This window comes from Aliirhizobium sp. YIM B11859, assembly GCF_057163345.1.
Map to the genome: position 1 here is coordinate 966,648 of NZ_JBXHAY010000001.1, position 115,343 is coordinate 1,081,990.

The 115,343-nt window shown below is 59.3% G+C and carries 99 protein-coding genes and 1 tRNA gene (1 of these 100 only partly in view); 48 read left to right on the forward strand and 52 right to left on the reverse strand.

Going from position 1 to position 115,343, the window contains the following annotated elements:
- Positions 1-79 precede the first annotated feature (79 nt).
- Together AC2GXZ_RS04515 and AC2GXZ_RS04520 are read left to right on the forward strand one after the other, a co-directional pair.
- A complete protein-coding gene (locus AC2GXZ_RS04515; RefSeq protein WP_483757907.1) occupies positions 80-1,312 on the forward strand; it encodes a putative DNA modification/repair radical SAM protein in 1,233 nt (410 codons plus the stop codon).
- The gene (locus AC2GXZ_RS04520; protein WP_483757908.1) at positions 1,312-2,760 is read left to right on the forward strand and encodes a UdgX family uracil-DNA binding protein; all 1,449 of its coding nucleotides are present in this window, start codon (positions 1,312-1,314) and stop codon (positions 2,758-2,760) included. Before AC2GXZ_RS04515 ends, AC2GXZ_RS04520 begins: the two co-directional genes overlap by 1 nt.
- A gap of 398 nt (positions 2,761-3,158) precedes the next feature.
- Here the strand turns inward: AC2GXZ_RS04520 and AC2GXZ_RS04525 are convergent, their stop codons facing one another.
- The 3 genes from AC2GXZ_RS04525 to carB all read right to left on the reverse strand — a co-directional run bounded on the left by AC2GXZ_RS04525 (position 3,159) and on the right by carB (position 8,528).
- Positions 3,159-4,364 carry a T6SS phospholipase effector Tle1-like catalytic domain-containing protein gene (locus tag AC2GXZ_RS04525; protein WP_483757909.1) on the reverse strand — a complete coding sequence of 402 codons (1,206 nt, stop codon included), beginning with the start codon at positions 4,362-4,364 and terminating at the stop codon, positions 3,159-3,161.
- Positions 4,365-4,481: 117 nt separating this feature from the next.
- Complete coding sequence (locus AC2GXZ_RS04530) at positions 4,482-4,940, reverse strand: SRPBCC domain-containing protein (RefSeq protein WP_483757910.1); 459 nt, start codon at positions 4,938-4,940, stop codon at positions 4,482-4,484.
- Between the two features lie 102 nt (positions 4,941-5,042).
- Entirely contained in the window at positions 5,043-8,528 is a 3,486-nt protein-coding gene (gene carB, locus AC2GXZ_RS04535) for a carbamoyl-phosphate synthase large subunit (RefSeq protein ID WP_483757911.1), read from the reverse strand.
- Positions 8,529-8,831: 303 nt separating this feature from the next.
- On the opposite strand from carB, the gene AC2GXZ_RS04540 reads away from it, so the two are divergent.
- Both AC2GXZ_RS04540 and ypfJ read left to right on the forward strand, forming a co-directional pair.
- The gene (locus AC2GXZ_RS04540; protein WP_483757912.1) at positions 8,832-10,043 is read left to right on the forward strand and encodes an MFS transporter; all 1,212 of its coding nucleotides are present in this window, start codon (positions 8,832-8,834) and stop codon (positions 10,041-10,043) included.
- Between the two features lie 109 nt (positions 10,044-10,152).
- Entirely contained in the window at positions 10,153-11,067 is a 915-nt protein-coding gene (gene ypfJ / locus AC2GXZ_RS04545; RefSeq protein WP_483757913.1) for a KPN_02809 family neutral zinc metallopeptidase, read from the forward strand.
- 407 nt (positions 11,068-11,474) lie between these two features.
- Here ypfJ and AC2GXZ_RS04550 read toward each other — a convergent pair whose 3' ends face one another.
- Together AC2GXZ_RS04550 and AC2GXZ_RS04555 are read right to left on the reverse strand one after the other, a co-directional pair.
- The gene (locus AC2GXZ_RS04550; protein ID WP_483757914.1) at positions 11,475-13,253 is read right to left on the reverse strand and encodes a diguanylate cyclase; all 1,779 of its coding nucleotides are present in this window, start codon (positions 13,251-13,253) and stop codon (positions 11,475-11,477) included.
- A gap of 280 nt (positions 13,254-13,533) precedes the next feature.
- Positions 13,534-14,013, reverse strand: coding sequence for a DUF2938 domain-containing protein (locus tag AC2GXZ_RS04555; protein ID WP_483757915.1), 480 nt, complete (start codon positions 14,011-14,013; stop codon positions 13,534-13,536).
- A gap of 269 nt (positions 14,014-14,282) precedes the next feature.
- Here AC2GXZ_RS04555 and AC2GXZ_RS04560 point away from each other — a divergent pair, with 269 nt between their 5' ends.
- Positions 14,283-15,698 (forward strand): MATE family efflux transporter, encoded by a 1,416-nt coding sequence (locus tag AC2GXZ_RS04560; protein WP_483757916.1) that lies wholly within the window; start codon positions 14,283-14,285, stop codon positions 15,696-15,698.
- Between the two features lie 24 nt (positions 15,699-15,722).
- Here AC2GXZ_RS04560 and carA read toward each other — a convergent pair whose 3' ends face one another.
- A complete protein-coding gene (gene carA, locus AC2GXZ_RS04565; RefSeq protein ID WP_483757917.1) occupies positions 15,723-16,928 on the reverse strand; it encodes a glutamine-hydrolyzing carbamoyl-phosphate synthase small subunit in 1,206 nt (401 codons plus the stop codon).
- A 305-nt stretch (positions 16,929-17,233) separates the two neighbouring features.
- Here carA and AC2GXZ_RS04570 point away from each other — a divergent pair, with 305 nt between their 5' ends.
- Positions 17,234-17,686, forward strand: coding sequence for a GatB/YqeY domain-containing protein (locus tag AC2GXZ_RS04570; RefSeq protein WP_483757918.1), 453 nt, complete (start codon positions 17,234-17,236; stop codon positions 17,684-17,686).
- A 52-nt stretch (positions 17,687-17,738) separates the two neighbouring features.
- Here AC2GXZ_RS04570 and AC2GXZ_RS04575 read toward each other — a convergent pair whose 3' ends face one another.
- Together AC2GXZ_RS04575 and AC2GXZ_RS04580 are read right to left on the reverse strand one after the other, a co-directional pair.
- Positions 17,739-18,071 carry a BrnA antitoxin family protein gene (locus AC2GXZ_RS04575; RefSeq protein ID WP_483757919.1) on the reverse strand — a complete coding sequence of 111 codons (333 nt, stop codon included), beginning with the start codon at positions 18,069-18,071 and terminating at the stop codon, positions 17,739-17,741.
- Positions 18,034-18,315, reverse strand: coding sequence for a BrnT family toxin (locus AC2GXZ_RS04580; RefSeq protein WP_483757920.1), 282 nt, complete (start codon positions 18,313-18,315; stop codon positions 18,034-18,036). The genes AC2GXZ_RS04575 and AC2GXZ_RS04580 overlap by 38 nt, the downstream gene beginning before the upstream one ends.
- A 164-nt stretch (positions 18,316-18,479) precedes the next feature.
- Between AC2GXZ_RS04580 and dnaG the strand changes: the two genes are divergently transcribed.
- The 3 genes from dnaG to AC2GXZ_RS04595 all read left to right on the forward strand — a co-directional run bounded on the left by dnaG (position 18,480) and on the right by AC2GXZ_RS04595 (position 24,520).
- Complete coding sequence (gene dnaG, locus AC2GXZ_RS04585; protein ID WP_483757921.1) at positions 18,480-20,504, forward strand: DNA primase; 2,025 nt, start codon at positions 18,480-18,482, stop codon at positions 20,502-20,504.
- A 444-nt stretch (positions 20,505-20,948) separates the two neighbouring features.
- The gene (rpoD, locus tag AC2GXZ_RS04590) at positions 20,949-23,012 is read left to right on the forward strand and encodes an RNA polymerase sigma factor RpoD (RefSeq protein ID WP_483757922.1); all 2,064 of its coding nucleotides are present in this window, start codon (positions 20,949-20,951) and stop codon (positions 23,010-23,012) included.
- Between the two features lie 161 nt (positions 23,013-23,173).
- A complete protein-coding gene (locus AC2GXZ_RS04595) occupies positions 23,174-24,520 on the forward strand; it encodes a DUF930 domain-containing protein (protein ID WP_483757923.1) in 1,347 nt (448 codons plus the stop codon).
- 35 nt (positions 24,521-24,555) lie between these two features.
- Here the strand turns inward: AC2GXZ_RS04595 and AC2GXZ_RS04600 are convergent, their stop codons facing one another.
- The 4 genes from AC2GXZ_RS04600 to AC2GXZ_RS04615 form a co-directional block, all read right to left on the reverse strand.
- Entirely contained in the window at positions 24,556-24,729 is a 174-nt protein-coding gene (locus AC2GXZ_RS04600) for a hypothetical protein (RefSeq protein WP_483757924.1), read from the reverse strand.
- Between the two features lie 59 nt (positions 24,730-24,788).
- Positions 24,789-25,079 carry a PQ-loop domain-containing transporter gene (locus tag AC2GXZ_RS04605; RefSeq protein WP_483757925.1) on the reverse strand — a complete coding sequence of 97 codons (291 nt, stop codon included), beginning with the start codon at positions 25,077-25,079 and terminating at the stop codon, positions 24,789-24,791.
- An 8-nt stretch (positions 25,080-25,087) separates the two neighbouring features.
- A complete protein-coding gene (locus AC2GXZ_RS04610; RefSeq protein ID WP_483757926.1) occupies positions 25,088-25,729 on the reverse strand; it encodes a LysE/ArgO family amino acid transporter in 642 nt (213 codons plus the stop codon).
- Between the two features lie 131 nt (positions 25,730-25,860).
- Positions 25,861-26,832 (reverse strand): AraC family transcriptional regulator, encoded by a 972-nt coding sequence (locus AC2GXZ_RS04615; RefSeq protein WP_483757927.1) that lies wholly within the window; start codon positions 26,830-26,832, stop codon positions 25,861-25,863.
- A 677-nt stretch (positions 26,833-27,509) separates the two neighbouring features.
- On the opposite strand from AC2GXZ_RS04615, the gene AC2GXZ_RS04620 reads away from it, so the two are divergent.
- Positions 27,510-29,492 (forward strand): endonuclease NucS domain-containing protein, encoded by a 1,983-nt coding sequence (locus tag AC2GXZ_RS04620; protein ID WP_483757928.1) that lies wholly within the window; start codon positions 27,510-27,512, stop codon positions 29,490-29,492.
- Between the two features lie 150 nt (positions 29,493-29,642).
- On the opposite strand, the gene AC2GXZ_RS04625 is transcribed toward AC2GXZ_RS04620, so the two are convergent.
- Positions 29,643-30,545, reverse strand: a complete 903-nt coding sequence (locus AC2GXZ_RS04625; RefSeq protein WP_483757929.1) for a hypothetical protein — start codon at positions 30,543-30,545, stop codon at positions 29,643-29,645.
- A gap of 42 nt (positions 30,546-30,587) precedes the next feature.
- Positions 30,588-31,574, reverse strand: a complete 987-nt coding sequence (locus tag AC2GXZ_RS04630) for a DUF2971 domain-containing protein (RefSeq protein ID WP_483757930.1) — start codon at positions 31,572-31,574, stop codon at positions 30,588-30,590.
- A 152-nt stretch (positions 31,575-31,726) separates the two neighbouring features.
- On the opposite strand from AC2GXZ_RS04630, the gene AC2GXZ_RS04635 reads away from it, so the two are divergent.
- The 3 genes from AC2GXZ_RS04635 (at position 31,727) to AC2GXZ_RS04645 (ending at position 35,078) form a co-directional block, all read left to right on the forward strand.
- Positions 31,727-32,911 (forward strand): HNH endonuclease, encoded by a 1,185-nt coding sequence (locus AC2GXZ_RS04635; protein WP_483757931.1) that lies wholly within the window; start codon positions 31,727-31,729, stop codon positions 32,909-32,911.
- A 421-nt stretch (positions 32,912-33,332) separates the two neighbouring features.
- Positions 33,333-34,151, forward strand: a complete 819-nt coding sequence (locus tag AC2GXZ_RS04640) for a hypothetical protein (RefSeq protein ID WP_483757932.1) — start codon at positions 33,333-33,335, stop codon at positions 34,149-34,151.
- A 291-nt stretch (positions 34,152-34,442) separates the two neighbouring features.
- Positions 34,443-35,078 (forward strand): recombinase family protein, encoded by a 636-nt coding sequence (locus tag AC2GXZ_RS04645; RefSeq protein WP_483757933.1) that lies wholly within the window; start codon positions 34,443-34,445, stop codon positions 35,076-35,078.
- Between the two features lie 899 nt (positions 35,079-35,977).
- On the opposite strand, the gene AC2GXZ_RS04650 is transcribed toward AC2GXZ_RS04645, so the two are convergent.
- Together AC2GXZ_RS04650 and AC2GXZ_RS04655 are read right to left on the reverse strand one after the other, a co-directional pair.
- Positions 35,978-36,310 (reverse strand): thermonuclease family protein, encoded by a 333-nt coding sequence (locus AC2GXZ_RS04650; protein WP_483757934.1) that lies wholly within the window; start codon positions 36,308-36,310, stop codon positions 35,978-35,980.
- A 119-nt stretch (positions 36,311-36,429) separates the two neighbouring features.
- A complete protein-coding gene (locus AC2GXZ_RS04655) occupies positions 36,430-37,224 on the reverse strand; it encodes a hypothetical protein (RefSeq protein WP_483757935.1) in 795 nt (264 codons plus the stop codon).
- Positions 37,225-37,319: 95 nt separating this feature from the next.
- Between AC2GXZ_RS04655 and AC2GXZ_RS04660 the strand changes: the two genes are divergently transcribed.
- Positions 37,320-37,562, forward strand: coding sequence for a helix-turn-helix domain-containing protein (locus AC2GXZ_RS04660; RefSeq protein WP_483757936.1), 243 nt, complete (start codon positions 37,320-37,322; stop codon positions 37,560-37,562).
- Positions 37,563-37,895: 333 nt separating this feature from the next.
- Positions 37,896-38,120: a hypothetical protein gene (locus AC2GXZ_RS04665; protein WP_483757937.1), complete on the forward strand. Its 225-nt coding sequence runs from the start codon at positions 37,896-37,898 to the stop codon at positions 38,118-38,120.
- Positions 38,121-38,341: 221 nt separating this feature from the next.
- On the opposite strand, the gene AC2GXZ_RS04670 is transcribed toward AC2GXZ_RS04665, so the two are convergent.
- Positions 38,342-39,979 (reverse strand): tyrosine-type recombinase/integrase, encoded by a 1,638-nt coding sequence (locus AC2GXZ_RS04670; protein WP_483757938.1) that lies wholly within the window; start codon positions 39,977-39,979, stop codon positions 38,342-38,344.
- Between the two features lie 78 nt (positions 39,980-40,057).
- Positions 40,058-40,133 (reverse strand) — tRNA-Ile (locus AC2GXZ_RS04675).
- Between the two features lie 223 nt (positions 40,134-40,356).
- Here AC2GXZ_RS04675 and AC2GXZ_RS04680 point away from each other — a divergent pair.
- Entirely contained in the window at positions 40,357-41,100 is a 744-nt protein-coding gene (locus AC2GXZ_RS04680) for an SIMPL domain-containing protein (protein ID WP_483757939.1), read from the forward strand.
- A 182-nt stretch (positions 41,101-41,282) separates the two neighbouring features.
- Here the strand turns inward: AC2GXZ_RS04680 and AC2GXZ_RS04685 are convergent, their stop codons facing one another.
- The 4 genes from AC2GXZ_RS04685 to AC2GXZ_RS04700 all read right to left on the reverse strand — a co-directional run bounded on the left by AC2GXZ_RS04685 (position 41,283) and on the right by AC2GXZ_RS04700 (position 45,131).
- Positions 41,283-41,630: a hypothetical protein gene (locus AC2GXZ_RS04685; RefSeq protein ID WP_483757940.1), complete on the reverse strand. Its 348-nt coding sequence runs from the start codon at positions 41,628-41,630 to the stop codon at positions 41,283-41,285.
- Positions 41,631-41,812: 182 nt separating this feature from the next.
- On the reverse strand, positions 41,813-42,235 hold the full coding sequence (locus tag AC2GXZ_RS04690) for a secondary thiamine-phosphate synthase enzyme YjbQ (RefSeq protein ID WP_483757941.1): 423 nt from the start codon (positions 42,233-42,235) through the stop codon (positions 41,813-41,815).
- 98 nt (positions 42,236-42,333) lie between these two features.
- The gene (locus tag AC2GXZ_RS04695; RefSeq protein ID WP_483757942.1) at positions 42,334-43,953 is read right to left on the reverse strand and encodes a DHA2 family efflux MFS transporter permease subunit; all 1,620 of its coding nucleotides are present in this window, start codon (positions 43,951-43,953) and stop codon (positions 42,334-42,336) included.
- Positions 43,954-43,955: 2 nt separating this feature from the next.
- Complete coding sequence (locus tag AC2GXZ_RS04700) at positions 43,956-45,131, reverse strand: HlyD family secretion protein (RefSeq protein ID WP_483757943.1); 1,176 nt, start codon at positions 45,129-45,131, stop codon at positions 43,956-43,958.
- Between the two features lie 191 nt (positions 45,132-45,322).
- On the opposite strand from AC2GXZ_RS04700, the gene AC2GXZ_RS04705 reads away from it, so the two are divergent.
- Positions 45,323-46,048, forward strand: coding sequence for a phosphatase PAP2 family protein (locus tag AC2GXZ_RS04705; protein ID WP_483757944.1), 726 nt, complete (start codon positions 45,323-45,325; stop codon positions 46,046-46,048).
- A gap of 35 nt (positions 46,049-46,083) precedes the next feature.
- On the opposite strand, the gene AC2GXZ_RS04710 is transcribed toward AC2GXZ_RS04705, so the two are convergent.
- Together AC2GXZ_RS04710 and AC2GXZ_RS04715 are read right to left on the reverse strand one after the other, a co-directional pair.
- Complete coding sequence (locus tag AC2GXZ_RS04710) at positions 46,084-46,905, reverse strand: DUF1365 domain-containing protein (RefSeq protein ID WP_483757945.1); 822 nt, start codon at positions 46,903-46,905, stop codon at positions 46,084-46,086.
- Entirely contained in the window at positions 46,902-48,251 is a 1,350-nt protein-coding gene (locus tag AC2GXZ_RS04715; protein ID WP_483757946.1) for an NAD(P)/FAD-dependent oxidoreductase, read from the reverse strand. Before AC2GXZ_RS04715 ends, AC2GXZ_RS04710 begins: the two co-directional genes overlap by 4 nt.
- Before the next feature lie 226 nt (positions 48,252-48,477).
- Between AC2GXZ_RS04715 and AC2GXZ_RS04720 the strand changes: the two genes are divergently transcribed.
- The 3 genes from AC2GXZ_RS04720 to AC2GXZ_RS04730 are packed head-to-tail and all read left to right on the forward strand — an operon-like array spanning position 48,478 to position 50,162.
- Complete coding sequence (locus tag AC2GXZ_RS04720; protein ID WP_483757947.1) at positions 48,478-49,062, forward strand: sigma-70 family RNA polymerase sigma factor; 585 nt, start codon at positions 48,478-48,480, stop codon at positions 49,060-49,062.
- Positions 49,059-49,739, forward strand: a complete 681-nt coding sequence (locus AC2GXZ_RS04725; protein ID WP_483757948.1) for a ChrR family anti-sigma-E factor — start codon at positions 49,059-49,061, stop codon at positions 49,737-49,739. The genes AC2GXZ_RS04720 and AC2GXZ_RS04725 overlap by 4 nt, the downstream gene beginning before the upstream one ends.
- 15 nt (positions 49,740-49,754) lie before the next feature.
- Entirely contained in the window at positions 49,755-50,162 is a 408-nt protein-coding gene (locus AC2GXZ_RS04730) for a DUF2177 family protein (protein ID WP_483757949.1), read from the forward strand.
- A gap of 33 nt (positions 50,163-50,195) precedes the next feature.
- Here AC2GXZ_RS04730 and AC2GXZ_RS04735 read toward each other — a convergent pair whose 3' ends face one another.
- Positions 50,196-50,585 (reverse strand): response regulator, encoded by a 390-nt coding sequence (locus tag AC2GXZ_RS04735; RefSeq protein WP_483757950.1) that lies wholly within the window; start codon positions 50,583-50,585, stop codon positions 50,196-50,198.
- A 155-nt stretch (positions 50,586-50,740) separates the two neighbouring features.
- Positions 50,741-51,676: a DnaJ C-terminal domain-containing protein gene (locus tag AC2GXZ_RS04740; RefSeq protein WP_483757951.1), complete on the reverse strand. Its 936-nt coding sequence runs from the start codon at positions 51,674-51,676 to the stop codon at positions 50,741-50,743.
- Between the two features lie 437 nt (positions 51,677-52,113).
- On the opposite strand from AC2GXZ_RS04740, the gene AC2GXZ_RS04745 reads away from it, so the two are divergent.
- The gene (locus tag AC2GXZ_RS04745) at positions 52,114-52,839 is read left to right on the forward strand and encodes a Crp/Fnr family transcriptional regulator (protein WP_483757952.1); all 726 of its coding nucleotides are present in this window, start codon (positions 52,114-52,116) and stop codon (positions 52,837-52,839) included.
- A 95-nt stretch (positions 52,840-52,934) separates the two neighbouring features.
- On the opposite strand, the gene AC2GXZ_RS04750 is transcribed toward AC2GXZ_RS04745, so the two are convergent.
- A complete protein-coding gene (locus AC2GXZ_RS04750) occupies positions 52,935-53,297 on the reverse strand; it encodes a response regulator (RefSeq protein ID WP_483757953.1) in 363 nt (120 codons plus the stop codon).
- 202 nt (positions 53,298-53,499) lie between these two features.
- On the opposite strand from AC2GXZ_RS04750, the gene AC2GXZ_RS04755 reads away from it, so the two are divergent.
- Positions 53,500-54,216 (forward strand): Crp/Fnr family transcriptional regulator, encoded by a 717-nt coding sequence (locus AC2GXZ_RS04755; RefSeq protein WP_483757954.1) that lies wholly within the window; start codon positions 53,500-53,502, stop codon positions 54,214-54,216.
- Between the two features lie 9 nt (positions 54,217-54,225).
- Here AC2GXZ_RS04755 and AC2GXZ_RS04760 read toward each other — a convergent pair whose 3' ends face one another.
- From AC2GXZ_RS04760 to AC2GXZ_RS04800, 9 genes are all read right to left on the reverse strand, one after another.
- Positions 54,226-54,456, reverse strand: a complete 231-nt coding sequence (locus AC2GXZ_RS04760; protein WP_483757955.1) for a DUF6894 family protein — start codon at positions 54,454-54,456, stop codon at positions 54,226-54,228.
- Positions 54,457-54,546: 90 nt separating this feature from the next.
- Complete coding sequence (gene pepT / locus AC2GXZ_RS04765) at positions 54,547-55,782, reverse strand: peptidase T (protein ID WP_483757956.1); 1,236 nt, start codon at positions 55,780-55,782, stop codon at positions 54,547-54,549.
- A 151-nt stretch (positions 55,783-55,933) separates the two neighbouring features.
- Positions 55,934-57,214 (reverse strand): TRAP transporter large permease, encoded by a 1,281-nt coding sequence (locus AC2GXZ_RS04770; RefSeq protein WP_483757957.1) that lies wholly within the window; start codon positions 57,212-57,214, stop codon positions 55,934-55,936.
- Complete coding sequence (locus AC2GXZ_RS04775; protein WP_483757958.1) at positions 57,214-57,735, reverse strand: TRAP transporter small permease; 522 nt, start codon at positions 57,733-57,735, stop codon at positions 57,214-57,216. Before AC2GXZ_RS04775 ends, AC2GXZ_RS04770 begins: the two co-directional genes overlap by 1 nt.
- 226 nt (positions 57,736-57,961) lie before the next feature.
- Positions 57,962-58,891: a TRAP transporter substrate-binding protein gene (locus AC2GXZ_RS04780; RefSeq protein WP_483758269.1), complete on the reverse strand. Its 930-nt coding sequence runs from the start codon at positions 58,889-58,891 to the stop codon at positions 57,962-57,964.
- Between the two features lie 118 nt (positions 58,892-59,009).
- Positions 59,010-59,891: an amidohydrolase family protein gene (locus AC2GXZ_RS04785; RefSeq protein ID WP_483757959.1), complete on the reverse strand. Its 882-nt coding sequence runs from the start codon at positions 59,889-59,891 to the stop codon at positions 59,010-59,012.
- Positions 59,891-61,039, reverse strand: a complete 1,149-nt coding sequence (locus AC2GXZ_RS04790) for a mandelate racemase/muconate lactonizing enzyme family protein (RefSeq protein WP_483757960.1) — start codon at positions 61,037-61,039, stop codon at positions 59,891-59,893. Before AC2GXZ_RS04790 ends, AC2GXZ_RS04785 begins: the two co-directional genes overlap by 1 nt.
- 5 nt (positions 61,040-61,044) lie before the next feature.
- On the reverse strand, positions 61,045-61,950 hold the full coding sequence (gene kdgD / locus AC2GXZ_RS04795; protein ID WP_483758270.1) for a 5-dehydro-4-deoxyglucarate dehydratase: 906 nt from the start codon (positions 61,948-61,950) through the stop codon (positions 61,045-61,047).
- A gap of 73 nt (positions 61,951-62,023) precedes the next feature.
- Positions 62,024-62,776, reverse strand: a complete 753-nt coding sequence (locus AC2GXZ_RS04800; RefSeq protein WP_483757961.1) for a FadR/GntR family transcriptional regulator — start codon at positions 62,774-62,776, stop codon at positions 62,024-62,026.
- Positions 62,777-63,025: 249 nt separating this feature from the next.
- Here AC2GXZ_RS04800 and AC2GXZ_RS04805 point away from each other — a divergent pair, with 249 nt between their 5' ends.
- The 5 genes from AC2GXZ_RS04805 (at position 63,026) to AC2GXZ_RS04825 (ending at position 68,103) form a co-directional block, all read left to right on the forward strand.
- On the forward strand, positions 63,026-63,616 hold the full coding sequence (locus AC2GXZ_RS04805) for a DUF922 domain-containing Zn-dependent protease (protein WP_483757962.1): 591 nt from the start codon (positions 63,026-63,028) through the stop codon (positions 63,614-63,616).
- Positions 63,617-63,698: 82 nt separating this feature from the next.
- Positions 63,699-64,847 (forward strand): M20 family metallopeptidase, encoded by a 1,149-nt coding sequence (locus tag AC2GXZ_RS04810; protein WP_483757963.1) that lies wholly within the window; start codon positions 63,699-63,701, stop codon positions 64,845-64,847.
- 16 nt (positions 64,848-64,863) lie between these two features.
- The gene (locus AC2GXZ_RS04815; RefSeq protein WP_483757964.1) at positions 64,864-66,420 is read left to right on the forward strand and encodes a VOC family protein; all 1,557 of its coding nucleotides are present in this window, start codon (positions 64,864-64,866) and stop codon (positions 66,418-66,420) included.
- Positions 66,420-67,397: an ROK family protein gene (locus AC2GXZ_RS04820; RefSeq protein ID WP_483757965.1), complete on the forward strand. Its 978-nt coding sequence runs from the start codon at positions 66,420-66,422 to the stop codon at positions 67,395-67,397. The genes AC2GXZ_RS04815 and AC2GXZ_RS04820 overlap by 1 nt, the downstream gene beginning before the upstream one ends.
- Entirely contained in the window at positions 67,381-68,103 is a 723-nt protein-coding gene (locus AC2GXZ_RS04825) for a copper homeostasis protein CutC (protein WP_483757966.1), read from the forward strand. The genes AC2GXZ_RS04820 and AC2GXZ_RS04825 overlap by 17 nt, the downstream gene beginning before the upstream one ends.
- Before the next feature lie 23 nt (positions 68,104-68,126).
- Here the strand turns inward: AC2GXZ_RS04825 and AC2GXZ_RS04830 are convergent, their stop codons facing one another.
- On the reverse strand, positions 68,127-69,389 hold the full coding sequence (locus AC2GXZ_RS04830; protein WP_483757967.1) for an AGE family epimerase/isomerase: 1,263 nt from the start codon (positions 69,387-69,389) through the stop codon (positions 68,127-68,129).
- Positions 69,390-69,581: 192 nt separating this feature from the next.
- Here AC2GXZ_RS04830 and metH point away from each other — a divergent pair, with 192 nt between their 5' ends.
- Entirely contained in the window at positions 69,582-73,358 is a 3,777-nt protein-coding gene (metH, locus tag AC2GXZ_RS04835) for a methionine synthase (protein WP_483757968.1), read from the forward strand.
- Positions 73,359-73,450: 92 nt separating this feature from the next.
- Here the strand turns inward: metH and AC2GXZ_RS04840 are convergent, their stop codons facing one another.
- From AC2GXZ_RS04840 to AC2GXZ_RS04860, 5 genes are all read right to left on the reverse strand, one after another.
- Entirely contained in the window at positions 73,451-74,788 is a 1,338-nt protein-coding gene (locus AC2GXZ_RS04840) for an MFS transporter (RefSeq protein WP_483757969.1), read from the reverse strand.
- 169 nt (positions 74,789-74,957) lie between these two features.
- A complete protein-coding gene (locus AC2GXZ_RS04845; protein WP_483757970.1) occupies positions 74,958-76,019 on the reverse strand; it encodes an ABC transporter ATP-binding protein in 1,062 nt (353 codons plus the stop codon).
- A 9-nt stretch (positions 76,020-76,028) separates the two neighbouring features.
- On the reverse strand, positions 76,029-76,817 hold the full coding sequence (locus AC2GXZ_RS04850; RefSeq protein WP_483757971.1) for an ABC transporter permease: 789 nt from the start codon (positions 76,815-76,817) through the stop codon (positions 76,029-76,031).
- Positions 76,818-76,827: 10 nt separating this feature from the next.
- Positions 76,828-77,703 carry an ABC transporter permease gene (locus tag AC2GXZ_RS04855; RefSeq protein ID WP_483757972.1) on the reverse strand — a complete coding sequence of 292 codons (876 nt, stop codon included), beginning with the start codon at positions 77,701-77,703 and terminating at the stop codon, positions 76,828-76,830.
- A 76-nt stretch (positions 77,704-77,779) separates the two neighbouring features.
- Positions 77,780-78,883, reverse strand: a complete 1,104-nt coding sequence (locus AC2GXZ_RS04860; RefSeq protein WP_483757973.1) for an ABC transporter substrate-binding protein — start codon at positions 78,881-78,883, stop codon at positions 77,780-77,782.
- A 539-nt stretch (positions 78,884-79,422) separates the two neighbouring features.
- On the opposite strand from AC2GXZ_RS04860, the gene AC2GXZ_RS04865 reads away from it, so the two are divergent.
- Together AC2GXZ_RS04865 and AC2GXZ_RS04870 are read left to right on the forward strand one after the other, a co-directional pair.
- Positions 79,423-80,922, forward strand: coding sequence for an amino acid permease (locus AC2GXZ_RS04865; RefSeq protein WP_483757974.1), 1,500 nt, complete (start codon positions 79,423-79,425; stop codon positions 80,920-80,922).
- A gap of 205 nt (positions 80,923-81,127) precedes the next feature.
- Positions 81,128-81,841 carry an AAA family ATPase gene (locus AC2GXZ_RS04870; RefSeq protein ID WP_483757975.1) on the forward strand — a complete coding sequence of 238 codons (714 nt, stop codon included), beginning with the start codon at positions 81,128-81,130 and terminating at the stop codon, positions 81,839-81,841.
- A 185-nt stretch (positions 81,842-82,026) separates the two neighbouring features.
- Here AC2GXZ_RS04870 and AC2GXZ_RS04875 read toward each other — a convergent pair whose 3' ends face one another.
- Together AC2GXZ_RS04875 and AC2GXZ_RS04880 are read right to left on the reverse strand one after the other, a co-directional pair.
- Positions 82,027-82,602: a flavodoxin family protein gene (locus AC2GXZ_RS04875; protein WP_483757976.1), complete on the reverse strand. Its 576-nt coding sequence runs from the start codon at positions 82,600-82,602 to the stop codon at positions 82,027-82,029.
- A gap of 108 nt (positions 82,603-82,710) precedes the next feature.
- Positions 82,711-83,049: a DoxX family protein gene (locus AC2GXZ_RS04880; protein WP_483757977.1), complete on the reverse strand. Its 339-nt coding sequence runs from the start codon at positions 83,047-83,049 to the stop codon at positions 82,711-82,713.
- 133 nt (positions 83,050-83,182) lie between these two features.
- Between AC2GXZ_RS04880 and AC2GXZ_RS04885 the strand changes: the two genes are divergently transcribed.
- Positions 83,183-83,761, forward strand: a complete 579-nt coding sequence (locus AC2GXZ_RS04885) for a TetR/AcrR family transcriptional regulator (protein WP_483757978.1) — start codon at positions 83,183-83,185, stop codon at positions 83,759-83,761.
- 148 nt (positions 83,762-83,909) lie between these two features.
- Here the strand turns inward: AC2GXZ_RS04885 and AC2GXZ_RS04890 are convergent, their stop codons facing one another.
- Entirely contained in the window at positions 83,910-85,298 is a 1,389-nt protein-coding gene (locus tag AC2GXZ_RS04890; RefSeq protein WP_483757979.1) for a L,D-transpeptidase family protein, read from the reverse strand.
- Between the two features lie 191 nt (positions 85,299-85,489).
- Between AC2GXZ_RS04890 and AC2GXZ_RS04895 the strand changes: the two genes are divergently transcribed.
- The 4 genes from AC2GXZ_RS04895 to AC2GXZ_RS04910 all read left to right on the forward strand — a co-directional run bounded on the left by AC2GXZ_RS04895 (position 85,490) and on the right by AC2GXZ_RS04910 (position 87,531).
- Complete coding sequence (locus AC2GXZ_RS04895; protein WP_483757980.1) at positions 85,490-86,329, forward strand: DUF4432 family protein; 840 nt, start codon at positions 85,490-85,492, stop codon at positions 86,327-86,329.
- Positions 86,330-86,405: 76 nt separating this feature from the next.
- Positions 86,406-86,744, forward strand: a complete 339-nt coding sequence (locus AC2GXZ_RS04900) for a protein tyrosine phosphatase family protein (RefSeq protein ID WP_483757981.1) — start codon at positions 86,406-86,408, stop codon at positions 86,742-86,744.
- 70 nt (positions 86,745-86,814) lie between these two features.
- Complete coding sequence (locus AC2GXZ_RS04905) at positions 86,815-87,156, forward strand: RidA family protein (protein ID WP_483757982.1); 342 nt, start codon at positions 86,815-86,817, stop codon at positions 87,154-87,156.
- 33 nt (positions 87,157-87,189) lie between these two features.
- Positions 87,190-87,531, forward strand: a complete 342-nt coding sequence (locus AC2GXZ_RS04910; RefSeq protein ID WP_483757983.1) for a hypothetical protein — start codon at positions 87,190-87,192, stop codon at positions 87,529-87,531.
- A gap of 92 nt (positions 87,532-87,623) precedes the next feature.
- Here the strand turns inward: AC2GXZ_RS04910 and AC2GXZ_RS04915 are convergent, their stop codons facing one another.
- Genes AC2GXZ_RS04915 through AC2GXZ_RS04935 form a run of 5 tightly spaced genes read right to left on the reverse strand, consistent with a single transcriptional unit; the run spans position 87,624 to position 92,615 of the window.
- On the reverse strand, positions 87,624-87,794 hold the full coding sequence (locus AC2GXZ_RS04915) for a hypothetical protein (RefSeq protein ID WP_483757984.1): 171 nt from the start codon (positions 87,792-87,794) through the stop codon (positions 87,624-87,626).
- An 11-nt stretch (positions 87,795-87,805) separates the two neighbouring features.
- Positions 87,806-89,464, reverse strand: a complete 1,659-nt coding sequence (locus AC2GXZ_RS04920; protein ID WP_483757985.1) for a thiamine pyrophosphate-binding protein — start codon at positions 89,462-89,464, stop codon at positions 87,806-87,808.
- Entirely contained in the window at positions 89,461-90,651 is a 1,191-nt protein-coding gene (caiB, locus tag AC2GXZ_RS04925) for a succinate--glutarate CoA-transferase (RefSeq protein WP_483757986.1), read from the reverse strand. Before caiB ends, AC2GXZ_RS04920 begins: the two co-directional genes overlap by 4 nt.
- Positions 90,652-90,653: 2 nt before the next feature.
- Complete coding sequence (locus AC2GXZ_RS04930; protein ID WP_483757987.1) at positions 90,654-91,619, reverse strand: DMT family transporter; 966 nt, start codon at positions 91,617-91,619, stop codon at positions 90,654-90,656.
- Positions 91,620-91,673: 54 nt separating this feature from the next.
- A complete protein-coding gene (locus AC2GXZ_RS04935) occupies positions 91,674-92,615 on the reverse strand; it encodes an alpha/beta fold hydrolase (RefSeq protein WP_483757988.1) in 942 nt (313 codons plus the stop codon).
- 126 nt (positions 92,616-92,741) lie between these two features.
- Here AC2GXZ_RS04935 and AC2GXZ_RS04940 point away from each other — a divergent pair, with 126 nt between their 5' ends.
- The 10 genes from AC2GXZ_RS04940 (at position 92,742) to exoR (ending at position 109,356) form a co-directional block, all read left to right on the forward strand.
- A complete protein-coding gene (locus AC2GXZ_RS04940) occupies positions 92,742-94,547 on the forward strand; it encodes a hypothetical protein (protein ID WP_483757989.1) in 1,806 nt (601 codons plus the stop codon).
- 118 nt (positions 94,548-94,665) lie between these two features.
- Complete coding sequence (gene ettA, locus AC2GXZ_RS04945) at positions 94,666-96,315, forward strand: energy-dependent translational throttle protein EttA (RefSeq protein WP_483757990.1); 1,650 nt, start codon at positions 94,666-94,668, stop codon at positions 96,313-96,315.
- A gap of 186 nt (positions 96,316-96,501) precedes the next feature.
- Complete coding sequence (locus AC2GXZ_RS04950; protein WP_483757991.1) at positions 96,502-98,865, forward strand: methyl-accepting chemotaxis protein; 2,364 nt, start codon at positions 96,502-96,504, stop codon at positions 98,863-98,865.
- A 168-nt stretch (positions 98,866-99,033) separates the two neighbouring features.
- Positions 99,034-100,038 carry an ArsR/SmtB family transcription factor gene (locus AC2GXZ_RS04955; protein WP_483757992.1) on the forward strand — a complete coding sequence of 335 codons (1,005 nt, stop codon included), beginning with the start codon at positions 99,034-99,036 and terminating at the stop codon, positions 100,036-100,038.
- A 2-nt stretch (positions 100,039-100,040) separates the two neighbouring features.
- Positions 100,041-100,934, forward strand: coding sequence for a methylenetetrahydrofolate reductase [NAD(P)H] (metF, locus tag AC2GXZ_RS04960; protein WP_483757993.1), 894 nt, complete (start codon positions 100,041-100,043; stop codon positions 100,932-100,934).
- 647 nt (positions 100,935-101,581) lie between these two features.
- Positions 101,582-102,235, forward strand: a complete 654-nt coding sequence (locus AC2GXZ_RS04965; protein WP_483757994.1) for a protein-L-isoaspartate O-methyltransferase family protein — start codon at positions 101,582-101,584, stop codon at positions 102,233-102,235.
- A 289-nt stretch (positions 102,236-102,524) separates the two neighbouring features.
- Entirely contained in the window at positions 102,525-103,412 is an 888-nt protein-coding gene (locus AC2GXZ_RS04970) for a PopZ family protein (RefSeq protein WP_483757995.1), read from the forward strand.
- Between the two features lie 142 nt (positions 103,413-103,554).
- Complete coding sequence (locus AC2GXZ_RS04975; protein ID WP_483757996.1) at positions 103,555-106,470, forward strand: valine--tRNA ligase; 2,916 nt, start codon at positions 103,555-103,557, stop codon at positions 106,468-106,470.
- Positions 106,471-106,832: 362 nt separating this feature from the next.
- Complete coding sequence (locus AC2GXZ_RS04980; RefSeq protein ID WP_483757997.1) at positions 106,833-108,092, forward strand: OmpP1/FadL family transporter; 1,260 nt, start codon at positions 106,833-106,835, stop codon at positions 108,090-108,092.
- Positions 108,093-108,561: 469 nt separating this feature from the next.
- Positions 108,562-109,356: an exopolysaccharide production regulator ExoR gene (gene exoR / locus AC2GXZ_RS04985; protein WP_483757998.1), complete on the forward strand. Its 795-nt coding sequence runs from the start codon at positions 108,562-108,564 to the stop codon at positions 109,354-109,356.
- Between the two features lie 45 nt (positions 109,357-109,401).
- On the opposite strand, the gene xth is transcribed toward exoR, so the two are convergent.
- A complete protein-coding gene (xth, locus tag AC2GXZ_RS04990) occupies positions 109,402-110,208 on the reverse strand; it encodes an exodeoxyribonuclease III (RefSeq protein ID WP_483757999.1) in 807 nt (268 codons plus the stop codon).
- A 63-nt stretch (positions 110,209-110,271) separates the two neighbouring features.
- Complete coding sequence (erpA, locus tag AC2GXZ_RS04995; protein WP_483758000.1) at positions 110,272-110,601, reverse strand: iron-sulfur cluster insertion protein ErpA; 330 nt, start codon at positions 110,599-110,601, stop codon at positions 110,272-110,274.
- 188 nt (positions 110,602-110,789) lie between these two features.
- Between erpA and AC2GXZ_RS05000 the strand changes: the two genes are divergently transcribed.
- The 3 genes from AC2GXZ_RS05000 to AC2GXZ_RS05010 all read left to right on the forward strand — a co-directional run.
- Positions 110,790-112,007 (forward strand): deoxyguanosinetriphosphate triphosphohydrolase, encoded by a 1,218-nt coding sequence (locus AC2GXZ_RS05000; protein WP_483758001.1) that lies wholly within the window; start codon positions 110,790-110,792, stop codon positions 112,005-112,007.
- A gap of 63 nt (positions 112,008-112,070) precedes the next feature.
- Entirely contained in the window at positions 112,071-113,828 is a 1,758-nt protein-coding gene (gene argS, locus AC2GXZ_RS05005; protein ID WP_483758002.1) for an arginine--tRNA ligase, read from the forward strand.
- A 64-nt stretch (positions 113,829-113,892) separates the two neighbouring features.
- Positions 113,893-115,343, forward strand: partial view of an SPOR domain-containing protein gene (locus tag AC2GXZ_RS05010; RefSeq protein WP_483758003.1) — the 5' portion only. The gene runs 1,522 nt beyond the window's last position; the window shows 1,451 of its 2,973 coding nt (coding positions 1-1,451); the start codon lies at positions 113,893-113,895; its stop codon lies beyond the right edge, outside the window.

Consider the following 115,343-nt stretch of genomic DNA (forward strand, 5'->3'; position numbering starts at 1 on the left):
GTGGGGATATCTGATGTGAACCGGGACCGTTTGTCAATCTCTTGACCATAAAAACGAGAACATATATAGAACAAACATCATGAAGAAGTCGCTAAAAGAACGATTGGCGATCCTGTCGGACGCCGCCAAATACGATGCATCCTGTTCGTCGAGCGGGACGACGAAAAGAGATTCGTCGAAAAGCGGGGGACTCGGCTCGACCGAAGGATCGGGGATCTGCCACGCCTATGCGCCGGATGGCCGCTGTATTTCGCTGCTGAAGATCCTGCTGACGAATTTCTGCATCTATGACTGCGCCTATTGCATCAACCGCTCGTCGAGCAATGTCGAGCGAGCGCGGTTTTCGCCAGAAGAAGTAATCTGGCTGACGCTGGAATTCTATCGTCGCAATTATATCGAGGGGCTGTTCCTGTCGTCGGGCATTATCCGCTCGTCGGATCATACGATGGAGGAAATGGTGCGGATCGCGCGGGAGCTCCGGACCGTCCATAACTTCCGCGGTTACATCCACCTCAAGTCCATCCCCGAGGCGTCGGCGTATCTGATCGAGGAGGCCGGGCTTTATGCCGACCGGTTATCGATCAATATCGAATTGCCGACCGATGCCGGGATCGGCAAGTTCGCGCCGGAAAAACGGCCGGAAAACATCCGTCGCTCGATGGGTAACCTGCGGCTGAAGATCGAGGAAATGGCCGATCCGACGCTGCAGACCAAGAGGCGTCAGAAATTCGCGCCGGCCGGCCAGAGCACGCAGATGATCGTCGGTGCGGATGCTGCTTGCGATGCGACCATCCTCGGTACCAGCGCCAGGCTTTACGGAAGCTATGGATTGAAGCGGGTCTATTATTCCGCCTTCAGCCCGATCCCCGATTCGTCGAAGAACCTGCCGCTGATCAAGCCGCCTTTGATGCGCGAGCACCGGCTTTATCAGGCCGATTGGCTCTATCGCTTCTATGGGTTTGACATCGGCGAGATCACGTCGGGCCGGGACGGCGGCATGCTGGACCTCGATCTCGACCCCAAGCTTGCCTGGGCGCTTTCCCATCGCGAGCAGTTTCCTGTCGACGTCAATCGGGCCGAGCGGGAGATGCTTTTGCGCGTGCCGGGTTTCGGCACCAAGACGGTCAAGGGCATCCTGTCGTCACGGCGGTTCCGCAAGCTGCGATTGGACGACCTGAAACGGCTCGGCGTATCGCTGAGAAAGATCCAGCCCTTCGTCGTCTGCGACGGCTGGACGCCGCACCGGCTTGTCGATCGATCCGACCTTCGCGCGATGTTCGCGCCGAAACCCGAGCAGCTGTCGTTATTATGATGTTTCGCTATTCCTTGCGGGGGCGGGGTGGTCTTAACGAGTGGCGGGACGCGGCGCGGGGCTTCATGAGTGCCGGCATCGCACCCGAGTTCATCGAATGGCGGACGATGGACGATGCCGACGGCCTGTTCGGCTTCGACGATAACCGGCTGCCCGAGCCGGCAAACCCGCGACCGAAGATCAATGTCCAGCCGTCCTTCATCCGGCTGGCAGAGGCGGTGCTCTGCCATTCCGATCCGACGCGTTTTACGCTTCTCTACCGGTTGCTGTTCCGGCTTTTCCATTCGCATGGGCTGTTGAACATGGCGACCGATCCGGATGTCACCGCGGCGCGGCTGATGGCGAAGTCGGTCGGCCGCGATTATCACAAGATGACGGCCTTCGTGCGCTTCAAGGAAGTGCCTCTGGCTGAGGAGACAGCCGGCCGGCGGCGTTTTGTTGCCTGGTTCGAGCCGGATCATTTTATCGTCGATCGGGTTGCACCATTCTTCCAGCGCCGTTTCACCGACATGGACTGGGTAATCCTGACGCCTAAAGGGTCGGCGTCATGGGATGGCGATCAGCTGAGGACGACGGACGATCCGGCGGAAAAGCCGAAACTCCGTGATGATACCGATGACCTCTGGCGCACCTATTATGCGTCGATCTTTAATCCGGCCCGTCTCAAGGTGAAGATGATGACGACGGAAATGCCGAAGAAATACTGGAAGAACCTGCCGGAGGCGGAGCTTATTCCGGGCATGATCGCCAAAGCCGAGGCGAGCGTTCTGGAAATGGCTGCAAGGCAGGCGAGCGAACCGCAGCCGTTCCATCACCGCATCCAGGAGGCGGCGGCGAAGGTGTCGGCAGCACCGCTTCCGGCTGTGGGCACGCTTGCGGCGGTTCGGGAAGAGGCACGCTCCTGCACGCGCTGCGACATCCACTGCATGGCGACGCAGATGGTGTTCGGAGATGGCCCTGCGAACGCAGAGACGATGGTGATCGGCGAGCAGCCGGGCGATCAGGAGGATCTGGCGGGGCGGCCGTTTGTCGGGCCGGCCGGCACGCTGTTCAACGACGTGCTGAAACAGGTCGGAATCGACCGCGGCGGGCTCTATGTCACCAATGCGGTCAAACATTTCAAATACCAGCCGCGTGGCAAGCGCCGCATTCATCAGAAGCCGAATATGGGCGAGATCAGGCAATGCCGCTGGTGGCTGCAGCAGGAGATCGACCTGGTGAAGCCGAAGCTGATCGTGGCCATGGGGGCGACGGCGCTGTTTGCGCTGACCGACATGCGTCAGAAGCTCGACGATGTGCGCAGTGAGCCGATCGCCATGGACGGCGAAAGGACGCTGTTTGTCACCGTCCACCCGTCCTACCTGCTGCGCATTCCCGACGAGGCACAGAGGCAGACGGAACTGTTGCGATTTCGCGAGGATCTTGCAGCCGTACGGCGTCTGATGTGAGTGGAGCCCGAGTTATTCACAGGCGCATGACCTGCCGTGGTGTCATTTCGGATCGCAAATGGTGCAGTGCAATACAAACCGGCGAGGCAAGGGCCGGAGCGGCCATTTTCCCTTAACTGTTGAAACGCTTCCGCAGGGACAGGGAAAAAATTCCCACCTAGCTTTGTTGCAGGACCAACCGCTGGAGGTGCCGCCCATGACGAGGCGGGTCGCAAGCCTGATCATGTCCGTCTGCTTCGCGCTCGCGATGTGGACGACGCTGGCTGTCGTATCACTTCTGATGTGGAAATTCCTCCGGGATGTTTCCGGATGAATGTGGTCCATGATGGGCCATGGCCGCCTTTGCGAAAGTGGAGGCGGCCGATCGCCGGCAGTGCTTCATGCCCGGCGGGGTGCCATCAATCGGTATAGACCGGATCCTTCGGCAGATTGGGCGGATTGTAGCGCCCGCCATCCAGACGCGTCTTGACGGAGACGTGCAGCATGGCGCCATCGGGAACGAGGCGTCGGTCCTGCCTCGGAATATAGACAGAGCGGTGGTCGCCGCGCTTGCGCCAGGAGTTTTCAGGAATACGACGAGGAATATATTCAAGCAGTTTCCAGCCGGCACTCATCGAATCGTGCAGGGCTGCCGTCGGGTCAAGTCTCACATATTTGTTGTCGCGTTCGCCGCGGACAAGGTCGTTGACCGTCTGTGTCCGGTAGATGAGGCCTGCCGGTTCCGTCTCGCGGATCATCCAGTCGAGCGGGATCTTGATCTGGCCGCTTTCCGCCTCGGGATACCCGCCGCCGACATCGCCATGCACGCCTGAAAACCATACCTGCCTGAAATTCTGCTTGCCCTTGGCCTTCTTGAACGGGCTGCCGCGATAATCCTGATCGGCGACCCAGAGTTCCGGCTGGAACATCGTGCGGCGCTCGTCGATGGCGAGTGCCTGGCGCACCCATTCGACGCTCGGGTTTCTGGCGCTGAATGGATGGGTCTTCATCTGCAGCCAGTGTTTGCCCGGTTCGATCACAGAGGCGACCGTATCGAACAGGCCGAGCAGCTTGATCGGCGGACGACCGGTGCGCAGCGTGCGCTCATAAAGCCGCATCGAGGCAAACGCGGAACGGCCTTCATCCTCCTGCAGCCGATCCCGATCGACCTCTTCCTGTGCGGGAATGCCCTTGTAGGTGTTGTAGGCGTAATCCAGCAGATTGAGGTGGTGGCGGCTCATGAACCCGAGTGCATGGATAAAACCTGCCAGAACACGGGCGGAATATGCGCCGCGGCTGAAGCCGAAAATATAGATCCGGTCGCGGTCCACATGGCTTTTATGGTTGTCGGTCGGGCCGGGATCGTAATTCTCGATCAGGAAACGGTAGGCCTCCTTGACGTTCTGGTCCATGCCCCAGCCGGTCGCCAGCCCCCAGACCTCGACCGTGTTGCGATAGAGTTGCGACCAGGCATTGTCGGCGCCGAATGTGCCGACGCCGGGATCGTAATAGACGATCTGCCGCTCGGACCGCTCCAGCGCACCGAACAATCTCAGAATATTGGTGCGGTCGGCTGAAATCTCGTTCGATGTGCCATCGAACAGAATGACGATGTTCTTCGACATGCGATCCCCCCGATGGGCCCAGAGGAGAATAGCGTGTAATCTTCGGTGGAGCAATCAGGGGTGGTTTTTACTGTTTCTGATCAGGGGCCACGCTCCAGCGTTGCCCTGACACCGGTGTCAACGCGGCTCTTTCATGTCCAACAGCAGGGCTTCCAGCCGATCGAAATTCTGCTCGTTGGCAGCGGCAAGGAATTTCTCGATATCGCGATTGTCCTGCGTGTCCTCGAAGGACATGCGCCATGTGAGGCGGGTACCGCCATCCGTATCATGGTAGCCGAGCTCAAGCCCGAAAGCGTGCATGGGGCCGTGATGGAACGCCGTTATGCGTTCATCGGGCCGGATGTCTTCGAACGTCCAGTGATTGGCGAAGTCCGTGCCGGCGGAGGATGTCATGACGATCATCCAGGTGCCGCCATTGCGGAAGTCGAATGTTTCGATGCGGTTGGTGAAATCGTGCGGTCCCCACCACGCCGCCAGCAGCGCCGGATCGGAAAATGCCCCGAAGAGCGTGGCACGGTCGGCCGCAAAGACGCGTTCGTTGAGGATGATCAGCGAGCGGTTTACATTATCGGGCATGGTCTTCCTCCATTCTGTCTGGCGACCTGTCGATCACTGTGCGGGCCACGAGGAAGGAAAAAAAGCCGGTCAACACAGGATGCTGACCGGCTCTGAACTTGCTCAGAAATAGCTCTGCAGCGGGCGGACTTCGAGACTGCCGGCCTTCAGCGCCTTGATCGCCATGGCGGCAGCCTCGGCACCGGCCATGGTGGTGTAATAGGGCACCTTCTGCATCAGCGTGGCACGGCGCAACGATTTCGAGTCCGAGATCGCCTTGTTGCCGTCGGTCGTGTTGATGACCAGCTGGACCTGACGATTGCGGATGGCGTCCTCGATATGCGGACGGCCTTCCAGCACCTTGTTGATCTTGGTGGCCTCAATGCCGTGTTCGGCGAGGAAACGCTGGGTGCCGCCGGTGGCGAGAACCTTGAAGCCAATCTCGGTCAGGATCTTGATCGCCGGCAGAACGCGGGTCTTGTCCTCGTCGCGGACGGAGACGAAGACCGTGCCGTTGCGCGGCAGTTCGACACTGGCGCCGAGCTGGCTCTTGGCGAAGGCCAGGGCGAAATCGGTGTCGAGGCCGATGACTTCGCCGGTCGAGCGCATTTCCGGACCAAGCAGCGTATCGACGCCGGGGAAACGGGCAAACGGGAAGACGGCTTCCTTGACGGCGATATGCTTCAGGTTGCGCGGATCCGGCTTGGTGCCGTAAGCGGCGAAGGTCGCATCGAGCTTTTCGCCGGCCATGGCACGGGCGGCGATCTTGGCGATCGGTGCGCCGATGGTCTTGGCGACGAAAGGAACGGTACGCGAGGCGCGCGGGTTGACTTCAAGCACGTAGACGGTGCCGTCCTTGATGGCAAACTGGACATTCATCAGGCCGACGACGTTCAAGGCCTTGGCCATCGCCTTCGCCTGGCGTTCCAGCTCGTCGATCATGGTGTCCGACAGCGTGCGTGGCGGCAGCGAGCAGGCGCTGTCGCCCGAATGGATGCCGGCTTCCTCGATGTGTTCCATGATGCCGGCGACGTAAACGTCGGTGCCGTCGCAGAGGCAGTCGACATCAACTTCGATGGCATTCGACAGGTAGCTGTCGAACAGAAGCGGGTTCTTGCCGAGCAGGGTGTTGATCTGGCCGGTCTTGTCGTTCGGGTAACGCTGCTTGATGTCTTCGGGAACGAGTTCCGGAACGGTGTCGAGCAGGTAGGTCTGCAGCTGACCTTCCGAATGCAGGATCTGCATGGCGCGGCCGCCCAAGACGTAGGACGGGCGCACGACCAGCGGGAAACCGATCTCGCCGGCAACGGTGCGGGCTTGCTCAACGGAATAAGCGATGCCGTTGTTCGGCTGGGTCAGGTCGAGCTTCATCAGGAGCTTCTGGAAGCGATCGCGGTCTTCCGCCAAGTCGATCATGTCGGGCGCCGTGCCGAGGATCGGGATGCCGTTCTTTTCCAGCGCTTCGGCAAGCTTCAGCGGTGTCTGGCCGCCGAACTGGACGATGACGCCGACGACTTCGCCCTTTTCCTGTTCCGCACGCAGGATCTCGATCACGTCTTCGGCCGTCAACGGCTCGAAATAGAGGCGGTCAGAGGTGTCGTAATCGGTCGACACGGTTTCTGGGTTGCAGTTAATCATGATCGCTTCATAACCGGCATCCTTCAAAGCGAAGGCGGCATGGCAGCAGCAATAGTCGAACTCGATGCCCTGACCGATGCGGTTGGGACCGCCGCCGAGGATGACGACCTTCTTGGCCGTCGAGACTTCGGCTTCCGAGCGCAATTCACCGACGAAAGGCGTTTCGTAGGTCGAGTACATGTAGGCGGTGGGCGAGGCGAATTCGGCAGCGCAGGTATCGATGCGCTTGAACACCGGGCGGACGTTGAGCGAGTTGCGCAGTTCGGCAACTTCCTTCGGGCGCTTGTGGGTGAGCGATGCGAGGCGGGCATCGGAAAAGCCCATGGCTTTGAGCATGCGCAGGTTTTCGGCATCGGTCGGCAGGCCATGCTCGCGGACGCGGGCTTCGGTGTCGACGATCGCCTTCAGCTGGGCGATGAACCACGGGTCGATCTTGCAGCTCTCGTGGACGTCTGCCTCGGACATGCCGAAGCGCAGGGCCTGGGCGACCTGGCGCAGACGATCCGGCGTCGGCGTGCCGATCACGGCGCGGATGGCGTTGTGCTTGTCTTCGCCATCGTCATAACCGGGGATTTCGATCTCATCGAGGCCGGTCAGGCCGGTTTCCATGCCGCGCAGGGCCTTCTGCAGGCTCTCGGCGAAGGTGCGGCCGATCGCCATGACTTCGCCGACCGACTTCATCGCAGTGGTCAGCACCGGCGAGGCGCCCGGGAACTTTTCGAAGGCGAAACGCGGGATCTTGGTGACGACGTAATCGATCGACGGTTCGAAAGAGGCAGGCGTCGCGCCGCCGGTAATGTCGTTGTCAAGTTCGTCGAGCGTGTAGCCGATGGCGAGCTTTGCCGCGACCTTGGCGATCGGGAAGCCGGTGGCCTTCGATGCAAGTGCCGAAGAGCGCGAGACGCGCGGGTTCATTTCGATGACGACGAGGCGGCCGTCCTTCGGGTTGACGGCGAACTGGACGTTCGAACCGCCGGTCTCGACGCCGATCTCGCGCAGAACCGCGATCGAGGCGTTGCGCATGATCTGGTATTCCTTGTCGGTCAGCGTCAAAGCCGGCGCGACAGTGATACTATCGCCCGTATGGACGCCCATCGGGTCGATGTTTTCGATCGAGCAGATGATGATGCAGTTATCCGCCTTGTCGCGGATGACCTCCATCTCATATTCCTTCCAGCCGAGAACCGACTCTTCGATCAGCACTTCAGTGGTCGGCGATGCATCGAGGCCGGAGCCGACGATCTCGAAAAATTCCGAGCGGTTATAGGCAATGCCGCCGCCGGTGCCGCCCATGGTGAAGGACGGACGGATGATGGCGGGCAGGCCGACGACGTCAATTGCCTGTGCGCCGATCGCCATCGCGTGGCTGATATAACGCTGCTTGCGGTCGCTCTCGCCGAGGTTCCACTGGTTTTCCAGCGCGTCAAGCGCCTTGTCGAGTTCGGCACCCGACAGCTTGCCCTTCAGCTCGCTGCGGGCGGCTTCATGCGTCTTGCGGTCGGCATCCTTGATCTCGGTGGCGTTGGCCAGCATCGATTTGGGTGTTTCCAGGCCGATCTTGGCCATGGCCTCGCGGAACAGCGCGCGGTCTTCGGCCTTGTCGATGGCTTCCGGCTTGGCGCCGATCATCTCGACATTGTAGCGGTCGAGAACGCCCATGCGCTTCAGCGACAGCGCAGTGTTGAGTGCCGTCTGGCCGCCCATGGTCGGCAAAAGCGCGTCAGGACGTTCCTTGGCGATGATCTTGGCGACGACTTCAGGCGTGATCGGCTCGACATAGGTTGCATCGGCGAGGCCCGGATCAGTCATGATGGTTGCCGGGTTTGAATTGACCAGGATGACCCGGTAACCTTCTTCCCTGAGCGCCTTGCAGGCCTGGGTGCCGGAATAATCGAACTCGCATGCCTGGCCGATAACGATCGGACCCGCGCCGATGATGAGGATCGATTTCAAATCTTGGCGCTTTGGCATGGTCTCTATCCGCTGTTTTTCTGCGCGAAAAGCCGGCTCGGGGCGAGGGGAGCTCCGGTCGGGTCGCGTGCGTAACATTTTTCTGGCTAGACGCGGCTTATAGGCAAATGTTTGCCCAAACGGAACCCCATAAATCCGCAAATCGACAGGAATTCGATATGGGCGACAGATCACTTCCGGGAAATTCCTCCCGGGCGTACCGCAACGGAACATCGCGTTATGGACAGGATAAGATTGCAGCATTAGAGCTTGCTGCCAAATGACGCAGTGCTGCTGAAACCAAGCCTGCCCGGAGACAATTTCATGGCCGATGCAACGTCGAAACCCGCCACTCTCGTCGCGGCAGAAAAAACCGTGCTGCCGATCATTCTGGCGGCAAGTTTCTGCCATATGCTCAACGACATCATGCAGTCGATGATCTCGGCGATCTATCCGATGCTGAAGGCCGACTTCAATCTCGACTTCTGGCAGATCGGCATTCTGACGCTTGCCTTCCAGTGCACGGCCTCGCTTCTGCAGCCGGTGATCGGCATCATCACCGACAAGAAGCCCTATCCCTATTCGCTGCCGATCGGCATGGGGTCGACCTTTATCGGGCTGATCATGCTGGCGTGGTCGCCGTCCTACGCGATGCTGGTGATTGCGGCCGGCCTTGTCGGCATCGGCTCGGCTGTCTTCCATCCTGAAGCTTCGCGGGTTGCGCGGCTCGCGGCCGGCGGTCGCTACGGTTTTGCCCAGGCGACGTTCCAGGTGGGTGGCAATTTCGGCCAGTCGATCGGGCCGCTTCTGGCGGCCTTCATCATCGTGCCGTTCGGGCAGGGCAGCGTCGCGTGGTTTTCCGGCATGGCGCTTGTCGGCATCATCGTGCTGTCCTGGGTGGCACGCTGGTACAAGGCACATATGGCGGCCAACAAGGGGAAAAAGAAGGTCCTCAACGCACATAACCTGTCGAAGCGGACGGTGGTGATCGCACTCACGGTGCTGACCATCCTGACCTTCTCGAAAAACGCCTACATGGCCTCGATCAGCAGCTATTATACATTCTTCGCCATCGAGCGGTTCGGCGTATCCGTGCAGATGTCGCAGATCATGCTGTTCGTCTTCCTCGGTGCGGTGGCGCTCGGCACCGTTGTCGGTGGTCAGGTCGGCGACAAATTCGGCTCCAAGGTGGTGATCTGGATTTCGATCCTCGGCGTCCTGCCGTTCACGCTTGCCATGCCTTATGCCAACCTGCCGGTTACCATCGTGCTGTCGGGCATCATCGGCTTCATCATGGCTTCGTCCTTCCCGGCGATCATCGTCATGGCGCAGGAACTGGTTCCGGGGCGAGTTGGCATGATTGCCGGCATCTTCTTCGGCATCGCGTTTGGCGTCGGCGGCATTGCGGCTGCGATCCTCGGCGTGCTTGCCGACAGCCACGGTATCGTCTTCGTCTACGGCCTCTGCTCGTTCCTGCCGGTCATCGGATTGCTCACCGTATTCCTGCCGAGCAAGAAGCAACTGCAGGCAGCCTGACCAGGATGTTCCATTCCGCGTCGTCTTTCGGCCATTCTGAATGGCCTTTCGGAAAGCCTGCGCTATATTGACGCTAAATTAGGTTTCATGTCGTCGAGGAGTGGGCAGGATGGAGTGGAAAGGTCGGCGGCAGTCTGACAATGTCGAGGATCAGCGCGGGGCCTCGATGGGCGGTAGCCCGTTCGGTCGAGGCGGCTTGCGTATTCCGATCGGTGGAGGCGGCCGCCGTGGTGGCGGTGGTCTCGGTATCGGCGGCATCGTCGTCGTGCTGATCATCTGCTGGATCACCGGCATCAACCCGCTGACGCTGCTTTCCGGCGGCGATATCGATCTGGGCGGCGGTGGCAGCGGAAGCACCCAGCAGGCGCAGCCACGCACACCTGCCAATGACGAGATGACGGCCTTCGTGCGCACGGTGCTTGCCGACACCGAAGACACCTGGTCGCAGATCTTCAAGGCCAATGGCCAGACTTACACGGACCCGACGCTGGTGCTATTTACCGGCCAGGTCAGTTCCGCTTGTGGTTACGCTTCGGCGGCGACAGGGCCGTTCTATTGCCCGGGCGATCGCAAGCTTTATCTCGACACCGCTTTCTTCGATGAGCTTTCGCAGCGCTTCGACGCCTCCGGCGATTTCGCAGAGGCCTATGTCATCGCCCATGAAGTGGGTCACCACGTTCAGAACCTGACCGGCATCCTGCCGAAGTTCAACCAGGCGCGCCAGCGGATGAGCGAGACGCAGGCCAATCAGATGTCGGTGCGCGTCGAACTGCAGGCCGATTGTTTCGCCGGTGTCTGGGGCAAGCATACCGACCAGAAGGGGCTGCTCAGCCAGGGCGATCTGGAGGAAGCGCTGAATGCCGCACAGCAGATCGGCGACGACACGCTGCAGAAACGCAGCCAGGGTTATGTCGTGCCGGAAAGTTTCAACCATGGCACTTCGGCGCAGCGCATGCGCTGGTTCAAGCGCGGCTTCGACAGCGGCAACATGAATGCCTGCGACACGTTCTCGGGTGATGTGTGACAGCCGACGCCTGACGGCTTTTATGCAGCAGTTTGAGCCACGCGGGTAAACCGGCGTGGTGGTGCTGATGCGGGAATGGGGCAGGCGGCTTGTATGATGGTTTGGTGGTAGGCTTTCTGCCTGCCCCGACCGTTTCCTGCTTTCCATCCGGGACTTGTCAATTCCCGTCCTTCCGGCAGTTGCGGCCATCATCGGAAACCAGGTCCCTGAACTTGGATGAGGAGGCCGGTTCGCGAACCCGGTTTCCCGCCCGATGACGCGATGATTGTCGCTGAGCATAAAGGGGCGGGGACGAAAACCGCCCGGCGTCCGACCAAGCGACTGAAACTGCGGGCAGGTTTTTCACAGTGGATCGGGATTATCCCCGATCGGGCGGACGGGGTCATACTGTCCGGTTTTGCCGGGCATCAGGCCCGTTCCTCAACACCTTCCCGGATCCATCTATTGCGGCCATTCTTCTTCGCCGTCAGCAATGCGCTGTCTGCCCGCTCCAACACGCTGGAGACCGTGCCTGCCAATGGCGATGTGGAGATGCCGAGCGAAATGGTGACGGGATCGAGAAGACGGCCCCGGTAGGACAGAGGCGCGCGCTCGATCGATTGCCTGAGATGTTCGGCGACTTTCTCCGCATCGGCATCGCCGGCGCCCGGCAGGAGAACCGTAAACTCCTCGCCGCCGAAGCGGAATACGTCGCCCTTGCTTCCCACCACCTCGGATAGGATGCGAGCCACATATTGCATGACGGCATCACCGGCATCGTGGCCGAACTGATCGTTGAAGCGCTTGAAATAGTCGATGTCGATCATCACGCATGCCAGCGGGGCGCCGGGGTTTTCGATCAGCCGGTTGAGCGTCTCGTCGAGAGACCGCCTGTTCATAAGGCCGGTCAGGGCATCGCGTTTGGCCATGCCGATCAGTCGCTGGCGAAGCTGAAGGTTGGCAACGGCAAGCCCGACATTTTCCGCAAGAAGCTCGAAATAAAGGCGGTCCGCCTGTGACGTATGATTGCCGACGGCCGTCTCAAGATACAGAAGGCCGACAATGTCTCCGAGTGCCGTCAGCGGAATGCAGAGGTTGCTGCTTTCGGCGAGATGAATGTGATGGCAGGTGACATCTTCGCCATCCGGCTCGCTCAGATGCGGGCGTCCGCGCCTCAGCGCCCAGCAGTCGTCAATCGAAAAATGCAGGTCGGAGGCGACGGGATCCAGCCATTGCCCAAGGGAGTGGAGGATCGCCCCCTGTTCCTTGATGACGAACAGGTGGCCGGCCGCATCCGGAAAAATCTGCGGCATGAAACGCGAGACGACATCGGACAGTTCCTCCTGGTTCTGGCAGGCCTGAACCCGGTGCATCATCTGCAGCATCAGGTCCTTCATGCGCTGATCCTTGCGGCGCTCGGCATCAAGCCGCTCCCGTTCGCGACCATTGTCGCGAAAGATCTGGATGGCATGGTTCATCTCGCCGATTTCATCGCGCCGCCCGTCGTCGAGCAGCTCGACGTCATAGTCCTGGCGTGCGAGCCGCGTGACCACATTGCTCATGCGGATCAACGGCAGGGCGACACGCCTGCTGAGCACGAAATAGAGGACGGCGAGGAACATCAGCGCGGTCAGGACCAGCATCGACTTGGCGATGTTTCCGAAGAAATCGCTGCGTGCCTTGGCGGCCTCGATTACCCCTTGCGATCTGGCGGTAATGCTGGTCCTGACATCGTCGACCATTTTCACCAAACCGGTCTGCAGGCGGTAATGTTCGTCACCGAACAGGGCCTGTCGTGCATCGTTTTGCCGGCCGGTGCGATAGGCGCCGATGGCGTCTTTCTCGATCTTGTCGACCGCATCCGCAGCATCGCGTATCCCGTCGAACATCGCCATGTCTTCCGGCGACAGACCAAGGCTTGAAAGCTTTCCGATCGTGCCTTCCAGGCGTCCTTCCTGGTCGTCGTCGACGTAAAACCTCGCCAGATGCTGCTCATCACCGCGCATCACGTAAAGCCGGGCTTCGTCCGTGCGGCTTTCCGCCGAAACGGCCAATTCTTCGGCAAGGTCGTCGAGCTCCAGATGTTGCTCGATCGCGGCGCGCTCCTGCGAGGCGCTTCTCGCCGAAAGAATGAAGGTGGAGGCCGATATGGCGGTCAGAACCAGTGTGACCGCATAGGCCAGATGTGTGATCGTACTCAGTCGCATGCGGAACACCATCTGTTAGACGACGCAAGCATCATTTCGACACGTCAGGCCCAAGGCCACTGCGCGCTTATGTTAGTTCGTTTCGATAAACGGGAAGTCAACACCGGCAGCTGTGCCAAACTGGTTGACATTGTCTCTGTCCGACTGCCGTCACCAAGTGCAGTGCGCCGGCTCGTGAGGCATGGCCCGAACCGGCTCGCGCCTTGCGAAATCCTGCGCAGGTGCAGGTAAGACGGAGCGGAATGCCGATGGGACGGCATGCCGCGATCTTCGCCGGCTGCTAGCCGATCAAAAGCGCCGTGCCCCAGAGGCCTATTGCAAAGACCGTGTGGGCAAGCAGGCCCATGATGCGGACCTTTGTCGGGTTCGGCGTCTTTGATGCCGCCCAGCCGAGACCCATACCGGGCTGCATCAGGAACCAGCCGGCGGCAATGGTGACGATGCCCCAGGCGAAGGCGGGCAGGAAGGTTGGGGCGGCAAGCCAGCCGCGACCAGTGAGCAGAACGAGAATGACGCCATAGAGGATGCCGACGACGTAATGGCCGGTCCAGCCGAGCACACGTTCATGGGCATAGGGTTGCGCCTTGGCAATGCTGTCGTGAAAGACCGTGCCGTTCGCCAGATGCCGGAACCAGCGGCCTCCCATATCCCAGTTGGGCTTGGCCTGCCCGAAGACGAGATGAAGGATCACCGCCCAGATATCCATCAGCATTGTCGCGCCGATGCCAATCACAATGCCATTCCACACCAGTTCCATCATGCCCACGCGTTTCCTCGATTGCAGGATGATATAGACGCAATTTCTGCCTCGCTCCTATCGAAAAGACGCCGCACAGACGGATGTGGTGTCGCCTTGTTCGTGATCGGTGGCAAAGGAAAGCGGATCCATCAGCTTGCGTGAAGTCGGTCGCACAAAAACTTCTGGATTGCCCTTCTGGGTTGCTGATCTCCGGTGCCTCCTTTATAGGCAAGGTGCAACGCCGCTGACCAGATTCTGGAAGCGGCTTTTTTCTTTTGTCGAGGTTCTGGATGTCGGGCTCGCTGAAAACGGTCGCATTCGAAAGCGGGGGGAATTCCTGGGGCGCGCATCTGCGTGCCACGTTTGCGCTCGGCATTCCGCTCGTCGGCGCGCAGCTGGCGCAGATGGCGATCAATACGACGGATGTCATCCTTGTCGGCTGGCTCGGCACGACGGAACTCGCCGCCGTGGTGCTGGCGAGCCAGATCTTCTTCATCATCTTCATTTTCGGCACCGGCTTCAGCGCTGCCGTTGTGCCGGTTGTCGCCCATGCGCTTGGCCGCAAGGACAAGGTCTCGGTGCGCCGTTCGGTGCGCATGGGCCTGTGGATCGTGTTCGCCTATGGCGCGCTGACGGCGCCGCTTCTGTGGTTCTGCGAGCCGATCCTGCTGAAACTCGGCCAGCAGCCGGATGTCGCCGCACTGGCACAGGATTATCTGCGCGTCATGCAATGGGGGATCTTTCCCGCACTCGGGCTGATGGGGCTTCGCAGTTTCGTCACCGGGCTCGAAAAGGGCAGCGTGGTACTCTACGTGACGATCGGCATGCTCGTGCTGAATGCGATCGTCGCCTATCTCCTGATCTTCGGCCATTTCGGTGCGCCCAATCTGGGGCTGATCGGTGCGGCTGTCGCCTCCGTCTGCGCCAACACGCTCGGGTTCGTGCTGGCGGTCGTTTATATCGAAAGCCAGAAAGAGATGCGTAATTACGAGATCTTCGTGCGCTTCTGGCGGCCGGACTGGGGCATGCTCAAGGAAATCTCGCTGCTCGGCCTGCCGATCAGCTTCACCATCCTTGCAGAGACCAGCCTATTTGCCGCCGCCTCGCTGCTGATGGGCACGCTCGGTACGCAGCAGCTCGCGGCCCATGGCATTGCGCTGCAATTTGCCTCGATCGCCTTCATGATCCCGCTCGGGCTGGCGCAGGTGGCGACGGTCAGGGTGGGGCTCGCCTTCGGCCGCAATGATCTGCTTGGCGTGCGGCGGGCCGCGATCGCCGTGCTTCTCGTCGGCATCATCTTCACGCTGGTCGGAGGGCTGGTCTTTGCGGTCTTTCCGCGCGAGCTCGGGGCGCTTTTCCTCGATGTCAGCCAGCCGGACGCTCAGGCGGTGCTCGACTTTGCTGCGCCGCTGATCGTGATTGCCGGGATTTTCCAGCTTGTCGACGGGCTGCAGGCGGTCGGCGCCGGGCTGCTCAGGGGATTGAAAGATACACGGATCCCGATGATCCTGGCGCTGATCGCCTATTGGCCGATCGGGTTTGCCTGCGCCTATGTCTTCGCTTTCCCCTTGGGTCTGAAGGGCGAAGGGGTCTGGTACGGTTTCGTGCTTGGCCTTGCGGCGGCCGCCATTCTTCTTTGTGGCCGGTTCTGGGTGCTGGTCATCGAAAAAGAAAAGGCGGCCGGCGCAATCGCGCAGGCCGCCTGAAACTTTTCGCTATCGATCTTCCGATCAGCGTTCGGCGAGTGCCGGTTCGCCCTTCTTCTCGCGCACCATGTTGATGAAGCGGCGGAAGAGATAGTGGCTGTCCTGCGGGCCGGGAGAGGCTTCCGGGTGATGCTGGACGGAAAAGACCGGCTTGCCGGACAGGCGTAGGCCACAATTGGTGCCGTCGAACAGCGAGATGTGAGTCTCTTCAACACCTTGCGGCAGAGACTTGGAGTCGACTGCGAAGCCGTGGTTCATCGAGACGATTTCCACCTTGCCGGTCGTGTGATCCTTGACCGGGTGGTTGGCGCCGTGATGGCCCTGATGCATCTTTTCGGTCTTGGCGCCGAGTGCCAGACCGAGCATCTGGTGACCGAGGCAGATGCCGAAGGTCGGGATGTCGGACTTGATGATGTCCTGGATGACCGGCACCGAATATTCGCCGGTGGCAGCCGGATCGCCCGGGCCGTTGGACAGGAAGATGCCATCCGGCTTGAGGGCCAGGATGTCTTCGGCAGAGGTTTGCGCCGGAACGATCGTCACCTTGCAGTCGAGGCCGGTGAACAGGCGCAGGATGTTGCGCTTGACGCCGTAATCGACGCAGACGACGTGATATTTGGCGTCCTCAGCCTTCAGTTCGCTGTAACCTTCGTTCCACACCCAGGGCTTTTCTGACCATTGCGATGACTGGCCCGAGGTTGCTTCCTTGGCAAGATCGAGGCCTTCGAGACCGCTCCAGGCCTTTGCTTGTGCCTTCAGCGCGTCGATATCGAAGACGCCGTTCGGATCGTGGGCGATGACGGCGTTCGGCGCGCCATGTTCGCGGATCCAGGCGGTGAGCGCGCGGGTGTCAACGCCGGAGAGGCCGATAATGCCGCGGCTCTTCAGCCAGCTGTCGAGGTCCTTTGAGGCACGGTAGCTGGAAGGCTCGGTAATGTCGGCCTTGAAGATGACGCCGACGGCGCCGCGGCGGGCCGCAGGCGTCAGGTCTTCGATATCTTCGTCATTGGTGCCGATATTGCCGATATGGGGGAAGGTGAAGGTGACGATCTGGCCGAGATAGGACGGGTCGGTGAGGATTTCCTCGTAACCGGTCAGCGCCGTATTGAACACGACTTCGGCCGGAACCGTGCCGGTCGCGCCGATGCCGGTGCCGTCGATGACGGTGCCGTCCGCAAGGACGAGGAGGGCGGTTGGCTTCTTCGGGGTCCAGGGAGCTGTGCCGGTCATGTCTATCCTTCTGACCCATCGTTCCGATCTTCAGGCGAAGACAGGCTGCAGGGGTTTCTTGTTGTCGCAGAAAAAGCGCCAAGCGTTTTCGCCGGCGGCTCTTCAAATCCAAATGTCGTGCAGGTGCGGGAAAATAAACAAAGGGCGGCGTCGGGTCAATCGCATCGGTTAAAGAATCACCCTCAATCGATAGCCGGATGCGGGAAAAGATTGATCGGTCTGCCCGGCTGATCTATCACCAGCGGCAAATGCCCTTTACGGGCGCTGCGGGACACAACTGCCCGCCATGACGGAGATTGACGAAGATGATGCGCGAAAAGCTCACCGAATCCATGAAGGACGCGATGAAGGCCAAGGATACCCGCCGGCTTTCAACCGTGCGGCTGATCCAGAGCGCGATCAAGGATCGCGACATCGCCAATCGCGGTGTCGGCAAGGATGCGGCAAGCGAAGACGAGATCCTGCAGATCCTGCAGAAGATGGTGAAGCAGCGCGAGGAATCGGCGAAGATCTACGAGGATGCCGGCCGCGCCGAGCTTGCCACCCAGGAGCGCGAGGAAATCGTGATCCTCAAGACCTTCATGCCGGAACAGCTTTCCGACGAAAAGGTGGACGAAATCGTTGCCGGCGTGGTTTCCGAGATCGGTGCCGCTGGCATGAAGGACATGGGCAAGGTGATGGCAATCTTGCGTGAGCGTTATGCCGGACAGATGGATTTCGCCAAAGCTTCGGGCGTGATCAAGGCCAAGTTGAGCTGAGGCACGGCTTCGGATGATTTGCGGGTGAGGGCGGGGCGGTTGTGTCCTGCCCTTACTTTTTGAGCCGCTTCTGTTCGCTGACATAGTGTTTCAGCACCGCGTTGATGCGGGTCTGGTAGCCCTTGCCGGTCGCCCGGAAGAAGTCGATCACGTCCTCGTCGACGCGGATCGAGATGGATTTCTTGGTTTTCGGGATGACCATGACGGCCTTCGACCAGTCGATATCCTTGAAATCGGCCCAATCCGGATCATCGGCGATGGCACGCTCGATATCCTCATCAGTCATGGCATCAACGCGCGCCCAGTCGGTCTGGCTCTTTTCGCCGCGTGCGCGTTTGGCAAGGATGTCACTCAGGGTAACGCGTGTAATATTCTCTTCGCTCATAACGTCTTGCCGCACGTACGGAGATGATCCGGCACGAGCTTCCTCTGATGGTGTAGACAACTGCGATCGGCCTGTCTTCGAGTAGGCAGATCGCCACGATGCGATCCTCTCCATCCCTGGATGAGGCATATTCGAAGCGGGGCCCGGCCAAGGCGAACAGTGCATCCTCGAAATCAATGCCGTGTTTTGCGATGTTAGACCGTCGTTTGGTTTCATCCCACTCGAACGCTTGCTCTGAGTCCATCTGTCATACCTTGAGACTGATTTTCACAAAGCACGTCCTGCGCTGGACCGTCAGTGTATATACGTTTTGTAGTTTTTCAAGCCTGTGGATAGCGGGCAGCACTTGCCTTGGCGGTAGCGTTCCGGTCGGCTCGTGCTTATATGGACGGCTTAGCCGAGGGTATTATGCGCTTTTCAAACACGTTCCTTGACGAGATACGCGACCGCGTGCTGATCTCCACCGTGATCGGCCGACGTGTGACGTGGGATCGGCGCAAGACGAATGTGTCGCGTGGCGATTACTGGGCCTGTTGCCCGTTCCATGGCGAAAAAAGCCCGAGCTTCCATTGCGAGGACCGCAAGGGGCGTTACCACTGCTTTGGTTGCGGCGTGTCGGGCGACCATTTTCGTTTTCTCACAGATCTCGAAGGCCTGAATTTTCCCGAGGCCGTGCAGCAGATCGCCGATCTTGCCGGCATTGCCATGCCGCAGCCCGATCCGCAGGCCGAGAAGCGCGAGAAGGAACGCACTTCGCTGCAGGACGTCATGGAAATGGCGACGCTGTTTTTCCAGGACCAGTTACAAAGTGCCAATGGCGCGAAAGCGCGTGCCTATCTGCGTGACCGCGGGCTGACCGGGCGGACGATCGAGACTTTCCGGCTCGGTTATGCGCCCGAGAGCCGCAACGCGCTGAAGGAATATCTTGCCGGAAAAGGCGTGCCGCGCGAACAGATCGAGGCCTGCGGGCTGGTGCGGCATGGGGCCGATATTCCGGTCTCCTACGATTATTTCCGCGATCGCATCATGTTCCCGATCCTGTCGTCGCGCGACAAGGTGATCGCCTTCGGCGGCCGAGCCATGGCGCCGGACGCGATGGCGAAATACATGAACTCGCCGGATACCGAACTCTTCCACAAGGGCCAAGTGCTCTACAATTTTTCCCGTGCTCGAAAGGCTGCCCAGGCGGCCGGCGACAAACGCCAGAGCGGCACGTTGATTGCCGTCGAAGGCTATATGGATGTCATTGCGCTGCATCAGGTCGGTGTCGAGAATGCGGTTGCGCCGCTCGGAACGGCGCTGACGGAAAACCAGCTTGATCTGCTCTGGAAAGTGACGCCGCAGCCGGTGCTTTGCTTTGATGGCGACGGCGCCGGCATCCGGGCGGCCAATCGTGGCGCGGATCTGGCATTGCCGGCGATCAAGCCCGGTAAGTCCGTCAGTTTCGCGCTGCTGCCCGACGGCAAGGATCCGGACGACCTGGTCAGGAATGACGGCCGGGCGCCGTTCGACCGGGTTCTTTCCGAGGCAAAACCTCTGGTCGAGATGATCTGGCAGCGGGAAACCGCGGGCTCGGTCTTCGATACGCCGGAAAAGCGCGCCGAACTCGATGCGCGGTTAAAACAGGTCGTGTCGGTGATCGCCGATGAAAGCGTGCGTTATCACTATCAGCAGGATATCCGCAGCCGGCTCGGCTCCTTCTTCTCGCAAGGGAATAGTGGCGGGGGCGATCGTCGCCAGGGCTTCCAGCGCAACAATAACGGCAATGGTGGCGCCCGCGGCAAGGGTGGTCGTGGTGGGCAGCAGCCGGCCGGATCAACGGTTGCCGGCGCGATGATCGAAAGCGGCACGGCTGGCAGCGCAAGGCTCAACCAGATGCTGAAGCTTTCATCGCAATCGCGGCCGGAGCTGCGCGAGACGGTGCTGGCGCTGACCATCGCAAACCATCCGCAGCTGCTGCTCGATGAATATGACGAGATCTCGACGGTTGATTTCGAAAACAGGGATCTGCAGCGTTTCTGGTCGTCGCTTCTGTCGATCGTCGGGCGGCTGGGAGTGAAGCTTTCGGTCGAGGCCGTCAGGGATGGCCTGATTGCCGATGGCTTTTCTGATCTTTTGACGACGATGGGCCAGCAGGTCAGGAATGCCAGGCTTTGGACGGCGACGCAGGAAGCCGATCCACAGGATGCGCTGCAGGCCTACAGGCAGACACGGGCGCTGCATTCGCGCAACAAGGAACTTCGCTGGCAGAAAATCGAACTGGAGCGGGAAATCGCCGACCTTACCGAGGAGGAAGCCGATCGGGGCGAGGTGCTGATGCGTGCGCTTCTGGAAATCCAGAACGAGATCACCCGGCTTGAGGCGCAGGAAGCAATCATCGACGGGTTCGGTGTCCTGTCGGGCCGGGTCAAGGGAGCGGCGGTCAACCATTGAGAAGCCGATCCGGCACTTCATATCGCCGGAATAACGCCTGTGGTACCCTCGGCGACAATTTGTGTTTTTGTTAACCCTTGTCTAATTCAGACGATCGCCTAAATAAGCGTCGAACTGGTGAACAAGCCTGTATGAAGCAGGTGTGACGCGTCTTTTTCCAATTTTCTGGTGCAAACGCCGGGGAAAAGCTTGACGGATCGTTAAATTGTGGGAATCACCATTTCAAGGCAAGATAGGCGGATTGGGTAAAGCGGGCCGGTGCGGCCGGCATTGCTTCAGGCATGGTCTGTTCAGAACGCCATCCTGTGGTAATTCGGAATTAAAGGTCATTCCGTTACGAGTGAGCAAGTGATTCGCGATTAGGGCATGATGCCTTACATCGCTGGCCACGAGCGCGGCCTGTCAGGCCAAGCGCAGTGGCGTTCAGGGAAAGTGACGAAGTACATGGCAACAAAAGTCAAAGAAAACGAAGAAGCAGAGAACGAACGCGAAGCCTCGCATGACGGTCCGCTTCTCGACCTTTCTGATGACGCGGTCAAGAAGATGATCAAGGCCGCCAAGAAGCGCGGCTATGTGACCATGGACGAGCTGAATTCGGTTCTGCCTTCGGAGGAAGTGACCTCGGAGCAGATCGAAGACACGATGGCGATGCTGTCCGACATGGGCATCAACGTTGTCGAGGACGAGGAAGCGGAAGAAGCTTCCCCCGCCGGCGACGACGATGACAGCTCCGACAACGAGGACGGCGAGAGCGAAAGCGGCGAGCTGACGACCTCTGCCGGCACGGCTGTCGCGACCGCGAAGAAAAAAGAACCGACCGACCGTACCGACGACCCGGTGCGCATGTATCTGCGCGAAATGGGTTCCGTCGAGCTTCTGTCGCGCGAAGGCGAAATCGCCATCGCAAAGCGCATCGAGGCCGGCCGCGAAACGATGATCGGTGGTCTCTGTGAGAGCCCGCTGACCTTCCAGGCGCTGATCATCTGGCGCGACGAACTGAACGAAGGCACGACGCTTCTGCGCGAGATCATCGATCTCGAAACGACCTATTCGGGTCCGGAAGCCAAGGCTGCGCCGCAGTTCCAGAGCCCGGAAAAGATCGAGGCCGACCGCAAGGCTGCCGAAGAGAAGGAAAAGAACCGCAAGGCTCGTTTCTCTGCCGCCAATGACGACGACATCACCTCAGTCGGCGGTGAAATGCCGCTTGAAGAGGAAGAGGAAGACGACGACGAGTCGAGCCTTTCGCTTGCTGCGATGGAAGCGGAACTGCGTCCGCAGGTCATGGAAACCCTCGACCTGATCGCCGACACCTACAAGAAGCTCAGGAAGCTGCAGGACCAGCAGGTCGAAGCACGCCTTGCCGCCACCGGTACGCTGTCGTCAGCCCAGGAGCGCCGCTACAAGGAACTGAAGGACGAGCTGGTCACCGCGGTCAAGTCGCTGTCGCTCAACCAGAACCGCGTCGACAGCCTTGTCGAGCAGCTCTACGACATTTCCAAGCGCCTGATGCAGAACGAAGGTCGCCTGTTGCGCCTCGCCGAATCCTACGGCGTCAAGCGTGACTCGTTCCTCGAACAGTACCAGGGTGCGGAACTCGACCCGAACTGGATGAAGTCGATCGCCAATCTGGCCGCCAAGGGCTGGAAGGAATTCGCCAAGGCAGAGAACAACACGATCCGGGATATCCGTCTGGAAATCCAGAATCTGGCGACTGAAACCGGCATCACGATCGCCGAATTCCGTCGCATCGTGTCGATGGTGCAGAAGGGCGAACGTGAAGCGCGTATCGCCAAGAAGGAAATGGTCGAAGCCAACCTTCGTCTCGTCATCTCGATCGCCAAGAAGTACACGAACCGCGGCCTGCAGTTCCTCGACCTCATTCAGGAGGGCAATATCGGCCTGATGAAGGCGGTCGACAAGTTCGAGTATCGCCGCGGTTACAAGTTCTCGACCTATGCGACATGGTGGATCCGGCAGGCGATCACCCGTTCGATCGCCGACCAGGCCCGCACGATCCGTATTCCGGTGCATATGATCGAGACGATCAACAAGATCGTCCGGACATCGCGCCAGATGCTGCACGAGATCGGCCGCGAGCCGACGCCGGAAGAACTGGCCGAAAAGCTCGCCATGCCGCTCGAAAAGGTCCGCAAGGTCCTGAAGATCGCCAAGGAGCCGATCTCGCTCGAAACCCCGGTGGGTGACGAAGAGGATTCGCATCTGGGCGATTTCATCGAGGACAAGAACGCGCTTCTGCCGATCGACGCCGCCATTCAGGCGAACCTGCGCGAAACGACGACCCGTGTTCTGGCATCGCTGACGCCGCGTGAAGAGCGCGTGCTTCGCATGCGCTTCGGCATCGGCATGAACACCGACCATACGCTGGAAGAAGTCGGCCAGCAGTTCTCGGTGACGCGCGAACGTATCCGTCAGATCGAGGCCAAGGCGCTCCGGAAGCTGAAGCATCCGAGCCGCTCCAGAAAGCTCAGGAGCTTCCTGGATAGCTAGGCCATAAGCGAGCGTCGGTCGTTTTTCGAAAGCTAAGGCCGGCGAGAAACCATTCAACTTTACGAGATCAGACCCGGCGGACGAAAGTCTGCCGGGTTTTTCTTGTTCGGTAACCGGGGCGGGGACTTCATACGGCCGTTCTTTCATCCTACATCGGAACCATGCAGGAAGCGCCGCCCAAGTCACGTCACAAGCTTTATGGAGGCATTGCCGCCTCCGTTGCACTGCATGTGATCATTGCGGTCGCGCTGTTTGCCCGTCTTCCGGCCCCTGATCCGACCCCACCGAAAGAAGACACGGTCTCCGTCGAGATCGTGCCACCGCCGGAAGATCAGAAGCCCGAAGAACAGCAGCCTGAGGAGAAACCGCAGGAGCAGGCGCTGAACCTGAAAATGCCGGAAGAGAAACCGGAAGAGGAAAAGCAGCCACCGGCGCCACCACCCGAACCGCCGAAGCAGGAGGCCGAAGAGGCCGGCGCAAAGCCGCCCGAACAGACTGCGAGCGCGGAAGAAAAGCCGCCGGAGGAAAAACCCGAGGAGGTTGCGCCGGCATCGCCGCCGCCACCGCCTGAAGAAAAGGCGCAGGCCGAACAACCGCCGCCACCGCCGGCCGCACCCGAGGCCGCCGAGAAGCAGACGCCGCCACCACCACCGCCGGCAGAGGAGAAGGCGGCCGAACAGCAAGATCCGCCGCCGACCGAGCAGCCGCCATCACAACAGCCGCCGGCCGATGCCGCGGCTGACGAACCGGCGCAAGGCCGGCCTTTGCCGGCACTGAGACCCGTCTTTGCGTTCGGTGACGAAGACAAGGGGGAGAAGGTCTCCCCGGACGGCAATGCTTCGGAGGAGGGCGAGGTTGCCAAGACCGACGACGCAGAAGCGGCGGACACGTCCGACAGCCCTGCGGATAAGACCGACGAGGTGGCAAGCGGTACCGACGCCGATCTGGCCAAGGATGCCGATCCTGCCGCGCCGGTGCTGCCGCAGAACGTCGCGCCGCAAGTTCTTTCGGCTGCGAATGCAGATGCGCTTGCCAGCCGTGCGGAGGGAAGCACTGACGGCATTCAGGCCGAGATTTCGTCGCAGCCGCCGGCCGATGCTGCAAAAAGCGACAAACCTGCGACCGACAAAAAGGCGGGCGGAAAACCGCTGAAGGAGGCAAAACGCCTTTTCTCCCTGAGGGACACGTCAGATGATGTGGCGATGACGGCGATGGGCGGCATTCCACGCAGCGCGCGCGCTGGCCAGCTCTGCGCCACGGAACTGAGGGAACAGTTGCGGCACGGGTCGCCGGCCTATCAACCGGAAATATTGCCGTCCTACGGACTGCCTCAGGGCAACGTTCTCGACATCCGCAATGCCGCGTTTCGCGCAGATTCGCAGTGGTTCGATGTCCGCTTCCGCTGCGAGATCGACGAAGGTGCCACGAAGGTGGTCTCCTTCGGTGTCGAAGTCGGCAATGCGGTTCCGCGCAGCCAGTGGAAGGCGCGGCGTTTTCCGGAATACTGACTGGCCGGGAGAACCGGCAGGAAAGCGCTGCAGCTCTAGTCTATTGCCTGTGTCTCGGTGATCTGCACCAGTTCGCGGATCACATCCAGAGCCTCGTTGAGAAGCACGAGCATTTCGTCCGAAGGTATCGTCTCCAGGTTTTCGATCGCATCGGACAGTTTTGCCACGATATCCGTGCTGATCGCCGATGCCGTTGTGTCTGCCGCCATGCCGAGCCCCCATGCTGCCGCATCATCCTGCGGCGAGGGTGTCATGCATCCGGCGGAAGTCAATGGGCCTGCCTGCCGGCATATCGCTTGAACGCCGTCAGCAGGATGACGGCAAGGCAGCATATGGCATGGACGGCATTGACGAGCGCCAGCCAGACATCCCAGATGTTGACCGTCGCATAGGCGACGGTTGCCGCTGCGCCGGCCAGCCAGAGCGTCCAGCTCGAATAGGAGATCGCGGTTGCTCCGTGACGGTCGCGTGCGACCGCGATGATCTGCGGGATATAGGAAACAATCTGGAGGGCGTTAAACAGGGTGAAGGCGGCGAAGGTTACGTCGGCAAGAACCATGGTCCTTCTCACGGTGCCGGCCATTGCTGCAAAAGCAGAAGCTGGCGGGCGAGCAGGGCAGCCGATGCCAGCAGACATGCGCCTGCCGTGACGTCGAATAACCGTCGATTTCGTGCCGCTGCCAGCCAGTTCTTCAGACATTTGCCAACGAGCGGCCAGCCATAAAAGCGGAGTGCGGAAGCCATCAGAAAGCCGCCGGCGAACCACGGCCGAAATTCCGGCTGGAAACCTGATCCAACGGCACCGGTCAAGAACATGATCTCGACATAAACCAGCGGGTTAAGCCAGGTCACCGCAAGCATGGCCAGAAGGGCTTGCCGTGTCGTCGTCGTTTCGGCCGAATGAACGGGCGTTGCCGCGTCCTGCCGGAGTATCGAGACCAGGCCGCAGCGGACGAGGAAACCGACGCCCAGGATGCGAAGTCCGTTTTCCATCACCGGCAGGGTGTGGGTGATCGCGCCTACCAGCAGCTGGCCAGCCAGAACGAGCGCGAATTCCGAGAGATAACCGATGCTTGCGACCAGAAGCGGAGACTGGTCGAGCACGCCGGCCCGGATCAGCTGCAGGTTTTGCGGCCCGATCGAAAAGATCAGGCCGAAACCGACGAGGAAGCCGGTGCCCCCGGCGCCAATGATATAGGCCTCTGACATCGCAGCCCTCGCGATCACCAATCACCCAGGCTTATCCATGAGGGTTGGCCTGATTGCAGGCGACATTAGGGGCATGACCGGCCGGGGTCTTCGCATCGGGCGCAATTGCGTTTCCAAGATCGCGCAGGGCTTTAATGATGGAGGCGATCGGCGGGAAGGCTGCGATATTCGCCGGGCGGGACGCCGTATTGACGGGCGAAACCACGATAGAATGTCGCAAGATTGTTGAAACCGGCCTCCAGAGCGATATCGAGCACCGATCGGGCCGGGAAGCTGCGGAGCAATTGATCGGCATAGGCCAGACGTGTGCTCATGATGATCGTGGACACACCGGTTCCCGTCGGCTCGAAGGCAAGATGCAGGGACCGCAGCGAGATGCCGAGATGGGCGGCCACCCTTTGCGCATCAAGCCGCGGATCGGCGCAATGGGTGGCGATGAACAGTTTTGCCCTGGTGCGCCGTCCTTCCAGAATGGAGGAATTGAGATCCTCGCACAGCCGCGGGTCCATGCCGTGGGCGACGATCGCCAGTCGCGTAATCGTCTGCAATGCCACATGGCCTGCCATTGCAGAACTCGCCTGCATGGCCGCGCAGGACAAAAGGGTCGAAGCAAGCAGCCCGTGCAGTTCATTATCCGATCGGATCATCACCGGTCTAAGCACTGGCGTTTTTCCGATAAAGGGTTCGAACCGCCAGCGCGGAACATAGGCGCAGGTGACCAGCGAGTTGTTTGCGAACGTGACGCTTTGCGGCGCATCCAGATCGATGATCAGGATGTCGCCGGGGCCTGCGTGCGGGAAGGGGGCATGGTAATCGAAATGCTGGTCGTAACTGCCGCTGCGCAATATGGCGATCAGCAGCAGGTTGCAGGGGCGCTGCTCAATCTGCCGGTCACGCCGCTTCAACTGCACGTCATGCATGCGCAGGCTGGTGAAAAAAGCGTCGGCCATCATCCGGCATTCGAAGCGGACGCGAAAATCGTCGCTGTCGAATCGCGAGCCCGACAGGTCGATGTAAGGCATCGGCGACGTTTCCATCGCCGCGCTGAGATAGGCGATGCGCTCTGATGGTGGAACGAAATCGGTATCGATGATGCCTGACATTGTTCCCTCGCTGAGGGACCGTACCGGTCACAACGGAGATGAAGGCAGTATTCGATCGCCTGCAACCCTGTGACGAAATCGAAAACTTGTCAACCTCCGCGACATGCGCCCGGCATGCCGACACAGCGGAACGGGGTCGTCATCCATGTATCGGGGACAAGCCGTTCCTTGCGTTTCCGGTGTGAGATTGTGGAAATGGTGGGCCCGGAGGGAGCGCCCACCATCGCTCAAAACCCTTAGATGCCGGGCTTTCAGGGATGGTTAGGGGGACACAATGTCTCCCTTTTAGGTCTGCTCATCTGTCACATAAGCAAAGGTAAGGCAACTCAGGATTTCCATTGCCGGTGCAGATCTTCCGCCTGTGTCGTCTTGCTTTGAAGTCGAGGTGGTGTTTGTGTTGACGATGAAAGGAGCAGCCGATGGGGGCAAGGGATAGGTGGGTGATTTCAATTAAGTGCCCCAAGTGCGGTAACTCCGGTGAAGTCGAAGTCTCACAAGAGGATGGTTGGGCAATCATGCGGGACCAGTTCACTTCTGTAGATCGAATGCCTAACGGGTTTTTGGTAGCAAACGATGGCGGGAGCGCCGCCTCTACGATTTTTAAATGTGATGTGGATGGTGAGCTTGCAACTAATTTATAGTATAAATCTTAAAAATTACTCTAGAGAGACTGAAATATGATTGAGGCTGAGCTCAGAGATATTCTTTCTTCGCAACTTCATTCGCTCGATGCCGATCTATCTCTCATTCAAATTGAAAAATATATTCCCAGCTCATTGGGAACGAGAAGTTTTATAGATATTCTCGCAAAGGACGAGAAGGGACGCTGGGTACTCATTGAGCTGAAACGCAGTGATGCAGCTGCGCGTCAGGCGATCCACGAGATTTATAAGTATGTGGAAACGGTCAAAGAGCATTTGAAAGCCCGCGATGACGAGATCAGAGCAATAGTGGTTTCGACAGAGTGGAAAGAGCTTCTGGTACCATTCTCGCGTTTTCATCACGATACGAGCATTGACGTGCGCGGTATGCGCATCTCTGTCGATCAAAAAAGCGGCAGCATACAAAAAGAAGACGTTCAGCCTCTGAAAATAAGCGCTGGGCGCGTCCTCTCTCCATGGCATGAGATTAGCCTTTATACCAGCGTGGCACGGCGGGACGAAGGTATCGTGAGCTACGACAGAAGTTGCCAGGCAAAAGGGCTTCGCGACTACATTCTCGTTCTGATGAGTGCTCCAAATGGCTTTCATGAACGTGCGGTTACTGCAACAGCACATGCGATGGCTCGCATCCACGATAAACCGGAGGTTACCGAGGACGACATCTTGGAACTAGATGGGAAGATGAGACGTCTTGAACATCTGATTTACTTCGTCCCGCAGATGCAGGCCGCCGAAGAATATCTTGAGATGATCAAGGAAAATCCCGACGTTTATGAGGAGGCGAAAGAATTTCTGGAAACAATGGAAGAAGAGGAGGCGCTTTGCTCTCTTCAGGAATATGCGCTTGATGCTGAGCCCAAGGTGGATCGAGATTATCTGGAGATCGGATACCCGGCAAAGTTCAAAAATAAACTGCTCGATAGTGAGGGATGGGCCATTGATGCTATTCTCCGACGTGGAGCGTTCGAACGAAATCACCTTCTTACCGATCAGACGATAGTCGCTGAAATTTGTGGCGAGGCTGGCACGTCTGGCCAGCGCTTCAAGCGTAGCGTTGACCTTAGAAACAAAGCGGAGTTCGCTACTGCGCTCTCAGACTTGGACGAATGTCTGGTAAACAACAGCACGTGGTCGTCGCAAATTGCGCAGCAACTTCAGGATGCTCGGAAGGATTTCCCCTTTGGAGAGGTGGAGATATCCGTTTTTGTACCAACGACTGGTCTGTTCACTCTGTTTTTTGCCGCGACTATGCAAAACGGCATCCTCTACGTTCCCACGTATACAATTCAGGTGATCGAAAACGGCAGCGTGAAACGAATTTATGCTGGCGAGCTAAAGCCGATGGATGATGCTCCGCTACATCCTGAGGTGTTGTCGGATGTTTTGGAGGAATTCTATTGTGGTGACCTCGGCATGCTCGTCATGACTATGACTGCTGGCGCCTATGAGGCTAGAGATCTAGACATTTTAGAAAAATTGAACCTTACCTACAGTTCTTTTAGATGTGATGCCGATGGCCTTGACCGCAAGTTTTTTCGCCATGAGTTTGGTCGCTGGCGCCCGCATTCTCCGGTTGTGCCATTTGGCGCATTCTTCGACTACTTGAACAGCAATAGTCGCGTGGTGAATATGATCTGCGCAAAGCTCGGGCCCAGGGTAGGGGGCACAATGTGCGATGGTAGCTCAGCGGTTCGGCAGCTTGAAGATTTATTTAGTCCCGCAATCACCGAAAGGGATGAGCGCTTTACCCTTACAGCGGACGATTGCACTATTTGCACTAGTCCATTCTCTGTCGAGCCTGTAGTTGTTGAAGTCGTCTCCCCCGACGATGACGAGCATGGCCTCGTTTGTGCAGACTGCGCAGTTTATTTCTGTAGTGATCTGAGGCGGATTTACTCAAAACAAGTAGACGCCTCGTGGATTAAGGTAGCTGATATACATGAAGGCAAGGAAAGAAATAAGTTCCTAAATTTCAAGACTTTCCGGGGTGGGCTGTAGTTTGGTGACTGCTTCTAAGTAGTAGTCTGCAAAGTTTCACGTCGCTATCTCTTCGAGCCGTGCGAGCAGCCGAAACGTTGTCGATGATGGTCGCAGGTATCGGGGTTTGCGCCCACTCTGCCAGCGCAATATAGCGCTTCTCGGTTCGTGTTAAATTGGATAGCTACGCAAGGGGATGGGGGTGAAATTGCTTCGAAAATTACGGTCACTGACCTGCCGCACGATTTCAGCAACCACATACTGAGCGCCCATCACCAAATGACCAACCTCTCGGCGGTCCGGTTGTTCGGCGGAGTATCTATTGGGGACATACTGCGGTTGATTTTCAAGAGTTCGCGCGACCCGCTCGCTATCGAACGAATGCCATTGCTCGCCAAGAAACGAGGCTATTTGGTCTGTATGATGTCCGAACCTCGTCTTAATTGCTGCTTCAGTAAGGCCCAAAGCTCCTAACCCTGCCTTGAGGCCTAATTCGGTAGCCAGCAAGGCCGCTTGCACCGCACCACGATAATCGTAGCCGCCCGTCAATACGGCGGATGCAGAATGCAGATGAAGTCGAGCCAAACCCAAAAAACGAGCCACTAGCTCCATGTCTGAATATGGCTTCCTGACCTCTGATGTTCCGTATTGGATATCAATGACGTCTACGAACTGGTCGATAAAAATGGCGACTTGATCTGGTTCAGTACCAAGTATCCTCTTCTGTACGTCAGTTAGTTCAACGAATTGGAATGGATCAATGCGCATTTGTCCGAAAATATGAGGGATGGAGATACGAGCAAAAACATCCCTGTACATGAAGACCCCGATATGGCCGCCCATGGCGATGTCTTGTCGCCGATAGATGGAGGCGAACGCTTTCTCAATCCGACCAAGGATCTTCGGTTTCCCGTGCCCTGCCATTACGAAGCCGATGTAGCCGAAGCTTTGCATGACCTGACGCGGAACTTCCCATTGGCGGCGTCTGATATCCGCTCCAGCATCAAATAGCTGCTTGTCCGCCTGACTCACAATGTAAAGCAGCTCCTCATCGTCCAAGTCGTCGGGCTTCATCGCGCTCCCCGCCAGTGGTCCTCGATCTATTCAATTCTCGTTTTAAAGGCGCAGCGGGACATCAGATATTTCCACTTTGGAGGCCGCGTCCGCCACGCCCTTTTCACTTAGCATTGCAACAAACTCTCGTTGGAGTTGTCGCGAAGTCTGGCTGGGGCCGATCAACAGCTTACGGAACAGATCAGCTAGTGTGGCCCCATAGAAGCCTTCTTCTGGTACATCGACTAGAGGAATTTTGAACATCCGCTGTGGTGATCCGGCAATTGTCGTGCGTGCTGGTATTAGCCGCTTGGATTGTTGAAATGTCGGCTGATATATAATCCGCCACTCACGCTCCTCGTAGAAGCTCGGATGCTTGGTGCAGATAATCGCATACCTGTAGGCCGCAAACAGATTTGCCAATACATGATCTCGGCCAAGCGCCTGCAGATAGTCGATGTTGTCGATGATGTTTCTGGCAACTTTGGTGAATTGCTCAAGGAATTGAGCAGGCGATAAATATGCAACGGGACTGGTATAAGCAGCTAGGGCATCGGATGGGCGAAGAAATGGACCGCTATTAAGCACAAAAGCCACTGGGTTCGCCCCAGCGCCGTATGCTCGCCACATGGACAACCTGCCCATTTGCTCTTCGTCTGGTAGCTGTTCGGTCACACAGGTGATGTACGTTTCCTGCTCGAAATGCGGTATCCATGAACGAAGAATGGCATGCAAATCAGTGGTGAAGTTCGGGAAGCGTCCGTCTAGTGCGTCCGCTAGTTCGGCTGCCGCATCGCTCTCCAAAGCAGCGGTCAAGCACATTGTGCCATGTGCTATCTCCGAACTGTCGTTCATCCAAGTGACATTTCTCATCCATACTTGCTCGTTTTCAATCATGGATTGCGCTGCCGCGCTGCTGCAGTAGTGGACGAACGAGTGCCCGGACGATAGCGCCTCTATCGTTTTGCCGAACGCGTACGGATAGAATATCTGGAAGTTTCGGATTTCATCTGCAGGTAGGGAGAGGTTGTCTATTAGTGATGACTGCATATTGTTCCTGTGTCGGGCAAAGCATTTTAGTTATGCCGCCGGTCGCACGCGACGGTAGTGGTTCCCCGCCGTATAATGATAAATAGTGTATCGTGACTTCGGCAATCTCTACCATTACCACCTGTAGCTTGTCAGCAATGAAGGATCGGAACATGACGCCTGCGGCCATCCCTTGCATCCTTTGCATAGAGGTGATTGAGGGCCAAACAAAACCGGAGCATATTCTGCTGAATGCCCTTGGCGGCAGGATGACTGTTCGAACGGTTATCTGCCCGAGCTGCAATCACACGATGGGTATCGGCCCAGACAACGACCTTGCGGAAAGCGTCTCGTTCATTAGGAACGTTTGCCATCTTGTTGCCGGTGATGGCGACGGCCCACCCTCGCTACTTGGCTTGCAGACTAGTGGGCAACGCTTCGACCTGCTTCCTGGGATGGAAGTTCGCATGAGGCCCGAGAAGCCTCTTCAAATTACGAGCGATGATGAAGGTATAAGCGTCAATATAGGCGTGTATTCCGACGCACAGGCTGAGAGCATGGCGGAAGGCGCTGCTAAGAGTATTGCGAAGCGGATAGGCAAAGATACGCTCGACGTCGTGGAGCATATCAAGGCGGATATTCTTAGAGCTCGAAAGAGCCATATCGTACCTGCTCCTTCTTTTTCGAGCCAATTGGCCTTCGGCACAGGCCGTTCTCAGCAGGCGATGTTAAAGGCTTGTCTTGTTCTGCTCGCGAAGCGATTAGGCAATTTCGAGCTACTTGACCGGAGATACGATAATGCTCGTTCTTTTGTGTTTTCGAGGGGCGACGGGGATCCCAGCCCAGCCTTGGCGGTTTTGGACACGCGCAGCCTTCCAGTGATAGAGCATAAGTTTGGGGCGAACCCTAACCTGATTTGGGTCGGTACAAACACAAATGGTGCAGCCTTTGGGTACTACCGCCTATATGGTGCGATTGGCTGGAAGTTCAGGCTCTGCGAGGCCGGTGCGCCTCCGTCCATCTTTGCCTGCCTCGTATCGAACCCCTTCGATAATGCGACTTGGAAATACTATCATGAAGGACAATCTCCTCTTCCTTTCCAGTGGGTGCTAGAGCAATGGGACCCTTGGCCTCCCGACTACGAGGCAGTGCAGTCGGCGTTAACGCCACTCATGGAAATGGCCCACTCACGGTCTCAAGAAGCGGCGTCGATGCGATGGGTTAGCGAAGCGCTCATCGCCGCAGGGCTACGTGAAGGGGATCTCGTCACAGAACAGCACATTCAATCGATCACGGAGTATCTAACGCCGAGGATGTTGGCGACTGTGTTACGTAAATCTATTCCAACTGAAAACTAACGGTTGTAAACGGCCGTTTGAAGTTTGGCTATTTTATAGAGCGACGCCAGTGTACGTGAATTTATCGCCTCAGCGACGTGATGACCGACTTGTGCTGGAACGTAAAGGAGAACGGCTTGTGATTAACGGAGAGGAGTATGACTTCTCTCAACTTCCAGAGGGCTACACTCTTCCTCGAACAGCGGTGAAATGCGACTGGCTTGTGTCAGATGTGACACGCATTGATGGCGTGATCCGTTTGACCATAGTATTGCCTCACGGGCCCCACGCGCCCGAAATCACCCGGTTCCCAAGCCCTATAATCAATCCACCAGACGGAATGATTGACCTGCCGCCTTACGATACAGGGGATGAGCAATAGATGTCGGAACCGTCTGGCCCAAAGCTACCGAAACCGAGGACGATAGCTGACGAAGGTCTTGTGCTGGACTTCAGCTTTGGTGCCAGCGGCTTGCAATCACGTCCAGAGCTAGCGGCTCTGGTTATGACATACATCGGTTACATTAGTGAATTGGACTTTAAGCTGGAGTGCGCAACCCTCGTTGCCATTGGAGGTGGGCAGCGTGTGGCTGAAGCGTTTCTCGCTGGAATGACGCCTCTCGAATATGGCCATCGTCGCAGTGCCGTTCAGGGCGTCCTCAAAGCGAAGGCAGGCCTTTCTGGGAGGGAGGTAGATGCACTGTTTTCTGGCATCAAAGACGCGCGAGATTTGCGTAACGACTTTGCTCATGGATTATGGTGGGTATCTACTGAAGTTCCAGACACACTTATCCTTACTAGGACATATAACGAACTCCGTCGCTTTGGCGTGGCGCTAGACACGATGCGAAGCGAACCGACCAAGAGAGCGATCATGGAGTTTGTTATAGACGTGAGTTCTGGTGGTGGATCGTTACCATCCGGATTTGGCGAGAAGCTGTCGAAGCTAACTGCCCAGTTAAGGTCGCCATGGGACATTGCTTTCTCGGAACAAGCCCATGCCGCAAGTGAAGAGGAGATGGCTGAGAGGACGGACTGGTTTAGCCAGAACCCTAGCCAAAATATTGACTGGTCTAGGCTCACTAGGTCGAACGAAAGGCCTGCAATGGCGAAATCGGCGCTACTAGCTATGGGTAGTGGCGTCCACTCAGATGCTACAATCTGGAATGCAGACCTGCTTAGTCAAGCAGTGATTTATGCAGGCTATATGAGGGATAAAGCTCAAGCTCTTATCGACAAGCTACAAAGTGTTGGCGAATAAATCTGACGAAATTTTACGAGGCGGTATCTAGGCCCCACCGTACAGCCGCTTCCCCCATGGGGTGCCCTCAGCCCCGCAAGTCCGAATTTTGGCACAGTGCGGCGCCCGCCCTTACTGGCCGAGAACCCACTACATCTTCAAACCACATAAGGCGGGGAGGGGGGGCTTGTCCGCAAGGGCATAGGGTAGCGTACACCCAGAATTGCGCACGAAAACCTATCCGTAAGGGTTGATTTCGTTCAACGGACATGCATTTTAACGGACGCCACCCTAACGAACGAGGATTAGTCCGTGTCCAAGACAGTGCTGTATGCCCGTGTATCGACTATCGACCAGACGCTTGACCACCAGCGAACGCAAGCAGAGCAAGCGGGCTTCGTCATTGACGAGCTATTTGCTGACCATGCCGTATCAGGCATTAGCACCAGACTCCGGGACAGAGCGGAAGGTAAGCGGCTCTATGACAGGCTACGTCGTGGCGATGTGCTGGTTGTCCGGTGGGTCGATAGACTTGGGCGTAACTACGAGGATGTAACAGACGCCATCCGGCACTTCATGAGAGAGGGAGTCGTCATCAAAACCGTCATCAATGGTATGACGTTCGATGGGGCGACGACAGACCCGATACAGCAGGCCGTCAGGGACGCGCTGATCGCGTTCATGGCCGCAACGGCACAGGCGCAGGCCGAAGCAACGAAAGCCGCTCAGCGGGCCGGAATAGAGGCCAAGAAAGACGACGCCGAAAAGTACCGGGGAAAGAAGCCCAGTTACGACCGAGAAACATACCGGCAGGTGGTGGATATGCTGGCAATCGGCAATGGGGCTTCCGAGATTGCCAAGGTCACCGGATTGTCCAGACAGGCGATACTGAGGATCAGGGATACGCCGGTAGCATCAGAAGCGGCTTTGGCGAGGTGGGGTCTCTAACGGGCGACGGACCGGAACGGCAGGACCGGATTAGCGGTTTCCTGTCTGCCAGACCTTCCGCTGCCGAAGGGACAACAATGTCCCGCGTCTTTATTGTTTAAAATCAATACGTTGATCTTTGTGGACCCTTTTAGCAATATAAAGCGGCGTATCGGTCTAAGCAGATATCTGGATAGATATATGAACAGTTATGTACTAGTAATGTACCAGTGGGAATACTAGGGATAATGACCGATATATATATGAGAATGAATACAAGGATAATGTACAATAAGTATGAAATATAATGTACGATTTGTAGATAATATATTACTACTGGTATAAATAAATAAATTAATATCTAGTTATATTGTGGGGTAATGCATACTGTAATACGTACAATATCATGTTGATAGCCATATTATTAATACAACAAGAATTACGATTGTATATGTTTATACGAGTATATAGTGCTTAGTTGGATGATAGGATTACCAGGCGGTGTGAAAATCCGGATATTAACATAGTTATATCTATAGGTTTTCCTCCGGTATTCGACACGTAGTGCCTACCAGCTGAATAGAGTGCCCTGACTACCAGAATTGTATGCGGAACGATCCATCAAGAACGGTAGGGCGCAGCACGATCAAGCGAAATACTGTCGGTCGGCATTTCTAAAAGGCGCAATGGTTTTCAGGTCGGGTCGTGTTGAGGCACAGAAGCTCGACAGAGCGCATGACAGGTTTTGGATGGGTGTTGGGCTGCTGAACGGCGTCAGTGCTCGCCCAGGGGTAAGTATGGGAATATTCGGAAAATCTAAAATTGAAGTAAAGCTCTGATTATGTTGTCATTCCGGTACGAGCTCTAGTAGGCTCGTCTTCTTGCTTTGTCTGTTCTTTGCAGGGGTACTGGGTGTCTGTTCAGCACCACGGCTGCCGCCTTCCGGTCCACGTCCTTGCCAAGCCTTCGGATACAAGGATGTCACCTAGAGATCGGCCATCCCGAACCAACACTCGAAGCTTTCGCCCGTACCTATCTTCGTCACGCCCCGACCATGCCTGCATCTTGAACGTCCCGGCATTCACAAGTTCCAGTAGGCGGGCAGTTGCACGATCTCCCAGCGCTTTTTCGGCTGCACAACGAGGTTTGCTGACTTCCGGTGTGTCTATGTCAGCAACGCGGACCTTGATGCCATTACTCCAAATCGTGTCACCGTCAACGACACAGTTGTTGCGTACGTCGCTCCCGCACAATCCAAATTGTACCCCAATTCTCGGTGGCTTTTGAGAGAGTTGATAGGAGAGGCGGGGGTAATAGAGGCTGCCAACCGACAGCCGCCACTAGGCCGGTAAGGATGAATAATTTCACGCTGCTATTGCTGCCTCATATGGTGATAGAATCCATCGGCCACTAAGCGAGGATGAATGCCCCGTTCGAAACTACTGTTGATCCGAGCTGGATCGACTGCACCAAGCCAGTTGCGCAACTGTGTCGGGTCAGAGGCAAAGCGTTGAAGCTCGCGGGCGAAGGCATCATAATAGCTGTCGTAGCTTTGGTGCCGTTCTATCGACAGGTTGTGTTCGTGGCAAAATGAAGCTGCAAGCACAAGTGGGTCAACCCCATCATGATGGGCCTTTCGTAGCGGCTGGTCTTCCATGAAATCGATTATGTTTAAGTGTGCTCCACTCTTGCCTGAGAGGCGATGAACCTCGTTTGCAAAGCTGTGGTAGAAGGCAGCATAGCGATCATAGGTGTTTGGTTGCTCGTTCGCTTGTGGCTCAGTAGCCTGGGGGGCTATCGCATTCGCGCGTCCGTAAATTGCCTCCAGCGAGATTGGCTCGGGCGCTGAAAGTGCTAGTTTCTGGTACCAAACAGGCATGGAAGTCTCCATGCCACGCCGATATGCGTAACCGATGAACGGAAGTTGTTTTCCGCCATGACCCACTCGTAGGTGGTGCTTTGCCGCGAGAGCTATACACCTCATCTCTTCGGAATGGATGTCACGCATAATCGTATCGGCATCCCTGTTCGCGCTCTCTACCGAGCCGCAGATCTTCAAGGCCTCTAGATAGGAGTACGCCCTAACGGCCTCGCTGCCCGCTCTCGTGGTGTGCCGAATGAACTTGTACCCAGCGAACACCAGCAACCCAACTATGATGATTTCCAACTGCCTGCCCCGTAGCCTGTCTCGGCTCAAATATCCGATTTTTGGATAATCTGAAATTCGGATTACCGCACGGTTGAAGGGACAGTCAACCGAGCATGGCGAAAACGCTGCACTCCAAAAGACAGGAAGTGTTAGTAGCGGCGATTGCAGAGCAGCGTCGTGCTAAAGGCTTGTCTCAGGCGCAGGTAGCCAAGGCTCTTGGACGCCATCAGCCCTTCGTCGCCAATATCGAGAGCGGTGAACGGCGGGTCGATTTGCTGGAGCTTCTGGCGTTAGCCGACATCATTGAGCTAGATGTCCATTCCCTTATTGACCGTCTGCGGCGGACGGCTGGGTAACTGTCAACTTCTCCATTGCCTCGCTTGGAGCTGAGCCGCAATCTCCGCATCCAAGTGCGACGAAAGCTGGCGCCAACCTCGTTCACAAATATCCATATCTCGTGGCCGTATCTGTTTCCGGTATCCGGCACCTTGCACGGTGTGCGCCTTGATCGATGTTGTGCGGGTCCTGGAAGCTTCCGAAATGACGAGGCTGGCGAAGCAGTGGTTGATTGCCACGCGGTCAAAGCACCTCAAGTAACTTGCGTTACCTGTTGATTCGAGGGCGCACAAGAGGTGTCACCCTGATACTGGCTTGGAGCACGGTTCATATTCGGGAAAGAGGAGACCACCTTGGCAAATAAAGCTATGGCGCTTTCACAACGTCAGGTCAAAGCACTGTGCCTTGGTGCAGCGCAAGCAGGTTTCGTGGCTGAAATCCTTATAAACGGGGCGTTTATCCGGCTCGTGCCGCAGGATGCACCACCATCGCAAGTCTACAAGACACCCGAACAGATAGAAGAGGAGGAGATAGACGCCGAACTGGAGAGGATCAGGAGGAAGCACGGCTTCACCTGAACTACATCCGTTTATCAGGTCTGAACAATGTGGCTCGGGCTACAGCCTTTGGACGAGACAAGATGCTGCATACGCCGCAGGCTACTCCCGATCATAGGTCGAAGAGTGGTGTCGCTTCAATCGCACACAATCCTGGTCACGAGGGGTTTAGATGCCCCGAAGCCGCACGTACGGCTACAAGGTGTCTTTGCTGTATTAGGGAACGCTGTCCCGAGGGTGCGTCAAATTTCTCGGCTGGGAGCACTGTAGTCGAGCTTCTGCATCGCCTCGTTGCGTTGCTGCAAGGTGAAGCCTTCCTTGAAATATTGTCGGTGCGTCATGCCATCCTGCTCGTGTCCAATGATTGACTTTACTAGAGGGTCGGCAACCCCAGCCTGTAGCAGTCGAGTGTTGACCGTGTGTCGTAGGCTGTGAAAGACACGGGTCTTGGTTTTTAGCCCTAGTTTTACAAGCAAGGTATTGTTGAACCATCGGCTTTGATGGCGTCCCCATCCGTTCTTAGGGTCGTATTTGAAGTCGGGAAACAACCTAGATGCACGGTTGTCAGTCATGGCCTGTACGTAACCGAGCAGTCCAGCGTCAAGTAGGCTGTTGTGGATCGGAACTAGACGACGAGCGGCAGACGTCTTCAAGCTCTTTCGATCCCCGTCCTCGTTCATATCGAAAACCCATATACCGTCCTCTTTGCGAATGTCCTTGAGATCCAACTGCGCGATCTCGCCAAGTCGGGCACCCGTATAGATGCCGATGAGTGTGGCCCACTTTTGGTAGGGTTTGGTCACTAGCCCATGCTCATTGTGCTCGACAGTTCGGAGTATCAGCTGGATTTGGTCGGTGGTGTAAGCGTCCCGATCGCCATCCTTGTTCTTCTTGGTTTGCTTAACGGCAAGACCAGAGAAAAAGTTTTCACTGGTATGATGGTTCTGCTTCGCCCACTCGAACAGCTCGTGGTACGTTTGCAGGTACTTGTTGATAGTTGCGACCTGTATGGTTTCGATGCCCGGAAGGTTGAGGACATCAGCTAGGGGCTTGCCTCTCGTCAATGGGTTTTTAGAACGGTTACGCGGATAGGCAAGCAGAGTGTCCTTCACCCGTTTGGCGTCCATAGCTGTGAGCATGCGCACGTCTGTATCGCCACCGAGGATCTCCTCTAGCAGCCTCGTATGGTCCGCTTTCTCGATGATAGTCTTTGCGGCCCATGCGTTACCGCGCTGCCTCTCCTTGCTGTAGGCGGTGGCTACTTCATTAATGGACATGCCCGTAGCCCTATCCGGCCGGATCATGTCACTGGTGGGTGATCCTGGTTCGCACTCGAAATCGTAGCGCCGTAACGACTTATCGTAGGCAAGGACGGCTTTGACGAAGCCGTGGTAAGACAGCTTCATTTCTCGATCTAGCCAGTCGTATTGCGAACCGTCCGTTTGAATATCTAGATCATACTTGTCGATGAAGCGTGCCAGAAGGTCGTCGTCTGATTTGACCAGCGACAAGGGCGTGTCCGTTTTCCTCGCATGCTTAGCAACAAGTTTGCCGGTCAGGTATGCCTGTCTATCCAACTCGTTCAGGGGACCCGTATCATTCATCTCGGCCTTAGCCTCGTTCAGCAATCGCCGAAAATGATCAGTCAATACGTTTCTAAGTTCCTCGTACCGCATTCCGTATGCAATTCCATACTCGTTCCATCGTTCGCCTATCTGGCTCAGGGAACGCGACAAGCGCAATGCTTTTCGTGGGTCACGGGTTTGTAGAGAAAGCTTGATTGTGGACGCTTTTTTCTGTGGATGTAGCTGCTTCGGTAGAGGCCAGCGAAGATAGAAGACGCCGCACCGTGACTTCACGAGGTAGGCCGGATTGAGCAAGGCGATGTTCCCCTTGGATGTCCCCCCAAGGAAAGCCCGTCTTTTATCAGACTGAAATCTAAGCGTTTTTAAACGGAATGGTGGGCCCGGAGGGACTCGAACCCCCAACCAAGCGGTTATGAGCCGCCGGCTCTAACCATTGAGCTACAGGCCCCCTGCCGATGGCAGCGGTCAGGCGCAATGGTTCGCCTCACCGTGAGGCTCGCTCTAACGCAATTCTTCACTGGTCACAAGCCGTTGCCGCATTAGCTTCACAATAGGATTGCAGGAAGTAATCATGTGTCATCACAATGATGGCGCGTGCCGCATGCCGCTCCCGTATTTTGCTCAGGCAGGTGCCCGGGCGGCAAATTGAAGAGACCAGCAAGGATGCGCCGATGAACCCTGTCACCCGTTTTGCCACTGCCGCCCTATTCGTGCCAGCACTTGTGGCGGCGCCTTTGTTCAATGCAGCATTTGCGCAGGACGGCGGCCAACCGCGCGAGGCGCAGATCAACGTATCCGGGGAGGGCGAGATGGCCGTCGTGCCGGACATGGCGATCCTGTCTCTGACCGTGATGCAGCAGGCCGATACCGCTGAGGCGGCGCTGACCGCCAACAATGCGGCGATGCGCAATGTGGTCGGCGCGCTGCATGAGCGGGGCGTCGAAGAGCGCGACATCCAGACCAGCCAGTTCCAGATTTTTCCGCGCCACGAGCAGACCGATGCCAAGGACGGGAATACCCAGCCTGGAAAAATCATCGGTTATCAGGTCAGCAATGCGCTGACCGTGCGGGTGAGGGATCTTTCCAAGCTCGGCGGGCTGCTCGACCAGTCGGTCAAGCTCGGCGTCAACGAAGGTGGCCAGATCAGCTTCACCAATGACAATCCGGAAGCGGCGCTGACCGAGGCGCGGAAGAAAGCCGTTGCCCAGGCGCTCGCCAAGGCGAAGACGCTGACCGAGGCTGCCGGCATCAAGCTCGGCCGGATCATCGAAATGAGCGAAAATTCGGTGCGTCCGATGGCGCAGCCGATGATGCGCATGGCAATGTCCAAGGAGGCCAGCGACAGCGTGCCTATTGCAGCCGGTGAAAGCACCTATAACGTCACCGTCAACGTGACCTTCTCGTTGCAGCAGTAAGTTCTCACGCCACCGGGGTCATTGCCGCGAAATGCGAAGCGGTTTCACGCCTCGAGGCGTATGGAAATACAAAGCCGGATCATTCCATCGCTCCATCGGCAGATGACATGATCCGGATGGTGGATATGAAAAGCCCGGCCATGCGAATGGCCGGGCTTTCCTGTTGGGCGATGAGGGCCGGGTTAACGGCGAATGACCGGGCAGCCACGTTCGTTGGCGAAGACAATCCGGTCGCGGCCATGCCAGCCACGGCCGGCCACGACGATCGCGCGTCTCGAAACATCGACCACCCGGGCGTGGCGCAGGCCCATGCGGGATGCCTTTTCTTCCGCCCAGCCCGGCGAGCAGCCCGGACGGCCGTGATGGCGGTGACGGTCGCGGCCGCGGTGATCGTCGCGGTACTGGACATAGGTCCCCATGCCGCCTTGGCCGAAACCGGGTTCGGATGCGGCGGAATAGGATGTGGTTGCCGTAAGGCTGCCAAGGGCGACGAGGGCGGCAAGGCCGATCTTTGTGAGCAAGCTGGTCATGGATGATCCTCCGGTTGCTGCAGGCTTTTTTCTTTCGCCTCGGGTCCAGGCCCGCAAGGCGATGATCAAAGACTAGCTGCCCGAGGCTGAACGGAGGCCCAAGGAGACGTTCATGAGCGGTTCATTGCGCAATATTGCCGAATATTGCGGGTGAAACCTGCAGGTGGAAGATCGGCTGGGCTTCAGGCCGACAGATGGAGGACGATCTCGCGGCGATGCGGATGGTCGCGGTGTTCGAACAGGTAGATGCCCTGCCATGTGCCGAGCATCAGCCGGCCGCCGCTCACGGGAATGCCGAGCGAGACCGCGGTCAGTGCCGCCTTGATATGGGCGGGCATGTCATCGGGGCCTTCGGCTGTGTGGACGACCCAGGCCATGTCCGGATGGATGGAGGGAGGAACGAGGCGGGCGAAAAATGTCTTCAGGTCGCGCTGCACTTCCGGGTCGGCATTCTCCTGGATCAATAACGAGCAGGACGTGTGGCGCACGAAAACCGTCAGAAGGCCCTGGCCGACATGGTGATTGCGGACGAAGTTTTCGACCTCCTCGGTAAATTCGTAGAGGCCTTGGCCACGGGTAGAGATGGAAAGCACCGTCTGCGGCATCGAGATTTCCTTCTGGCTGCGCTTCGTCAGGTTTGGCCGTCAACGGGTGCAACCGTCAATGGGGCGCGCTCTTCAATGAGCCGATCAAGGGCAGGCGATCAATGCGCCGGGCCACTGCCTGCCTTCAGATCGACCTTTCTCAGGATCAGGGCCAGCGGTATGGCGCAGGCGGAAATGATCGCCAACACTTGGAAGACATCAATATAGGCGAGGTAGCTTGCCTGTTGCTGAACCTGTTCGCCGATATAGCCGATTGCCCGGTTCTGTGCGTCGATGGCACTTGCGCCGCGTTCGGCAAAAAAGCTCTGCAGGTTGCGCAGGGTTTCGACATAGGCCGGATCCGACGGCACGACATGTTCGACCAGCCGGCTCTGGTGCCATTGTTCGCGATGGGCAAGCACGTTCGAGGCGATCGAGACGCCGATCGATCCGCCGGTATTGCGGGCGGCATTGATCAGTGCCGATGCCTGGTCGGTCTGATCGGGCCTGAGACCATAATAGGATGCAGCCGTGATCGGGATGAATATCAGCGGCAGGCCAAGGCCGAGATAAAGGCGGGAGGTGACGAAAAAGCCGAAATTCAGGTCCGGATTGAGCCGCGTCAGGTCATACATGGCGAAGGCGATGATGCCGGCGCCGATGGCGATCAGGTATTTCGGCTGGAAGATCGACGTCAGTTGCCCGACCATGAACATCATGAACATGGTCACAAGGCCGCCGGGTGACAGCGCAAGCCCCGCCCAAGTTGCGGTATAGCCATAGTTTTCCTGCAAGACCTGGGGCACAAACTGGGTCGTGGCGATCAGGATCGCGCCGGTCGCCAGCATGACGATCATGCAGGAGACGAACTGGCGTCTGGCGAGAAGACTGATATCGATGACCGGGTTCGTCTTCGTCAACAGCCACGGGATCGAAGCCAGAAGGGCGGTGACGCAGATTGTGGTGGTGACGATAATGAAGGTCGAATCGAACCAGTCTTCGACCTGACCGCGATCAAGGACCAACTCCAGCGCGCCAAGGAAGGTTGCGATCAGGGCAAAACCGACAAGGTCGAAGCGGATGCCCTTCTTGACCATCTCTTCGCGTTTGCGTCTGGCGTCGTCGCTCTCCTGTACGAAGAAATAGACCAGCGCCAAAGCAAAAATACCGACCGGGCCGTTGATCAGGAAACACCAGTGCCACGAGAGATTGTCGGACAGCCAGCCGCCGAGGGTCGGTCCGACAACCGGGGCGACAACGACCGCGACGCCGAAGATGGCGAAGGCCTGGCCGCGTTTTTGCGGCGGGAAGGCATCGGTGAGGATCGATTGCGACACCGGTACCATGCCGCCGCCGGCAAAACCCTGGATCATGCGGAAAATCAGCAGCGAAGGCAGGTCCCAGGCAAGGCCGCACATGACGGAGGCAATGGTGAAAATGGCAAGACAGATGAGATAGAAACGTTTGCGGCCGAAACGCTGGGCGATGAAGCTCGAGGCGATCAGAGCGATCGCATTGGAGACGAGATAGGTCGTCACGACCCAGGAGGCCTCATCGGAACTGATGCCGAGGCCGCCCGATATGTAGCGCAGGGCAACGTTTGCGATCGTCGTGTCGAGCACTTCCATGAATACCGCGACGGCGACGACGATCGCCACCAGCCACGGATTGGTGGCTTTCGCCGCGCCCGTGCGAGCGCCGCCACCTTTGTTTGCCCCACCGGCCTCTGCCATTGCCATGACTAGTCCCTCGGCCTGACGGTGACGGTCGGGACGACCGACATGCCGGGGCCGATCGCAACGTCCTTCGGCCATTCGTCAACGGCAATCTTGACCGGCACGCGCTGGGTGACCTTAACGTAATTGCCGGTGGCGTTTTCGGCCGGCAGAAGTGAAAAGGCGGTGCCCGATCCCGGCTGGACCGAGACGACCTTGCCGCGCAGATGGTGGTCCGGATAGGCGTCTATAACGAGATCGACGGGTTGGCCGGGACGCATGTTGGCCAACTGGGTTTCCTTGAAATTGGCGGTGACCCAGATGTCGTCCGGCACGAACATGGCGATCGCCTGTCCGGCCTGGATGAACTGGCCTTTGGCGCCGGAGAGTTTGACGACACGGCCTGGCTGGGCGGCGGTAATCGTCGTGTAGTTGAGGTTCTGGGCAGCGGTTTCGCGCTGCGCTTCAGCTTCCTTGAGGCTCGCCTCGGCACTCGCCTTCTGCGCTGCGGCGGCGTTCTGGTTCTTCATTGCCGAAGTGACGCTGGCGCCCGACTGCGCGTAGGTCGCCTGCGCCTGGCGCAGGTTGGAATCGGCCTGTTGCGAGGTCTGCAGGCTGCCGGCACCGCCTTTCAGCAGCTGTTGCTGGCGGGCAGCTTCATCCCTGGCGAATTGCAAAGCGGCTTCCGACGACGACTGCTGGGCGCGGGCTTCGTCGACGGATGCCTTGGCCACCTCGATCTGCGCCTGGGTATTGGTGATCGACGCTTTTGCCGATTCCACCTGGGCATCGGCCTGATCGAGCGCAATCTGGTAGTCACGCGGTTCGATCCTGGCGATTACCGCGCCGGCCGCCAGATGCTGGTTGTCGGTTGCGGACGTATCGGCCAGATAACCGGAGACCTTGGCAGCGACGGAGAAACTGCGCGCGTCGACAAAGGCGTCGTCGGTCGTCTCATAAGGGTGGAAAAAGACCAGCCAGACGAAATAGCATGCCACCGCGACGGCGATCACGGTCAGCACGATTACGGCGATCCAGACAGGATGGCGCCTGAAGATCGACGTCTTCGGCGCATCCTGATCCGCAGTCTCGCCATCCGTCGGCGCACCCTCGTCGGGCTGGTCGCGAATTTCGGCGGGGTCGATCTGGTTGCCTTCGGTTGCGTCGGGATGATTTTGCGGAGCGCGCTGAGTTTGAGCCACGACAGGCCTCTCGATATTGGCAGGGAATGTGCGGCAAACGCAGTATGAGCGGGCAAGGTTCCAGCTGGCATGCTGCGCCTGCGAAATTCGCCACAATTTGTGCAGAAACCGGGATTGGTTGGCTGTCAATTCTTGCGGGATTGCAGCGGCCCCCTACCTAACCCGGATCATTCACCGATCAGCGAGCGCGCATGCCCACCCATCAGTCCGTCCGTCAAAGGCTCATCGACCGGTTCATGACGTTCGAGCCGCTCGGGCTTATTGCCTTTGCGGCCGTGGCCGGCGGGTTCTTCGCCTTCCTGACGCTGACGGGGGAGGTCATGGAAGGCGACACGCATGCCTTCGACGAGGAAATCCTGCTGGCATTCCGGCAGACGAGCGACCTTGCTTTGCCGATCGCGCCGTCCTGGGTAACGCATGCGGTCAAGGATATTACGGCGCTGGGTGGCGTGACGGTCCTGTCGCTGATGACCGCCATGGCGGTGGTCTATCTTCTTCTTGCCCGGCAAAAGGCGATTGCCGCCTTCATGTTCCTGTCGATTGCCGGTGGCTGGGTCGTCAGCAGCGTGCTCAAGCTCGGGGTGGCCCGGCCGCGGCCGGAAATCGTGCCGCATCTGGTCAAGGTTCACGACCTGAGTTTCCCGAGTGGCCATGCGATGTTGTCGGCGGTCACCTATCTGACGCTGGCGGCGCTGCTTTCACGCGCCGAGCAATATCGTTCGACGCGGGTGTTCATGATCGCGGCGGGTATCTTCCTGACCTTCATCATCGGCCTGTCGAGGCTGTATCTCGGCGTGCATTATCCGACCGATGTCCTGGGTGGCTGGTGTGCCGGTGCGACATGGGCCGCCGGCTGCTGGCTGATCGCGCGGCGCTTCATCGACCGCAAACCGAAGGATGTTGTCTCCGTCGGGTGACATAAAACTTTCAGGCCGTCTGGCCGGAAGCCGGATCAGCGGGTTTCAGACGGTTCGCTTCTCGTCACGACAGTGGCCGAGCGGGGAGCGGCTGCGCGGGTATGACGGTGGATCGGCACGCGTTTGGCCCAGAGTTTGAAAGCTTCCCAATGGATCGCAGCGGTGACCTTCAGCGTCATCAGCGGATAACGCAGGAATGCCATTGCGAGGGTGCGGTCGGTCAGCGGTTTTCGAGCACCCTGGAACATGGCGTAGAGAAGCATGCCGTCCTTGTCGGACTCCTTGATGGCGATGCGCACCCTGTCGGCGGGCGGGCGGACGGTGAAATCATACTGGCAGTCCATCGGAATGAACGGCGAGACATAGAGATTTTTGGCGCAGGAATGGCTGACAAGACCGTCTGCGCCGGTGCCGTCATCGATTGCAGCCTTGGGCGAGACCGGGATGATATAGGAATGGCGTTCGTGAAAGGTGTTGCAGACCTCGTAGATGATCGCGCGCAGATGATCGTTTGGGCCGTAGCAGAAATAGACGGTCAGCGGATTGAAGACGTAACCGAAAATGCGCGGATAGCAGAGCACCTTTACCCGTAGCTCGTCCGTTGCAAGACCCGCCTCGTCGAGCTGTCGTGCGACCCAGGGCTTCAGGTCTTTCTCGAGACCGGACCCATGATCCTTTTCCCAGAAGCTGAAAAGGCCGAAGCGGTCGGTGGAGAACAGCCATAGGGACCGATCAAGTCCCGGCAATTCGTCGAGATCGAGAAGCATCGAGAAAACGCTGTAGCGCAGGTTATGCTTTTTCGGCCTCAGCCGCGAATGGACGACATCGCCGGTGTAGAGGCTGGAGGTCTCTGTCATTCGGCGGCTTCCCGTGTTTCGGGCCTGAAATTCGCGATATGGATCCTGCCGGACTCGTTTTCGACCGTCCAGGGGCGGCGCGCATCGGCGAGTGCCTCGGCGACCGCAAGACCGGACTGCAACCCGTCCTCGTGAAATCCGCTGCCGAAATAGGCGCCGCAGAACCATGTGCGGTTGACGCCCTGCAATTCCCACAGGCGGCTCTGAGCTGCTATGGCGCGGCCGTCGAAGCGAGGATGGGTATAATCATAGATGCCATGCACGAGATCGGGCTGTGGGTCTCGATTGGGGTTGAGCGTGACGAACAGGTCTTGGGTGGTGTCGAGTTTCTGCAGCTGGTTCATCCAGTAGCTGAGGCACAGCGCCTGATTGTCAGCGCCGCGGCGACCGCTCAGGTAATTCCAGCTCGACCAGACATTTCGGCATTTTGGCATCAGCGACGGATCGCTGTGCAATATAGCCCTGTTCTGCGTGTAACCGAAGGCGCCGAGCAGATTGCGTTCCTGTTCGCCCGCATCGGCCAACATGGCAAGTGCCTCGTCGGCATGGGCTGCGATGACGACATCGTCGAAGATATCCGCATTGCCGCCGGCATCGGTGACGGTCACGCCATTGGCGTCGCGGCGGATCGAGACAACCGGCGCGTTGAGCCTGATCGTACCGCCAAAATCGGCAGCGATACGCCTGACATATTCCCGGCTGCCACCATCGACCGTGCGCCATTGCGGACGTCCGGACAGGCGCAGCAGGCCGTGATTGACGAAGAAGCGCAGGAACGCATGGAGTGGGTAATCCTGCATCTCGCGTGCCGTCGTTGACCAGATCGCGGCGCCCATCGGGATCAGGTGGTCATCGATGAAGGCGGCGGAATAGCGTTCCTGGCGCAGGTATTGGCCAAGCGTCAAGTTCTGGGTCTCGGGGCGATCGAGCAGGGCCGGGGCCTGCCTGTAGAATTTGAGGACGTCGCGCAGCATTTTCCAGAAACGCGGACGAAGCAGGTTTCGTTTCTGGCCGATGAGGCCCTTCAGGCTAGTTCCGCTATATTCGAAACCGCCGCCGTCCATAGAGGCGGCAAAGGACATGTCCGAGTTCAGCGTCGGCACGTTCAGATGATCGAAAAGCGCCACCAGATTGGGATAGTTGACCTCGTTATAGACAATGAAGCCGGTATCGACGGCGACGCTGCGCCCGCCAAGCGAAACCGTCGCCGTATGGGCGTGGCCGCCCAGCCGGTCGGCGCTTTCATAAAGCGTCACGTCCCTGGTCTTCGATAGCAGCCATGCGGCCGACAGGCCGCTGACGCCCGATCCGATGACCGCCACTCGCGCCGTCTGGGGTGATTTCATCCCGGCCAAAGTCCTCATCCCTCAATCTTCTCATATATCTGAGCATGACTACGAGACTGGGTGCCAACTGGATCTGCGGAATTTTTCTGAAAGCGACGTGATCCGGCCTGTTTGGCGCGGCGTAATGCTTGCCATGAACCTGAGTATTCCTATCTCGCCTAATAAGTGGCAAAAGATGCGACCGGCAGCGGCAAGGCTGGGCGGTCGCGTGGTGCATGGGCTCGGGATGAAAAACAAGAATTTCGATGGCTTGTCGGTCGACGATCTTGCGAAAGGCGAGATGGTCCGGCTGCTTTCCATCGTTGGGCGCGAGCGCAGCGTCGAGGCGTTCGAAGGCGTTTTCCGCTTTTACGCCCCACGCATTCGCGCCTTCATGGTTTCCAAGACACGGGATCGTCAGGCGGCAGAGGAGTTGATGCAGGAAACCATGACGGCCGTCTGGAACAAGGCCGCACAGTTCGATCCTGCCCGCGGCAATGTCTCAGCCTGGATCTACACGATCGCGCGAAACATCAGGATCGATGCCTTTCGGCGCAAACGGCCGGAATTCGACATCAATGATCCGGCCTTCGTGGCGGATGACGTTCCGCCGGCGGATCAGGAATTCCAGCAGCTTCAGGAAGCCCAGTTGCTGCGCGGCGCAATGGCGACGCTGCCTGCCGAACAGCTCGATGTGTTGAGGCGTGCATTTTTCGACGAAGCGTCGCATGCAACGATCGCGCATGATCTCGGTGTTCCGCTCGGCACGGTGAAATCGCGCATCCGGCTTGCCTGCGAGAAGCTGCGCTCAGCACTGGATGGCCGGCTATGAGCGTCAAGCACCACCTTAGCGACGATTTCCTGGTCGACTACGCGTCGGGGAGCCTCGGCGAAGGCTGGAGCCTCGTCGTCGCAAGCCATCTGGCGCTTTGCCCCGAATGTCGGCAGCGCCTTGCAACAATCGAGGGGGCTGCCGGGGCGCTTCTCGACAAGGCAGCTCAAAGCGGTAACGAGGACGAGGCGTGGGCGCGGTTCAAAACCGGTGCTCTCGACCTGAAGGCCGAGGACGTCACATCGCCTTCATCTGGGCCTTCATCCAGGCATCCATCCGGCGAGCGCAAGGTGGCCGTGCTTCCCGAACCCTTGCGTTCCTATGTGGGTGGCGATCTGGCCGATCTCAAATGGCGGGCGCTCGGGCGCGGCGCCTACCAGATCCTGATCGATACCGGCGATCGCGACACCCAAGTAAGACTGCTGCGAATTCCCGCCGGAAAACCGGTGCCGGAACATACGCATGAAGGACGGGAGCTGACCCTGGTGCTGACCGGAAGTTTCCGCGACGGCGATGATCTGTTTGCGCGCGGTGATATCGAGGAAGCCGATGGCGACCTGTTGCATACGCCGCATGCGACGGAAGGCGAGGACTGCATCTGCCTTGCCGTCACCGAGGCGCCGCTGAAATTTTCGAGCTGGATCGTTCGACTGATGCAGCCAATCCTCAAGATCTGACGAACGGGGAATGTGATGGCCTATATTCTCGCCTATCTCGGCACCGCCATCGCATTTCTAGGGCTCGACTTCCTTTGGCTCGGCACGGTTGCGATCGGCTTTTATCGCAGCAGGATCGGCGAGCTTTTGCTGAACCAGCCGAATTTCATCGCAGCGGGCCTGTTCTATCTCTTCTACGTGGCGGGGATCGTTTATTTCGCCGTGCAGCCGGCACTGGTATCGGGAAGCTGGACGACGGCGGCTGTCGCCGGAGGTATTCTCGGCTTCATCGCGTATGGCACCTATGACATGACCAATATGGCGACGCTGAAGAACTGGTCACCGCTCGTGAGTGCCGTCGACATGGCTTGGGGCACCTGCCTCACCGGATTTGCGGCGGTCGTCGGTTATTGGGTGGCGCAGAAGTTTTCCGGCGTCTCGTGAGGTGGTGATCCGCCGGCGGCCGATGCCGGGACTTCAGGCATTGCTGCGAGCGCCGAATGTTTCCTTCATCAGTCGGTTGAGCTTCTGGCTATTCCACGGCTTCGGCAGCATGGGGAGGTCTTTAAGGCCGTTTTTCAAGTCCGGCAATTCCGCGTTATCGCTGCAGATGATTACGGGAACCTCTCTCTCCTGGAGTGCCTCGATGACCGGGAACGACAATTCCCCATGAAGATTGAGGTCGACGATCGCACCGGCAAGATCATTGCGCGGGATCGCGTCCAGAGCGTCGAGAATGCAACCGAAGGGGCCGACGATCTTGTGACCGGTTTGCAGTAGATGATCTTCCATATCCATCGCGAGTAGCAGGTCATCCTCGATAAGGAGGATCGTCGGACGGTCATTCAGAAAATCAGTTTCAGTCATCTTATCCTAACAGATGCATTTCCAGCTCCGGTCAGGATACTGACCGGGCCGGATGTTTCAACCGTGGCTTTCGTCTTACAAGACGTGTGACGGAGTACAAAGTTCCGTCTTTCCTGAAGGTTAAGACGGTGGGCCTGAAGGTTAAGACGGCGGCGTTAAAGGTTGAGATGGCGCCGCGGATCGCCGGCAGCGTGTTCAGACCAGGTTTCCATGAAGCGGGTGAGGTCGGCATCCGGCTTTTCCGGAAGGACGATCTTGACCGACACGAGCACATCGCCGTGCCTGCCGCCGTCTCCCTGAGCCCCTTTGCCCTTGAGGCGCAGGACGGTTCCGGTATTGGTGCCCGGCTTCAGGTTGAGGTTCACGTAACCCGCCGGCGTCGGCACCTTGACCTTGCCGCCGAGCACAGCCTCCCTGATGGTGATCGGCACCTCGACACGGATGTCGTCGCCGTCACGCTTGAAGAACGAATGCGGCTTGATCTTCACCTCGATCAGCGCGTCGCCGGTTTGACTTTTTGCCGAACCTTTGGCGCCCTTGCCGCGCAGTCTGAGGATCTGCCCGTCGCGGGTGCCCGCCGGGATCTTCACATCGAGCGATGTGCCGGCATCGAGCGAGATGCCGGTTGTCGTGCCGTTGATCGCGTCGAGGAAACCGACTTCCATCGTGTAGTGGACGTCGCCGCCGCCGGTGCGAAATTGTGAGCCGCCAAACGGGGAACTGGCGGGACCGCCGCCACGTCGCGACATGAAGCTGGCGAAAATATCGTCGAAGCCGCCAAATTGCGAAAACCCGCCCTGATCGAAAAATGCATCGCCGCCATCGGCGCCGGCATATTCGCGCTGCTGCTGGAATGGTGCGCGCTCGACGCCGTTGATATCGATCTCGCCGCGGTCGAAACGGGAACGCTTGCTCTCGTCGCCGAGGATTTCGTTGGCGGCCGATATCTCCTTGAAGATGTCCTCCGCCTTGCAATCGCCGGGATTGAGATCGGGGTGATATTTCTTGGCGAGTTTGCGGAAAGCGTTCTGGACGTCCTTTTGCGACGCGTCCTGCTTTACGCCCAATATTTCATACGGATCCTGTCTCATCGTAATCTCCAGACGCAACACACCAATTACAACCGCTGATGCTTCTTCCGATCCTGATATCGGTGGCCAGCGCGGATGGTTTCAGGCGACCTCACAGCGGCCCGGGTTGGTCTTGGACAAGGATCATGGACGGCGCTCCGCCATATCAGGCGGGCACTACAGGGGATCAAGCCTTCGTCGCACCATATCCTCATCAAGCAACATGGTCGGTAGACGCTGCGGAAGTCGTCTTGCTGGTCCCAATCAGGCGACCGGCAACCATGAGGTGGTGTCTTCAATCGGGAACTTCAAGTGAGGGAAGCCGTTATCGAAGCGCCCGCCACATGGCTGATCGTGTCGATAAACAGCCATGCGCGGTTCTGTAAGAGGAGAAATTCGCTCAGTGGAGACGGGCGAAAACCGAGTTGTATGAACCAAAGAGGATAAGAAGGAATAGGATGGATATGCGAAACCAGAACAAGCTCTTGGCGCTTCTTGCCCGCGATGAATACGCAGCCTTGAAACCTGTCTTGGAACCTATCGATCTTCCGCAAGGCTTCGTGCTGTCTGCGCCCGGAGAGCCGCTCGAATATTGTTATTTCCCGCTCTCGGGCGTGATATCGACCGTCGTCACGTCACCCTCGGGCAAACGGACTGAGATCGGGCTTTTGGGGCGCGAAGGTGTGAGCCCGGCCGGCATCGCACTCGGCGCCACCGATGCGCCTTATCTGGTCGTCATGCAGGTCCCTGGTCATGGTGTGCGTGTCCCGATCGGGATGATGCGTCAGATGATGGAAAGCCTGCCAGACCTCAAACAGATGCTGACGCGGTGGGCGCATGTGGCGCTGAGCCAGACTGCCTTCACGGCCCTGTCAAACGCCATCCATCCGGTCGACGAGCGGTTGGCGCGCTGGATATTGATGTGTCACGACCGGGTCGACGGCAATGCGATCGACCTGACGCATGAGTTTTTGGCGATCATGCTGTCGGTTCGCCGTCCGAGCGTGACTGTCGCTCTTCATGTTCTTGAGGGCAAGCAGCTGATCTATTCGCATCGCGGCACGATCATTGTCAGGGACAGGCCGGCGCTCGAACGTTTTGCAGCCGATTCCTATGGCGGCGCAGAGCGCGAATATCATCGGCTGTTCGGCAGTCTCGACGATCTGACGCTGCGATCGGCGTGATCAACGTCCTCGCCTTTCAGGTTTGCCTGCCGCGTGTCGCTTTTTGTGCCAGCCTTGATCCCGCCAAACCGAGATCAACTTTCGGAAGACCGCTTCTAGCCGTCTGCCAGCCGGATGCGGATGCGGTCTGCCAGATCATGCGGATCTGTGGGCTTGCTCATCCATTCGCTGCCATCAAACAATGCCGCGTCCCATTCCGAAGGTCTTTCGCTTCCCGAATAGATCATGAATGGGATGCGGTTTTGCTGGATATGGGAGAGGACCGGCTGACTGTCGCCGTCGTCCAGATAAAGATCGAGCAGTATGAAATCGGGTGACATATCCGCCAACCAGGCAAGTGCGTCTTTCTGGGAGCGGAGCGTGACGAGATTAAGCATACCCCTGTCAGCAAGCGCTTCCTCGATATCGAGCGAGATCAGCGGCTGGTCTTCCAGAAGCAATATGAGCTTATCAGGCAATTCGAATCTCTGACAGGACAAGATACTGATTAGTTAAACGGTTTTTACGCCCGTGTACCCCTTGGTCCGATACCGTACCGAGTGGTCCAGCCGGGTTGTGTCGCCCATTCTATGGTCATAGATGGAAATCGTTCAAATCAAGCGGAGACGTCTCGTTTCAGGGGAAGCCGAGCAGGCCGTGTTCTTCTATCAAGGATGAGCGATGGGTGATATTCGGCAAACGGCGGTCCGCAACAATCTGCTGCGGCTCATGCCACCTGACAGCTTTTCTGCACTCTCCGAAAATCTCGAATTTATCGATCTTCCACGCGGGTTCGAACTTTCCGAGCCGCATGCGGAGGCCGATTACGCCTATTTTCCCGAAACCGGTATAGCCTCGATCGTCGCCCGGTCACCGCTGGGACAGCACGCGGAGATCGGTATTTTCGGTCGCGACGGAATGACGCCGGCGGCCGTGGTGCTGGATGCGGGCACGGATCCGTTCTCGATCTTCATGCAGGTGCAGGGTCACGGCTACCGCATTCCGGCAAGCAGGCTGAAGGTGTTTCTGAATGGAGATGGCGCGCTCAAGGCGCTTCTGGGCAAATACGTCCAGGCGCTTTCGGTACAGGGCGCCTATACTTCGCTCTCCAATGCCGTCCATCATATCGACGAGCGGTTGGCACGGTGGATATTGATGTGTCACGATCGCACCGATGGCGACGAGATCAGCCTGACCCACGAATTCCTGTCGATCATGCTGGCGGTGCGACGCCCCAGCGTTACAACTGCTCTGCATATGCTGGAAGGCCGTAAGTTGATCTATTCCGAACGCGCCATGATCATCGTGCGGGACCGGCCAGCGCTCGAAGCCTTCGCAAGCGATGCTTACGGCGAGAGCGAACGCGAGTATATCCGGTTGCTTGGAGTTAACGCCTGAACGCGCTGCTCAGGCATAGGTCTTGGGAAACGGCACGGTTCCGACAATGGTGCCGCTGGCGTCTTGAACTTCAAAAAGCGTTTCAGCAGTGGTAAGCCCGCGCCTCAGCCGATCGGCGCTGAGCTCGCGGGCCGCGGCCCTTGCTTCACACAAAGCTGCATCGTCATCGATGAATTCGATCCCTTCGGCATCGTCATAGCTGTCGAAGGACGAACGGAGGTGGAAATAGTAGCGGGGCATGGAATATTACCTTTCCCATACCCTACCATCGAGCTGCCGATCGGTTCCCGAATTTCCTGAAACCGGATATTTCAGGTGAGAGGCGAGCGCTCAGGCGCGCTCTTCCCAGAGTTTGGCCAGCTCGACGATTGTGTTGACGGCGCGTTCCATGTCCTGGCTGCTGACCCATTCGAGTGGCGAGTGAAAGGCGTGGCCGCCGGCGAAGATATTGGGGCAGGGCAGGCCCATGAAGGAGAGGCGCGAACCATCCGTGCCGCCGCGTATGCTGCCGCGTACCGGTGTCATGCCGGCCCGGCTGATCGCTTCGATGGCGTGGTCGACGATCTCCGGGTGCTGATCGAGCACTTCCTTCATGTTGCGATACTGTTCGGTGATCTTCAGCACATGTGACGAACCGGGATAGGCTAACATCACCTCGTCGATCACGGATTGCAGCAGGTTGGCCTTGGTTTTCAGCCCATCGGTGGTGAAATCGCGCAGGATGAGGCTGATCGTTGCACCTTCCATCGTGCCGGTGACGGAGGTCGGGTGGATGAAGCCGTCGCGGCCTTTGGTGGTTTCCGGCGCCATGTCGCGCGGCAGTTTTGCGATTATGTCACCGGCGATGCGGATGGCGTTTTCCATCTTGCCATAGGCGAAGCCCGGATGAATGGCGACGCCCTTGATGAGGATCTCGGCGGCATCGGCGGAGAATGTCTCGTCCTCGATCGTGCCAGCGGTCTCACCGTCCAGCGTATAGCCGAAATCGGCGCCGAGCTTTTTCAGGTCGACCTTCTCGACGCCGCGGGCGATTTCCTCGTCGGGGGTGAAGAGGATGCGGATCGCGCCATGCTTGATGTCGGGATTGTCGATGAGGAATTTCGCCGCCGTCATGATCTCGGCAATGCCGGCCTTGTCGTCGGCGCCAAGTAGCGTGGTGCCGTCGGAGGTGACGATGTCGTTGCCGATCTGCTTTTTCAGTTCCGGATGTTCGCTCTGGAGGATGACGCGGCTTGGTTCGCCGGGAAGGGTGATGTCGCCGCCCTGATAGTTGCGGATGACCTGCGGCTTGACGTTGGTGCCGGAAAAATCCGGTGCGGTATCCATATGGGCGCAGAAGCAGATGACCGGGACATTGTTCTTGCCGGTATTCGACGGGATCGTGGCGTAGACATAACCGTGTTCGTCGAGTTCGGCATCCTTGATGCCGATGTCGCGCAGTTCCTGGAGAAGCAGCCGGCCGAGATCGAGCTGTTTGGCTGTCGAGGGCTGCGAGGGAGAAACGGCGTCGGACTGGGTGTCGATGACGACGTAACGAAGGAAACGGCTGGTCACAGTATCGGTCATGGCAAAATCCATATGGGCAAGCGATGCAATGACGCGACCATAACGGGCTTGGCGGGACGCGTGAACCACCAATTCTTGATGTGGGCAGGATGCTGAAACGACAGATCCCGCCGGAGCGGGATCTGGTGGTCTGTGTGGAGTTCAGGCGGCGCTACCTGAACACGGCTGGCAGCCAGAGCGACAGTGCCGGGATGTAGGTCACGAGCATCAGCACAAGCAGGCTTGCGCCGAAGAATGGCCAGATCGTCCGCATCGCTTCGCGGATCGATATGCCGCCGACCGCGCAACTGACGAAGAGGACGGTCCCGACCGGCGGCGTGTTCAGGCCGATGCCGGCATTCAGGATCATGATGACACCAAAATGGACCGGGTCGATGCCGAAGGCTTTCACCACCGGAAGCAGGATCGGCGTTGCGATGATGACCATCGGTGCCATGTCCATGAAGGTACCGAGCACGAGCAGGATGACGTTGATCATCAGGAGCACGATGATCGGGTTGTCGGAGATGGCGCTGATTGCGGCGATGATCAGCGTCTGCACCTGCAGGAAGGCCATCAGCCAGCCGAAGGATGCGGCCGTGCCGATGACGAGCAGGACCATGGCCGTGGTGCGCACCGCACCCATGACCGCCTCGACGAAACCCTCCCAATTCAGCTCTCGATAGACCAGCATGGCGACCAGGAAAGCGTAGAGCACGGCAATGCAGGAGCTTTCCGTGGCGGTGAAGACGCCGGAACGAACGCCGCCGAAGATGATGCCGATCAAAAGAATGCCGGGGAGCGAGGCGGCAAGGTAATAACCGACGCGAGCAAAGCCCGGAAAGGCATCGGCCGGATAACCGCGCTTCACCGCGACCCACCACGCGGTGAACATCAGCGCTGCGGCGAGCAGCAAGCCCGGGACGATGCCAGCGGTGAAGAGATCGGCGACCGAGACATTGCCGCCGGCGGCGATCGAATAGAGGATCATGTTATGCGATGGCGGGATCATCAGGGCGATGATGGCGGCATTGGCGGTGACGTTGACGGCATAGTCGCGGTCATAACCGCGGGCCGCCATCTGCGGGATCATCAGCCCGCCGACGGCAGACGCGTCTGCCACGGCAGAACCGGAAATGCCGCCGAACAGCGTCGAGGCGACGACGTTGACCTGGCCGAGGCCACCGCGCATGTGGCCGACAAGGCCGGCGGCGAAGCGGATCAACCTTGTCGCGATGCCGCCGCGCACCATCAGGTCGCCGGCAAAGATGAAGAACGGGATCGCCATCATGGCAAAAACGTTCATGCCGGAATTCAGCTGCTGGAAAACGACGATCGGCGGCAGGCCGAGATAAAGCACCGTCGCGAAGGATGAGATGCCGAGGCAGAACGCGATCGGCATGCCGATGATCATCAGGAAGGTGAAGGAAGCGAAAAGGATCGTATAGGCCATTATGCGGCCTCCTGAACAAGCACGTCGGCAGCGACTTCCTCGCCGATCGCGACGTCGATGAACCGTTCGAGTGAAAAGATGGTGATCATTGCGCCGCCGGCGATCATCGGGAAGAAATCCGTGCCGCCGGGCCAGCCGAGAACGGGGATGCGGGCGGTCCATGTGCCGGCGGCAAGCAGGACCGAATAATAGGCCATGCCGATGCCGAACAACACGATCAGGCCGAGGCTCAGAAGGTCCATTGCCTTTTGTATCGGCGGCGGCATGACGTAGCGGACGATATCGAGGCCGAGATGGACGCTTTCGCGCACGCCGACGGCCGCCCCCAGCATGATGAACCAGGACATAAGGTAAAGCGACAGCGGCTCCGACCAGCTCGGGCTGTCGTTCAATATATAGCGGCTGAAGACCTGCCAGCCGACGATCAACGTCATGGTGATCATGCCGATCCCGGCGATCCAGAGTAACAAGCGGCTGACCGCGCCGAGTGCGGGTTTTATTGCAAGCATGAAGTTTCGCATTGTTTCGTTCCTCCTCGATCCGGCGATTTCCCCCGGTGCCGGTTGATCTCTGCTACAGCCGAGTTCCCGCTCGCCGTTATCCTTGGGCTTGTCCCGAGGATCTGCTGTGGTCTCATGTTTTTCGATGTGATCAGATCCTTGGAACAAGCCCGAGGATGACGGCTGTGGGTATGCCTGCATTCAAGCAAGAACCGGCCCCATCAGGAGCCGGTCTTCGTTTCTGGTGTTATTTCACGGCCTGGATATCGGTCAGAAGCTGCTTCATTGCCGCGTCGGTGACGAACTTGTCGTAGACCGGCTTCATCGCGGCGGAGAACTCTTCCTTGTTGACCTCCATGACCTTGACGCCGGAGGCACGGACCTTCTCCTCCGAAGACTTTTCACGGGCGGTCCACAGTTCGCGCATCTTGACGACCGAATCCTTGGCGGCCTGGCGGATGACCTTCTGGTCGTCCGGGGTCAGCTTGTCCCAGGAGACCTTGGACATGACGAGGATTTCCGGGTTCATCGAATGCTGGGTCAGCGTGTAGTTCTTCGCCACTTCGTAATGGCGGGCGGATTCGTAGGAAGGCCAGTTGTTTTCAGCCCCGTCGACGACACCGGTTTCCAGCGAGGAATAGACCTCGCCCATCGGCATCGGGGTCGGGTTGGCGCCGAAGGCCTGCATCATGGCGATCCACAGATCCGACTGCTGGACGCGGATCTTCAGGCCCTTCAGGTCGGCGAGTTTCTCGACCGGCTTCTTGGTCGTGTAGAAGGAGCGGGCGCCCGAGTCGTAATAGGCAAGGCCGATCAGGCCGTGCGGTTCGAAGGCGGCCAAAATCTTGTCGCCGATCGGGCCGTCGACGACCTTGTGCATATGGTCGGTCGAGCGGAACAGGAAAGGCAGGCCAAGAACCACCGTTTCGGGGATCAGGTTGTTGAACGGTGCGGCATTGACCCGGTTCATGTCGATGACGCCGAAACGGGTCTGCTCGATCGTGTCCTTTTCGCCACCGAGCATCGAGTTGTTCATCACCTGGATGCTGATGCGGCCGCCGGTGCGCTCCTTGACGAGATCACCCATATATTTGACCGCGTCGACGGTCGGGTAGCCATCCGGATGGATGTCGGCGGAACGCAGGGTGACCTGCTGCGCATGGGCTGCCGGGGCCATCGAAATGGCCGTGGTTGCTGCGAGGGCGAGGCTCAGCGCCAGTCCCAGAGCTTTGGTGATTTTCATGTCTTCCTCCTCCAAGGTGCCGGCGCCTCCACGCGTCGGCGGTTTCAAAAAATCAACGCGTCGATGCACTCCATGCCGGAAAACCGAACAGGTCTTCCGGGTTGTTCACGAGGGCAAGCTGCAAGGCGGCTTCGTTCGGCAGCCAGCCAAGTACGGTATCTGTCAGTGCGGCATCATCCGGATAATCGGCCTGCTCGCGGGCCAGATTATGCGGCCAGTTGGTGCCCCAGACGATGCGTTCGGGGGCGTAGGCCGAAAGCTCGCGCGCAACCGCCGCCACGTCTTCGTAGGCGGGGCCACCCGCTTTCGACGATTCGTAGACGCCGGCGAACTTGAACCAGCATTTGCCGCCATCGATCAGCCGTTTGACGGCGGCGATCTCGTCGCCATCGGGGACTGCGCACGAAAAGAATTTGCCGTGGTGATCGAGCACCCAGCGTGACTTGAGTTTTGCGAGCCGCGTCTCGTGGTCGAGGATGTGGCTGCCATCGAACTGGACCGCGAGCATCCAGTCATGGGCGGCGGCCTTGTCATCGACGGCTTCGAGATCGGCAAGGCCGACCGCGCCGCCCGGCAGGTCCATGATACGCGCGCCGACAATACCGGCGGCGGTCAGGAACTCCATCTCGGCATCGCTGGTGGCCGTGTCGATGACGCCGACACCGCGGGCTCTCTCGCCCATCGCCCCGAGGCAGGCGACAAGATTGGCGTTGTCGCGCTGATGCGCATTGCCCTGGGTGATGACGACCCGGTCTATGCCGAGCCATGTCATCAGTTGGCGGTACTGATCCGGATCGGGCAGGGCGCCTGCCGGCAGGCCCGGACCGCCGGGAAGCGACGGGTATCCCGGCAGATACATATGCATCTGGCTGTCGACCGCACCCGCGGGCAGCTTCGTTTTCGGAGCAGGACCGGAGAGGGTGCGGGTGAGCATCAGGCGATCCCCTTGTCGTCGGGCATCCTGAATTCTCTCAATGCATCGCGGTTGATCTCGATGCCGAGGCCGGGACCGTTCGGGATCTGCACCACGCCGCGATCGTGTTCTATCGGCGTCTTGATCACCGCCTGACGGAAGGGATTGTCGGTACGGTCGAATTCGAGGATCGGTTCGATCGGGTTGACGCGGACGGGGCTCGGGATCATTGCCGCCATGAACTGAAGCGCGGCGGCTATATGGACGGCGGTGCCCCAGACATGCGGCACGACGCGGATGCCGTGCAGGGCTGCCAGGTCCGCAACGCGCTTGGCCTCGGTGAAACCGCCGACGCCGGCGAGATCCGGTTGAATGATGTCGATAGCGCGTGTCTCGATCGGTTCGCGCATGCCCCAGCGGCTGTGCCATGTCTCGCCGCCGGCTACGGGGATAGGCTGTTTCGCACGGACCTCGCGATAGGCGGCGAGTTGTTCCGGCACCACCGGTTCCTCGAACCAGTCGATACCGTATTCGGCGGCCGCATTGCCGAGCCTGATTGCCTCGATCGCGTCATAGCCGTGATTGGCATCGATCATCAGCCGCATGTCCGGTCCGGCCGCCTCGCGCACGGCGCGGATGACGCGAAGGTCCTCCTCGACGCCAAAACCGATCTTGATCTTGGTGGCGTGAAAACCTTCCGCCCGGTAGCGGGCAACGTCGGTGGCGTTGTCCTCCACCCGATCGACACCGTCGCGCTTGAAGCTGCCTGTCGCATAGGCGCGGATCGTCTCGCGGAACCGCCCGCCGAGCAGGATCGAAACCGGCACGCCGAAATGTTTGCCCTTGATGTCCCAGAGCGCGATGTCGATGCCCGAGAGTGCCGTGACGGCAAGGCCGCGCTGGCCCTGGTCGCGCAGGGCATTATAGAGGCGCGCCCAGATTTTTTCGGTTTCCAGCGGATTTTCGCCGATCAGCCAGTTCGCATAAGTGGCGACGACCGCGGCATTCGGCCGGGCCGGGCCGAGGCATTCGCCCCAGCCGATCGTGCCGTCGTCGCATTCGATCTCGACGAGCACATGGGCGCGACGGTCGAAGCGCATGGAAGCGCTTTCGAAGGCGACGTCGAGCCTGTGTTCGAGCAGATGAGTGCGGACCGCGCTGATTTTCATCGCCATTACCTTCTGTGACTGCCGATCAGCTTCAGAAGCATTTGCTCTTCTTCCTGCGTCAGGTCGTCAAGCGGCGGGCGGACCTTGCCGGCAGCAAAACCCTGCAGGCGCACGCCGGCCTTGATGGCCGAGACTGCATAACCCTTGCGGCGGGCACGCAGCGCCATGAACGGATAGAAGAAGTCCCTGAGGATTTCCTCGCAACGGGTGCGGTTGCCGGCGCGAAGCGCCTTGTAGAACTCGACCGCAAGGCCGGGAACAAAGTTGAAGACGGCCGACGAATAGGTGGTGAAGCCGGCACCGAGATAGGCTTCGGCAAAAAGCTCGGCTGTCGGCATGCCGCCCAGATACATCAACCGGTCGCCGAACGTGGCGGTGACCTGTCGGACAAGACCAATCTCGCCGGTGCCGTCCTTGAAGCCGATCAGGTTCGGGCATTCGTCACAGAGGCGCTTGAGGGTATCGACCTGCAGAACCGAGTTGTCGCGGTTATACACCATGACGCCGATGCCGACCGACTGGCAGATCTTTCTGACGTGCTGATAGAGGCCTTCCTGCGGTGCATCGATCAGGTAATGCGGAAGCAGCAGGATGCCGTCGGCGCCGGCCTTTTCAACGGCTTTGGCCATCTCGACCCCGACACGGGTGCCGAAACCACAGCCGGAGACGATCGCGGTATTGCCGGACGCTTCCTTGGCTGAGCGGACGATTGTCGGCACTTCATCGGGCGACAGTGAGAAGAATTCGCCGGTGCCGCCGGCGGCAAAGAGAACAGGCGCCTCGAAACCGGACAGCCATTCGATATGCTGCTGGTAGCTGTCCTGTTGAAACTCGCCTTCGGCGTCAAAATGGGTAACGGGAAAAGACAGCAAGCCAGCGCCCAGCGCTGCCTTGATCTCATCAGGCGTCATCATGAAAATTCCTCTCGAATGTCTCCTCCAGACAGGAATTGTCGTACAAATTGGCCTGACTTATGTCAACAAGTTATCTGGCATCTTCGCGGATAGCGCGCAGGAGATTTCGGTAACGCAACTGGCTGCCCTTGAGATGCTGGCGCATTGCATCGCGGGCGCCTTCTTCGTCACCGCTGGAGATGGCGGCGACGATCGCCTGATGTTCGTCGACGAGCAGGCTGATATAACCGGACTGGTCGGCATCCTTGTCGTCATCGCGCAGGGCGGCGCGCGGGATGACGTTGCGGCCGATCATGGTGAGGAATTCGCGGAACCGCGGATTGTTGGTGGCGTCGGCGATTGCCAGATGCAGGGCGAAATCCGCCTCGCTGGTCGGCCGGTTGGCGTCGAGGCTGGCCCGCACCGCATAGTGGCGGTCGATGATCACTTCTTCCTGCGCCGGGGAACGCCGAAGTGCCGCAAGCCCGGCCGATTCCACCTCGACGGCTGTCCTGAGTTCCAAAAGCTCGATCATCGAGGACACGCGGGCGAGATCGATATGACCGAGCGTGAGGTTGAAGGGTGGCGGCGTCGGCGTCGCCTGCAGCACGAAGACGCCGGCACCCTGGCGGGCTTCGACCAGGCCATCGGCACGCAATGCTGCGATCGCCTCACGCACAACCGTGCGGCTGACACCGTGCGCGAGCGTCAATTGCGCCTCGCTGGGCATCCGCGTTCCCGGGTGGAACTGGCCTTCGGCAATGGCCTTGCGCAGCGTTTCGCTTAACTGTACGGCGCGGGTCTTGGGAGATGCAGCGAGGTCTGCGTGACGGTCTTCGCTCATGGATATGGTGCCTCCCGGGCTTGGTCCCCCGGTTCCGGCCGGGGTGATGCGCTCCTGCGCTATTGCTTGAGATGTATGACAAGTTAGCGTGCTTGTCACCCGATTATCAATCGTCGAAAATGTCGCAACCTGGCGCGTGTCCATTCCGAGAGAAAGGGCGTCGCGACGATCGCGTTGAAAATCCGTGGGCCAGCGTCTAGGACGTTTGCCAGGACAAAGTCGAGCTTTTCGGGGTGTGCCGTGCATTGGATGTTGAAGACCGCTGGCCTGATCGGCGCCCTGATGGTGGCACCCTCCGTGGCACGTGCCCAGTGGGCGCCGGTCGAACAGGTGAAGAGCTACACGGTGAGTGGCTCTACCGGGATCGAGCTTTATTCGCAGATCGGCGAGAAGGGACCGTTGGTCGGCGGCGGCATGCGCACCATTGCGCATACCGATTTCAAGCTTCTGTGGTCCCGCAAGTATGAACCGCAACCCGATGGGGCCTGCACGCTGGTTTCGGCAAAGCCGAGCCTGACGCTGATCTACACGCTGCCGAGGGCGGGAAAGCTGCCGGACAATCTCAAGGCCAAATGGCAGGTTTTCACCGAGGGCGTGCGCCGCCACGAGCTGCATCATGGCGAGATGATCGTCGATATGGTCAAGGAAATCGAGGCGGTGAGCGTGGGCCTGTCGGTGCCGAACGATCCGAAATGCGCCCGGATAAGGCAGGAGCTCACCTCCAGGCTCGGGGAGATCTCCAACCGCAACCGCGAGCGGCACCGGGATTACGACAAGGTCGAGATGAACAATGGCGGCAATGTCCAGCAGCTCATTCTCAATCTGGTGAACGAGCGGTAGCAAGCGATCGCAGCCGTTGCCCGCGCATCATTCGTCGCTATAGTCCCGTTCAGCAAGTGCGTGACATATCAGAGGTATTTCGATGACCATTTCCGTTTCCGCGGCCGATATTGATGACAGGGTTTTGCTGGAGGAGCTCGTTCGCTGGGTCGAGATCGAGACGCCATCGAAGGATGCGGCTGCCGTCAACCGGCTGGCCGACCATGTCGAACAGTCGGCAAGGGCGGCAGCGCTTGACGTCGAGCGGCTGCCGGGAACGCTCGGGCTCGGCGATATTCTGGCGGTGCGGTCGCCGCGTGCCGAGGGCAGCAACGAAAAGAGCATTCTGGTTCTGGCGCATCTCGACACCGTGCATGCGCATGGGGTGATCGCCAAGCAGCTGCCGCTGAAGCGCGATGGCGACAAGCTTTACGGTCCGGGCATTTACGACATGAAATCCGGAGCGCTGATGGCGCTGGAGGCGTTGAAGATCGCAGTTGCCAAGGGCAGCCGGATGCCGATCGATCTGGTCTTCGTGCCGGATGAGGAAATCGGCAGCATTTCGTCGCGCGCCTTCATGGAGAAGCTTGCGGCGAGCGCCGGTTATACGCTGGTGGTCGAACCGGCTCGTGACGGCGGCAAGATCGTCGTCGGCCGCAAGGGCGTGGCGATGTACGATATCACCATCCGGGGACGCGCCTCGCATGCCGGCACGCGACCGCAGGACGGGCGCAGCGCCATTCGTGCGGCCGCGCGGCTGGTGCTGGATCTCGAGGCGCTGAATGATGCCGAGCGTGGCGTGACGGTGACGGTCGGCACGATCCACGGCGGAACCGGCCGCAACACGGTGCCGGCAGAATGCCGGATGGTCGTCGATGTGCGGGTGCCGGACGAGACGGCTGCCATCGAGATCACCGGCAAGATCGCGGCGATGAAGCCGGTCGATCCCGACATTACCTTCGAGATCGAAGGCCAGATGAACCGGCCGCCATTCGCGCAGTCGCAAGACGGCGTGACGCTATTCGATGCCGCCGCTGAAATTGCAGCCGAACTTGGCATCACGCTCGAGGGTGTTGTGACCGGAGGTGGTTCGGACGGCAATTTCACAGCGGCACTTGGCGTGCCGACGCTGGACGGGCTCGGCGCGGATGGTGCTGGGGCACATACATTCGAGGAATATATTTTCGTCAGCAGCCTTGCACCGCGCACCGCGCTGCTTGCGAACCTGATGATGTCGCTCGAACCGAAGTGAAGACAGGTAAAACGAAATGACCAGCGGCATCCATCATATCACCGCCATCACCCGCAAGATCCAGGCGAATGTCGACTTCTATGTCGGGTTTCTGGGGCTGCGGCTGGTCAAGCGCACGGCCGGTTTCGAGGATGCACAGCAGCTGCATCTGTTCTACGGGGATGGTGCGGCGACGCCCGGTTCGCTGGTGACGTTTCTGGCCTGGGAGGACGGTTCTCTTGGCCGCGTCGGGCACGGGGCACCGAGCGAGATCAGCTTTGCGATCGATCGCGAGGCGATCGGCTTCTGGCTGACGCGGGCACTGCAATGCAATGTCAAGATGACCGGGCCGACACAGGAATTCGGCGAGCCCGTCCTGCGGCTGACCGATCCGGACGGGATCATCGTCAAGCTGGTCGGTGTCGATGACTATGCCGGCTGGGTCTGGTGGAGCGAAGGCGGGATCAGCGAGGCGGATGCGATCCGCGGAATTCGCGGCGCGACCATTCTGTCGGAAAAGGCTGACGAGACCGTGGGTTTCCTCGCACGGCATACGGGTTTCGAAGCCGGCGCCAGTGAAGGTGCCGTCCAGCGGCTGGTTTCGGACAGCGGCCAGATCATCGACGTGCGCAATGCCGGCGGGTTCTGGACGGCGGCGCCGGGGACGGGCACGATCGACCATGTGGCGGTGCGTGCCAATGACGTCCAGTCCGTGGACAATCTGTACCACGTTCTGGAGAAAGAAGGCGCAGGCGACATCAATGTCCATGACCGGCATTATTTCTATTCACTTTATGTGCGCGAGCCGGGCGGAACGCTGATCGAGGTGGCGACCGATGCGCCGGGCTTTACCGCCGACGAAACGCTGGAAACGCTCGGGTCGGAACTGTTCATTCCGAAACACTTCAAGGCCGATCATGCCGCGCTGAAGGTGATGCTGCCGCAATTCGGCTTGCCGGGCGAGGAGCGGATCACCTACCGCGACCTGCCTTTCGTGCATCGCATCCACATGCCGGAGCATTGGGACGGCACGACGCTGGTGCTGCTGCATGGCAGCGGCACAAACGAGACCGCGATGCTGCCGCTTGGTCGCAAGGTGGCACCGAATGCGATGCTGATCGGGCTGCGCGGACGCTCGACGGATGAGGGCTCGCCGCGCTTCTTCCGCCGCTTCAGCCAGACGACCTTCGACCAGAAGGAGATCGCCTCCGAGGCCGACGCCTTCGTCGCTTTCATAGAGGATATCGGCCCGGCCTATGGGACGGATCCGGCGCGGACCGCGTTTCTCGGTTATTCCAATGGCGGCAACATGCTCGGCGCGACGATGCAGCTTCGTCCGGAGGCAATCGGCAAGGCCATCCTGCTGCGCTCGATGAATGTGCTGGAGGAACGGCCGGTGGTCGATCTTTCCGCTGTGCAGATCCTGTCGTTGAGTGCCACCGACGATTTTTACGGTCCGCTGGCCGGCGAACTGGAAGACCGACTGCGGTCTGCAGGTGCCGAACTGACGGCGAAGGTTCTGGATGCCAATCATGGGCTGGGGACCGAGGACGAGGTGATCGTCCGGGACTGGCTTGCAGAGCGGAATGCATGATGCAGCCCGGTTCTTCGTTTCGCGATGAGATCGGGCAAGGCGTGCCCGTGCTCTGTGCCGATATCGGCGGGTCGTTCATCAAGTTCGGGATCTCGCGGGAAGCGGGGCAGGTGGAGGAACTGGAGCGGGTGGCGGTGCCGAAGGCGGACTGGCGCGAGCTTGCCGATACACTGCAGCGACTTGCGGATCACGCCGATCCGTCGAGGATATTGCCGCTGGGATTGTCGACGGCGGGGCTGGTCGATCCGGTGACGGGGAAAGGGCTTTCGGCCAACATTCCGTGCCTCACGGGGCTGCCGATTGCCGAGACGATTTCCACGGTGACCGGGCGCTCCGTGTTCGCCGCCAATGATGCCGACTGCCTGACGCTGGCGGAAGCCAATGACGGAGTGGGGCGAGGGCATGCCGTGGTGTTCTGCATCATCATCGGCACGGGGATTGGCGGCGGGATTGCGGTCGATGGCCGTATCCTGCGCGGTGCTGGCGGCGTGACCGGCGAATGGGGGCATGGTCCGGCGTTGAACACCGGCGTGGAAATCGGCGGCCGGCAGGTTCATGTGCCGCGGTTTGCCTGTGGCTGCGGCCAATCGGGTTGTGTCGATACGATCGGCGGGGCGCGGGGGATCGAGAAACTGCACGGGCTGTTTCATGGTGAAGAGCGCAGCAGTTACCGGATCATCGAGGATTGGCAGGCAAAGGACGTGCGAGCGGGTGAAACGATCGCGGCCTATCTGCAGCTTGTGGCGGATCCGCTGGCGGTTGCCATCAACACGGTCGGCCCGTCGATCGTGCCGGTCGGCGGCGGACTTGCTTCGGCCGGTGCGTTGATTGCGGCCCTGGATGAAGCGGTCCGGGCACGGATCCTCAACCGTTTAGACAGGCCGTTGCTGGTGCCGGCACTTCGTCGCGAGGATGGCGGGCTGCTGGGCGCGGCCGTCCTGGCGCGGCAGGGAGTGTCCGATGTCCGTGCTGCTTGAGGTCTGTGTCGACAGCGCCGAGGGATTGGCTGCGGCGATCGGCGGCGGCGCGCAGCGGATTGAATTGTGTTCGGCGCTCGATGTCGGTGGCCTGACCCCGTCGAAGGGGTTGATGACGCTTGCGGCCAAGGCGCCGGTGCCGGTCTATGCGATGATCCGCCCGAGGGCTGGCGATTTCGTTTTCGATGCACCGTCGCTGCAGGTGATGGTGGCCGATATCGATGCAGCACGTGCCTGCGGGCTTGCAGGTGTCGTGCTCGGCGCCAGCCGGACGGATGGGCGGCTTGATGTCGATCTCCTGAGGGGGCTGACGGAGCGGGCGAACGGAATGGGCCGGACGCTGCATCGGGCCTTCGATCTGGTCCCTGACCCGGACGAGGCGCTGGAGCAGGCGATCGAACTCGGGTTCGAGCGGATATTGACGTCGGGGCTTGCGGTGAAGGCACCGGACGGGGTTACTGTTTTGAGCCGCCTTGTCGAGCAGGCCGATCGCCGGATCTCGATCATGGCCGGCAGCGGCGTTACCGCGGCCAATGTTGCGGATATCGTTGCCGCAACCGGGGTTCTGGAGGTTCACGCCTCATGTCGCCTGCCGGTGATATCGGCGGATGATGCGCTTGTGCGGTATGGTTTTGCGGCCCGGCAAGAGTGCCGGACCAGCTTTGACGTCGTCAGCGAGATGCGCGTGGTGCTGGGAAGCCTTTGAGCCCCAGCCCGCGAGAACCCTGCTCAGGCGGAAAGATCGCCGCCAGCTTCCGCGATCATCTTGGTCAGGCTGCCATCCGCCGGATAGAGCGGGATGAGGCAGGCCTGGAAGGCGTGATAGATATCGCCCTTGCCGGGAAAAAGCGTGTGGGCGGGAACGAGATTTTCGGTCAGTTCCTCGTGCCAGCCGCCGTTTTTATGGTCGATGAAACGGTTGGCGATGGTGCTCCAGATCAGCCGGTAGCTGTCTTCGAAAAACGGATCGTGGGGCAGATGCTGGTTGATATAGTGGGCGGCACCGGCGGCCTCGCACATCGGCCACCAGAGCTTGTTGGTCTTGGCCGGCTTGTCTTCCCAGTCGAGCGTGTAGAAGAAGCCGCCTTTTTCCTTGTCCCAGCCCAGTGACATGGCCTGGACGAAGAGGTTTTTGGCCGCATCCGGCATCCAGGCGTGTTTCTTATCCCCAAGCACCCAGAGCTGCAGCGTCAGGCGTGCCCATTCCAGCGCATGGCCGGGCGTGGTACCGGCCGGGCGGAACATTTCATCCGGGTGATAATAATTCTGGTTGAGGTTCCAGCTTGTGTCGAAATGTTCGCCGACGCGGAAGGCGGTCGCCCCGGCGAGGCGGCGGATGATGAGGTCGGCAATGCTTTCCGCCTTGTCCAGATAATGCTGTTCGCCGGTGGCCTCATAGGCTGCCATCAGCGCCTCGGTGAGATGCATGTTGGAGTTCTGGCCGCGATAAAGACCACCGTCTATCGGCCCCCATTCGGCCGTGAATTCCTCGGCGATGGCACCATGTTGCTTGTCCCAGAACCGGGTTTCGAGCACCTCGGTGATGTCGGCCAGCATCCGGTCGGCGAGCGGATGGCCGATGACCTTGGCGGAAGACGCGGCAAGCAGCACGAAGGCGTGGCCGTATCCCTGCTTGTTGGTGTCGGCAGGGCCATCATCATTCATCGACCAGACGTAACCGCCGTGTTTCTGGTCACGGTGGCCGTTCCAGAGGAAATTCATGCCATGGTCGATCAGGTCGCCGGCGCCGGGGCGGCCGAGCATGTAGGCGATCGAGAAACAATGGACCATGCGGGCAGAGGCGTGGATGCCGCGAACCGGATTGGCGCCCGGCAAGGGGCGGCCCTCGTCGTCGAGGTCGTAAAAGCCGCCTTTGGGATTGATGGCGCGATACTGGAAGAAATCCATCAGGCTTTGCGCCTGGCCAAGAAGCCAGTGGCGATGATAGGGAAGATCGCTCCAGAATTTCGACGGCTGATCCGTTTCGCTCATGCTCTTCTCCCTTGTGCGTCAACGCTTTACATAGAGGCTATAGTGATATGGGCCAGAGCTGTCATCGATAAATGCGGGCAAGAAATGCTGCGACAAATCGGACTATAATTGCGACGTCGATGCTGGACTTCACATAAAGGCATCTTTATATGGTTATGGACCTATCAATTTAAATCTGCCAGGAGTGTTGCTTTGTTTGATGATCTCTTCGGTTCCGAAGCCGCACCCCGCGACGGCGTAGAAATCCTCAATGCGCTGAAGGCTGCAGCGCGGGAGCGCATTCTCGTCATCGACGGCGCCATGGGGACGCAGATCCAGGGGCTAGGGTTCAACGAGGACCATTTTCGTGGTGAACGCTTCATCGGTTGCGCCTGTCATCAGCAGGGCAATAACGATCTTCTGATTCTCACCCAGCCGCAGGCGATCGAGGACATCCATTATCGCTACGCGATGGCTGGTGCCGACATTCTCGAAACCAATACCTTTTCCTCGACCCGCATTGCCCAGGCGGATTACGAGATGGAGGGTGCCGTCTATGATCTCAACCGCGATGGCGCACGGCTGGTGCGACGCGCGGCGATCCGGGCCGAAAAGGAGGACGGCAAGCGTCGCTTCGTCGCCGGCGCTATCGGACCGACCAACCGCACGGCGTCGATCTCGCCGGATGTCAACAATCCCGGCTACCGCGCCGTTTCGTTCGACGATCTGCGGATTGCCTATGGCGAACAGATCGACGGGCTGATCGATGGCGGCGCCGACATCATCCTGATCGAAACGATCTTCGACACGCTAAACGCCAAGGCCGCGATCTTTGCCTGCGAGGAGCGGTTTGCCGCCAAGGGCATTCATCTGCCGGTGATGATCTCGGGCACGATCACCGACCTTTCCGGCCGTACGCTTTCCGGTCAGACGCCATCGGCCTTCTGGAATTCGGTACGCCATGCCAACCCGTTCACCATCGGGCTGAACTGCGCGCTCGGAGCCGATGCGATGCGTCCGCATCTGCAGGAGTTGTCAGGTGTTTCCGACACGTTCATCTGCGCCTATCCGAATGCCGGCCTGCCCAATGAGTTTGGCCAGTATGACGAGACGCCGGAGATGATGGCGCGCCAAGTCGAGGGTTTTGCCCGCGAAGGTCTGGTCAACGTCGTCGGCGGCTGCTGCGGCTCGACGCCGGACCATATCCGCGCGATTGCCGAGGCGGTTTCCAAACACAAGCCGCGGGCCATCCCCGAACATGTGCCGTTCATGTCGCTGTCTGGCCTCGAGCCCTTCGTGCTGACCAAGGACATTCCCTTCGTCAATGTCGGCGAGCGCACCAACGTCACCGGCTCGGCCAAGTTCCGCAAGCTGATCACCAATGCCGATTATACGGCCGCCCTTGCCGTTGCCCGCGACCAGGTGGAAAACGGCGCGCAGGTGATCGACATCAACATGGACGAGGGCCTGATCGATTCGGGCCATGCGATGGTCGAGTTCCTCAACCTGATCGCCGCCGAGCCGGATATCGCCCGTGTGCCTGTGATGATCGACTCGTCGAAGTTCGAGATCATCGAGGCAGGCCTGAAATGCGTTCAGGGCAAGCCGATCGTCAACTCGATCTCGCTGAAGGAAGGCGAGGAAAATTTCCTGAGGCAGGCACGGCTGATCCACAATTACGGTGCAGCCGTCGTGGTGATGGCCTTCGACGAGACCGGACAGGCCGATACCTATGACCGCAAGGTGGAGATCTGCAGCAGGGCCTACAAGATCCTGACCGAGCAGGCGGGGATCGCCCCGGAAGATATCATCTTCGACCCGAACGTCTTTGCGGTTGCGACCGGTATCGAGGAGCATAACAATTACGGCGTCGACTTCATCGAGGCGACCCGGACGATCCGCCAGAGAATGCCGCTCGTGCATATTTCCGGCGGTGTCTCCAACCTGTCCTTCTCGTTCCGCGGCAACGAGCCGGTGCGCGAGGCGATGCATGCCGTGTTCCTCTATCATGCCATCCAGGCGGGCATGGACATGGGCATCGTCAATGCCGGCCAGCTTGCCGTCTATGACCAGATCGATCCGGAGCTGCGCGAGGCCTGCGAAGATGTCGTGCTCAACCGCCGTGCCGACGGCACCGAGCGGCTGCTCGAAGTTGCCGAGCGTTTCCGCGGCGGGCCGGGCCGTGAAGCCAAGGTGCAGGACCTGTCCTGGCGCGAACGGTCGGTGGAAGAGCGTATCTCGCATGCGCTGGTCAATGGCATTACCGACTATATCGAGGCCGATACGGAAGAGGCACGGCAGACGGCCGAGCGCCCGCTGCATGTCATCGAAGGGCCGCTGATGGCCGGCATGAATGTCGTTGGCGACCTGTTCGGTTCCGGCAAGATGTTCCTGCCGCAGGTGGTGAAATCCGCCCGCGTGATGAAGCAGGCCGTGGCCGTGCTTCTGCCCTACATGGAAGAGGAAAAACGCCTGAACGGCGGCGACGAGCGCAAGTCTGCGGGCAAGATCCTGATGGCGACCGTCAAGGGCGACGTGCATGACATCGGTAAGAACATCGTCGGCGTCGTGCTGGCCTGCAACAATTACGAGATCATCGATCTGGGCGTGATGGTGCCGGCCACCAAGATCCTCGAGACTGCGATTGCCGAAAAGGTCGACATTATCGGGCTCTCGGGCCTGATCACCCCGTCACTCGACGAAATGGTGCATGTGGCCGCCGAAATGGAACGGCAGGGTTTTGAGGTTCCGTTGTTGATCGGCGGGGCAACGACCAGCCGTGTTCATACGGCGGTCAAGATCCATCCGCGTTATGAAAAGGGCCAGACGGTTTATGTGACCGATGCCAGCCGTGCCGTCGGTGTCGTTTCGCAGCTGCTGTCGAAGGATGCCAAGGGCGGTTACGTCGACGGCATCCGTGGCGAATACGCCAAGGTGGCCGCGGCCCATGCACGTGCCGAAGCCGAAAAACAGCGGCTGCCGATCGCGCGTGCCCGCGCCAATGCGGAAAAGGTCGACTGGGCAGCCTACGCGCCGGTCAAGCCGCAGTTTACCGGCACGAAAGTGTTCGAAAGCTACGATCTCGAGGAACTGGCCAAATATATCGACTGGACACCGTTCTTCCAGACCTGGGAATTGAAGGGGCGTTACCCGGCAATCCTCGAAGACGAGAAGCAGGGCGAAGCGGCACGGCAGCTGTGGACCGACGCGCAGGCGATGCTCAAAAAGATCATTGCTGAAAAGTGGTTCCGCCCGCGTGCGGTGATCGGCTTCTGGCCGGCCAATGCCGTCGGCGACGATATCAAGCTGTTTGCCGGTGACGATCGCCAAAAAGAGCTTGCGACCTTCTACACGCTGCGCCAGCAGCTTTCGAAGCGTGACGGCCGGCCGAATGTGGCGCTGTCGGATTTCGTCGCTCCTGTCGACAGCGGCAAGCCGGATTATGTCGGTGGTTTCGTCGTTACCGCCGGTATCGAGGAAGTGGCGATCGCCGAACGTTTCGAACGGGCGAACGACGATTATTCGTCGATCCTCGTCAAGGCGCTGGCCGATCGTTTCGCCGAGGCATTTGCCGAGCGCATGCACGAACGGGTCCGCAAGGAATTCTGGGGTTATGGAGCCAATGAAGCCCTGACGCCGGACCAGTTGATCTCCGAGGACTATGCCGGCATTCGTCCGGCGCCCGGTTATCCGGCCCAGCCGGATCATACGGAAAAGGCGACACTGTTCAGCCTGCTCGATGCGACCAATGCGACGGGCGTGACGTTGACGGAAAGCTACGCCATGTGGCCGGGCTCGTCGGTCTCCGGCATCTATATCGGCCATCCGGCAAGCTATTATTTCGGGGTTGCCAAGGTGGAGCGAGATCAGGTCGAGGACTATGCGAACCGCAAGGGCATGCCGGTTACGGAAGTCGAACGCTGGCTTGGGCCGGTGTTGAACTACGTGCCGGGTGGTGCTGCTGCCGAGAAGATCGACGACGCAGCCTAAGCTAAGTCACGCACTTCATGAACTGAATCAAGAAGCCGGAAAGTTGAATAACTTTCCGGCTTCTTGTTTTTGAAACGTTGTGAAATTGGCGATCAGCCCTTGGCCGTTCTGGCGGTCAGTTCCTCGATCCCGGCGTCGGATTCGACGGTTTCGCCGTGGAATGTCAGGTAGACGCCGAGGCCGGTCGTCAGTGCCGCGATGAACAGCAGATACCAGGCATGCGCCATCGGGTTGAGCGGCAGCATGGTGGTGACGGCGATCGGGGTGAGGCCGCCAAAGATGGCGTAGGAGATGTTGTAGGAGAAGGAGAGGCCGGAGAAGCGGACGCGGGCCGGGAAGGCGCGGACCATGACGTAAGGCACTGCGCCGACCATGCCGACCGCCAGGCCCATCACGGCGTAGAGTACGAAGACGACGGTGATCGATACCGAGGCGTAAGAGTAGAAGGCCCAGGTCGCGGCACCGAAAACGATGCCCGCTGCGGTGAAGAAACGGCCCGAGCCGATGCGATCAACGATGGCACCGGCGGATGCCGTGCCGACGATCAGGAACAGCGTGCCGAAGCTGGTTGCTGCCAGCGACTGCTGGGCGGTGTAGCCGTAAAGCTTCTGCAGGAAAGTCGCGGTCATCAGCGTGGTAACGACGATGCCGGCAGAGAGGATCCAGGTCAAAAGGATGGAGATGACAACGCCGCGTGTGTGGTCGCGCAGCACGGTCTTCAGCGGCAATTCAGGAGCGAGCTGACGGCTTGCCTTCATCTCGGTGAAGATCGGCGTTTCCTGCAGCCAGCGGCGCAGATAAACGGCGACGAGGCCGAAAATGCCGCCAAGCAGGAAGGGAATGCGCCAGGCCCAGTCATGGATGATGTCGGGCGTGAACACGGTATTGATGATCGTTGCGATGAACGAACCGAGCAGGATGCCGAGCGTCAGGCCCGAGCAGAGGAAACCGCAGGCGAAACCGACGCGGCGGAAAGGCACGTGTTCGGCGACGAAGGTCCAGGCGCCGGGGACTTCACCACCGATTGCGGCACCCTGCAGGATGCGCATGACGATCAGCAGGATCGGGGCGGCGACGCCGATCGTCGCATAGGTCGGCATCAGCGCCATGCCGAGCGTCGACAGCGCCATCAACAGGATGGAGAAAGCGAAGACGCGCTTGCGGCCGAAGAGGTCGCCGAAATGGGCAAGCACGATGCCGCCGATCGGGCGGACCAGATAACCGGCGGCGAAAATGCCAAAAGTCTGGATCAGCACCAGCCAGTCGGGCATGTCCGGTGGAAAGAACAGCTTGCCGATGACGGCTGCAAAAAACACGAAGATGATGAAGTCGTAAAACTCCAGCGCGCCGCCAAGGGCGGCAAGGCCGAGAGTGCGGAAATCCTGTGCGGTAAGGCGGCGGGGCGGCGCTGAAGAGGTGATCGTGGACATGGAGCTCAACTGACTTTGCAATAGAAGATCGTGCCGGCAAAAGCGGCTTTCCCGCAATGCGGCATTCCGGCCGGCATTTCAAGGTGAAAGGCCATGCAATCATGGCGTTTGTCGCTGATTAAGTGTCGTTGGACAGCGGGGGCTGGCGGACTGCCGCAGTCGTCCTCGATCAATCCCTGACGAGCAGCAGGTCGCCGGCGTTGAAGCGCAACGTCACGGTCTCGCCCGGCTGCGGCAGAACCTTGTCCGGGGCGTTGAACATGTCGAAGGAAATCTGGTTGCCGCCGACATCGATCTTGGTGCGGATGACCGAGCCGAGGAAGTTCGTCATCAGCACCCTGCCGGTCAGCGCCGTATCGCCCTTGGCGCTTTCGGCCAACGAACCGGCTTCGGGGCGAAGCGCGATCGAGACCTTGTCGCCACCTTTCAGACTGCCGATCGGTTCGCGCAGGGTGATGACATTCTCGCCGATCTTCACGGTATTTGCCGCAGGGTCGACGACCGTCGCATCGATGATGTTGAGCGTGCCGACGAAAGAGGCAACGAAACGGGTGGCGGGGCGGTTGTAGATGTCCGACGGGGTGCCGATCTGGTCGGCGCGGCCGGCATTCATGACAACGATGCGGTCGGAGATCGACAGCGCCTCTTCCTGGTCATGGGTGACGAAAACGGTGGTGATGCCGAGCTGTTTCTGGATCAGGCGGATTTCCTCGCGCAGCGAGACGCGGATCTTGGCATCGAGCGCCGAAAGCGGTTCGTCGAGCAGCAGGACCTGCGGCTTCGGCGCCAGCGCACGGGCAAGCGCCACGCGCTGCTGCTGGCCGCCGGACATCTGATAAGGGTAACGATCTGCGAGATGTTCGAGATGGATCAGCTTGAGCATCTCCTTCACCCGCGTCTCGATCTCGGATTTCGGTTTGCCGGCGACCTTGAGGCCGAAGGCGACGTTGTCGAAGACGGTCATGTTGGGGAAGAGCGCATAGGCCTGGAAGACCATGCCGATATTGCGCTGGCTGGTCTTCAGGCCAGACTGGTTTTTGCCGTTGATGGTGATCGTGCCGTCGCTCGGGATCTCGAAGCCGGCAATCATCCTGAGGATCGTGGTCTTGCCGCAGCCGGAAGGTCCGAGAAAGGAGATGAATTCACCCTTCTCGATCGACATGTGGAAATCCTTGACGACTTGCGTCTGGCCGAAGCTCTTCTTGAGGCTGTCGAGGACGAGAAACGACATGAGAAATCCTTAGGCCTTGGCAGGCGTCAATTTGCTGAAGCGGGAAACGAGCTGGAGAAGGCCCATCGAAAGCCAGGTGATGGCAAAGGCGATGATTGCCAGCGCCGATGGCTCATAGGCCTTGTTGGCGCCGACGAGCTGCAGATAGGGACCGAAGGCGGGTCGATTGAGAAGAGCCGCCATGGTGAACTCGCCGATGACGATGGCAAAGGTGATGAAGGCGCCGGAAAGCACGCCGGACATGACATTCGGGAAGATGCAGCGGAACAGGATGGTCGGCCATTTGGCGCCAAGGATCTCGGCAGCCTCCGTCAATGTGCGGACATCGATGGTGCGCATCGCGGTATCCACCGAGCGATACATATAGGGCAGGGACAGCGTGATGTAGGACATCACGAGCAGCACGTTGGTGCCGAAGGTCGAGCCGGTGAACGGGATATAGGACGAGGAATTGTAGAGGCGCAGATAACCGAAGACGATGACGATCGCCGGGATGACCAGCGGCATCAGAGTGATGAATTCAAGCACAGGGCGCATCTGCGGCAGGCGCAGGCGGACCCAATAGGCGGTGGGCACGACCAGCAGCATGCCGAAGATGATGGTGAACAGCGCCATCAGGATCGAGAAACCGAAGGTCTGCTGGAATTGCAGGTCGGAGAAGACCGAGCCATAGGAATCGAAGGAATATTGCCCACGGCGCATGCGCAAGGAAAATTCGAATGTGCCGAGAAGCGGTATGAAAAAATAGATGACGCCGATGGCGATTGCGAGCCAGGCGAAGAACTTGCTCATCTTCATGGTCGCGCCCTCACTTCTGCCAGCGTTCGGCGCGCATGCGCAGCCAGATATAGAGAATGTTGGAAATGCCGGTAATGACGATCATGCCGAGCGCCAGCGCATAACCGAGATTTGGATTGTGCAGCACGTCGCCACGGATCTGCGCGTAGAGCAGGATCGGCACGATGTTGAGCGAGGAACCGGTCAGCGCGTAGGCGGTGGCGATGGCGCCGAAGGCGTTGGCGAACAGGAGCAGAGACGTACCAAGCAGGCTCGGCCAGAGGATCGGCATCGCCACCATGCGCCAGTATTGCCAGGTCGATGCACCGAGGATCTCCGAGGCCTCGCGCCATTCCTTCTTCAGTCCGTCGAGTGCCGGCGTCAGGATCAGCACCATCAGCGGGATCTGGAAGAACATGTAGGTGATGGTGAGGCCGAAGAAGGACAGGAGGTTGAAGCCCGTCGAATAGAGATTGAAGCCGAACCAGTCGCGCATGAAGACTGTGACGAGGCCGGTGCGGCCAAGCGTGGCGATGAAGGCGAAGGCGAGCGGCACGCCGGCAAAGTTCGAGGCAACGCCGGAAAATGTCAGAAGGCCGGAGCGGATCCAGGAGGGGAGACCACCGAGCACGATCGCCCAGGCAAGAAAGAAACCGATCAGGGCGCCGCCAAGCGAGGAGGCGAAGGAAACCTTGATCGAAATCCAGTAGGCCGAAAGGATGGTCGGGGTGAAAAGGTCACCGATATTCTTGAAGGTGAACTGGCCGTCCGGGGTGAAAAAGGCGCCGGTGACCAGATAAAGCGTCGGGATGATCAGAAACATCAATGCGAAGATCATGAACGGCGCGATGCCGAGCCAATCGACGACGGTCCGGCGGTCGATGAAGGACGTGGATGCGGTGCTCATGAGCGGATGTTTCTGCCGGAGTAAGAAAAACCTCCCCGCCTTTCAGTCTGAAGGCGGGGAGGCTGGCTATCTCAAGTTACTTGACGTTGGCGCCGACGACGCTGTCCCACTTGGTGGTGATGGCGGTCTTGCCTGCGGCCTGCTCGTCGAGCGTCGGGAACTTGGCCTTTTCATAGGCGGCAGCCGGCGGCAGGGCGTCGAGCATTTCCTTCGGGATCTTGTTGTTCTTGGCAAGATCGTTGAAGCGGATCGGGTGGCAATAACCCTTCAGGTAACCGAGCTGGCCTTCGTCGGAATAAAGATATTCCATCCACAGCTTGGCAGCGTTCGGGTGCGGTGCGAAGGCGGAGATCGCCTGGACGTAGACGCCGGCGACAACGCCGGAGGCCGGTACGACGACTTCGAGCGGCGGGTTGCCCTTCAGAGTGTCGCGCCAGGACAGACCGTTATAGTCCCAGGCGATGACGATCGGGGTGGAGCCCTGAGCAAGCGATGCGGACTTGCCGATGACGGGAACGAAATTGCCTGCCTTGTTGACGTCGGCAAACAGTTTCAGGCCGGCTTCGCCAATCTTGGTGGCGTCTTTCTCGCCGGCAGCGAGGCCAGCGGCGTAGACGGCCTGAACGGCCTGGTTCGAGGTGCGCGGATCACCGGCGAGAGCGACCGAGTTGGCGTAATCGGACTTGGCGAGGTCTGCCCAATCCTTCGGCGCGTTCTTGACGATATCGGTGTTCACGACGAAGGAGAGAACGCCGTAATAATCACCGTACCAGTGACCGTCGGCATCCTTGGCATCGGCCGGGATCGAATCCCAGGTCGAGACCTTGTAGGGCTGGATCAGGCCTTCGGCCTTGGCAGACGGGCCGAAGGACAGGCCGACGTCGATGACGTCAGGAGCCTGCGGACCGGAATTGCCCTTGTTGGCCTTGATCGCTTCGATTTCGTCGCCCGAACCGGCATCCGGGTTCAGCTCGTTGACTTCCAGCCCATACTTGGCCTTGAAGCCGGCAATGATGTCGCCGTAACCGCACCAGCTGTGCGGCAGCGCGATGGTGGTGAGCGAGCCTTCCTTCTTGGCGGCGGCGATCAGATCGGCGCTCGGCTCGGCAAAGGCGAACGAGGTGGAGGCGACGACTGCGGCAGTCGTCAGCGAGAGCAGACGGTGAGCGTTCTTGAGCACGGATGTCCTCCTGAGGTTTTATCGTGTCGGCGGCGACTCGTAGTGCCGTTTCGTGAACTGTATGTGACAGGTCAGGTCGCGATCTTCGGCCAATAAGTTCCCGATGTGAAAGCATTTTTTGCGACTCGTCAGGTCGCAAAGCGCCGCCGCCTGTGGATAACCGGGCGCTGGTGTCGCTGGTACGACAGAAGCGGCGCAAATACGTCACGAGAAGTTGAAACTTTCGTTTGACGGCGCGTTGAAAGTGAAGAATTCTTTGCTGCAACTATTTATTTAAATTTTCAAAGACGTTCTCATCAAGCCATGTTCGCAAACTATCCGGCCTTGAAGAGCGATTGAAATACACAAGGACTGGTCGAGGGATCGCGACCATCTGCCATGACGCGCCGGATTTTATGGTGCGGACATAACGACAAGATCCCCTGGGAGCCGTCAAAGCCTGTGTCGTGCCGCACCGAAACATCGGGCGTCACAACCGAAGACAGGGCGCATCCGGCCGTTGGGGCCGGGGCCCGTTGCTTTGAGCAGGAGTAAGGGGAATGGAAAGTTCATCTGCGGGCGTCAGCTACAAAAAGGCCGACGCCTCCTATTTCGACAAGCGCGGCCTCTCGCGTTATGCCGGGGTCTGGTCGCTTTGGGCGCTTGGGGTCGGCGCCGTCATTTCAGGACATTTTTCCGGCTGGAATTTCGGTTTCGCAACCGGCGGATGGGGCGGCATGCTGGTGGCCGGCATCATCATCGCCATCATGTATCTCGGACTGACATTCTCGATCGCCGAAATGAGCCCGGCGCTGCCGCATACGGGGGCTGCCTATTCGTTTGCCCGCACGGCGATGGGCCCGTGGGGCGGGTTTCTCACCGGGTTATGCGAGAACGTCGAATATGTGCTGACGCCGGCGGTCATCGTCACCTTCATCACGGCTTACGTAAATTCAATCCTGGGACTTGATCCCGTCTATTCGCCGATCTTGTGGATCATCTTCTACATCATCTTCCTGGCGCTCAACATTTTCGGCCTCGAACTGTCGTTCAAGGTAACGCTGGTGATCACCATTATTTCGCTGGGCGTGCTGGTGTTCTTCTGGATCAGCGCCATTCCAAACATGGATTTTTCACGCTGGGCACTCAATATCGGCGTCGGGCCCGACGGTGCGGCGATCGAACTGCCGGACGGCAACGGTCCGTGGTTCCCCTTCGGCATAACGGGCGTGCTTGCGACGCTGCCTTTTGCCGTCTGGCTGTTTCTCGCCATCGAGCAGCTGCCGTTGGCAGCAGAAGAATCGGTCGACCCGAAGCGTGACATGCCCAAGGGCATCATTCTCGGCATGATGACGCTGATGCTTTCGGCCTTCATGATCGTCTTGCTCAACCCGTCGCTGCCGGGTGTCGGCTCGTTCCATCTGTCATCGGCGCTCGAGCCGCTGCTGGATGGTTTCAAGTCGGTCTATGGTGATGGCGGTGTCGTCATTCTCGGCCTCGTGGCGCTGACCGGGCTGATCGCCAGCTTCCACACCATCCTTTATGCGCAGGGCAGGCAGGTCTATTCGCTGTCGCGTGCAGGGTATTTCCCGACCGTGCTTTCGATCACTCACCCGACCTACAAGACGCCATACGTGGCGATGTTGACCGGAGCCGTGGTCGGTCTTGCTGTGATGATGGTCATCTGGTTCTCACTCGGCGCGGAGGCCGGCGGCAGCGCGATCGGCAGCGTGCTTTTGAACATGGCCGTCTTCGGGGCGATGTTCTCCTATATCATGCAGGCGATCTCGTTCATCATCCTGCGCAAGAAACTGCCGAATATCGAGCGGCCGTTCCGTTCGCCGCTCGGCATTCCCGGTGCGGTCCTGACGGTGATCATCGCCGTCGTGACGCTGCTCTACCAGGTCCAGGATCCGAACTTCTTCAAGGGCGTGGTCTGGGTCGTCATCTGGTTTGCCGTCGCCATCGCCTATTTCGCGCTGGTCGGCCGTCACCGGTTGATTCTTTCGCCGGAAGAAGAGTTCGCGATGGAGCACAAACAGGCGGCATCACTCGCCTGATCCGTCGAGCACGGTAACAATCGGCGGCCATCGGGAAGGTGGCCGCCGATTGTGATGCAGTTAGGCACCATTTCTCTTCGATTGGATTTGGAGATGCCTGAATTAATCTTCGGTTAACCATGTTTGGAAAGGATGCAGGTCAAGGCACCATGCATCGGGTGCCTCAAGAGCGATGCGGCTCGAGATCGCCCTCCAAGGACGGACAATGCCTGTAATTTCATTTGCCAATGCCAAGGGCGGGGCTGGAAAAACCACCGCCGCGCTGTTGCTTGCCACCGAGCTTGCCCATCAGGGTTTTCGCATCACCATCATCGACGCCGATCCGCAGCGCTGGATCAGCCAGTGGCAGGAAACCTCGGGCAAGGTCCGCCATATCGATGTGGTTTCCGAAGTCTCCGTCGCTTCGCTGCAGGTGCACTTGCGGGAATTGGCGTCAGTGACCGACTATTTCATCATCGATCTCGCCGGTGCCCGCGATGCACTGGTGACCACCGCTCTCGGCCTTTCCGACCATGTCTTCATCCCGGTTCAGGGATCGGCGATGGACGCCAAGGGGGCGGCGCAGATCCTCGATCTTCTGACGCTGCTCAAGGATAAGGCGAAGCTCGACATCGAACATTCCGTCGTGCTGACGCGGGTCACCTCGATGGTCACGACCAGGGCGCTTGTCGCGATCAAGGGACTGCTCGCGGCAAAGGGTGTCAATGTTCTGGCGACGCCGATCGGCGAACGCATCGCCTTCAAGGAACTGTTCGAGACCGGCGGTACGCTGCACACGATGGACCCGGCGAAGGTGAGCAATGTCGACAAGGCGAAGGACAATGCCCGCGCCTATGCAAAGGAAGTGCTTAGCCTGATGCCGGTGAAGGTGACGCGCTCGGCGGTTTCGCGCCTGATCGGGCTTGGCCGGGGTCTCTGACTTTATCCAGGTCTTCGGGAAAAACATGGGCGGAAAAAGCCCGACCCTTGCCGAAATGTGAAATAGGTTCTGTCGCAAAACTTGGGCTTTGCGACAACTCTGCGGCGCGGCGTCAGGAACCGGCATCAGTGGTGGTGCGACCACGTGAGCGAAGAGTTGCCAGCCGCCGCACCACCAATTGCAACTTACACAGATACGAACCGCTGCGCCGTCCTTGCCACGCGCTGGCCGTAAGCGCGTGCTGTTTCCAGATCTCCGGCAGACATTTCGCCTGGTGCCGCGTCGGCATCCGTTTGCGCCATAGGTCCGATGTAGGAACCCATGCGGTTTGCATCGTCCCGCTTCGACGCCTTCACGTTCGCAGGTTTGACGCCGAGGCTGACCCAGAGGCCGCCATGTTGTCCGGCGAGCAGGACGAAATACTGCAAGGTATTCAGCTTGTCGCCATTGAGGCTGGCGCTGTTGGTAAAGCCGCCGAAGACCTTGTCCTGCCATTTGCCGGAGAACCACGGCTTCGAGGAGGCATCGGCGAATTTCTTAAACTGCCAGCTTGGGCCACCCATATAGGTCGGCGAGCCGAAGATGATGGCATCGGCCGCGTCGAGGGCTGCCCATGCCTCTTCCGAGAGGTTGCCCTCGGCGTCGATCGCATGAAGGGCAGCGCCGGCCCCGTCGGCGACGGCTTGCGCCATTCGCTGTGTGTGACCGTAGCCTGAGTGATAGATGACGACGGTGCGCCTGATGGGTTTCGATGAGGTCATGATTGGCTCCTTAGGCCGTGGTTGACCGCTCCGCCCAGCCAAGGGCGGCACGGGTCTCATTCGAGAGAAGGTTTGTCGAAAACGGTCGTTTGTCCGACCGTGCGACGATCAGAGGTGGGGGCCGGCGGCAACAATCAGCAGCAGCAGGAACACGACCGGCGGCGGGATGTGGCGAAAGCTTCTCACGCGAACGACCGAGACAATTGCGGCAATCATGATGCAGGCGCCCAATACAGCGCCGACAAGGAAGGTTGCCGGAAATACGAGGAGGCAGGCCGTCGCGAATTCCAGCGCCGCCGTGAGCCAGCACCACCACGACGGAAATCCGTAACGCTTGAAATCGTCGCGGATCGATTGGGCGCCGTAGGCGTTGACGGCGCCGCCGATAAAAAAGGCGGCTGCGCCCAGCCACGTCGCGGCGGCGGAAACTGTTGTGAGGAGGGGCATCGAATTCATCTCGCGGTTCTGGCGAATTGCAAATTTCTATCGATGTGAAAATATCTAGCATCGATAGATTGTCAATCATTGTTTGGGGAATTGTTTGTTGCTATGGGTTACGCGAAAGATGAAGAGGGGCCTGATGGGGATCGCAGAACGTAAGGAACGGGCAAAAGGCGAGCGCGAACGTCGTATAGTCGATGCGGCAAGAATGCTCGCCGAGCGGGATGGCTGGGCGTCCGTTACCGTACGGCGCCTTGCGCAAGAGATAGAATACAGTCAGCCGGTTCTCTATGGTCACTTTGAAAATCGAGACGCCATTGTTGGCGCCGTCGCCCTGGAAGGGTTCGGGGAGTTGGGACCGACGCTCCGCGCGTCGGTAGGGCCGTCCGCTACTCCTTCAGAAGCGATGGAGGGCGTCGCAATTGCTTATCTGGATTTTGCGTTCGAACGGCCGGCCTTGTACGAGGCGATGTTCATCCTTCCGACTGGACTTCGTTTTGCGAAGTCCGACACGCCGGATGTCCTGCGGGAGACGTTCTGGGCCATGCTGGTGGTTGTCCAGCCGTTTTTCGATGACGCGGAGCTTGCCACGGAAACATTTTGGGCGACCCTGCACGGTCTGGCGGAACTTGAACGTCACGGCAGGATCAGGGCATCCTGCCGTAGAGAGCGTGTCAGGCAAGTCGTCTCGATGTTCTCTGGTCGGGGCGCTTGCTGACTGGCACATCTGCCATCGCTGACCATCCCCGAGGGCCGATGCGTCAAGGGGTGAGGGAGCCGGATCCACCTGGATTTCACCTGTCGATCAGGGGTAGGGGCGAAAACCCGCCATTATCGTTTGATCGTCATGTCAACGCGGCAGAGATTTATTCGACAAATTCCACCGTCGTTCCGGGCTTTACCATCTTGGCAAGCTCGGTCGCATCCCAGTTGGTCAATCGCACGCAGCCGTGGCTGTTGGTCTTGCCGATCTTCGAAGGTTCCGGTGTGCCGTGAATGCCGTAGGTCGGCTTCGACAGCGCGATCCAGACCGTGCCGACAGGACCGTTCGGGCCCGGTGGGATCTGCAGGATCTGGGTGTTGTTGCCCTGGGTGAAGTTGATCTTCGGATTATAGGTGTAACCGGGATTGAGCGCGATGCGCTCGACCGTGTGGGTACCTGACGGCGAGGGGGTATCGGATGAGCCGATGGTTGCCGGATAGGCGGCGATCAGATTGCCGTCGGCTCCATAGGCAAAGACCTGCTTGCGAGCCTTGTCGGCGATAATCCGTGTCACCTGGCCGGTCTTGGTCTGGCCGGGATTGACGACCTTGACGATCGTGCCGGGGATGGTGAAGTCGGCATTCGGGTTGAGCGCCTTGAGATACCCTTCGTCCATGTGGAACTGTTCGGCGAGCTTTTCCGTCACCGACGTATAAGCCATGGCGGGCAGGGCTGCCTTGTGGGCGTAATCCTCCGGGATTGAAGCGACGTAGGGGCCGGCTGCGTCTGAGGCGCTGATCGTGTAATCGACGATCGGCAGGCCGCCGGAATAGGCGAGGCGCTGCATGATCTCTTCGGAATTGTTCGGGTCGAGCGTCTCGCCGGTCATTTCCTGCCAGGCGGCCACAGCCTTGTTGACGTTGTCGCCGAGATGGCCGTCGATCACGCCCGGCGATATGCCTTCACGATCGAGAAAAACCTGCAGCGCAGCGATCTCGGCCTGAGGCTTCTTGGTGACGGTTATCACCGTCTTGTTCGGATGCAGGTCCTCGGCCTGCGAAGGATTGGGCTCCAGCGACGCTTCCTCCGAATAACCTTGGTCGGCATTCGGGATCTGCTGGTTGTCGAGTGGCATACGCGTCACCGAGCCGCCGATCGATCCGGTGACTGCACCGGGGTCATTCGGCCTGTACTGGCGATAGTCGCGATAGCCGCCCTGGTTGCCGTATTGTGACGGGTAGGTCTCGGCCTGGCGGTTGTAGCGATCGTTGCGCGGGGCGGCCGGGTATTGGTCGTAGCGTGGCTGGCTGTTGTCCTGCCGCATTTCGGTCGCGACGATGTTGCCATAGTGATCAAGATAGACACGGCGGCCGGCGCCATCACGGCTGACGATGATGTCGCGGCTGTTCGGGGTATAATCGAGGATGGCTCCGTCGGGGGCCACAAGGACTGCGCCGTTGCCATAACCATAACGGGACTGCGCTGCGGCAGGCTCGGCCAGCGATGCTGCGAAGACCAAAAGACTGATACTGACGAAGAAGGAGCGCTTCACGATCTCACCGATTATAATGTTGCCTGCTTAAGGTAATCGGGAATGAGGTTTCTTGGTTCCCGTTTGCTAAGTGCGATGACTGACAAGGTAAATTTGACGCTTCTAAGGAAGAATCCCAGTTTGCGATGAACGAACCATTAAATTTCGCTCACCCTTGGTAACCACGTTGTGAGCGTCAGGAGGAAATGCTCATGAAAACCTTCGCATCGGTGCTCGGGCCGCGGCTTTTGCTGGACGAAAGCTCGGTTCTCGACATCGGCAGCTGCTTCGTCAACGATATCGACATGGCGCCGGGCAGGGCCATACCCGACGACGGAGATGCGCGAATCGATCATTCGCTCGAAGGCTTCCTGTTTACCTGCGGCCCGGATCATATCCGTCATCCGGCTCCAATCGAGGGAGATGTGGACGGGAGGCAATATCCGCTGCACGGCTCGTTCTCGTCGCATCCCGCCGAGATCACCTTCTGGGAGATGCAAAACGAGGACGCGGAGTGTCATGCACATGTATCGGTCGTCACCGCGGATGGCGGGAGCGCACTCCTTGAACGGCACTGGAGGATCGACAGCGGTACCGGCGAAGTGTGCCTGCAGGACAGGGTGACGAATACCGGCGCCCGGCCGATGGCGCGGGTGCATATGTATCACATGAATATCGGCGCATGGCTGTTCGACGATCCTGTGCATCTGTCCGGCGCGATGCTCGATGGCGGGAGGATGCCCTGGGATTTCGGCCCGGAGCCGGGCAGCGTCGTCTGCGTGCCTGCCGCAAGGGAAGGTGAGGCATGGGCGGAGGTGGCGCTCGGGCCGATCGCCGCGATCGGCGGTTCGACGCTGAAAGTCCGGTTCAGGACCGATACCCTGCCTTATCTGCAGATCTGGCGAAACCAGAAGGCGCCGGCGCATGTGCTGGGCATCGAGCCCGTTTCGCACCGGTTGGCGAGCCGCAAGGAGCTGCAGCAAACGGGTGAATTGCAATGGCTGCAACCGGGCGAAGGTGTCGAATACGCGCTTCGTTTTGCTTTCGTCTGAGAAGCCGGCTTCTGTCGTTGACGCTCGTCGAGGCACCGCGTAATGCTTGCGCCCAACAAAAAATGGAGGTTGCGCCATGGATATCCGCCAGATCAACGACGAGTATTCCGTTTCCGGGCAGATCACCGTCGACGAACTGGACGAGATCAAGGCACTCGGCTTCAAGTCGCTGGTGTGTAACCGCCCCGACGAGGAAGAACCAGGCCAGCCGCATTACGCCGAAATCGAGGCTCGCGCCAGGGAACTCGGTCTTGAGATCCGCCATATTCCGGTCGGTCGCATGGGCCTGACGCCCGAAGGCGTAACCGAGATGGTCGACGCCGTGGAAGATCTGCAGAAGCCCATGCTGGGTTTCTGCCGCTCGGGCGCCCGCTCGACCGCGATCTACGAACAGGCCCTGCGTTTCAAGGGCTAACTGACCTTTTCGCGCATGGTGCGGCTCTCGCGCCATGCTTTCCCAAAGCTCAGCATTCAGGAGCATTCCCATGAGCATCAAGCGCATCGAACCCGGCGCCCGTATGAGCGGCGCCGTCGTTCACGGCAACACCGCCTATCTCGCCGGCCAGGTTGGCGACGGCGAAACCGTGACGGACCAGTGCAAGGACGCGCTCGCTGAAGTCGACCGCCTGCTCGCCGCTGCCGGTTCCGACAAGTCGAAGATCCTGCAGACCATTATCTATCTCTCCGACATGTCCTATTTCGGCGAAATGAACGCAGCCTGGGAAGCCTGGGTCGATCCGGCCAACACGCCGGCCCGCGCCACCAGCGAAGCCAAGCTGGCCGCTCCGAAATACAAGGTTGAATTCGTCGTTACAGCGGCGATCTGATATCGGGAGCCGCGGATGTTCAGAATAGGTCTGATGGCGATTTCAGTTGCCGGCAGCCTTTCGGCCGCCGCGGCCCAAGCCGATACCCTTCCGGCCATTCCGGCGGGATCGGAACTGGAAGTGGCCGGGCAGGCCCTGGTCTATGCACGCGCCTGCGATATTCGCTACAAGCGCCCTTCCATGGTCTGGGATTCGAAATCCCTTTTTCTGAAATATGCGAGCCAGACCTATGCCGATCCCAAAACGGTGACCGAGCAGGCTTTCAAGGACGCTCAAATCAAGACGACCCGCGCTTACGCCAAGGCGTCGAAGGAATTTACCGTCGAGTTCTGCACGCGGCTTGCCAAACTTTTCAAGCAACAGCTCGGACGATGATTTTGGATCGGTGACAGCCGACTTCGAATGATTGCAGTGTCAGACATGCGAAAGGGGCCGGATTTTTCCGGCCCCTTTGCTATTTCTGATGATTACGGCTCGCCGGGCGTCATGCCGAACAGATAAAAGGCCGCCAAGGCGATTGCGATGAGGAAGATCACGACGACAAAGGTCGACATGCCTCCCAGTGCTTTTCGTTTCGTTTCACTAGCCATGCCAAACAAACGGAGCTGTTGGCGGAAGGTTCCGAGATCTTTGAGCAAATGCTCACCGGTCAGCGTTTTTCGCGGATCTGTGTCAGGGTTCGTGCCGGGGTGATTGCTTCCGGATCGAGCCGGACTTCGATGATCGAGGGTTTGCCGCTCTCTTTGGCGCGCAGGTAAGCCGGCCCGAAATCATCGGTGTTTTCGACCAGTTCACCATGACCGCCGAAGGCTCTCGCATAAGCGACGAAATCCGGATTGACGAGATCGGTGCCGCTGACGCGGCCTGGATATTCCCGCTCCTGATGCATGCGGATGGTGCCGTAGATGCCGTTATTGACCAGAACCGTGATGATCGGCAGATCATAACGCACGGCCGTGATGAATTCCTGCCCATGCATCATGAAGCAGCCGTCGCCGGCAAAACAAATCACTTCACGTGCGGGGAAAAGCTGCTTGGCGGCCACCGCTGCAGGCAGGCCGTAACCCATCGAGCCGGAGGTCGGCGCGGATTGGGTGTTGTATTTGCGAAAGCGATGAAAACGGTGCACCCAGGTCGCATAATTGCCGGCACCATTGGTGAATATCGCGTCGTCGGGCACGTTTTTCTCGATCCATTCCATGATCGGGCCCATCTGCACCTTGCCGGGGCCGGTCTCGGGTGGCGTCGACCATTTGAGGTAGGCGTCGTGCATTGCCGATTTGCGCTCGGTCCAGAGCGGCAGGGCCGGGGGGTCCAGATCCCTGATCGCCGCGACGAATTCCGCCGGACCTGCGCAGATCGCCAGATCCGGACGATACATGCGACCGAGTTCCTGCGGGTCGGGGAAGACATGGACGAGCTTCTGGCTCGGATAGGGAATGTCGAGCAGGGTGTAGCCGGATGACGGCATTTCCGACATGCGGGCGCCGATGAGCACCAGCAGGTCGGAATCCCTGATCTCGCTGGCGAGCGCTGGATTGATGCCTATGCCGACATCGCCGGCATAGGACGGATGCAGATGATCGAACAACATCTGGCGGCGGAAGGAACAACCGACCGGCAGCTTGAAGCGGCTGGCGAATTCCTGGAAATCCGTGACCGCCTGCTCGCTCCATCGGGTGCCGCCGAGGATGACCATCGGCCGTCGCGCCTCTTTCAGCAGCCCTTCGAATTCGACGACCTGGCTTTTGCCGGGATGGCTTTCGACCGGCATGTAACGGCGGGCTTGCGGTGCCTCGACCTCTTCGACCAGCATGTCTTCTGGAAGCGTCAGCACGACCGGGCCGGGGCGGCCGGAGGTGGCGACGGCAAAGGCGCGGGTGACGAATTCGGGGATCCGGCGGGCATCGTCGATCTCGCCGACCCATTTGGCGAATTCGGTGAAGGCGCGACGGTATTCGACTTCCTGAAACGCCTCGCGCTCTTTCATGTCACGGCCGATCTGACCGACGAAAAGGATCATCGGGATCGAATCCTGCCTGGCGACATGCAGGCCGGCCGATGCATTGGTGGCGCCCGGGCCGCGGGTGACCATGCAGATGCCGGGTTCGCCGGTCAGCCGGCCCCAGCTGTCGGCCATCATCGCGGCTCCACCTTCCTGGCGGCACACCATGACCTCGATGCCGCTTTCATAAAGCGCATCGAGCACCGCAAGATAACTTTCGCCCGGAACGCAGGAAACGCGTTTCACGCCGTTTGCCTTCAGGGCCTCGACGATCAGCTGGCCACCGGTTTTCATAAGCGTCATTCCTCCTCCATTGCAGTCAGTTCCGCCAGTATCTCATCCGTGTGTTCGCCCAGTTTCGGGCTTGGACGATGATAGGCGAGCGGTGTTTCGGACAATACGATCGGGCTCCTCACGCCCGGAATGATCGTGCCGTCGGCAGACTCGAGGTCTACTCGCAATTGGCGCGCCTTGATCTGCGGATCCTCGAACATCTCGCCGATCGTGTTGATCGGTCCGACGGGAACCGCATTTTCCCCGCAGGCGGCCAGAAGATCGGCCTTCAGCCACTTCATTGTCTCGGCGATGAGCAGGCTGCGCACCTCTATGCGGTGGGCAACACGCGCCTTGTTGGTGGCGTAACGCTCGTCGTCGGCGACAGGTTCGATGCCGAGAATGCGGCAGAAGCGCCGGAACTGGCCGTCATTACCGACCGCGAGGATGACATATCCATCCTGAACCGGGATGACCTCATAGGGTGAGATGTTCGGATGGGCATTGCCGAGCCTGACGGGGGCAATGCCGGAAATCAGATAGTTCATGTTCTGATTGGCGAGAACCGAAGACATCACATCGAGAAGGGCCATGTCGACCCGCTGACCCTCGCCGGTCTTCATCGCATGGATCAGTGCGCTCTGGATGGCCGTGACGGCGTAGATGCCGGTGAATATGTCGGCGATCGCCACGCCGGCCTTCATCGGCTGGCCATCCGGTTCGCCGGTGATCGACATGAAGCCGGACATGCCCTGGACGATATAATCGTAACCGGCCAGCGCCGCATAAGGGCCATCCTGGCCAAAGCCGGTGATCGAGCAATAGACGAGCTTCGGGTTGATCGTCCTGAGGCTCTCGTAGTCGAGGCCGTATTTCTTCAAGCCGCCGATCTTGAAGTTTTCGATCAGCACGTCCGACTGCGCGGCCAGGCGGCGGATCACAGCCTGGCCTTCCTCGGTCTTCAGGTCGATGGCGATCGAACGCTTGCCGCGGTTGGTCGAATGGTAATAGGCGGCCGACAGGTTCTCGCCGTCATTGCTCTCGACGAAAGGAGGACCCCAGGCGCGCGTGTCGTCACCGCCTTCCGGGTTCTCGACCTTGATGACGTCGGCGCCCATGTCTGCCAGCATCTGGCCTGCCCAGGGGCCGGCCAGAACGCGGGCGAGTTCGAGAACACGGATGCCGGCGAGCGGCGGCTTCTTGTCGGCGATGTGCATGGTCAGGGGGCTACCGATGTCGTTTCGCTGGTGGTGACGGGTTTGATCGAGGCGACGCGGCTTTCACGCCAGATGATATAGAGGCCGGAGCCGATGATGATGGAAATGCCGAGCCATTTGATCGAATCGGGGAAGTCGTCAAAGACGAGCCAGCCGAAGAGGGTCGCCGATACGATCTCGAAATACTGGATCGGCGCGAGAACCGAGGCAGGCGCTGCGCGATAGGCGTAGACGCTGAACACGCCCGAGAGGGTGGCAAAGATGCCGACGCCGAGCAGCCATGTCAGAGTGGTGGGGTCCGGCAGAGAGGGGGCAAGGAACTCGACCCCTGCGGCGTCGCCAAGGAGAAGCAGGATCGCGCAGATCGGAACGCCCCAGAGCGCCATCTGGAACTGCATCGCCAAAGGGTCCTCGCGCTGGGACAGGGCGCGGGTCATCATGGCGAAGATGGCAATGCAGAAGGCGGTGACGACCGGCAGCAGCGCGATCGCGCCGATTTCCTGAAAGCTCGGGCGGATGACGATCATCGCGCCGATGAAGCCGACGGCGCAGGCCGTATAACGCCGCCAGCCAATCGTCTCCTTGAGGAATATGCTGGAGAGCACCGTGAGGATGATCGGCTCGACAAAGAAGATCGCGACCGCATCGGCCACCGGCATGACAGCGAGCGTGGCGACAAAGCAGATCATCGACAGGGCAACGACTGCCGCGCGGATGGCATGGAAAAAGCTCATGCGCCACGAAAACCTGCGCCACGAGCCGCTCCAGAGCACGAAGGGCATCATGCAAAGGCCCTGCAGGACGAATCGGGCCATGGTGATCATCATCGGTGAGGCGGTATCGGTGGCGAGTTTCGAAAACACGTCCATCAGCGGCGCGAGCAGCATGGCAAGGATCATCAGGCCGAGACCGGCAGTGATGCTGGCAGGCTGCGATACGGAGCGTGACGCGGAGGATGATGCATTCATGGCGTGGATATACCGGGGCGCGACTTTTTGCGCACTTGAAGAAAAGTCATGAACTCATTCCGTCGTCGTCGAGCCCTGCCTCACGGCTGAAGCGGCCCAGACGGCGAATTCGGCCGTCGCTTCGTGGCGAACAGTGTCGTTCAGGGTCTCATGCCGGGTATGCGGCCAGAACCGCGTCGTGACGTTGTTAAGGCCGTGTCTGCGGAAATGGCCGGAAAGCCAGAGTATTGCGCGGGCTTTGTCGGTTGCCGGGTCCTCACCGCCGCCAAGAAGATGAACGGGAAGATTTTTCGGCAGGCGTGAGGCGAGCTGTGGAGCGCGGAAGGTCATCTCGAAAAGATCGAGCCATAACGACACGCTGGCATCGAAACCGCAGAGCGGATCGGCGATATAGGCGTCCACCTCCGCCGGATCGTGGCTCAGCCAGTCGAACGGTGTGCGATGGCCGGGAATGCTGTCGCCCCAGGCGCCAAAGGTGAGGCGGGGCAGCAGACCGCTCGGCGTGTCGGAACCCTTCAAGGCCCGTTCGGCAAGAAGCAGGCCTTGTGCGGCGCGGCCGGCAAACCCCGGATTGAAGTTGGAATTCCATATGGCGAGGCCGTTAAAGGCCTTTGGATGATCGACCGCCGCGTTGAGCGCGATCAGCCCCCCCATGGAGTGGCCGAAGAGAACAACCGGCAGGTCGGGATGAGCCGCGGTCGCCTGTGTCCGTATGGCCATCAGATCGTCGATGACAGCGCGTCGGCCATCCTTCAGGGCAAAACGACCGATCGGAGCATCGGGCGCCGTCGTTTCGCCATGTCCGCGATGATCCCAGACATAGACATTGAACCCTTCGGCCGCCATGGCCGCGGAAAAGGCATGATAACGTTTCGAGTGTTCCGCCAAGCCATGGGAGATCAACAATATTCCGCGATCCGGTGCGGTAGCCGGCTGCATATGATAGGCAATTGCCGCGTCGCCTGCTGTGTGCAGGACCTGTCGCGTGGCGAACATGTTTCCTCCTCTAACCCCGTTCGTCAGTGTCGGTCGTGAGGTTTCGCAGACCGTGCAGTGTAGCGCAATCTTAAAGGCTTGCGCCTATCCCTGTTGCTGGGAAATGCGGGGGGCTGGACGATAAACATGGCACATCCGCGCATAGGACAGGACAGCAGCGCGACGAGTTCTTCTCGCTTCGGCCTGATGAATATCTATGTGACGGTTCTGCTTGCCGGCGCGGTGTTTTGCCTGTCCCGCCTGGAGAGCGCCCGGTTGTTTGTCGGGCAGGTCGACGACCGGATGCGCGAGCTGCAGATCAGGCAGCTGATCTTTGGTGGGGCCGACTGGTGGGACATGACGCTGCCGATGATCCGGAGCCCGGAGATTTATGCCTCTCCGTGGTCGCGGCTGGTCGATGCTCCTTACGTGCTGCTCAGCCATATGTTGGCGCCTTTTGTCGGCCGGGAGGAGGGGCTCTCCTTGGCCTTCAATCTCTGGCCGCCGATGATGTTTGCGATCTTCTGCCTGCAATGTGCGGCCATCTACCGACGCATCGGCCTGCCGGTGTTGCCTTCACCCTACTTGGTTCTGTCGATGTCGACGGTGCTGATGACCACGGCGCTTTGGGAATTCGTGCCCGGGCGTATAGATCATCACAACATGCAGCTCATCGCGCTTATGGCGATTATGCATGGACTTGTCCGCTGGGATCGCCGCGGCGGGCTACTGATCGGGATCGGCAGCCTGTTTTCAATAGCAATCGCCTTGGAAGGGCTGCCCTTTGTCGTTTTCGCCTTTGCCGGCCTGATCGGCGCTTTCCTTTTGCGGGTGGAAGGTGCTGCCGTCATCATCAGATCCGCGGCGATCGCGATCACGCTTCCATGCCTGCCATTGGCCTTCGTGCTGATCGGGCCGTCCGGGCTTTCGTCAACGCAATGCGATGCCTTTTCCGCGCCCTATATAACACTGCTTGTCGGCTTCGGCGCCATTCTGTGGACGGTTTCGGGCCCATTTGCCCGATCGAGGCCGGTCGTGAAGGTCCTCGTCATGGCTCTGCCTACGACAGCGTTGATGGCGGCTTTCGCGGTGATCTTTCCCGAATGTCTTGCCGGGCCCTACGGGATGATCGATCTCGTCTCGGCAAAATACTGGCTGGACAATGTCAGTCAGGAGCATGGTGCCCTCTACCTCGTCGGACAGGGCGAGCAGGCAATCATCGTGCATGCGGTGATTTTCGCAACGATCCTGACATGTGCGACGGCGGTGCTGTTCTTCCAACAGCGCCGGGACAAGGCGGGGATCATCGTTGTGCTTGCTGTCGCATGGGCGAGCCTCGCGTTGACGTTGATGCTCAGCCGATATGTCCGCTTCACATTCGCCTTCGCGCCGTTGTTTCTGCCGCTTGCGCTGCGGATCGTGACAGCGTCAGCCGGTGAGAACGGTTATTTCTCGATCATTCGGCGAGGAGCGCTGACATGCGTCGTCGCCTATGTGGCGATCGCGATCACAGTGGTGGTTCTGATCCCGAGGAAACTGATTCACGATACCGCTGTTTACATGATCTATGACGAATGTGCGGGGGCGGACTTCACGATGCCATCGGCAATGCCGCCGGGTATTGTCGTTTCCACACCGGCGATCTCGATGAAGCTGGTGTCGGTTCTGCCTGCGGGATTTTCCGTCTCGGCCGTCCCCTTTCACCGTGCATCCCCGGGGATGAAAAGGATGTTCGAGGCTTTCATGTCTTCTGATGGTGACGTTCGCCGCCGTGCATTGGCGCCATTCGATTATGTTGCCGCCTGCCGTTTTCCGCTTGATCGAGCGGAGGGGGCGGCACCCCTCTACCGAGCCCTATCTGCCGGGGAAGCGTGGCCAGGCCTTGTCCGGCTACCCATGGCGCAAGAAAATGCGTTGCAGTTCTTCCGTATCGATCATTCCGCCCTGCGTTGAGGCCGCTGAAGCGTCCATCGGGTTCAAAGCATGTGGTTTGCACACGGCATACATTGCCCCGCGGCCCGTCTTCGCCTACATAGCGGCAAACCGAATTTCCCCCGGAGCTCAATTATCGATGGCACGTCAGTTCATCTATCACATGTCGGGACTGAACAAGTCCTATGGCGCCAAGAAGATCCTCGAGAACGTCAATCTGTCGTTCTACCCGGATGCCAAGATCGGTATCCTCGGCCCGAACGGCGCCGGTAAGTCGACCGTCCTGCGCATCATTGCCGGCCAGGACAAGGAATTCACCGGTGAAGCCTGGCTCGCCGAAGGTGCGACCGTTGGTTACCTGGAACAGGAACCGCATCTCGATCCGGCCAAGAACGCCTTCGAGAACGTCATGGTCGGCGTTGCCGACAAGCAGGCCGTCATCGATCGTTACAACGAACTGATGATGAACTATTCCGACGAGACGGCCGACGAGGGCGCCAAGCTCCAGGATATTATCGACAGCCAGAACCTGTGGGATCTGGAACAGCAGGTCGAGATGGCGATGGAAGCCCTGCGCTGCCCGCCGAAGGATGCCGACGTTACGCTGCTGTCGGGTGGTGAACGCCGTCGTATCGCGCTTTGCCGCCTGCTGCTGTCGCAGCCGGACCTGCTCTTGCTCGACGAACCGACCAACCATCTTGATGCCGAAACCATCGCCTGGCTGGAAAAGCACCTGCGCGATTATCCCGGCGCCGTGATGATGATCACCCACGATCGCTACTTCCTCGACAACGTCACCGGCTGGATCCTCGAGCTCGACCGCGGCCGTGGCATTCCTTACGAAGGCAACTACTCGGCCTACCTGCAGGCGAAAGCCAAGCGCATGCAGCAGGAAAGCCGCGAAGAAGCCGGCCGCCAGAAGGCGCTGTCGCGCGAACAGGAATGGATCGCTTCCAGCCCGAAGGCGCGTCAGGCCAAGTCCAAGGCCCGTATCAAGGCCTATGAACAGCTGGTGGACGCAGCCGACGGTATCCGTCCCGGCGATGCGCAGATCATCATCCCGGTCTCCGAGCGTCTCGGCCAGGTGGTCATTGAGATGGAAGGCATCACCAAGGGCTTTGAAGGCCGCACTCTGATCAACGACCTGTCGATCAAGCTGCCGCCGGGCGGCATCGTTGGCATTATCGGCCCGAACGGCGCCGGCAAGACGACCCTGTTCAAGATGATCACCGGCCAGGAAAAGCCGGATGCGGGTAGTGTTCGTATCGGTGAAACCGTACATCTGGGTTACGTCGACCAGAGCCGCGATGCTCTCGACGGCAACAAGACCGTCTGGGAAGAAATCTCGGGTGGTGCAGAAGTCATCAAGCTCGGCAAGTTCGACATGAACTCCCGCGCCTATTGCGGCGCCTTCAACTTCAAGGGTGGCGACCAGCAGCAGAAGGTCGGCAATCTTTCGGGTGGTCAGCGTAACCGCGTCCACCTTGCCAAGATGCTGAAGGCCGGCGGCAACGTGCTGCTGCTCGACGAACCGACCAACGACCTCGACACGGAAACGCTGGGTGCGCTTGAAGGCGCGCTCGAAGCGTTTGCCGGCTGCGCCATCATCATCAGCCATGATCGCATGTTCCTCGATCGCCTGGCGACGCATATCCTGGCTTTCGAAGGTGATGGTCATGTCGAGTGGTTCGAAGGCAACTTCGAGGACTACGAACAGGATAAGGTCCGTCGTCTCGGCCCGGACGCTCTTAACCCGGGCAGCCAGTCCTACAAGCGACTGACGCGCTAACCAAGTCTATAAAGGGAAGTCCAAGTCTTAATTTCCCTTTTTCCTATATGTTCAATAACAACGCCTTGCAATTCAAAGTTGCGAGGCGCTGTTGTTTGCAGTGTATACTTGAATTTCGGAGGTTTTATTAAAATTTTAATTGGATGAGGCCAGATTTACCGCACTGCAACATAAGTGGGTGCTGGCATGTTATCTATCCGCAATTCTCTCACCGGCGCATTCGTGGTCGTCAGCGTGACGCTGGCCGGCGTTGTCGCGAAATCGACATTCGATGCCTATTCGACCTATCAGTCTCAAGTTGCCGCAGCCGATCTGGCGCAGGTGGACAAGGCGCTCTTCAATGCGCTTTTGAGTTTCCGCAGCGAGCGCGGCGATACCGGCACCGCTTTTCAGCTGCCGCGCTCTTCGGTTGCCGCAACGATGGAGAGTGTCAAGGGCTCGCGGGCGAAGGTGGATGCCGCAATGGCAGAGGCCGCTACCGCCATGGCCGATGTCGAGGCATCCGACCTCAAGTCTTCGTTCGGCGGGATGAAATCGGTTTATGATCGCGTCGTGGCGCAGAGAAAGCAGATCGATGACGCGCTGGCGCTTGAGCCTGCTGCTCGTCCTGCGGATCTTGCCGCGCAGTCCTTCGGTCTCGGCAGCGATTACCTGACGGCTCTGGAAAAGGCGTCTGTCAGTGCGGAGAATGCCATTCGCGATGCCGATCCTTCCATGGTGGCGCTGGTTCAGACCCGTGCACTTGCCTGGGCGGCGCGTGCCAATGGCGGAACCTCCGCGGTCGTCATGAACGGCCCGATCACCGAAGGGCGCCCCTTTGCCGGTGACGAGGCTTTCAAGGTTGCTGCCGGCGATGCCGCCATGAAGCTTGCCTGGGATTCTGTCCGGATATTGGTCGGTCATCCCAGCGCACCCGCCTCTTTGAAGGGCGCACTTGCCGATGCGGAGCAGGGATATTTTGCCGGTGACTTTGCGGCATGGCGCGCCAATGTCGTCAGCAAGCTGCAGGCCGGTCAGGTCAGCCCGGTCGGCATCGACGAGTGGCGGCCGAAGATCACTTCGGCGCTCGGCAACGTTGCCGCCGTTGCCTCACTGGCCATGGACCAGCTCGTCGCGCAGGCCGCCGTGCAGAAGGATGCGGCGCTCTGGTCGCTCGCCAGCTATGCCTCGCTTTTCCTGCTGGCCGTCGTCATCGCGCTCGTTGGCATGTATATCGTCATCGGCCGCGTCGTCAGGCCTATTTCGCGCCTGACGGACTGCATGGGCGAGCTTGCCTCCGGCAAGCTGGACGTCGATGTTGCCGGTGCCGGACGTGGCGACGAGATCGGTGCGATGGCCCGATCGGTCGAAGTGTTCCGTCAGGCAGCCATCCGCAACAAGCAGCTTGAAGACGAGGCCGAAGGCAATCGCCAGACCGCAGAGCGGGAAAAGGCCGAGCTGCAGGCGCGGGCGGAAGCGGAAGCGGAAGCCCGTCTCACGCAGGCCACCGGCCAGTTGGCGGCCGGCCTGCGGCTTCTGGCCGATGGCGACATGACCTGCGAGATCCATGAGCATTTCGCGCCGCAGTTCGAGGCCTTGCGGGCCGACTTCAATACGTCGGTCGTGCAGTTGCGGCGGGCGTTGAGCGGTGTCGGCGATGCGGTTGCGACCGTAGCGGGCGGTTCGAATGAGATCTCGGAGGCCTCCGACACGCTTTCCAAGCGTACCGAACAGCAGGCGGCCTCGCTGGAGGAAACCGCTGCCGCTCTCGAACAGATCACCTCCAATGTCGTCAACACTTCCAAGCGTACCGGCGAGGCCCGCGATGTTGTGCGCGACGCGACGGCGAGGGCGGATAAATCGGGCGAGGTCGTGCGCGATGCCGTCGCGGCCATGGAGCGGATCGAAGCATCGTCGCAACAGATCAGCCAGATCATCGGCGTGATCGATGAGATCGCCTTCCAGACCAACCTCCTGGCGCTGAATGCCGGTGTCGAGGCAGCGCGTGCCGGTGAAGCCGGCAAGGGCTTTGCGGTCGTGGCGCAGGAAGTTCGCGAACTTGCGCAGCGGTCGGCCAATGCGGCCAAGGAAATCAAGTCGCTGATTTCCAACTCGGCGGTCGCGGTCGGCGAGGGTGTGAAGCTGGTCAGCGATACCGGCGACGGTCTCACCCAGATCGCCGAACTGGTGCTGGTGGTCAATCGCCATATGGATGCGATCGCCACGGCCGCGCAGGAACAGTCCGTCGGTCTGTCGCAGATCAACACCGCCATCAACCAGATGGATCAGGCGACCCAGCAGAATGCCGCCATGGTCGAGGAAATGAGTGCGGCCGGCGCCGGACTGGCGCAGGAAAGCACCAACCTCAAGGGGCTGCTTTCCAGCTTCAATCTCGGCACCGCCGCCGCAACCGGCGGGCTGCGCAATACCGCCTCGCAGATGCGCGCGGCTGCACCGCAGGCCCGCCCGGCAGCTCAGCCGGCCTATGCTCCGAGAACATCGGCTCCGGTGGTACGCTCGAGAGGTGGTGCTGCAGCAGCGGTTGTGTCCGACGACTGGCAGGAGTTCTAAGGTCTTCGGCGCGATGCCGCAGGCATCTGCAAGTCCTGAAATTTGATTGGGGTGGCGGCAACGCCGCCCTTTTCTTTTTCAAGCTGTTGACGTAGTGACTTGCAGCTTGCAAGTTCATCCGAAATCACATAAAGATATCTTTATATGTTGATTGCCAAGGATGGATGAATGTCGCTACCGCTCGATACGCTGGTGGACGTGTTGAAAACGGTCGGGGAACCGACACGTTTCCGGCTGCTTGCGCTTCTTTCGCGCGGCGACCTGACGGTGACCGATCTTACCGAAATCCTTGGCCAGTCACAGCCCCGGATTTCGCGTCACCTGAAGCTTCTGACCGAAGATGCGCTGATCGATCGTTACCAGGAAGGCGCCTGGGCATATTTTCGCCTGCGCCGTGACGAAGCGGGGGCTACGCTGGTCCGCACCCTTCTTGATGCGGCTGCTTCCGATGACCCGGTGCTGGTGAGGGATGGCGAGCGGCTCCAGTCGGTCAAACGGCAGCGGGCGGAGCGCGCACAGGCCTATTTCAGCCGCAACGCTTCCGAGTGGGACGAGTTGCGGCGGCTGCATGCGAGCGATTCAGCGGTCGAACAGGCCCTGCTGCGTCTTGTCGGCACGACTCCGATCGATTCGCTGCTCGATCTTGGAACGGGTACCGGCTGGATATTGCAATTGCTTGCGCCGCGTTATCGGCGCGCCATCGGGGTGGATGCGAGCCGCGACATGCTGTCTGTGGCACGCGCCAACCTCGACAAGGCTGGCATCGTCAAGGCTTCCGTCCGGCATGCGGATATCCTCAACCTGCCGCTCGAAGGCCAGGATTTCGATGTCGTCACGATCCACCAGGTGCTGCATTTTCTCGATCAGCCGGAGCTGGCGATCGGTGAGGCGGCGCGGATACTCAGGCCGGGAGGGCGGCTGTTGATCGTCGATCTGGCGCCGCACAAGCTGGAGCATCTGCGTGAGGAACACGCCCATGTCCGCCTCGGTTTTTCGCATGAGATGATCAGTGACTGGCTCGATAAGATCGGTCTTTCGGTCGAAAAGACGATCGACATAGCGCCCGAGCAGGACGAGGGCCTGACCGTAACAATATGGCTGGCGAAGGATCGCCGCATGCTGATTGCCGATGCCCAGCCGGCAGCAGCGATTTCTGTTTTCCAGGAAGGGTGATCATGAACGACAAGACCAAAAAACAGCAGTTCGAGATCTCCTTCGAGTTCTTTCCGCCGAAGTCGGAGGAGATGGAAGCCCAATTGTGGGAGACGGTCGAACGTCTGGCGCTGTGGCAGCCCGAATTCGTCACCGTGACCTATGGTGCGGGCGGTTCCACGAAGGAGCCGACGCTTTCGGCGGTGACCAAGATCGTCGACGGCACGAAAATGCCGACTGCCGCGCATCTGACCTGTGTCGATGCGTCAAAGGACGAGGTTCGCGCCGTCATCGAGGAATATCGAGCGGCGGGCGTACGCCGTATCGTGGCATTGCGCGGCGATCCTTCGGCGGGCATCGGCACGGTCTATACACCGCATCCTGAAGGGTTCCAGCAGACTGCGGATCTGGTTCGGGCGCTTGCTGACTATGGCGACTTCGATATTTCTGTTTCCGCCTATCCGGAAAGGCACCCCGAGAGCCCCGATATGGCGGCCGATATCGATGTGTTGAAGCGCAAGGCGGATGCGGGTGCAACGCGGGCGCTGACCCAGTTCTTCTTCGACAACCAGGTTTTCGCCAGATACATGGACGCCGTTTCTGCCGCCGGGATTACCTTGCCGGTAATACCGGGCATCATGCCGATCCAGAACCTGACGCAGCTGAAGCGTTTTTCGAAGCGCTGCGGCGCTTCCGTCCCGAGCTTTCTGGACGACCGGTTCGAAGGGCTGGACGAAAAGCCGGAGGAACGTGCCAAGGTTGCTGCAGAGGTTGCCGCCGAACAGATCGAGGATCTCGGCCGGCTCGGATTTTCGCATATCCATCTCTACACGATGAACCGGTCGCCGCTGATCTCGGCTGTGCTGGACAATATCGGCTACAAGCCGGAAGCCGCGAAAGCAATTGCGGCTGCGTGAACCACAAAAGAAAAAACGCATGCTCGACGGAGCATGCGTTTCTCGAAATTGTGGTCCATATCAAACGGTATTGGATGCAAGATACGACCGATAGTCGGATGGTCTAGATGAACAGCATCGAAGCCACAAATACAAAGGCTGCACTGACTATCAGGAGATTGAGGGGGTAAGTTCTTCCCATGTCTGCCTCCTTGCGTTGACTGCCGGAGTTTATGTCGCTTCTGTGTCAATTGGGAAGCGGAATCTTGTGCTGCAGCGCAACTCCGGTGGGTCGCCGCCAAGGTCTGAATTATCCTATCTATCTGTTTTAACGAATAAAATCGAGAATTAACAAAGGTTTCCGGCTCGTTAAATTTCTCCATTATCCTGTTAACGGCCGACATTTTTCGTGAGTTTTGGGTGCCGTATCTCTGCCGTTCGGGCCGCTCTTTTGCGCCTGCGAAGGGTGCTTCGGACTGTTCTAATATCGATTTGCTGGCGGCTGGTCGCGATCAGGATGACCGCGTGTCGGGGAGGATTTCACATCCGGATCAGGCAACCGTCGTGGGCTTTTTTCCGATGGGTGCTTTCGCTGCTTGAAACCACCAGCACTCGCCAGTAAGACGGGTGGGTGACCAGTCGATCAGACCGTATTCGAGGCGCAGGACATGATAGATTTCGAGGCCGCCCGGGTTAAGATGGTGGAAAGCCAGATCCGGACAACTGACGTGACATCGCATTCCGTTCTGCGAGCCTTTCTTTCGGTTCCGCGCGAGGCGTTCGTACCGGAAAAGGTGAGGGCACTGGCCTATGCGGATGCGGATATCCAGCTTGCTCCCGGCCGATACATGATGGATGCATCGCCGCTGGCAAAGCTGCTGCAGGCGGCTTCGATCTCCAAGGATGACCGGGTTCTGGATGTCGGCGCGGGAAGCGGTTATGTCGCCGCCCTTCTGTCGCAGCTTGCCGGGTCGGTCATCGCTCTGGAAAGCGACGCGGGCCTCGTCGAAGACGCGCGCCGGAACCTTTCATCGTTCGACTGTCCAAATGTCGAGGTCGTCGCCGGCGATCTGGCAAAGGGTTCTGCGGCCAAAGCCCCTTATGATCTGATTTTCGTCGATGGTGCGATCGAAGAGGTGCCGGCTTCCCTTCTCGACCAGCTCGCAGAAGGTGGACGTCTTGTCGCGGTTGTCGGTTATGGCAACTCGGCCGAGGCAAAGATGCTGCTTCGCGAACATGGCGCTATTTCGGAAAGCTCGCTTTTCAACCTCTCCGTCAAGCCTCTGCCCGGTTTCGTGAAGGCCAAGGAATTCGTGTTCTGATTTTTTCGGAGGTGAATTCCTGAAGGCAACGACGTGCTTTGGGCCTCGGATGTGGCCTGGGACGCACTGAATGAGTGAAGGGGGCGTCTGGCGCCTCCTTTTTTATTGCGGTTATTTTCGCATTTTTTGCAGCAAGCTGTTGCGTCACGGATTCAGACAGGCGCAAAATCTGTGTATCGCCGCGACTCACGCTCCGCCTCTCATTGTGTCTGAGCGTCGAGTGCCTACAGTAAGGCGAGTTCGGCTCCGATCGGTGGAGCCAAAGACACTCGGCAATTACGAGGACGAAATGGCTCAGCCAAATGTAGCGCGCGAACCCTCCATGGAGGAGATCCTGGCCTCGATCCGCAGGATCATCGAAAGCAACGATCCGACGACGGACGCCGCTGCGCTTCATGCCGTTCCCTCGGCATTCGCTGATGAGGACATGGACGATTTCCAGGAAACGGCGTTCGTCCCCGATGTCGTGGCGAATGATCCGGGCCTGCCGCGGCAGCCGGAAGCATTTACTGCGCCCGAACCGGCGATGGCTTCCGTTCCGGCGGAAAAGTCGATGTCGCTGGCCGATGTGGCAGCACGCGTGCGGGCGGCTTCGGTGCGTCACCAGGAAATGGCCTTGTCCCGGCCGGTCCCGCATTTCGAAGAGCCTGAGGCTTCTGCCCAGACATCGGTTATGGCAGGTGATGAATTCGTGGCGCCGGTCGCTTTCCGGGAAACGTCCGCATCCGTGGTCTCCCTCCCCATGCCGGAACTGCGTCCCTCGTTCGGCGAGGCCGCCGATCGCGACCTGCCGTCGATGATCGATCCGGCTCCGGTTGTATCCGAGCAGCCGGTGGCACCGGAGACTGTCGAAATTCCGGAACCTGCGACATTTGCCGCCTTGCCCGAAATGGTCGAGACGCCGGCTGTTGCCGAAGAGGCCAACTCTGTTCCTGCCGGTACGTCGATTGCGGCAATGGCCGGCCTGCTTTCCGAGGCGGCCGGCGCCCAGGTGGCAAGGTCGTTTGGTGAACTCGCCGAGGTCTTCGACGGGCTGGAACGCCGCTCGGTCGAGGATATGGCGCAGGAGATGCTCCGTCCGATGCTGCAGGAATGGCTGGATGACAATCTGCCGACACTGGTCGAGCGCCTCGTGCGGGAAGAGATCGAACGTGTGGCGCGCGGACCGCGCCGCTAGTCGGGCCGTTAAATCGCCGCACACGCGTGGTTAGATAGAGCCGCTCCGGCACCGGGGCGGCTTTTTTATTGACTTACGGCGCCCCACATCTTTAACAACCGCCAATACCTTTTCAGACAATACAAAAAAAACGGGTCAGGAAATGCTCGAGAAGACCTACGATTCCGCCGCCGTCGAACCGAAGATCGCGAAAGCCTGGGACGATGCCGATGCCTTCCGCGCCGGTGCCAATGCCAAGCCGGGTGCGGATACTTTCACCATCGTCATCCCCCCGCCGAATGTCACCGGTTCGCTGCATATGGGCCATGCGCTCAATAATACGCTGCAGGACATCATGGTCCGCTTCGAGCGGATGCGCGGTAAGGACGTGTTGTGGCAGCCGGGCATGGACCATGCCGGTATCGCGACGCAGATGGTGGTCGAGCGCCAGTTGGCCGAACGCCAGCTTCCGGGCCGTCGCGAGATGGGTCGCGAAGCTTTCGTCAACCGTGTCTGGGACTGGAAGGCCGAATCCGGCGGGGTGATCTTCAACCAGCTGAAGCGCCTCGGCGCTTCCTGCGACTGGTCGCGCGAGCGCTTCACCATGGACGAGGGCCTGTCCAAGGCGGTGCTCGAGGTCTTCGTCACGCTCTACAAGGAAGGCCTGATCTATCGCGGCAAGCGGCTGGTCAACTGGGATCCGAAATTCGAGACGGCGATTTCCGATCTCGAAGTCGAGTCCAGGGAAGTCGACGGCCATATGTGGCACTTCAAGTACCCGCTGGCCGGCGGCGAGACCTATACCTATGTCGAGAAGGATGCCGACGGTAACGTTACTCTTTCGGAAGAGCGTGATTATATCTCGATCGCCACGACGCGGCCGGAAACCATGCTGGGCGATGGCGCGGTTGCCGTTCATCCCTCCGATGAACGTTATGCGCCAATCGTCGGCAAGCTCTGTGAAATCCCGGTTGGGCCGAAAGAACATCGCCGCCTGATCCCGATCATTGCCGACGAATATCCGGAACCGGATTTCGGTTCGGGTGCGGTCAAGATTACCGGTGCACATGATTTCAACGACTATCAGGTCGCCAAGCGCAACAAGATCCCGCTTTATCGACTGATGGATACGACGGCATCGATGCGCGACGATGGCGAAACCTATGCCGAATGCGCCGCAAAGGCTCAGTCGATCACCAAGTCCGGCGAATTGCCGAGCGAAAACGATGTCGACGAGATCAACCTCGTGCCGGAAGAATATCGTGGCCTTGACCGGATGGCGGCGCGCACCAAGATCATCGATGCGATCAATGCCGAAGGTCTGAGCGTCACCATCAAGGACGCCGAGGGCAACGACATTCCCTTCGTCGAGAAAAAGAAGATCATGCAGCCGTTCGGCGATCGCTCCGGCGTCGTCATCGAACCGATGCTGACCGACCAGTGGTTTGCCGACGCCAAGACACTGGCCGAGCCGGCAATCGCTTCGGTCCGCGAAGGCCGCACCAACTTCGTTCCGAAGAACTGGGAGAAGACCTATTTCGACTGGATGGAAAACATCGAGCCGTGGTGCATTTCGCGCCAGCTCTGGTGGGGCCACCAGATCCCGGCCTGGTACGGTCCGGATGGCCAGTGCTTCGTCGAAAAGACCGAGGAAGAAGCGCTTGACGCAGCCGTCCAGCATTATCTGGCGCATGAAGGGCCATGGAAGGCCTGGGTTCAGGAGAAGCTCGAAAACTTTGCGCCGGGCGAAATCCTGACCCGCGACGAAGACGTGCTCGACACCTGGTTCTCGTCTGCGCTGTGGCCATTCTCGACGCTTGGTTGGCCGGACAAGACGCCGGAACTGGCGCGCTATTATCCGACCAACGTTCTGGTTACCGGTTTCGACATCATCTTCTTCTGGGTTGCCCGGATGATGATGATGGGCATGCATTTCATGAAAGACGCCGAAGGCAATCCGGTCGAGCCGTTCAACACCGTTTATGTCCATGCGCTGGTGCGCGACAAGAACGGTCAGAAGATGTCGAAGTCGAAGGGCAATGTCATCGACCCGCTCGACCTGATCGACGAATATGGCGCAGATGCGCTGCGCCTCACGCTGGCCGTCATGGCGGCGCAGGGACGAGACGTGAAGCTCGATCCGGCCCGCATTGCCGGTTACCGGAACTTCGGTACGAAGCTCTGGAACGCCACCCGTTTCGGCGAGATGAATGGCGTCTCCCGCGACCCGTCGTTTGCGCCGGATGATGCGAAGCTTACGGTCAACCGCTGGATCCTGACCGAGCTGTCGAAGACGGTTGATGAAGTCACGACCGCGATCGAGACGCACCGTTTCAACGAGGCAGCCGGTGGCCTCTACCGTTTCGTCTGGAACCAGGTCTGCGACTGGTATGTCGAACTTCTGAAGCCGGTGTTCATGGGCGAGGACGAGCAGGCCAAGGCGGAAGCCCAGGCCTGCATGGCCTATGTCATGGAAAAGACCTATGCGCTTCTGCACCCGTTCATGCCGTTTATGACGGAAGAACTCTGGGCGCATACGACAGAGCGCGACGGTCTTCTGGCACATGGTGACTGGCCGGCTGCCGATTTCGGCGACGAGGATGCTGCCGGCGAGATCAACTGGCTGGTCGATCTCGTCTCCGGCCTGCGTTCGGCGCGGTCCGAAATGAACGTGCCGCCATCTGCCACGGCACCGCTGATCGTTGTCGGCGCCAATGAGGTGACGGCTTTCCGCATGCGTCGCCACGAAGCTGCGATCAAGCGGCTGGCGCGCGTCGAAAGCATCGAACCGGCAGAGGCGGCACCGAAGGGAGCCGCCCAGATCATCGTCGGGGAAGCGACCGTCTGCCTGCCGCTTGGCAACCTGATCGATCTCGTCGCCGAAAAGGCCCGTATCGAAAAGGCGATCGTCAAGACGGAACAGGAAATGGAGCGCTTGAACAAGAAGCTCTCCAACGAGAAGTTCATTGCCAATGCCGACCCTGAAGTGGTCGCAGCCGACCGCGAGCGTTATGCCGAACTTGAAGTTCAGCTCGCCAATCTGAAGATCGCAGTGATGCGGATTTCCGAAGCCGGCTGAGAATTCCTCCATTTTTCCAATGAGATGCCGTGCCCGGAAACGGGTGCGGCATTTGCTTTTTCAAAGAGCTGTTGATCAGTAGCTAAATTAGCGAATTGTGCAGTCGCTCAGTGGGAGAAAGGTGCGCTGTTGCGTCGTTGCCACAGAGACGTGTTCCCACAACATAAAATTCTAGCGCTAGCTGTGATCTGTCAATTCTGCAGGTAATTTCATCCTGTCTCGGTCGATTCTCTCCCTGTTCCTGATGGATTTACGTAAATTTTGAACGGTTGTGCACCGCAATCGCCCGAGCTGCTGAAAGTTGTTGTTTAGAGTGATCCATCTAGAGTGGCGCCGGTAACTTACCGGGAGTGGGAAAAATAATGGTAGGACACACGATCAAGAGCGGTATCCTGGCTTTGGCAGCCGTCGGGATATTGCAGGCACCGGCGCTCGCGGGAGGACTTGAGCGCGGCGGCTACAATATCGATCTTCTATTCGACACATCACGATTTGCCGCCGAAGCCACCTCCGTATTCGTGATGCCGGACCGCAAATTGAAGAATGTGAAGGACATTGACGGCACGCCGTTCAGCCTGAGCGCAGGAACGAGTGGCGGTGGCGATCTCACGGGTCTGCGGGATTCTGCAAATGGAAGTAAAGACTATTGGTCGCCTCGCATTGGCGTGAAGGCGGCGATAGGCGACGATGCGGACTGTATGTTCGACTATTCCGAACCCTGGGGCGCGCACAAAAATCCCGGTCGTAACTGGGCGGGAGCCAACGAGGATATCGAAACCGAAGTCAAAAGCCGCAATTATGCTTTGACCTGTTCCTATCGGTTCGATGCTGGCCCAGGGCAGCTTCGGGTGATCGGTGGCGGCTTTTATCAAGAAGTCTATGGTTTCCAAGAAAAATTGGTGCAGGATTTTTCCGGTCTGCCCGTGCCATTGAGCGGCGTCGGGCGCCTCGATCTCAAGGGAGACGGATGGGGTTGGCGCGCCGGTGTTGCTTATGAGATCCCTGAATATGCGTTTCGCGCCAGTCTCGTTTACAACAGCGAGGTCAAGCTCGACGATATTACAGGCAAGCTCGACATATCGCAGGTGAATGGCACGCCGGCTTTCGACGTTTACGGCTCGCAGAATATGCCGGATGTGCTGGAACTAAAGGTTCAATCGGGTATCGCACCCGATTGGCTCGCTTTCGGCTCGGTTAAATGGACGGACTGGAGCCAGCTCCAGAAGGTTCCATTCTACTGCAATTCGGCCAGTTTCGTGCTTTGCTCGCTACCGCGGCCCGTGACGACACTCGATCTTGGTTATCGGGACGGCTGGACGGTTACCGGTGGCGTGGGCCACAAGTTTAACGAGCAGTGGAGCGGTGCGGTCAGCGTGACCTGGGATCGCGGCACCTCGCAGGGATACGGGAGTCAGACCGATACATGGACGCTCGGCGTCGGTGCTGCCTATGCACCTACTAAGAATGTCGAATTCCGGCTTGCTGGGGTTCTCGGCCTGATGACCGGCGGCTCGTCGCGAACGGTCCAGATCGCGGGCCAGACATATGGAGAAGATGCCAATTACGATTTCGACGATGATCTCGTGGCGGCTATCTCGACAAGTGTTAAAGTTCGCTTCTGATCTTTCTTATCCGCACTGACGAAAGCCCGGGTTCTGCCGGGCTTTTGCTTGGGTGCTTGTTTTATCTGCCACTAAAATTCTGTGACGATTTCGCAACACTTTTTTGTGACGATCACGCCGTGCCTCAGGGGTGGGACTTTTGTCCATTTCCCGCCACAAACGAGGCGCAGCGATAGCTAAGTAAAGAGCGCGGCCCGCGGGGGCTGGCCGTGCACGTTGGAGTGTCATGGGCGGGTTTTCTAAAGATAAACAGGGATTTGTCGTCTCGGATAAGCGAGTTTCTCATTCGCTTTCCGGCCGGTCATCAGCCGTGTTGCGGGGTCCTAGTCTTGCCGAAAATGGCACCTACAGTTTCGCTTGCCTGTCGGGAAGAGAAGTCTCCTGGACACGTCGTCCGGATATTCTTTCCGCAAGGCCAATAATGCACGCGTCGGCCACTGGCTGTGCGCGGGTTGAAAGAAACTGAACCATGCGGAAGTCTAACACCGGATCCATGAGAGTATTGCTTCTAGGACTGTCGTTGGCGGCGCTTTGTGCCGGGTCTGCTCTGGCCTTTGACATCAAGGCCGGCGTGACGAAGGAGTCCGGTCCCTTCGATCTCTTCAAATTTGGTTTCAAGGCCTACAAGAACGGCCAGAAGGAAGATGCCGTCGAAGCCTATCGTTATGCCGCCGAGAAAGGCCATACCGGCTCGCGCTGGGCGCTGGCCAACATGTATGCCTTCGGTGATGGCGTGGCCAAGGACGACTATACGGCCTTCAAGATCTATAACGAAATCGCCGCGCAAGGGGTGGAGCCCGGATCGGAAGACACCGGCTTTTTCGTCAATGCGCTCCTGTCTCTTGCCAGCTATTACAGCCACGGCATTGCCGGCAGCCCGGTCAAGCCGGACCTCTATCAGGCGCGTCAGCTGTATTTCCAGGTTGCCTCGACCTTCGGCGTCGCGGAAGCGCAATACCAGCTTGCCCGGATGATGTTGTCTGGTGACGGTGGCAGCGCCAATATCCAGCAAGCCAAGAAATGGCTGAACCAAGCGCGCAAGACCGGCCATCCGGGCGCCATGGCGGTGTTCGGCAATATCCTGTTCCAGGAAGGGCAGATGGTCAGAGGCCTCGCCTTCATGACCGCAGCACTGGATCGCTGCGCCATCAAGGATTGCGGCTGGATGGAACAGCTTCAGGAACAGGCCTTTTCCGTCGCCGACGAGAAGGATCGCCGCGGCGCCGTCGCGTTGTCGCATCAAATGGCCGATACGGACGACTGATCAGGCGAGATTGCGGCAGCCGGTGTCCCGGCTGCATCTGATCCGTCAGGCGGCGAAATCGAAGATGCCGACGACCGGAACGTGGTCGGACGGCTTTTCCCATGCCCGCACGTGCTTTTCGATCGAGGTTGCCTTGAGGCGATCCGCCGCTTCCGGCGACAAAAGAAGATGGTCTATGCGGATGCCGTTGTTTTTCGGCCAGGCGCCAGCCTGATAATCCCAAAAGGAATAAAGCCTGGTCGCGTCCGTCGTGGCGCGCACGGCATCGGTCAGTCCAAGGTTTTCCAGGCGCCGGAAGGCTTCCCTCGTCTTTGGCAGGAACAGCGCATCGGTCGCCCAGGCGGCAGGATCGTAACAGTCATGCGGTTCGGGGATGACGTTGTAATCGCCGGCGAGGATGAGCGGCTCTTCGAGAGCGAGGCAAGCCTGTGCATGACGGCGCAGCCGCTCCATCCAGGCAAGCTTGTAAGGGTATTTGACCGGATCATCTGACGGATTGCCGTTCGGCAGATAGATCGAGGCAACGCGGATGGCGCCGCCCTCGATGGAAAAGACACATTCGATATAACGGGATTGTTCGTCCGTCGTGCCATCGGGACCTTCGCCGCCGGGCAGGCCGCGCATCACTTCGTCGGGGCGGATCTTCGACAGGATCGCAACGCCGTTGAAACCCTTCTGGCCATGGGTCTCGACGTGATAACCGAGCGCCTCGATCTCAAGCCGCGGGAACCCCTCGTCGACAGACTTGATTTCCTGCAGGCAGACGATGTCCGGCGCGCTGTCAGCCAGCCACTGGCGCAGGTTGTCGATGCGTGCCTTGACGCCGTTGATGTTCCAGGTCGCGATCTTCATGCCATATCCACCTTGCAAGCCATCGGTCTCTTTTAGCCGATAGCGCGCAAGAGGAAAGCCGGATCAGATCGAAAAACTGGTTCCGCAGCCGCAGCTTGCCACCGCGTTGGGGTTTTTGATCTGGAAAGACTGGCCAAGCAGGTTATCGACGAAATCGATTTCGGAGCCGGCCATGTAGATGAGCGACATGCTGTCGATCAGGACTTTGGCATTGCCGTTCTCGATGACCACATCATCGGCTTCGGGCATGCCCGCAAGGTCGAACTTGTAGGAAAAGCCGGAACAGCCGCCACCTTCGACGGAGACGCGCAGCGCCTGCTTGCCAGTATCGGCCGCGACAATCTCGGCAATGCGCTTGGCGGCCGAATCGGAGAGGGTTACGTTTTCACTCATATTTCGTCTCCTGCCGGGGTGAAGGCCCGGTGAGCTTCGGGCAGATGCCCAAATAACTCGAAGATAGATGTCACCGGCTTTGCGCACGGCTGCACTATAGGTATGAAGACGTGAACGGCACGTCAATGGTTCTGATGCAACGCCATGTGCCATTGATGCCGCAGGAAGGCGTAAACGCAGGTGAAGGCATGACAATCGATACCAGGATGCTCGGTTTCGGCGGCGGCGAGCGGGCCGTCTATGCATCGGATCCGCACGCATCGCGCGGCAGGATGTTCCCCGAGGACGGCAGCCTTACCCGTTCCGAATTCCAGCGCGACCGCGACCGTATCGTCCATACAACTGCGTTCCGGCGACTGAAGCACAAGACGCAGGTGTTCATCAGCCCGGACGGCGATCATTACCGTACCCGGCTCACCCATACGATCGAGGTCGCCCAGATCGCCCGGGCATTGGCGCGGGCGTTGAAGCTCGACGAGGATCTGGCGGAAGGCGTGGCGCTGGTGCATGACTTCGGCCATACGCCGTTCGGTCATACAGGCGAAGATGCGCTTGACGAGGTGATGCAGCCCTATGGCGGGTTCGATCACAATGCCCAGTCGCTCAGGATCGTCACCAAGCTGGAACGCCGTTATGCCGAGTTCGACGGCGTCAACCTGACCTGGGAAAGCCTTGAAGGACTGGTCAAGCATAACGGTCCCCTTATGACGCCCGAAGGCGAGGGGCTGCACGGCCCTGTGCCGCAGCCAATCCGCGATTATTGCCTGATCCATGACCTGGAGCTTTCAAGCTTCGCCAGCCTCGAAGCGCAGGTCGCAGCGATTTCCGATGATATCGCCTACAATACCCACGACATCGACGATGGTCTTCGTTCCGGGTTGTTGACTTTCGAGATGCTGGAGGAGGTGCCGTTCCTTGCCGAGCTGATGCGTCAGGTGCGGGAAAAATATCCAAACCTCGAACCAAGCCGCTTCGCCTATGAGGTGACGCGCCGACAGATTACCCATATGGTCGAAGACGTGATTGGCGTGGCGCAGGCCAATCTTGCTGCCATCGACCCGCAAAGCGCTGCAGATGTTCGCGCCGCCGGCCGTGTGATCGCGACGTTTTCACCGGCAATGGCCGAGACCGACCGGCTGATCAAGAAGCTGTTGTTTGCCCGTATCTATCGTCATCCGGACATCATGCGCATTCGCGCCGGTGCCTCGAAGATCGTCACCGACCTTTTCGATGCCTATATGAGCGATCCGACGCTGATGCGCAGTCACTACTGGGTCAACCATATTTCCGGACTGAAACAGGCAGCAAAGGCTCGCCATGTCTCCGATTATCTGGCCGGGATGACGGACACCTATGCCATTCGGGTGCATGGCGAGCTGTTTGACCAGACTCCCGATTTGCGCTAGGCCCTCGTCCAACAATCACCGGCTTTCTAAGGGCCTGCGCTGTATCAGGCGTGGGTATGTGACATGAATCTGTTTGCTGACTTCGATCAAAGAATTAAGAACGTGCTTGAATCTATTGATATTATCAAGGAAAAGCGCGGCGAAGTCGATTTTGCACGTCTGACGATCGAGCCCCCGCGGGACCAGAGTCATGGCGATGTGGCAACCAATGCCGCGATGGTGCTGGCAAAGCCGCTCGGAACCAATCCGCGTGCGCTTGCCGATCTGATCTCGGCGGCTCTGCGCGACGATCCCGACGTCAGCGAAGTTTCCGTCGCCGGTCCCGGCTTCATCAATATCCGGCTTTCGACCGCTTACTGGCAGCGCCTGCTCGCCGCGATCATCGCCGACGGGACGGATTACGGCCGCTCCAAGGTCGGTGCCGGCAAAAAAGCGAATGTCGAATATGTGTCGGCCAATCCGACGGGGCCGATGCATGTCGGCCATTGCCGCGGTGCGGTCGTCGGAGATGCGCTTGCCAACCTGATGGGGTTTGCAGGTTTCGACGTCATCAAGGAATATTACATCAACGACGCGGGCGGCCAGATCGAGGTGCTCGCACGGTCCGTTTTCCTGCGTTACCGGGAAGCTCTGGGTGAAAATATCGGCGATATTCCGGCCGGGCTTTATCCGGGCGATTATCTGGTGCCGGTCGGCAACGCGCTTGCCGAGGAATTCGGCCCGCGGCTGCACAACATGGCTGAGGATGAATGGATGCCGATCGTCAAGGATCGCGCCGTTGCCGCCATGATGGTGATGATCCGCGAGGATCTCGAAGCACTCAACGTCCATCACGACGTCTTCTTCTCCGAGCGTGCCCTGCATGCCAATGGCGCCCAAGCTATCCGTGCGGCGATCAACGACCTTACCTTCAAGGGACATGTCTACAAGGGCAAGCTGCCACCGCCGAAGGGGCAGTTGCCGGAAGACTGGGAGGATCGTGACCAGACGCTGTTCCGCTCCACCGAAGTCGGCGACGATATCGACCGGCCGCTGATCAAGTCGGACGGCAGCTACACCTATTTCGCGGCCGACGTCGCCTACTTCAAGGAGAAGTATGATCGCGGCTTCGACGAGATGATCTATGTGCTCGGCGCCGATCACGGCGGTTATGTGAAGCGCCTGGAAGCGGTTGCGCGGGCCGTGTCGGACGGCAAGGCGAAGCTGACGGTGCTTTTGTGCCAGCTGGTAAAACTCTATCGCGACGGCGAGCCGGTGAAGATGTCGAAACGTTCCGGCGATTTCGTCACGCTTCGCGAGGTCGTCGATGAAGTCGGCCGCGATTCGGTCCGCTTCATGATGCTCTACCGGAAGAATTCCGAACCGCTCGACTTCGACTTCGCCAAGGTGACAGAACAGTCGAAGGATAATCCCGTCTTTTACGTGCAGTATGCACATGCCCGTTGCATGTCGGTCTTCCGTCAGGCCCGGGATGCCTTCCCGGATCTCGATATCGATTCGCTCGATCTTGCTGAGAATGTCGGCGAGATCAGCGATCCGAACGAGTTGCAGCTGGTCGCAAAGCTTGCCGAATATCCACGAATCGTCGAGAGCGCAGCGCTTTCGCAGGAGCCGCATCGCATCGCATTCTACCTCTATGACGTGGCAAGCTTCTTCCATGCGCACTGGAATAAAGGTAAAGAACAACCTGAATTACGATTTGTTAACGACAAAAACCGAGAATTGAGCGTTGCCAGACTTGGGCTGGTGCAAGCTGTTGCTTCCGTATTGAGGTCTGGCCTCACGATTACGGGCACGGCGGCACCGGAGGAAATGCGGTAAAAACGCCGTCATTTGCCCACATTGCTCTGGCAGAGCGTAGCAATGTAGGTGAGTGGACGAGGCAATGGCTGATAATAACCTTGCGCGTAGCCGGAATGACGTACCGGATTTCTTTGCTGATGGCGACCCGTTGGCGGAGCTCGCACGGATCGTCGGTTATGAAGACAGGGTGGTTGCAAATCCGGCGCCCGCTCCTGCTGCATCCGTAGCGGCGCCTCGCCGCGATCCGGTCTTCAATCTGGAAGATGAACTCCTGCGGGAGTTCGAGCGCTATGATGCGCCGCGGCTCGATCCTGTCGATGATCTTGCGGATGATGCTCTGGAGCAGGGCATCACCCATGTAGCTGCAAGCGAAGAGATCGTTTCCCGCGCCGTGCCGTCGTTTGGTGCGCCCGCGGAGGTCCAGTCTTTCCGCATGCCGGAATTGCCGGCGGAATTCTTCACGCGCAACAATCCCGTCGAGGAGCCGGCACCTGCCGCCGCCGAGGAATGGTCTCGGCAGCCTGTTGCCTCGGAGCCGGTTCATGGCGAGGCTTCCGCCATGCCGAGCGATGATGGCGATTTCGATACGTTTTCTTCGCTGCAGATCACCGAGGAAGAGCATCTGGCAGAGACGAACCTGCCGGCTTCCTCCGCTATGGCCGACGTTCCTGTTGCTGCCGAGCCGGAGATCGCTTTCGACGATTTCGATCTGGCCGCGGAACTGGAGACGTCAATCGTTGCAGCTCCGGCCGTTGAGCCTCTTCCCGATATGAAGCGCAAGGGCGGCTTCACGCCGAGCTTCCGTATGCCGCTGGCGAATTTCCAGCACGGTGCAGGCGTCGTGTCGCAGCATCCGGCGGCGGGAGCGAAGTTCGAGCCGACGGCCGCTGTCTCGCCTGCACCGTCGATCGATACGCCCGCCCTCATCGTCGCGCCGGTGGCCGAAATGCCGGCTCCTGTCGTGCCGGTCATGGATATCCCGCTTGCCGGTCCGGCCGAACCCGTGCGTGTTGCAGAGCCAATGCGTGCCGAGGCGCCTGCCAAGAGTGCGGGTGATCGGTTTACGGAACTCGATGCACTGTTTTACGACGTTGATCGTTATTCGGTGCCGGCTCATTCCGCTGCTCCGGTCGTAAATGTCGCTGCACCGTCGGTGGCAGCTTCGGTCCTGCCGGCCGCACCTGTTTCTGCGCCGCAGTCGCCGGCAACAGTGGCACCTGTTGCCGAAGCTGTTGCGGTCAGTGACGATTTCGATCTTGATCCGTTTGCGGATGTTGAGTTCGAACTGGCCCTGGATGATCTCGAACTCGATCTTGCCGATATGGTGGTCGAGGAGAACAAGAAGATCGAGCCGCCGTTGGTTGTAGCGCCTGTGCGGGCTCCGATGCAGGCGGCAGCACAGCCCGTTTCCGCTGCGCCAGCATCTGCCGCGCCAGCCTTTGTCGAGCCGGCCTTTGTCGCTCCCGTCATGACGGCGGCTGTCGCTGCCGCCCCTGCCTTTTCGACTGCGCCGGCCCCTAGCAGCCGCGCTAG

Bases quoted from the DNA above. Each gene is read 5' to 3' on its own strand.
- AC2GXZ_RS04880 (WP_483757977.1), bottom strand. From the start codon at position 83,049: ATGCCCCTCCTCACAACAGTTTCCGCCGCCGCGACGTGGCTGGGCGCA.
- AC2GXZ_RS04900 (WP_483757981.1), top strand. From the start codon at position 86,406: ATGGATATCCGCCAGATCAACGACGAGTATTCCGTTTCCGGGCAGATC.
- AC2GXZ_RS04970 (WP_483757995.1), top strand. From the start codon at position 102,525: ATGGCTCAGCCAAATGTAGCGCGCGAACCCTCCATGGAGGAGATCCTG.
- AC2GXZ_RS04715 (WP_483757946.1), bottom strand. From the start codon at position 48,251: ATGAAATCACCCCAGACGGCGCGAGTGGCGGTCATCGGATCGGGCGTC.
- AC2GXZ_RS04605 (WP_483757925.1), bottom strand. From the start codon at position 25,079: ATGGTTCTTGCCGACGTAACCTTCGCCGCCTTCACCCTGTTTAACGCC.
- AC2GXZ_RS04735 (WP_483757950.1), bottom strand. From the start codon at position 50,585: ATGACTGAAACTGATTTTCTGAATGACCGTCCGACGATCCTCCTTATC.
- AC2GXZ_RS04895 (WP_483757980.1), top strand. From the start codon at position 85,490: ATGAAAACCTTCGCATCGGTGCTCGGGCCGCGGCTTTTGCTGGACGAA.
- AC2GXZ_RS04595 (WP_483757923.1), top strand. From the start codon at position 23,174: ATGCAGGAAGCGCCGCCCAAGTCACGTCACAAGCTTTATGGAGGCATT.
- AC2GXZ_RS04825 (WP_483757966.1), top strand. From the start codon at position 67,381: ATGTCCGTGCTGCTTGAGGTCTGTGTCGACAGCGCCGAGGGATTGGCT.
- AC2GXZ_RS04720 (WP_483757947.1), top strand. From the start codon at position 48,478: ATGAAAAACAAGAATTTCGATGGCTTGTCGGTCGACGATCTTGCGAAA.
- AC2GXZ_RS04730 (WP_483757949.1), top strand. From the start codon at position 49,755: ATGGCCTATATTCTCGCCTATCTCGGCACCGCCATCGCATTTCTAGGG.
- AC2GXZ_RS04875 (WP_483757976.1), bottom strand. From the start codon at position 82,602: ATGACCTCATCGAAACCCATCAGGCGCACCGTCGTCATCTATCACTCA.
- xth (WP_483757999.1), bottom strand. From the start codon at position 110,208: ATGAAGATCGCGACCTGGAACATCAACGGCGTCAAGGCACGCATCGAC.
- AC2GXZ_RS04845 (WP_483757970.1), bottom strand. From the start codon at position 76,019: ATGTCGTTTCTCGTCCTCGACAGCCTCAAGAAGAGCTTCGGCCAGACG.
- AC2GXZ_RS04980 (WP_483757997.1), top strand. From the start codon at position 106,833: ATGGTAGGACACACGATCAAGAGCGGTATCCTGGCTTTGGCAGCCGTC.
- AC2GXZ_RS04805 (WP_483757962.1), top strand. From the start codon at position 63,026: ATGTTGAAGACCGCTGGCCTGATCGGCGCCCTGATGGTGGCACCCTCC.
- AC2GXZ_RS04775 (WP_483757958.1), bottom strand. From the start codon at position 57,735: ATGCGAAACTTCATGCTTGCAATAAAACCCGCACTCGGCGCGGTCAGC.
- AC2GXZ_RS04680 (WP_483757939.1), top strand. From the start codon at position 40,357: ATGAACCCTGTCACCCGTTTTGCCACTGCCGCCCTATTCGTGCCAGCA.
- AC2GXZ_RS04710 (WP_483757945.1), bottom strand. From the start codon at position 46,905: ATGACAGAGACCTCCAGCCTCTACACCGGCGATGTCGTCCATTCGCGG.
- AC2GXZ_RS04965 (WP_483757994.1), top strand. From the start codon at position 101,582: ATGATAGATTTCGAGGCCGCCCGGGTTAAGATGGTGGAAAGCCAGATC.
- AC2GXZ_RS04950 (WP_483757991.1), top strand. From the start codon at position 96,502: ATGTTATCTATCCGCAATTCTCTCACCGGCGCATTCGTGGTCGTCAGC.
- rpoD (WP_483757922.1), top strand. From the start codon at position 20,949: ATGGCAACAAAAGTCAAAGAAAACGAAGAAGCAGAGAACGAACGCGAA.
- AC2GXZ_RS04930 (WP_483757987.1), bottom strand. From the start codon at position 91,619: ATGAATGCATCATCCTCCGCGTCACGCTCCGTATCGCAGCCTGCCAGC.
- AC2GXZ_RS04760 (WP_483757955.1), bottom strand. From the start codon at position 54,456: ATGCCCCGCTACTATTTCCACCTCCGTTCGTCCTTCGACAGCTATGAC.
- AC2GXZ_RS04515 (WP_483757907.1), top strand. From the start codon at position 80: ATGAAGAAGTCGCTAAAAGAACGATTGGCGATCCTGTCGGACGCCGCC.
- AC2GXZ_RS04935 (WP_483757988.1), bottom strand. From the start codon at position 92,615: ATGTTCGCCACGCGACAGGTCCTGCACACAGCAGGCGACGCGGCAATT.
- argS (WP_483758002.1), top strand. From the start codon at position 112,071: ATGAATCTGTTTGCTGACTTCGATCAAAGAATTAAGAACGTGCTTGAA.
- AC2GXZ_RS04785 (WP_483757959.1), bottom strand. From the start codon at position 59,891: ATGCTCACCCGCACCCTCTCCGGTCCTGCTCCGAAAACGAAGCTGCCC.
- carA (WP_483757917.1), bottom strand. From the start codon at position 16,928: ATGACCGGCACAGCTCCCTGGACCCCGAAGAAGCCAACCGCCCTCCTC.
- kdgD (WP_483758270.1), bottom strand. From the start codon at position 61,950: ATGACGCCTGATGAGATCAAGGCAGCGCTGGGCGCTGGCTTGCTGTCT.
- AC2GXZ_RS04615 (WP_483757927.1), bottom strand. From the start codon at position 26,832: ATGTCAGGCATCATCGATACCGATTTCGTTCCACCATCAGAGCGCATC.
- AC2GXZ_RS04815 (WP_483757964.1), top strand. From the start codon at position 64,864: ATGACCAGCGGCATCCATCATATCACCGCCATCACCCGCAAGATCCAG.
- exoR (WP_483757998.1), top strand. From the start codon at position 108,562: ATGCGGAAGTCTAACACCGGATCCATGAGAGTATTGCTTCTAGGACTG.
- AC2GXZ_RS04570 (WP_483757918.1), top strand. From the start codon at position 17,234: ATGATGCGCGAAAAGCTCACCGAATCCATGAAGGACGCGATGAAGGCC.
- carB (WP_483757911.1), bottom strand. From the start codon at position 8,528: ATGCCAAAGCGCCAAGATTTGAAATCGATCCTCATCATCGGCGCGGGT.
- AC2GXZ_RS04820 (WP_483757965.1), top strand. From the start codon at position 66,420: ATGCAGCCCGGTTCTTCGTTTCGCGATGAGATCGGGCAAGGCGTGCCC.
- ettA (WP_483757990.1), top strand. From the start codon at position 94,666: ATGGCACGTCAGTTCATCTATCACATGTCGGGACTGAACAAGTCCTAT.
- AC2GXZ_RS04755 (WP_483757954.1), top strand. From the start codon at position 53,500: ATGGGTGATATTCGGCAAACGGCGGTCCGCAACAATCTGCTGCGGCTC.
- AC2GXZ_RS04855 (WP_483757972.1), bottom strand. From the start codon at position 77,703: ATGAGCACCGCATCCACGTCCTTCATCGACCGCCGGACCGTCGTCGAT.
- AC2GXZ_RS04975 (WP_483757996.1), top strand. From the start codon at position 103,555: ATGCTCGAGAAGACCTACGATTCCGCCGCCGTCGAACCGAAGATCGCG.
- ypfJ (WP_483757913.1), top strand. From the start codon at position 10,153: ATGGAGTGGAAAGGTCGGCGGCAGTCTGACAATGTCGAGGATCAGCGC.
- AC2GXZ_RS04575 (WP_483757919.1), bottom strand. From the start codon at position 18,071: ATGAGCGAAGAGAATATTACACGCGTTACCCTGAGTGACATCCTTGCC.
- AC2GXZ_RS04520 (WP_483757908.1), top strand. From the start codon at position 1,312: ATGTTTCGCTATTCCTTGCGGGGGCGGGGTGGTCTTAACGAGTGGCGG.
- AC2GXZ_RS04920 (WP_483757985.1), bottom strand. From the start codon at position 89,464: ATGACGCTTATGAAAACCGGTGGCCAGCTGATCGTCGAGGCCCTGAAG.
- AC2GXZ_RS04540 (WP_483757912.1), top strand. From the start codon at position 8,832: ATGGCCGATGCAACGTCGAAACCCGCCACTCTCGTCGCGGCAGAAAAA.
- AC2GXZ_RS05000 (WP_483758001.1), top strand. From the start codon at position 110,790: ATGACAATCGATACCAGGATGCTCGGTTTCGGCGGCGGCGAGCGGGCC.
- AC2GXZ_RS04800 (WP_483757961.1), bottom strand. From the start codon at position 62,776: ATGAGCGAAGACCGTCACGCAGACCTCGCTGCATCTCCCAAGACCCGC.
- erpA (WP_483758000.1), bottom strand. From the start codon at position 110,601: ATGAGTGAAAACGTAACCCTCTCCGATTCGGCCGCCAAGCGCATTGCC.
- AC2GXZ_RS04580 (WP_483757920.1), bottom strand. From the start codon at position 18,315: ATGGACTCAGAGCAAGCGTTCGAGTGGGATGAAACCAAACGACGGTCT.
- AC2GXZ_RS04905 (WP_483757982.1), top strand. From the start codon at position 86,815: ATGAGCATCAAGCGCATCGAACCCGGCGCCCGTATGAGCGGCGCCGTC.
- AC2GXZ_RS04740 (WP_483757951.1), bottom strand. From the start codon at position 51,676: ATGAGACAGGATCCGTATGAAATATTGGGCGTAAAGCAGGACGCGTCG.
- AC2GXZ_RS04560 (WP_483757916.1), top strand. From the start codon at position 14,283: ATGTCGGGCTCGCTGAAAACGGTCGCATTCGAAAGCGGGGGGAATTCC.
- AC2GXZ_RS04840 (WP_483757969.1), bottom strand. From the start codon at position 74,788: ATGTCCACGATCACCTCTTCAGCGCCGCCCCGCCGCCTTACCGCACAG.
- AC2GXZ_RS04555 (WP_483757915.1), bottom strand. From the start codon at position 14,013: ATGATGGAACTGGTGTGGAATGGCATTGTGATTGGCATCGGCGCGACA.
- AC2GXZ_RS04830 (WP_483757967.1), bottom strand. From the start codon at position 69,389: ATGAGCGAAACGGATCAGCCGTCGAAATTCTGGAGCGATCTTCCCTAT.
- AC2GXZ_RS04780 (WP_483758269.1), bottom strand. From the start codon at position 58,891: ATGGCCCCGGCAGCCCATGCGCAGCAGGTCACCCTGCGTTCCGCCGAC.
- AC2GXZ_RS04725 (WP_483757948.1), top strand. From the start codon at position 49,059: ATGAGCGTCAAGCACCACCTTAGCGACGATTTCCTGGTCGACTACGCG.
- AC2GXZ_RS04690 (WP_483757941.1), bottom strand. From the start codon at position 42,235: ATGCCGCAGACGGTGCTTTCCATCTCTACCCGTGGCCAAGGCCTCTAC.
- AC2GXZ_RS04705 (WP_483757944.1), top strand. From the start codon at position 45,323: ATGCCCACCCATCAGTCCGTCCGTCAAAGGCTCATCGACCGGTTCATG.
- caiB (WP_483757986.1), bottom strand. From the start codon at position 90,651: ATGCACATCGCCGACAAGAAGCCGCCGCTCGCCGGCATCCGTGTTCTC.
- AC2GXZ_RS04810 (WP_483757963.1), top strand. From the start codon at position 63,699: ATGACCATTTCCGTTTCCGCGGCCGATATTGATGACAGGGTTTTGCTG.
- AC2GXZ_RS04635 (WP_483757931.1), top strand. From the start codon at position 31,727: ATGACGCCTGCGGCCATCCCTTGCATCCTTTGCATAGAGGTGATTGAG.
- dnaG (WP_483757921.1), top strand. From the start codon at position 18,480: ATGCGCTTTTCAAACACGTTCCTTGACGAGATACGCGACCGCGTGCTG.
- AC2GXZ_RS04790 (WP_483757960.1), bottom strand. From the start codon at position 61,039: ATGAAAATCAGCGCGGTCCGCACTCATCTGCTCGAACACAGGCTCGAC.
- AC2GXZ_RS04745 (WP_483757952.1), top strand. From the start codon at position 52,114: ATGGATATGCGAAACCAGAACAAGCTCTTGGCGCTTCTTGCCCGCGAT.
- AC2GXZ_RS04955 (WP_483757992.1), top strand. From the start codon at position 99,034: ATGTCGCTACCGCTCGATACGCTGGTGGACGTGTTGAAAACGGTCGGG.
- AC2GXZ_RS04600 (WP_483757924.1), bottom strand. From the start codon at position 24,729: ATGGCGGCAGACACAACGGCATCGGCGATCAGCACGGATATCGTGGCA.
- AC2GXZ_RS04530 (WP_483757910.1), bottom strand. From the start codon at position 4,940: ATGCCCGATAATGTAAACCGCTCGCTGATCATCCTCAACGAACGCGTC.
- AC2GXZ_RS04850 (WP_483757971.1), bottom strand. From the start codon at position 76,817: ATGAAGATGAGCAAGTTCTTCGCCTGGCTCGCAATCGCCATCGGCGTC.
- AC2GXZ_RS04550 (WP_483757914.1), bottom strand. From the start codon at position 13,253: ATGCGACTGAGTACGATCACACATCTGGCCTATGCGGTCACACTGGTT.
- AC2GXZ_RS04885 (WP_483757978.1), top strand. From the start codon at position 83,183: ATGGGGATCGCAGAACGTAAGGAACGGGCAAAAGGCGAGCGCGAACGT.
- AC2GXZ_RS04770 (WP_483757957.1), bottom strand. From the start codon at position 57,214: ATGGCCTATACGATCCTTTTCGCTTCCTTCACCTTCCTGATGATCATC.
- AC2GXZ_RS04695 (WP_483757942.1), bottom strand. From the start codon at position 43,953: ATGGCAATGGCAGAGGCCGGTGGGGCAAACAAAGGTGGCGGCGCTCGC.
- AC2GXZ_RS04940 (WP_483757989.1), top strand. From the start codon at position 92,742: ATGGCACATCCGCGCATAGGACAGGACAGCAGCGCGACGAGTTCTTCT.
- AC2GXZ_RS04685 (WP_483757940.1), bottom strand. From the start codon at position 41,630: ATGACCAGCTTGCTCACAAAGATCGGCCTTGCCGCCCTCGTCGCCCTT.
- metF (WP_483757993.1), top strand. From the start codon at position 100,041: ATGAACGACAAGACCAAAAAACAGCAGTTCGAGATCTCCTTCGAGTTC.
- AC2GXZ_RS04865 (WP_483757974.1), top strand. From the start codon at position 79,423: ATGGAAAGTTCATCTGCGGGCGTCAGCTACAAAAAGGCCGACGCCTCC.
- AC2GXZ_RS04525 (WP_483757909.1), bottom strand. From the start codon at position 4,364: ATGTCGAAGAACATCGTCATTCTGTTCGATGGCACATCGAACGAGATT.
- AC2GXZ_RS04870 (WP_483757975.1), top strand. From the start codon at position 81,128: ATGCCTGTAATTTCATTTGCCAATGCCAAGGGCGGGGCTGGAAAAACC.
- AC2GXZ_RS04910 (WP_483757983.1), top strand. From the start codon at position 87,190: ATGGCGATTTCAGTTGCCGGCAGCCTTTCGGCCGCCGCGGCCCAAGCC.
- AC2GXZ_RS04620 (WP_483757928.1), top strand. From the start codon at position 27,510: ATGATTGAGGCTGAGCTCAGAGATATTCTTTCTTCGCAACTTCATTCG.
- AC2GXZ_RS04610 (WP_483757926.1), bottom strand. From the start codon at position 25,729: ATGTCAGAGGCCTATATCATTGGCGCCGGGGGCACCGGCTTCCTCGTC.
- pepT (WP_483757956.1), bottom strand. From the start codon at position 55,782: ATGACCGATACTGTGACCAGCCGTTTCCTTCGTTACGTCGTCATCGAC.
- AC2GXZ_RS04630 (WP_483757930.1), bottom strand. From the start codon at position 31,574: ATGCAGTCATCACTAATAGACAACCTCTCCCTACCTGCAGATGAAATC.
- AC2GXZ_RS04625 (WP_483757929.1), bottom strand. From the start codon at position 30,545: ATGAAGCCCGACGACTTGGACGATGAGGAGCTGCTTTACATTGTGAGT.
- AC2GXZ_RS04660 (WP_483757936.1), top strand. From the start codon at position 37,320: ATGGCGAAAACGCTGCACTCCAAAAGACAGGAAGTGTTAGTAGCGGCG.